Annotated in this window: 106 protein-coding genes and 4 pseudogenes (2 of these 110 running past the window's edge); 92 read left to right on the top strand and 18 right to left on the bottom strand. The window is 38.5% G+C overall.

Annotated elements, in window-relative coordinates; translation table 11 throughout:
* The 17 genes and pseudogenes from EHLA_RS12065 to EHLA_RS11985 all read left to right on the top strand — a co-directional run.
* Window positions 1–10, top strand: the end of a protein-coding gene (locus tag EHLA_RS12065; protein WP_000241709.1) for a sigma-70 family RNA polymerase sigma factor. The gene continues 503 nt to the left of window position 1, outside the view; 10 of the gene's 513 nt are visible here — the last part of the coding sequence; its start codon lies off the left edge, out of view; it ends in the stop codon at window positions 8–10.
* Between the two features lie 94 nt (window positions 11–104).
* A complete protein-coding gene (locus EHLA_RS12060; protein WP_000323895.1) occupies window positions 105–530 on the top strand; it encodes a sigma-70 family RNA polymerase sigma factor in 426 nt (141 codons plus the stop codon).
* A gap of 83 nt (window positions 531–613) precedes the next feature.
* Window positions 614–1,088 (top strand): annotated as a pseudogene (locus EHLA_RS16130) (RNA polymerase sigma factor).
* A 154-nt stretch (window positions 1,089–1,242) separates the two neighbouring features.
* Window positions 1,243–2,268, top strand: coding sequence for an AAA family ATPase (locus EHLA_RS12050; RefSeq protein WP_001170964.1), 1,026 nt, complete (start codon window positions 1,243–1,245; stop codon window positions 2,266–2,268).
* Between the two features lie 524 nt (window positions 2,269–2,792).
* The gene (gene mobV, locus EHLA_RS12045; RefSeq protein WP_001820668.1) at window positions 2,793–3,758 is read left to right on the top strand and encodes a MobV family relaxase; all 966 of its coding nucleotides are present in this window, start codon (window positions 2,793–2,795) and stop codon (window positions 3,756–3,758) included.
* A gap of 8 nt (window positions 3,759–3,766) precedes the next feature.
* Window positions 3,767–4,621 (top strand): ParB/RepB/Spo0J family partition protein, encoded by an 855-nt coding sequence (locus tag EHLA_RS12040; protein ID WP_000743700.1) that lies wholly within the window; start codon window positions 3,767–3,769, stop codon window positions 4,619–4,621.
* A 45-nt stretch (window positions 4,622–4,666) separates the two neighbouring features.
* The gene (locus EHLA_RS12035; RefSeq protein ID WP_001206986.1) at window positions 4,667–4,897 is read left to right on the top strand and encodes a YdbC family protein; all 231 of its coding nucleotides are present in this window, start codon (window positions 4,667–4,669) and stop codon (window positions 4,895–4,897) included.
* A 71-nt stretch (window positions 4,898–4,968) separates the two neighbouring features.
* On the top strand, window positions 4,969–5,160 hold the full coding sequence (locus tag EHLA_RS12030; RefSeq protein WP_001820669.1) for a hypothetical protein: 192 nt from the start codon (window positions 4,969–4,971) through the stop codon (window positions 5,158–5,160).
* Window positions 5,161–5,214: 54 nt separating this feature from the next.
* Window positions 5,215–7,071, top strand: coding sequence for a recombinase family protein (locus EHLA_RS12025; protein ID WP_001820670.1), 1,857 nt, complete (start codon window positions 5,215–5,217; stop codon window positions 7,069–7,071).
* Between the two features lies 1 nt (window position 7,072).
* Window positions 7,073–7,486, top strand: coding sequence for a hypothetical protein (locus tag EHLA_RS12020; RefSeq protein ID WP_028086460.1), 414 nt, complete (start codon window positions 7,073–7,075; stop codon window positions 7,484–7,486).
* 1 nt (window position 7,487) lies between these two features.
* Window positions 7,488–8,126 carry a hypothetical protein gene (locus EHLA_RS12015; protein ID WP_080656483.1) on the top strand — a complete coding sequence of 213 codons (639 nt, stop codon included), beginning with the start codon at window positions 7,488–7,490 and terminating at the stop codon, window positions 8,124–8,126.
* A 15-nt stretch (window positions 8,127–8,141) separates the two neighbouring features.
* On the top strand, window positions 8,142–8,873 hold the full coding sequence (locus EHLA_RS12010; RefSeq protein WP_028086462.1) for a hypothetical protein: 732 nt from the start codon (window positions 8,142–8,144) through the stop codon (window positions 8,871–8,873).
* A gap of 158 nt (window positions 8,874–9,031) precedes the next feature.
* Window positions 9,032–9,655, top strand: coding sequence for a hypothetical protein (locus EHLA_RS12005; RefSeq protein WP_123864858.1), 624 nt, complete (start codon window positions 9,032–9,034; stop codon window positions 9,653–9,655).
* A 12-nt stretch (window positions 9,656–9,667) separates the two neighbouring features.
* The gene (locus tag EHLA_RS12000) at window positions 9,668–10,735 is read left to right on the top strand and encodes a macro domain-containing protein (RefSeq protein ID WP_096240994.1); all 1,068 of its coding nucleotides are present in this window, start codon (window positions 9,668–9,670) and stop codon (window positions 10,733–10,735) included.
* Between the two features lie 12 nt (window positions 10,736–10,747).
* On the top strand, window positions 10,748–11,446 hold the full coding sequence (locus EHLA_RS11995) for a hypothetical protein (protein ID WP_049946888.1): 699 nt from the start codon (window positions 10,748–10,750) through the stop codon (window positions 11,444–11,446).
* A 150-nt stretch (window positions 11,447–11,596) separates the two neighbouring features.
* On the top strand, window positions 11,597–12,925 hold the full coding sequence (locus EHLA_RS11990) for an ADP-ribosylglycohydrolase family protein (RefSeq protein ID WP_044924450.1): 1,329 nt from the start codon (window positions 11,597–11,599) through the stop codon (window positions 12,923–12,925).
* Complete coding sequence (locus EHLA_RS11985; protein ID WP_026648895.1) at window positions 12,909–13,577, top strand: SIMPL domain-containing protein; 669 nt, start codon at window positions 12,909–12,911, stop codon at window positions 13,575–13,577. Before EHLA_RS11990 ends, EHLA_RS11985 begins: the two co-directional genes overlap by 17 nt.
* Window positions 13,578–13,643: 66 nt before the next feature.
* Here EHLA_RS11985 and EHLA_RS11980 read toward each other — a convergent pair whose 3' ends face one another.
* Both EHLA_RS11980 and EHLA_RS11975 read right to left on the bottom strand, forming a co-directional pair.
* Window positions 13,644–15,002 (bottom strand): relaxase/mobilization nuclease domain-containing protein, encoded by a 1,359-nt coding sequence (locus tag EHLA_RS11980; protein ID WP_026650134.1) that lies wholly within the window; start codon window positions 15,000–15,002, stop codon window positions 13,644–13,646.
* Complete coding sequence (locus tag EHLA_RS11975) at window positions 14,969–15,292, bottom strand: MobC family plasmid mobilization relaxosome protein (protein ID WP_026650133.1); 324 nt, start codon at window positions 15,290–15,292, stop codon at window positions 14,969–14,971. Before EHLA_RS11975 ends, EHLA_RS11980 begins: the two co-directional genes overlap by 34 nt.
* Window positions 15,293–15,574: 282 nt before the next feature.
* Here EHLA_RS11975 and EHLA_RS11965 point away from each other — a divergent pair, with 282 nt between their 5' ends.
* Window positions 15,575–16,330 (top strand): 8-oxo-dGTP diphosphatase, encoded by a 756-nt coding sequence (locus EHLA_RS11965; RefSeq protein ID WP_049946956.1) that lies wholly within the window; start codon window positions 15,575–15,577, stop codon window positions 16,328–16,330.
* A gap of 72 nt (window positions 16,331–16,402) precedes the next feature.
* On the opposite strand, the gene EHLA_RS11960 is transcribed toward EHLA_RS11965, so the two are convergent.
* From EHLA_RS11960 to EHLA_RS11950, 3 genes are all read right to left on the bottom strand, one after another.
* The gene (locus tag EHLA_RS11960; RefSeq protein WP_026650130.1) at window positions 16,403–16,696 is read right to left on the bottom strand and encodes a hypothetical protein; all 294 of its coding nucleotides are present in this window, start codon (window positions 16,694–16,696) and stop codon (window positions 16,403–16,405) included.
* 33 nt (window positions 16,697–16,729) lie between these two features.
* Window positions 16,730–17,284, bottom strand: coding sequence for an ImmA/IrrE family metallo-endopeptidase (locus EHLA_RS11955; RefSeq protein ID WP_026650129.1), 555 nt, complete (start codon window positions 17,282–17,284; stop codon window positions 16,730–16,732).
* Window positions 17,285–17,361: 77 nt separating this feature from the next.
* On the bottom strand, window positions 17,362–17,814 hold the full coding sequence (locus tag EHLA_RS11950) for a helix-turn-helix domain-containing protein (RefSeq protein WP_026650128.1): 453 nt from the start codon (window positions 17,812–17,814) through the stop codon (window positions 17,362–17,364).
* Window positions 17,815–18,008: 194 nt separating this feature from the next.
* Between EHLA_RS11950 and dinB the strand changes: the two genes are divergently transcribed.
* The 7 genes from dinB to EHLA_RS11915 all read left to right on the top strand — a co-directional run bounded on the left by dinB (window position 18,009) and on the right by EHLA_RS11915 (window position 23,663).
* On the top strand, window positions 18,009–19,253 hold the full coding sequence (gene dinB, locus EHLA_RS11945; RefSeq protein ID WP_044924451.1) for a DNA polymerase IV: 1,245 nt from the start codon (window positions 18,009–18,011) through the stop codon (window positions 19,251–19,253).
* Window positions 19,254–19,273: 20 nt separating this feature from the next.
* The gene (locus EHLA_RS11940) at window positions 19,274–19,513 is read left to right on the top strand and encodes a hypothetical protein (RefSeq protein ID WP_026650126.1); all 240 of its coding nucleotides are present in this window, start codon (window positions 19,274–19,276) and stop codon (window positions 19,511–19,513) included.
* 275 nt (window positions 19,514–19,788) lie between these two features.
* Window positions 19,789–20,334, top strand: a complete 546-nt coding sequence (locus EHLA_RS11935; RefSeq protein WP_026650125.1) for a hypothetical protein — start codon at window positions 19,789–19,791, stop codon at window positions 20,332–20,334.
* Window positions 20,335–20,665: 331 nt separating this feature from the next.
* The gene (locus tag EHLA_RS11930; RefSeq protein WP_026650124.1) at window positions 20,666–21,226 is read left to right on the top strand and encodes a sigma factor-like helix-turn-helix DNA-binding protein; all 561 of its coding nucleotides are present in this window, start codon (window positions 20,666–20,668) and stop codon (window positions 21,224–21,226) included.
* 105 nt (window positions 21,227–21,331) lie between these two features.
* Window positions 21,332–21,637, top strand: a complete 306-nt coding sequence (trxA, locus tag EHLA_RS11925; protein WP_028086464.1) for a thioredoxin — start codon at window positions 21,332–21,334, stop codon at window positions 21,635–21,637.
* A gap of 12 nt (window positions 21,638–21,649) precedes the next feature.
* Window positions 21,650–21,970: a rhodanese-like domain-containing protein gene (locus EHLA_RS11920; RefSeq protein WP_028086465.1), complete on the top strand. Its 321-nt coding sequence runs from the start codon at window positions 21,650–21,652 to the stop codon at window positions 21,968–21,970.
* 1 nt (window position 21,971) lies between these two features.
* Window positions 21,972–23,663, top strand: a complete 1,692-nt coding sequence (locus EHLA_RS11915; protein WP_073106970.1) for an FAD-dependent oxidoreductase — start codon at window positions 21,972–21,974, stop codon at window positions 23,661–23,663.
* 118 nt (window positions 23,664–23,781) lie between these two features.
* On the opposite strand, the gene EHLA_RS11910 is transcribed toward EHLA_RS11915, so the two are convergent.
* Window positions 23,782–24,465, bottom strand: coding sequence for a Crp/Fnr family transcriptional regulator (locus tag EHLA_RS11910; RefSeq protein WP_044924472.1), 684 nt, complete (start codon window positions 24,463–24,465; stop codon window positions 23,782–23,784).
* Between the two features lie 110 nt (window positions 24,466–24,575).
* Between EHLA_RS11910 and EHLA_RS11905 the strand changes: the two genes are divergently transcribed.
* The 19 genes from EHLA_RS11905 to EHLA_RS11815 all read left to right on the top strand — a co-directional run bounded on the left by EHLA_RS11905 (window position 24,576) and on the right by EHLA_RS11815 (window position 43,954).
* The gene (locus EHLA_RS11905; protein ID WP_028086467.1) at window positions 24,576–25,496 is read left to right on the top strand and encodes a hypothetical protein; all 921 of its coding nucleotides are present in this window, start codon (window positions 24,576–24,578) and stop codon (window positions 25,494–25,496) included.
* Window positions 25,497–25,581: 85 nt separating this feature from the next.
* Window positions 25,582–25,908: a hypothetical protein gene (locus tag EHLA_RS11900; RefSeq protein WP_222891074.1), complete on the top strand. Its 327-nt coding sequence runs from the start codon at window positions 25,582–25,584 to the stop codon at window positions 25,906–25,908.
* 119 nt (window positions 25,909–26,027) lie between these two features.
* Window positions 26,028–26,228 (top strand): 4Fe-4S binding protein, encoded by a 201-nt coding sequence (locus tag EHLA_RS11895; protein WP_222891075.1) that lies wholly within the window; start codon window positions 26,028–26,030, stop codon window positions 26,226–26,228.
* The gene (locus EHLA_RS11890) at window positions 26,225–26,809 is read left to right on the top strand and encodes a 4Fe-4S binding protein (protein WP_055195153.1); all 585 of its coding nucleotides are present in this window, start codon (window positions 26,225–26,227) and stop codon (window positions 26,807–26,809) included. The genes EHLA_RS11895 and EHLA_RS11890 overlap by 4 nt, the downstream gene beginning before the upstream one ends.
* Before the next feature lie 98 nt (window positions 26,810–26,907).
* Complete coding sequence (locus EHLA_RS11885; RefSeq protein ID WP_055195155.1) at window positions 26,908–27,681, top strand: NifB/NifX family molybdenum-iron cluster-binding protein; 774 nt, start codon at window positions 26,908–26,910, stop codon at window positions 27,679–27,681.
* Window positions 27,682–27,870: 189 nt separating this feature from the next.
* Window positions 27,871–28,257, top strand: a complete 387-nt coding sequence (locus EHLA_RS11880; RefSeq protein ID WP_044924454.1) for a helix-turn-helix domain-containing protein — start codon at window positions 27,871–27,873, stop codon at window positions 28,255–28,257.
* A gap of 139 nt (window positions 28,258–28,396) precedes the next feature.
* Window positions 28,397–29,875, top strand: coding sequence for a helix-turn-helix domain-containing protein (locus EHLA_RS11875; RefSeq protein WP_096240993.1), 1,479 nt, complete (start codon window positions 28,397–28,399; stop codon window positions 29,873–29,875).
* 49 nt (window positions 29,876–29,924) lie between these two features.
* Window positions 29,925–30,104, top strand: a complete 180-nt coding sequence (locus tag EHLA_RS11870; RefSeq protein WP_008705291.1) for a hypothetical protein — start codon at window positions 29,925–29,927, stop codon at window positions 30,102–30,104.
* Window positions 30,105–31,033: 929 nt separating this feature from the next.
* Complete coding sequence (locus EHLA_RS11865) at window positions 31,034–32,521, top strand: Eco57I restriction-modification methylase domain-containing protein (RefSeq protein ID WP_096240992.1); 1,488 nt, start codon at window positions 31,034–31,036, stop codon at window positions 32,519–32,521.
* Entirely contained in the window at window positions 32,514–33,434 is a 921-nt protein-coding gene (locus tag EHLA_RS11860) for a BsuBI/PstI family type II restriction endonuclease (protein WP_096240991.1), read from the top strand. Before EHLA_RS11865 ends, EHLA_RS11860 begins: the two co-directional genes overlap by 8 nt.
* Before the next feature lie 259 nt (window positions 33,435–33,693).
* Window positions 33,694–35,529: a KAP family P-loop NTPase fold protein gene (locus tag EHLA_RS11855; protein ID WP_096240990.1), complete on the top strand. Its 1,836-nt coding sequence runs from the start codon at window positions 33,694–33,696 to the stop codon at window positions 35,527–35,529.
* A 1-nt stretch (window position 35,530) separates the two neighbouring features.
* Window positions 35,531–36,214: a hypothetical protein gene (locus tag EHLA_RS11850; protein ID WP_096240989.1), complete on the top strand. Its 684-nt coding sequence runs from the start codon at window positions 35,531–35,533 to the stop codon at window positions 36,212–36,214.
* A 3-nt stretch (window positions 36,215–36,217) separates the two neighbouring features.
* Window positions 36,218–37,603, top strand: a complete 1,386-nt coding sequence (qatC, locus tag EHLA_RS11845; protein WP_096240988.1) for a Qat anti-phage system QueC-like protein QatC — start codon at window positions 36,218–36,220, stop codon at window positions 37,601–37,603.
* Window positions 37,587–38,306, top strand: a complete 720-nt coding sequence (locus EHLA_RS11840; protein WP_096240987.1) for a TatD family hydrolase — start codon at window positions 37,587–37,589, stop codon at window positions 38,304–38,306. Before qatC ends, EHLA_RS11840 begins: the two co-directional genes overlap by 17 nt.
* A gap of 531 nt (window positions 38,307–38,837) precedes the next feature.
* Window positions 38,838–39,128 (top strand): hypothetical protein, encoded by a 291-nt coding sequence (locus EHLA_RS11835; RefSeq protein WP_096240986.1) that lies wholly within the window; start codon window positions 38,838–38,840, stop codon window positions 39,126–39,128.
* Complete coding sequence (locus EHLA_RS11830; RefSeq protein ID WP_096240985.1) at window positions 39,125–39,619, top strand: DUF3368 domain-containing protein; 495 nt, start codon at window positions 39,125–39,127, stop codon at window positions 39,617–39,619. The genes EHLA_RS11835 and EHLA_RS11830 overlap by 4 nt, the downstream gene beginning before the upstream one ends.
* Before the next feature lie 854 nt (window positions 39,620–40,473).
* On the top strand, window positions 40,474–41,820 hold the full coding sequence (locus tag EHLA_RS11825; RefSeq protein ID WP_096240984.1) for an MATE family efflux transporter: 1,347 nt from the start codon (window positions 40,474–40,476) through the stop codon (window positions 41,818–41,820).
* A gap of 114 nt (window positions 41,821–41,934) precedes the next feature.
* On the top strand, window positions 41,935–42,240 hold the full coding sequence (gene trxA / locus EHLA_RS11820) for a thioredoxin (protein ID WP_008705287.1): 306 nt from the start codon (window positions 41,935–41,937) through the stop codon (window positions 42,238–42,240).
* A gap of 22 nt (window positions 42,241–42,262) precedes the next feature.
* Complete coding sequence (locus EHLA_RS11815; RefSeq protein ID WP_096240983.1) at window positions 42,263–43,954, top strand: FAD-dependent oxidoreductase; 1,692 nt, start codon at window positions 42,263–42,265, stop codon at window positions 43,952–43,954.
* A gap of 118 nt (window positions 43,955–44,072) precedes the next feature.
* Here the strand turns inward: EHLA_RS11815 and EHLA_RS11810 are convergent, their stop codons facing one another.
* Entirely contained in the window at window positions 44,073–44,732 is a 660-nt protein-coding gene (locus EHLA_RS11810) for a Crp/Fnr family transcriptional regulator (protein WP_242970727.1), read from the bottom strand.
* Window positions 44,733–45,259: 527 nt separating this feature from the next.
* On the bottom strand, window positions 45,260–45,496 hold the full coding sequence (locus EHLA_RS11805; RefSeq protein ID WP_096240981.1) for a hypothetical protein: 237 nt from the start codon (window positions 45,494–45,496) through the stop codon (window positions 45,260–45,262).
* Between the two features lie 322 nt (window positions 45,497–45,818).
* Between EHLA_RS11805 and EHLA_RS11800 the strand changes: the two genes are divergently transcribed.
* The 3 genes and pseudogenes from EHLA_RS11800 to EHLA_RS17160 all read left to right on the top strand — a co-directional run.
* Window positions 45,819–46,067, top strand: a complete 249-nt coding sequence (locus tag EHLA_RS11800) for a type II toxin-antitoxin system prevent-host-death family antitoxin (protein ID WP_021905858.1) — start codon at window positions 45,819–45,821, stop codon at window positions 46,065–46,067.
* A gap of 1 nt (window position 46,068) precedes the next feature.
* The gene (locus tag EHLA_RS11795) at window positions 46,069–46,368 is read left to right on the top strand and encodes a type II toxin-antitoxin system RelE/ParE family toxin (RefSeq protein WP_096240980.1); all 300 of its coding nucleotides are present in this window, start codon (window positions 46,069–46,071) and stop codon (window positions 46,366–46,368) included.
* 99 nt (window positions 46,369–46,467) lie between these two features.
* A pseudogene (locus tag EHLA_RS17160) lies at window positions 46,468–46,539 on the top strand (4Fe-4S binding protein); the annotation flags it as partial.
* A gap of 105 nt (window positions 46,540–46,644) precedes the next feature.
* Here EHLA_RS17160 and EHLA_RS11785 read toward each other — a convergent pair.
* Window positions 46,645–47,475, bottom strand: coding sequence for a DegV family protein (locus EHLA_RS11785; protein WP_096240979.1), 831 nt, complete (start codon window positions 47,473–47,475; stop codon window positions 46,645–46,647).
* 317 nt (window positions 47,476–47,792) lie between these two features.
* Here EHLA_RS11785 and EHLA_RS11780 point away from each other — a divergent pair, with 317 nt between their 5' ends.
* From EHLA_RS11780 to EHLA_RS11765, 5 genes are all read left to right on the top strand, one after another.
* On the top strand, window positions 47,793–48,299 hold the full coding sequence (locus EHLA_RS11780) for a DUF1836 domain-containing protein (RefSeq protein ID WP_242970726.1): 507 nt from the start codon (window positions 47,793–47,795) through the stop codon (window positions 48,297–48,299).
* Window positions 48,300–48,384: 85 nt separating this feature from the next.
* Complete coding sequence (locus EHLA_RS11775) at window positions 48,385–49,176, top strand: NifB/NifX family molybdenum-iron cluster-binding protein (protein WP_096240978.1); 792 nt, start codon at window positions 48,385–48,387, stop codon at window positions 49,174–49,176.
* Window positions 49,152–49,325: a hypothetical protein gene (locus EHLA_RS16300; RefSeq protein WP_157908596.1), complete on the top strand. Its 174-nt coding sequence runs from the start codon at window positions 49,152–49,154 to the stop codon at window positions 49,323–49,325. The genes EHLA_RS11775 and EHLA_RS16300 overlap by 25 nt, the downstream gene beginning before the upstream one ends.
* Before the next feature lie 96 nt (window positions 49,326–49,421).
* The gene (locus EHLA_RS11770) at window positions 49,422–49,883 is read left to right on the top strand and encodes a MarR family winged helix-turn-helix transcriptional regulator (protein ID WP_096240977.1); all 462 of its coding nucleotides are present in this window, start codon (window positions 49,422–49,424) and stop codon (window positions 49,881–49,883) included.
* Window positions 49,884–49,910: 27 nt separating this feature from the next.
* Window positions 49,911–50,591, top strand: coding sequence for a hypothetical protein (locus tag EHLA_RS11765; RefSeq protein WP_096240976.1), 681 nt, complete (start codon window positions 49,911–49,913; stop codon window positions 50,589–50,591).
* 109 nt (window positions 50,592–50,700) lie between these two features.
* On the opposite strand, the gene nudC is transcribed toward EHLA_RS11765, so the two are convergent.
* Window positions 50,701–51,567: an NAD(+) diphosphatase gene (nudC, locus tag EHLA_RS11760; protein WP_096240975.1), complete on the bottom strand. Its 867-nt coding sequence runs from the start codon at window positions 51,565–51,567 to the stop codon at window positions 50,701–50,703.
* Between the two features lie 296 nt (window positions 51,568–51,863).
* Between nudC and EHLA_RS11755 the strand changes: the two genes are divergently transcribed.
* A complete protein-coding gene (locus tag EHLA_RS11755) occupies window positions 51,864–55,751 on the top strand; it encodes an efflux RND transporter permease subunit (protein WP_096240974.1) in 3,888 nt (1,295 codons plus the stop codon).
* Window positions 55,752–56,740: 989 nt separating this feature from the next.
* A pseudogene (locus EHLA_RS17155) lies at window positions 56,741–57,102 on the top strand (hypothetical protein); the annotation flags it as partial.
* 238 nt (window positions 57,103–57,340) lie between these two features.
* Here the strand turns inward: EHLA_RS17155 and EHLA_RS11745 are convergent.
* Complete coding sequence (locus EHLA_RS11745) at window positions 57,341–58,708, bottom strand: sodium-dependent transporter (RefSeq protein WP_096240973.1); 1,368 nt, start codon at window positions 58,706–58,708, stop codon at window positions 57,341–57,343.
* A gap of 269 nt (window positions 58,709–58,977) precedes the next feature.
* On the opposite strand from EHLA_RS11745, the gene EHLA_RS11740 reads away from it, so the two are divergent.
* Window positions 58,978–59,325 (top strand): Hpt domain-containing protein, encoded by a 348-nt coding sequence (locus tag EHLA_RS11740; protein ID WP_021907689.1) that lies wholly within the window; start codon window positions 58,978–58,980, stop codon window positions 59,323–59,325.
* 127 nt (window positions 59,326–59,452) lie between these two features.
* Here EHLA_RS11740 and EHLA_RS11735 read toward each other — a convergent pair whose 3' ends face one another.
* On the bottom strand, window positions 59,453–60,037 hold the full coding sequence (locus tag EHLA_RS11735; protein WP_096240972.1) for a zinc dependent phospholipase C family protein: 585 nt from the start codon (window positions 60,035–60,037) through the stop codon (window positions 59,453–59,455).
* A gap of 332 nt (window positions 60,038–60,369) precedes the next feature.
* Between EHLA_RS11735 and bioB the strand changes: the two genes are divergently transcribed.
* The 14 genes from bioB to EHLA_RS11665 all read left to right on the top strand — a co-directional run bounded on the left by bioB (window position 60,370) and on the right by EHLA_RS11665 (window position 78,544).
* Window positions 60,370–61,365, top strand: coding sequence for a biotin synthase BioB (bioB, locus tag EHLA_RS11730; RefSeq protein WP_278277478.1), 996 nt, complete (start codon window positions 60,370–60,372; stop codon window positions 61,363–61,365).
* Window positions 61,366–61,609: 244 nt separating this feature from the next.
* Window positions 61,610–63,310: a carbon starvation protein A gene (locus EHLA_RS11725; protein WP_021907686.1), complete on the top strand. Its 1,701-nt coding sequence runs from the start codon at window positions 61,610–61,612 to the stop codon at window positions 63,308–63,310.
* A gap of 275 nt (window positions 63,311–63,585) precedes the next feature.
* Window positions 63,586–64,542: a sugar-binding transcriptional regulator gene (locus EHLA_RS11720; RefSeq protein WP_242970725.1), complete on the top strand. Its 957-nt coding sequence runs from the start codon at window positions 63,586–63,588 to the stop codon at window positions 64,540–64,542.
* Between the two features lie 148 nt (window positions 64,543–64,690).
* On the top strand, window positions 64,691–65,446 hold the full coding sequence (locus EHLA_RS11715) for a tRNA threonylcarbamoyladenosine dehydratase (protein ID WP_096240970.1): 756 nt from the start codon (window positions 64,691–64,693) through the stop codon (window positions 65,444–65,446).
* Between the two features lie 73 nt (window positions 65,447–65,519).
* A complete protein-coding gene (locus tag EHLA_RS11710; RefSeq protein WP_096240969.1) occupies window positions 65,520–65,834 on the top strand; it encodes a TIGR04076 family protein in 315 nt (104 codons plus the stop codon).
* A gap of 43 nt (window positions 65,835–65,877) precedes the next feature.
* A complete protein-coding gene (locus EHLA_RS11705; protein ID WP_096240968.1) occupies window positions 65,878–66,879 on the top strand; it encodes a DUF3878 family protein in 1,002 nt (333 codons plus the stop codon).
* Window positions 66,880–67,569: 690 nt separating this feature from the next.
* Entirely contained in the window at window positions 67,570–69,384 is a 1,815-nt protein-coding gene (ftsH, locus tag EHLA_RS11700; protein WP_096240967.1) for an ATP-dependent zinc metalloprotease FtsH, read from the top strand.
* Window positions 69,385–69,661: 277 nt separating this feature from the next.
* Window positions 69,662–70,318: an endonuclease III domain-containing protein gene (locus tag EHLA_RS11695; protein ID WP_021906936.1), complete on the top strand. Its 657-nt coding sequence runs from the start codon at window positions 69,662–69,664 to the stop codon at window positions 70,316–70,318.
* Window positions 70,319–70,440: 122 nt separating this feature from the next.
* A complete protein-coding gene (locus EHLA_RS11690) occupies window positions 70,441–71,316 on the top strand; it encodes a phosphoribosylaminoimidazolesuccinocarboxamide synthase (RefSeq protein ID WP_096240966.1) in 876 nt (291 codons plus the stop codon).
* A gap of 668 nt (window positions 71,317–71,984) precedes the next feature.
* Entirely contained in the window at window positions 71,985–73,265 is a 1,281-nt protein-coding gene (locus tag EHLA_RS11685) for a zinc ribbon domain-containing protein (protein WP_096240965.1), read from the top strand.
* Between the two features lie 80 nt (window positions 73,266–73,345).
* Entirely contained in the window at window positions 73,346–74,218 is an 873-nt protein-coding gene (locus tag EHLA_RS11680) for an N-acetylmuramoyl-L-alanine amidase family protein (protein ID WP_157908595.1), read from the top strand.
* 139 nt (window positions 74,219–74,357) lie between these two features.
* Window positions 74,358–75,719: a hypothetical protein gene (locus EHLA_RS11675; RefSeq protein ID WP_096240963.1), complete on the top strand. Its 1,362-nt coding sequence runs from the start codon at window positions 74,358–74,360 to the stop codon at window positions 75,717–75,719.
* Between the two features lie 256 nt (window positions 75,720–75,975).
* Window positions 75,976–77,841 carry a C69 family dipeptidase gene (locus EHLA_RS11670; protein ID WP_096240962.1) on the top strand — a complete coding sequence of 622 codons (1,866 nt, stop codon included), beginning with the start codon at window positions 75,976–75,978 and terminating at the stop codon, window positions 77,839–77,841.
* A 187-nt stretch (window positions 77,842–78,028) separates the two neighbouring features.
* The gene (locus EHLA_RS11665) at window positions 78,029–78,544 is read left to right on the top strand and encodes a GtrA family protein (protein WP_096240961.1); all 516 of its coding nucleotides are present in this window, start codon (window positions 78,029–78,031) and stop codon (window positions 78,542–78,544) included.
* Here EHLA_RS11665 and tsaA read toward each other — a convergent pair.
* On the bottom strand, window positions 78,519–79,292 hold the full coding sequence (gene tsaA / locus EHLA_RS11660; protein ID WP_096240960.1) for a tRNA (N6-threonylcarbamoyladenosine(37)-N6)-methyltransferase TrmO: 774 nt from the start codon (window positions 79,290–79,292) through the stop codon (window positions 78,519–78,521). The genes EHLA_RS11665 and tsaA overlap by 26 nt on opposite strands.
* A gap of 233 nt (window positions 79,293–79,525) precedes the next feature.
* Here tsaA and EHLA_RS11655 point away from each other — a divergent pair, with 233 nt between their 5' ends.
* The 4 genes from EHLA_RS11655 to EHLA_RS11640 are packed head-to-tail and all read left to right on the top strand — an operon-like array spanning window position 79,526 to window position 84,708.
* Window positions 79,526–80,995, top strand: coding sequence for an aminoacyl-histidine dipeptidase (locus EHLA_RS11655; protein WP_096240959.1), 1,470 nt, complete (start codon window positions 79,526–79,528; stop codon window positions 80,993–80,995).
* Window positions 80,995–81,975: a tRNA dihydrouridine synthase gene (locus EHLA_RS11650; RefSeq protein WP_096240958.1), complete on the top strand. Its 981-nt coding sequence runs from the start codon at window positions 80,995–80,997 to the stop codon at window positions 81,973–81,975. The genes EHLA_RS11655 and EHLA_RS11650 overlap by 1 nt, the downstream gene beginning before the upstream one ends.
* Before the next feature lie 29 nt (window positions 81,976–82,004).
* The gene (locus EHLA_RS11645; protein ID WP_096240957.1) at window positions 82,005–84,026 is read left to right on the top strand and encodes a S8 family serine peptidase; all 2,022 of its coding nucleotides are present in this window, start codon (window positions 82,005–82,007) and stop codon (window positions 84,024–84,026) included.
* 31 nt (window positions 84,027–84,057) lie between these two features.
* A complete protein-coding gene (locus EHLA_RS11640; RefSeq protein ID WP_096240956.1) occupies window positions 84,058–84,708 on the top strand; it encodes an HD domain-containing protein in 651 nt (216 codons plus the stop codon).
* A gap of 275 nt (window positions 84,709–84,983) precedes the next feature.
* Here EHLA_RS11640 and EHLA_RS11635 read toward each other — a convergent pair whose 3' ends face one another.
* Window positions 84,984–86,414, bottom strand: a complete 1,431-nt coding sequence (locus EHLA_RS11635; protein ID WP_096240955.1) for a sodium:proton antiporter — start codon at window positions 86,412–86,414, stop codon at window positions 84,984–84,986.
* 328 nt (window positions 86,415–86,742) lie between these two features.
* On the opposite strand from EHLA_RS11635, the gene EHLA_RS11630 reads away from it, so the two are divergent.
* From EHLA_RS11630 to spoVAE, 19 genes and pseudogenes are all read left to right on the top strand, one after another.
* Window positions 86,743–90,243 carry a DUF5717 family protein gene (locus tag EHLA_RS11630; protein WP_096240954.1) on the top strand — a complete coding sequence of 1,167 codons (3,501 nt, stop codon included), beginning with the start codon at window positions 86,743–86,745 and terminating at the stop codon, window positions 90,241–90,243.
* 53 nt (window positions 90,244–90,296) lie between these two features.
* Complete coding sequence (locus tag EHLA_RS11625; RefSeq protein WP_096240953.1) at window positions 90,297–91,400, top strand: DUF5716 family protein; 1,104 nt, start codon at window positions 90,297–90,299, stop codon at window positions 91,398–91,400.
* 52 nt (window positions 91,401–91,452) lie between these two features.
* On the top strand, window positions 91,453–92,283 hold the full coding sequence (locus EHLA_RS11620) for a hypothetical protein (RefSeq protein ID WP_096240952.1): 831 nt from the start codon (window positions 91,453–91,455) through the stop codon (window positions 92,281–92,283).
* 159 nt (window positions 92,284–92,442) lie between these two features.
* Window positions 92,443–95,085 carry a valine--tRNA ligase gene (locus EHLA_RS11615; RefSeq protein ID WP_096240951.1) on the top strand — a complete coding sequence of 881 codons (2,643 nt, stop codon included), beginning with the start codon at window positions 92,443–92,445 and terminating at the stop codon, window positions 95,083–95,085.
* A gap of 23 nt (window positions 95,086–95,108) precedes the next feature.
* Window positions 95,109–96,389: a bifunctional folylpolyglutamate synthase/dihydrofolate synthase gene (locus tag EHLA_RS11610; RefSeq protein ID WP_096240950.1), complete on the top strand. Its 1,281-nt coding sequence runs from the start codon at window positions 95,109–95,111 to the stop codon at window positions 96,387–96,389.
* Between the two features lie 15 nt (window positions 96,390–96,404).
* The gene (locus EHLA_RS16295; RefSeq protein WP_021906307.1) at window positions 96,405–96,557 is read left to right on the top strand and encodes a hypothetical protein; all 153 of its coding nucleotides are present in this window, start codon (window positions 96,405–96,407) and stop codon (window positions 96,555–96,557) included.
* A 51-nt stretch (window positions 96,558–96,608) separates the two neighbouring features.
* Window positions 96,609–98,156: a hypothetical protein gene (locus EHLA_RS11605; protein ID WP_096240949.1), complete on the top strand. Its 1,548-nt coding sequence runs from the start codon at window positions 96,609–96,611 to the stop codon at window positions 98,154–98,156.
* A gap of 222 nt (window positions 98,157–98,378) precedes the next feature.
* Window positions 98,379–98,714, top strand: a complete 336-nt coding sequence (locus EHLA_RS11600) for an STAS domain-containing protein (RefSeq protein ID WP_157908594.1) — start codon at window positions 98,379–98,381, stop codon at window positions 98,712–98,714.
* On the top strand, window positions 98,711–99,172 hold the full coding sequence (spoIIAB, locus tag EHLA_RS11595) for an anti-sigma F factor (RefSeq protein ID WP_096240947.1): 462 nt from the start codon (window positions 98,711–98,713) through the stop codon (window positions 99,170–99,172). The genes EHLA_RS11600 and spoIIAB overlap by 4 nt, the downstream gene beginning before the upstream one ends.
* Window positions 99,156–99,875: a SigB/SigF/SigG family RNA polymerase sigma factor gene (locus EHLA_RS11590; RefSeq protein WP_096240946.1), complete on the top strand. Its 720-nt coding sequence runs from the start codon at window positions 99,156–99,158 to the stop codon at window positions 99,873–99,875. Before spoIIAB ends, EHLA_RS11590 begins: the two co-directional genes overlap by 17 nt.
* Window positions 99,876–100,156: 281 nt before the next feature.
* Window positions 100,157–100,816: a stage V sporulation protein AA gene (locus tag EHLA_RS11585; protein WP_096240945.1), complete on the top strand. Its 660-nt coding sequence runs from the start codon at window positions 100,157–100,159 to the stop codon at window positions 100,814–100,816.
* Window positions 100,791–101,243: a stage V sporulation protein AB gene (locus EHLA_RS11580; protein ID WP_096240944.1), complete on the top strand. Its 453-nt coding sequence runs from the start codon at window positions 100,791–100,793 to the stop codon at window positions 101,241–101,243. Before EHLA_RS11585 ends, EHLA_RS11580 begins: the two co-directional genes overlap by 26 nt.
* Before the next feature lie 137 nt (window positions 101,244–101,380).
* Window positions 101,381–101,753: pseudogene (gene tnpA / locus EHLA_RS11575) on the top strand (IS200/IS605 family transposase).
* Entirely contained in the window at window positions 101,750–102,853 is a 1,104-nt protein-coding gene (locus EHLA_RS11570; protein WP_096240943.1) for an RNA-guided endonuclease TnpB family protein, read from the top strand. The pseudogene tnpA and the gene EHLA_RS11570 overlap by 4 nt, the downstream one beginning before the upstream one ends.
* A 313-nt stretch (window positions 102,854–103,166) precedes the next feature.
* A complete protein-coding gene (locus tag EHLA_RS11565) occupies window positions 103,167–103,616 on the top strand; it encodes a SpoVA/SpoVAEb family sporulation membrane protein (protein WP_096240942.1) in 450 nt (149 codons plus the stop codon).
* 201 nt (window positions 103,617–103,817) lie between these two features.
* A complete protein-coding gene (locus EHLA_RS11560) occupies window positions 103,818–104,636 on the top strand; it encodes a hypothetical protein (protein ID WP_096240941.1) in 819 nt (272 codons plus the stop codon).
* A gap of 150 nt (window positions 104,637–104,786) precedes the next feature.
* The gene (gene truA, locus EHLA_RS11555; protein WP_096240940.1) at window positions 104,787–105,548 is read left to right on the top strand and encodes a tRNA pseudouridine(38-40) synthase TruA; all 762 of its coding nucleotides are present in this window, start codon (window positions 104,787–104,789) and stop codon (window positions 105,546–105,548) included.
* A 308-nt stretch (window positions 105,549–105,856) separates the two neighbouring features.
* Window positions 105,857–106,879, top strand: a complete 1,023-nt coding sequence (locus tag EHLA_RS11550; RefSeq protein WP_096240939.1) for a stage V sporulation protein AD — start codon at window positions 105,857–105,859, stop codon at window positions 106,877–106,879.
* Window positions 106,876–107,232, top strand: a complete 357-nt coding sequence (spoVAE, locus tag EHLA_RS11545; RefSeq protein WP_096240938.1) for a stage V sporulation protein AE — start codon at window positions 106,876–106,878, stop codon at window positions 107,230–107,232. The genes EHLA_RS11550 and spoVAE overlap by 4 nt, the downstream gene beginning before the upstream one ends.
* A gap of 35 nt (window positions 107,233–107,267) precedes the next feature.
* Here spoVAE and EHLA_RS11540 read toward each other — a convergent pair whose 3' ends face one another.
* The 4 genes from EHLA_RS11540 to EHLA_RS11525 form a co-directional block, all read right to left on the bottom strand.
* Window positions 107,268–108,266: a response regulator transcription factor gene (locus EHLA_RS11540; RefSeq protein WP_096240937.1), complete on the bottom strand. Its 999-nt coding sequence runs from the start codon at window positions 108,264–108,266 to the stop codon at window positions 107,268–107,270.
* On the bottom strand, window positions 108,266–109,558 hold the full coding sequence (locus EHLA_RS11535; RefSeq protein ID WP_123864857.1) for a PocR ligand-binding domain-containing protein: 1,293 nt from the start codon (window positions 109,556–109,558) through the stop codon (window positions 108,266–108,268). The genes EHLA_RS11540 and EHLA_RS11535 overlap by 1 nt, the downstream gene beginning before the upstream one ends.
* Window positions 109,559–109,742: 184 nt before the next feature.
* A complete protein-coding gene (locus EHLA_RS11530) occupies window positions 109,743–112,277 on the bottom strand; it encodes a glycyl radical protein (protein ID WP_096240935.1) in 2,535 nt (844 codons plus the stop codon).
* Window positions 112,278–112,675: 398 nt separating this feature from the next.
* Window positions 112,676–115,343: the 3' portion of a transglycosylase domain-containing protein gene (locus EHLA_RS11525; RefSeq protein WP_096240934.1), read on the bottom strand. 17 nt of this gene lie beyond the right edge of the window; only the last 2,668 of its 2,685 coding nucleotides appear in the window; the start codon falls outside the window, past its right edge; it ends in the stop codon at window positions 112,676–112,678.

The following is a 115,343-nucleotide window of genomic DNA, read 5'->3' as shown; positions in this document are numbered from 1 at the left end:
AGAAAATTAAAATTTAAGGCGTTCAGCCCCCTTGTTTTTTCCTTTGGGAAGATGAGGGGGCTTTTCTCTGCCCTCTCAATCAATTCTGATTGGAGGAAGTAAGAATGGCATACAACCACGGACGGGAGGACAGGAAATGGCGTATCTGGAAAGAAGCGGAGGAAAAGCTGCTGCGTGAGTGCGGCGTTGATGAAGCGACCATTGAGCAGATACGCATGGCGGACAGGGCAGACTTCAATTCCAACAGGCGGTTTTACCGATGGACGAATGACGTTGCGGAATATCTTGAGGACATGGCAGGCAGGGAGCGGCAGGCGGAAGTGGGTACGGTTGCGGAGTTACTGGAAGAGATTGAGAGCGAAAATCTCTATCAAGTATTAGTCACGGTGGACGGGCGTACCTTGAAAATCGTCCTGCTGAAAATGCAGGGGTATTCCACAAAGGAGATTGCCCCGCTTGTGCATTTGACGACTGGTGCCATCTATGCGAGGTTAGACCATCTGCGGAAGAAGCTGCGGAAAATTTTATAGCTTCTAAAACAGCCTGCCATCCTGCGGGCTACTGGGTGAGGGATGGAAATCCCCTCACTCATTTTTTGCAGGAGGACAACAGGATGGCATACAGGGTTAAGGCATACACGCTTCGGGAGGAATCCACGGAAAGCGGCACAAGGTATTTTATCAGCTTTAAGGACGGGCAGGGCAAATCCCACGAGTTGGAAGTGTCGGAACAGTTCTTTATGGAGTTTCGGCAGATGGAGCGCAGGAACAGGAATCTTTTCTAATGGGACGAGCGGCACAGGGAGTTTAACGAGGTATGGGACGAAACCCTTTACAGACGGGCGTTGCGTGTGCCTAAGAGCCTTGATGAACGCATGGTTGAGGAAGAACGGAATGAAACGCTCTATAAGGCGGTTGGGAGCCTTCCAGAGATACAAAGGCGGCGTTTCCTGCTCTACTACGAGTATGAGTTCAATTTTTACCAAATCGCCGCTATGGAGCATTGCACCGCTTCGGCAATACAGAAATCTGTTGCGATTGCAAAGGAGAAAGTAAAGGCGGAAATTGAAGAAATATCTCCAACCGTGACCGACACCGCCCGAAAAAGAAATCTGTTTTTTATTTGTGTGGGATTGGCGGCATTACATACTCTCACTTTTTTCCGTGGGAGTAAATCTATTTTTAAGGAGGTCAACGCCTATGTGCAACGAAAACAAAGACACCGCCCGAAAGGAGGAAAGCCATGCAGAAGTTACAGACAGTCAACGCCGAAACGCTCCTTTATGAACCGCTTGAGAAACCATCCTTTGTGGTGGACAGCCTTATCCCGACAGGCTTATCGCTGTTCTGCGGCTCACAGAAGATAGGCAAAAGCTGGCTCATGCTGAAGCTATGCTTATGCGTGTCGCAGGGAATCCCTTTATGGGATATGCCGACAATGGAGGGCGATGTGCTTTACCTCTGCCTTGAGGACACGTTCTGCCGCATACAGGACAGGTTATTTCGTTTGACGGACGAAGCAAGCGGGCGGCTCCACTTTGCCGTGGCAAGCTGCAAGCTGTCAGACGGTCTTATCGTGCAGCTTGAAGATTATCTGAAAGATTACCCAGACAGCAGGCTCATTGTCATTGATACCTTGCAGAAAGTCCGTACAGCTTCAAAAGACAATGCCTATGCAAGCGACTATGGGGACATCTCCCTCATCAAAGACTTTGCCGACAGGCACTCTCTGGCGGTCATTGTCGTACACCACATCCGAAAGCAGAATGACAGCGACGTGTTCAACAAGGTGTCTGGGACGACAGGATTAACGGGGAGTGCGGACGCTACCTTTGTTCTGGAAAAGGAGAAACGTGCGTCTGACACCGCCAAGCTGTATGTGACGGGCAGGGACACGCCTTATCAGGAATACACGCTGCGTTTCCGTGATTGCCGTTGGGAGCTTGTGGAGCGGAAAACGCAGGAGCAGCTTGCGAAAGAAACGATACCAGATGTCCTTTTTCGGTTGGTGGATTTTATGAGGGATAAGGAAGAATGGATAGGCACGGCAACGGAACTGTTAGCCGCTATGGGGGAAACGGAAACCATACCCACGGTGATTACGAAATGGCTGAATGAATACCGCACCACATTTTTAAGCGAGAACCGTATCTGCTACCAGTACAGCCGCAGGAAAGACGGCAGGCGGATTGCCCTTGCAAGGAGGGCGGGTGACAGCGGTGATGGTGGTGACAGCGATATTAGGATACCCCCCTGTTACTGTCATTGACGCTTAAAGCCATGTAAAGCTGGCGGCTCTGCCCTGCGGGTGACAGCAGTGACGGTGGTGACAGTGATTTTAGGATACCCTGCCGCTGTCATCCCTACGGGAGAACACCCCGTAAACGCAAAATGCAGGCGTGAGATTTACTCGCCCTTTTCGGTCGTGTAAAACCACCCCTGCGGTCAGAAAAATCATTCCGATTTTTCCGACTGCGTTTACAGGGTGTAACACACTACACTTTGCCCTGCAAAGTCGTGTGCCAGACGTTCCCTCTGGACTCCCTTAAGGCAGGGCTGTGCCCTGCTATCCTACGCCTTACGGCTTCGGATAAAAGAATGGCGGCATGACGGTGACGGCTCTTGCGAGGGGGGTATCCCAAAAACACCGTCATCATCGACATGACCGTCATGCAGGGGGTGAGGGTGACAGTTGCGGCAGTCGGCAGGGGGTATCCCAAAACTGCTGTCACCACCGTCACCGCTGTCACCCCAAAGGACGGTCACCCGCCGAAAGAAAGGAGGAATCCGCCTATGCCTTATGCAATCCTGCGTTTCCAGAAACGAAAAGCGGGCGGCGTTGCGGCTTGTGAACGCCACAACGAGCGGAAGAAAGAAGCCTACAAAAGCAACCCAGATATAGATATGGAACGCTCTAAAAACAATTACCATCTCATAGCACCACCAAAGTACACCTACAAGAAAGAGATTAACCGCATGGTAGCCGAAGCGGGGTGCAGGACAAGGAAAGACAGCGTGATGATGGTGGAAACGCTCATCACAGCTTCACCAGAATTTATGAACCAGTTACCGCCCGAAGAACAAAAAGCGTATTTCCAGACGGCTCTTGACTTCATTTCGGAGCGTGTTGGAAAGCAGAATATCCTCTCCGCTGTCGTCCATATGGACGAGAGAACGCCCCATATGCACCTCTGCTTTGTGCCGATTACGCCAGACAATAAGCTGTCAGCGAAAGCTATCTTAGGCAACCAGAAATCATTATCCGAGTGGCAGACCGCCTACCATGAGCGGATGTCCTCACGGTGGAATCAGCTTGAACGGGGGCAGTCCTCAATGGAAACCAAGCGGAAACACGTCCCCACATGGCTCTATAAATTAGGCGGCAGGCTTGATAAACAGTATGAAGAAATCGTGTCTGCCCTATCCGACATCAACGCCTTTAACGCAGGGAAGAAAAGGGATAAAGCGTTAGATTTACTCTCTGCATGGCTGCCAGACGTGGAGAAATTCTCTAAGGAAATCGGGAAACAGCAGGCGTATATCGACAGTTTGAAAGAGAGAATTGGGCAGGAATCAGACTATGCGGGGCGTATGCGTGATGAAAAGTACGAGCAGGAACTAAAGGTGCAGAAAGCGAATCAGAAGATATTTGAATTGCAGAGAACCAACGAGCAGATGGGGCGGCTGCTGTCAAAAATACCGCCCGAAGTGTTGGAAGAATTGCAGAAAAATCATAGAAGCAGAGCGAAAGAAAGGTAGATATGTGAATGAAGAAACAGGATTTTAAGGTGTTAAAGACCAAAGACTTGTACCCGTTCCCCGACAATCCGTTTCATGTGGCAGAAGATGAAACACTGTCAGAGTTAGCGGAAAGCATCAAGGAATTTGGCATTGTCACGCCGATAATCACACGCCCGAAAGAGGACGGGGACGGTTATGAAGTGATTGCAGGACAGCGGCGTGTCCGTGCTTCTGAACTTGCAGGGATAAATACCGTGCCTGCGTTTGTCCTGCCCTTAGACCGTGACCGAGCCATCATCACCCTTGTAGACAGCAATTTGCAGCGTGAGAATATCCTGCCATCGGAGCGGGCGTTTGCTTACAAGATGAAATCCGAAGCCATGAAGCGGCAGGGTTTCCGCACAGACTTAACCTCGTCACAAGTTGTGACGAAGTTGCGGACGGACGACAAGGTGGCACAGGGCTTCGGCGTGGGCAGGATGACCGTGCAGCGTTTTATCCGCCTGACGGAACTGATACCGCCGATTTTGCAGATGGTGGACGAGGGGAAAATCGCCCTCACGCCTGCGGTGGAACTGTCCTTCTTGAAGAAAGACGAGCAGGAAAACCTCTTTGCCACGATGGAGAGCGAAGAAGCAACGCCCTCACTCTCACAGGCACAGCGGATGAAACAGTTAAGCCAGAGCGGGCGGCTTGACATGGATACGATATTTGCGATTATGACGGAGGAAAAGGGCAACCAGAAAGAAACCTTGAAAATCAACACAAGCAAGCTGAAAAAATACTTTCCGAAGAACACAACGCCGAAGCAGATGGAGGAAACCATCATCAAACTTTTGGAGCGTGAGTTGCAGAGGAAACGCAACCGTGACAGCCGCTAATCTTCTTTTTTCGGGAAGTAAATACAGAGAGTTGAGGTATGGAGAATGAGAGAAATCCAGTATGAAATCGTAAAGGAAATCGCAGTATTGTCTACGGGCGACAGTGGCTACACAAAGGAAATCAATCTCATTTCATGGAATGGGAAAGAGCCGAAGTATGACATCCGCAGCTTTTCCCCGAACCGTGAAAAGTGCGGCAAGGGAATCACGCTGAACGCTGATGAAGCGGCGGCACTCCTTAAAGCATTACAGAAAGAATTAAACAGCGAGGATTAATGGTATCTGATTGGCAGGGCGGGGACATTTCCAAACTCTTCCCTGCCCTGTCTGGAAAGGAAGATTTAAGTATGGGCGAGGATAAGAAAGCAGATAAAAAGAGAAAGCGTATCGTGCCAAAAGCACCAGTGCAGATGATAATCAGCCGTGAATATGTCGGCACACAGACCGTTACAGAAGCGTTTGTCCCGATTATCTCCGAGGATATTCGGAAGAAGATTGCCGAGGGCGACACCTTCGACAATGAGGGGCTGTCCGCTTAGAATGTACGCAATGGGACATGAAAACAGATAGGACAGATACGGAGGTTTTACAGTATGGCAGGAATCAAAGAAGAAAAGAAAATCTATTTAGTCGGCATTTATTGCCGCTTATCTAAAGACGATGGTACGGATAACGAGAGTGCGAGCATTGCGACACAGAAATCCATCCTCACGGATTATGTGAAAAAGCAGGGATGGCACATAGCAAAAACGTATGTGGACGATGGTTATTCTGGTACAAATTTCCAAAGACCAAGTTTCCAGAATATGATAAAAGACATTGAAAGCGGTCTGATAAACTGCGTGATTACGAAAGATTTATCCCGTCTGGGGAGAAACTATCTTGATTGTGGGTTATATCTGGAAGTTTTCTTCCCAGAGCATAACGTGAGGTATATAGCGGTCAATGACGGCGTAGATACCTTGAATAAATCTGCTATGGACATCACGCCTTTCCGCAACATTTTAAACGAAATGTATGCCGCTGACATATCTGTTAAGATAAAATCGGCATATCGGGCGAGGTTTCAACAGGGGAAATTCATGGGAACTACCGCCCCTTATGGCTATATCAAAGACCCTGCCGACCACAACCATCTGCTGATAGATGATAAAGTGGCACATGTTGTAAAAGAGATATTCGACCTTGCATTAAAAGGGAATGGAGTTGCCAAAATTTGCAGACATCTTAATAAACAGCATATCCTACGCCCTGCCGCTTATGCGGCGGAGCGTGGCGAAACAGGCTTTGAACGTCATTTTGAGGGGAACGAGGACAAACGCTATATTTGGAGTGGGAACAGCGTGAGGAGCATTTTAAGAAGCCCGATATATGCGGGAAATCTTGTAGGCTACAAACGGATTGCCGCCAATATGAAAAGCAAGAAACGCCCCTCTAAGCTGCCCGAAGAATGGGAAGTGATACCCAATACCCATGAGGGAATAGTCACGCAGGAGGAATTTGATATTGTCCAACAGCTTATTACAAGTCGTAGGCTTCCACAGAACAAGGGAGGATTTGTAAATATTTTTGCAGGCGTTATCAAGTGTGTGGACTGCGGATGTGCTCTGCGGGCAATGAACGTACACAGGAGGAAACGCCCAGAGATTATCGACTGTGTACAGTATTCATGTAATAATTATGCAAGAAACGGAAGAAGCGAGTGTAGTGCCCACAATATAGAAGCAAGGGATTTATTCAATGCCGTTCTTGCCGACATCAACTGTTTTGCGGATATGGCAGTGAATGATGAAAAGGCGGTCAGGGCCATAGAAAAGCGGCTCACGGAAACAGACCAGAGCAGGGCGAAAGCATTAGAGAAAGAACGTAAGAAGCTGAACAAACGCCTTGCGGAACTGGACAGGCTGTTTTCCTCTCTCTACGAGGATAAGGTCATGGAGCGTATTACCGAGCGGAATTTTGAGATGATGTCGGGGAAATACCAGAAAGAGCAGCTTGAAATTGAAGCAAGGCTGAAAGAGGTGACGGAAACTCTTAATGAAAGCTACGAGAAATCACGGGGAATCCGTGACTTCCTCGCCCTTATCCGAAATTATCAAGGCTTAAAAGAACTGGATGCAACAGTTATAAACGCACTCATAGACAAGATACTTGTTTCGGAGCGTGAGAAGATGGCAGACGGAACAGTGAAGCAGGAAATCAAGATTTACTATAAATTCATCGGCTTTGTCGATGAATTACATATCATACCTACAAAACGGTGGGCAGCAATGCCCGCTAAAAATTGTACGGTGTGCGGCGTTGAATATGTCCCGGGCTCTGGTGCATCAAGGTATTGTCCTGCTTGTGCCAAGAAGATACGGAGGGAGAAATCAAACGAGAGCAAACGCAGGAGCAGAGAACAGAAAAGGATAGCATGTATGAACTGTCCGCAAAAAATGACCGACTGATTTGGAACAAAGGGAAGGCAGAATCAATAGATTTAAGTGTCTGGCAATAAGACAGAATGTTGCTGATAAATATGGTAAGGCAGATGGTATCACATTTAAGCGAGACATATGGACAGAAATGTTTGAAGCTGCTAAAGCGGAAAAGCAGAATGACCAGTCAGAGCTTGTACCATTCTGGTGTTTCGGAAAAAATCAGAGTGTAAAAATAGAAAGGCTTGTGCCAATGTATCCTATGAGTAAGGATGAGGTTAATTATGAAAGGCTGATAAAGATTCTGTCTCTTTACCGGCTTACATTAGGGCAGGCAAGGCAGGAAGAACTTCTGGAGTATTTATTCAAAGAGTTCAAGGAAACAAGTGGATTGAAGAAATTGTTTATCGACTTGAGTCCATTTTCAAAGGGAAAAGAAGGTTGATATGATGAGAATACTTTTTTGTAACATAGCGTGGATGAAGGAGTATCGAGGAAATGAAGATGGAAAGGATATTCCGTTAAATGGTGGAAGCTATGTTGATGAGACAGGAGATGCTCATGAAAAATATAATTTTACACCGGTGAATATGGAGGGAAGGGAAGGCTTATATTGTCTGGGATTTTTTGAGACAAAATCACATAATGGTAAAGATGTCAATCAAATGCGGATTGAGAATATTGCAGGTTGTGAACTATTAAAAAAAGAAGAATCAGTAGATGATGTGCTTGTTGTTTATTGTGCAAAGCATCCGGCACATAAGTTTACGACGGTCGTGGGATGGTATAAACATGCTACAGTTTACAGACATTATCAAGAGGCAGTGTTTGCTCCAGAAGATATACAATATTACAATGCAATTGCAAACTCATCTGATTGTGTCTTACTTCCTGCAGGGATCAGATCAAGAAAGGTACAATGGGAAGTCCCAAGAAAATCAAATGGTTGGGCTTATGGATTTGGACGGGCAAATGTGTGGTATGCAAGTGAAGAAGATAGCCGGTTACAAGATTATCTTACGAGATTAGTAAAACAGATTGATGAATATGATGGCGAAAATTGGATTGACAAGTACGCTGAGTAATGAGGTACATATATTATGGGAAACGAATCAGGTGAATGGATTATGCATGGCATGAAGTGGGACAACCCGGAATGTATCCATTCTGTAGATGAAGCAATCAAGTATATAAATGAATTTGGCTTTTTACCATTATTTAAGAATGATATAGATGGGTTTTCACTTGAAGAAAGAACTGTTCCAGAGTACTGGTGGAGTGATAATCCGGAGATTGATCCATGGATGTGGCGGGCTATTATAGCAAGGCGGCATGATATCGTCTATGGAAAGTTCTTTGATAAGAAGGCAGGATTTATATCAAAAAAGTGGCTTCCTGTATTTGCTAATTATCGCCGGGATGGATATGATTTTGATGCATTATATGATGATGGGAAAGCACCTAATAAGCATAAAAAGATAATGGTCAATTTTATGGAAGATAATGCTGATTCAGAGATTTATTCAAATGAATTGAAAAAACAGGCTGGATTTGGTAAGGATGGAGAAAAGGGATTTGATGGTGCTATAACGAATCTTATGATGCAGACATATCTGTGCAACTGCGATTTTAAGAAGAGAGTGAATAAGAGAGGCATTGAATATGGATGGGATGTTGCAGTGTATTCATCTATTGAGCATATCTATGGATATGATTATGTGACTTCCTGCTATAAGGATAATCCACAGGACTCATGGAAACAGCTTGTAGACTATATGCATGAGATGTTTCCGGATGCAACGGATAAGCAGATAAGGAAAGTGTTAAAATAAAACAGTGAATTTTTGAGGTGAATATACATAAAATGAATGCAAAAAAATCCGCAGCTTATTGCAAGCTGATAGAAAATGTAAAAAACAAATATCTTAAAAATCCTATATACACAAAGAACCTGACACTTGGCTGGTGCGATTTACGTCAGGGAGAAGATTTGTGTCAGGAAATTAACCTATGGACATATTGGCAAGGGAGAGATTACGCCAAGAAGACACCACATATTAAGTATATGCTGATAGGTCAGGATTTCGGACCACCAGAAAAGGAAGAACTAAACGGTACGATTGCAAATGTCCGTAAGATGAATGATGGTATAGATGTGATGTTCCATGAAAATGTAGATTTGGAAGCAAGGGATTCACAGACGGATAAAAATATTGTCAGATACTTTGAACTGCTTGGTAAAAATGAAATTGACAAGAAAAAATATCCAGATTTGTTTTTCTGCAATTGTAATTTGGGCTATCGCAGAGATAAGTATTCTGGAAATATGACCAGAAAGATATTGGCAAATGATGCAGCCGAAATAAAATCACTGATTGACATTATAGAGCCGGAAAACATAATCTGTCTGGGTCTTGATACATCTGTGGTTGTAATACGAACTCTGATTGATAAAAAGTTTTCCTGCAATAGAGTATCTGAACTTATAGGAACTGGAGAACCTTATATTTATGGAGAAACATATATATACCCTGTAGCACATCCGGGGTATTGGGGTACAAGTACAAGAGGAGAGGATAATGTTATTGCAGATTGGAGGAGGATTAGAAAATAAGGAGGAGTCACAATGCCATTTAAGATTGTCCGAAACGATATAACAAAGGTAAAAGCAGATGTAATCGTGAATGCTGCCAATCCAAATCCGATATGTGCAAGTGGCACGGACTTAGCAATATATGAGGCAGCAGGAAAAGAAAAGCTTCTCGCAGAAAGAGCGAATATCGGCAAAATTGCAAGAGGTGATATTGCTGTCACTGGTGCATATAGCCTAAATGCAAAATATATTATTCATACAGTAGGACCGGTATGGACGGATGGATTGCACCATGAATTTGAAATTCTGGAGCACTGCTATCGTAAATCATTGCAAAAAGCATTGGAACTTAAGTGCGAGAGCATTGCATTTCCATTAATTTCGACAGGAGTATATGGATTTCCGAAGGATAAGGCATTACAGATTGCTGTGTCAGTATTCAGCCAGTTTCTTACTGAAAATGAAATGGAAATTATACTGGTAGTGTTTGATAAAAGGTCTTTTCAGCTGTCCGGTCAGATTGTTGGGGATATTGATTCTTATATAGATGCTAATTACGTCAGAGAAATCCATAGAAAAGAGTATCCGTTAAGGAGCAGAAGAAGTACTCATGTAAAAGAATTGGCAGAAGAAGATTTCAATGAAGAAATGCTTCAAAGAGAAGAAGACAACTATCCACTTGAGGAAATGACAGATACTGGCATGACAGAATTGCTCATGCCGTTAGAAAATATTTCATTGGAAGATCAGCTGGCCAATATAGGAGTTTCCTTTCATGATAAATTATTTGAGCTGATTGATGAAGCACATCTTGATAATAAGGATGTGTGGAAACGGGCAAACCTTGATAGGAAACATTTTTCAAAGATTCAGTGTGATCAGAATTATCATCCAAAGAAAAAGACAGTAATGGCACTCTGTATTGCACTTCAGCTTGATCTGGAACAGTCAAGAGATTTACTTGCCAGAGCGGACTGGGCATTTAGTCCAAGCAGTAAGGTGGATCTGATCGTGCAGAAGGCTATTATAGATAAGCAGTATGATATTATGCAGCTGAATGTAACATTGTTTAAGTATACGAATGAAATTCTTGGAGTATAGGAGAAAATATTCATGAGTAGAGAGACAGATATAAAACTTTTAATGGACAATTGGGAAGAAAAACATAAAAATAATGGATATAAGCGTTTTATCAGAGATGGTATAGTGTGTGAAGAAAAATGGGAAGCACAGCATACACCAAGAGTATGTTATTTCTTAAAGGAAGCATACACTTCTAATGAAAATGGTTATAATCTGGTAGAAGATTTGCATGATTGTGAACGTCCATGGACTATGTGGAGAAAGGTAGCAATATGGACACAGGCAATATATAATGCATTTAACGATAATATCTGTGAGTATGACGATGAAGTATTACGTTCTAAGGAAAAAGAAATCATAGACCGTATTGCAGTGGTCAATGTGAAAAAAAGCAATGGCGGAAGCGAATCTGAATATGAAGATTTGAAAAAATACGCACTTGAAGACAGGCTGGAAATAAAGCGTGAATTGGAAATTATACAACCGGATATCATTGTATGTGGGAATAATCTCAGTCTATTGAAACTTGTATTAGGGGAAGAATTACAGAATGATGATACATGGGATAATATGTTGGCGCTTTGGAAGGATACATTGGTGCTTGATTATTATCACCCTGCTGTGCATTATCCTAATCGGGTTAATTATTATGCTTTAATGGCAATTTGCGATGTGGCAAGAAAAAAATATGGTACGCCAGTATGGTCAGAACAAAATGAAAAATATTAGAGAAATTAGTGTCGGTGCAATATTGTACCGGCATTTTTATTTTCTGAAAGTGTCGCCCAAACAGCGACCATATGAAGATGCCTTTTAATTATACTCATATTGTAACAGAGAAAGAGAGGTGCCGGAGTAATCCGGGAATTGGAGGCATATATGTACGGAGCAATTTTAGGAGATATTATAGGAAGTCCGTTTGAGTTTGACAGAGGTGATAAAACAAAGAATTTTGATTTGTTTAGTGAAGGCTGTGGCTTTACAGATGATTCTGTTATGACAATAGCAGTTGGAGAAGCTCTCCTGGCAGTCGGACCGGAAGCAGCAGTAAAGAAAATTGAAGATGCGGTAGCATCCAATATGCAGGATTGGGGAAAAAGATATCCACATGCAGGCTATGGTGGATGCTTCAGACATTGGCTTAAAGAAAATAATCCGAAGCCATACGGAAGCTATGGAAATGGTTCAGCCATGAGAGTGTCAGCGGTAGGCTGGCTTTATGATTCGATGGAAAGAACCAGAGAGGTAGCTAGAGCTACAGCGAATGTGACACATAATCATCCAGAAGGTATAAAGGGTGCAGAGTCAACTGCAAGTGCAATATATATGGCAAGGAATGGATCTTCAAAAGAAGAAATCAAAGCTTATATCGAGAGGGAATTTCATTATGATCTGAGTAGAACATTGGATAATATCCGAACCTACTACCATCATGTTGAAAGCTGTCAGGAAACAGTACCAGAGGCAATCATCGCATTTCTGGAATCCAAAGATTTTGAGGATGCCATACGGAATGCAGTATCACTTGGTGGAGATACGGATACGCTTGGTGCTATTACAGGAAGTATTGCAGAAGCATTTTATGGGATCCCAGCTGTGCTGATTGCAGAGTGTAAAAGCCGGATTGATAAGGGACTGATGACGGATGTTCTTGATGAATTTGATCATGTACTTGGCAGGAGCGTGGATACTTATTCAGATGAAGTGGATGAGACACAGGCAAATCAGATGATTGAGGCAGCAATCGACCAGTATTATATTCAGCAGGATAAAAATGGAATGCTGTTATTTATGGAAGTTATGGTAACAAGAATGCAGCAGGCAGGAGAAGTTATTGTTCCATATATCACGGAAAATCCTTTTATGTCGGAAGAACAGATAAGTAAAGTAAAGGCTGGTGACACGATTTCGCTTGACCATGATGTAAGACTTAAAATAGAGACTGTAAAAGATGCTGATGAAAAAGAATGGATTGGAGTATTTACATCTTCTGAAGAGATGCATAAGGGTTCTGCTGGAAATGTGCAGATGAATCAGTCTATTGAATCAATACTTCGTCTGGCACTTAATTGGGAACAGGTGAATGGAATTGTGATTAATCCGTTTGGTAAGTATATTCAGATGACAAAGAAGATGATAGAGCTTTTAATCAATGGGTATGAATATAATGAGAATGAAAGGAAGAGCAAAGATGATGAGAACAATTAAAGTTACAGGAAAAGGGAAAATAGCAGTAAAGCCGGATAAAATCCGGTTATATGTCAACAAGGAAGAACTTTGCAAAGAATATGAAGATACTCTCCGAAGGTCAACAGAAGATACAGAGCTTCTCAAGGATTTGTTTGAGAAACTTGGTTTTCAGAGAAAAGACCTTAAAACAGTATATTTTAATGTCGATACAGAATATGAAAGCTATCAGGACAGAGATAAGAGCTGGAAGCGAAGATTTAAAGGTTATAAGTATAATCACCATATGAAAATAGAGTTTGCAGCTGATAATAAAAGATTAGGGCAAGTCCTTTACGCTTTGGCTCATAGCTCATTAAGGCCAGAGTTTTCTATTGAGTATACAGTGGCAGATGTAGAAAAATGTAAAAATGAGCTGTTACATAAAGCAATCGAGGATTCCATTCAAAAGGCACAGGTGCTTACAACAGCAGCAAATGTGAAATTGGGTGAAATACAGGCAATTGATTATTCTTGGGGAGAGATAGATTTTGTAACAAAGCCATTGAATGAAATGAGATTAATGGAGTGTACGGAATGTGAAATGAGTGCACCGGGAGCATATGATATAGATATTGAGGCAGACGATATTAATGTTACTGATACGGCAACTGTAATATGGGAAATTGCATAAAGAGGAAGATATAAATAGATTAGACGAAAAGCAAGAGGCACCGTTAAAGTAGGTACCTCCTTCTTTTTAGAGAGTTAGCTCTTTTTCTGATATGGGAATTTGCATCTCCGGAGCATTAAGTAGTGCTGTGAAATTCTGTCTAATGATATTCAGTGTCTTCTGCTTTTTCTGCAATTCTTGTTTTTCCCGGACAGTAGCAGCTTGTTCAGATTCAAGATTTTCTATCCTATTCTGGATTTTATTAGAGCTTGGGATTTTGGTAACACCGAGATCCTGAAGCTCTTTTTTTAGTGAATCGTGCAGTTGGTATTCTGCTTGATGTTTGGTTCGGTATGCTTTTGGATTTTTAGCAGATTTGCAATCTTCAATCACTTTTCGGCAGAGACGGTAAGAATCACAGTGTTTTTGAATGATTTTCTGTGTGCTCAGCTCACTGTTGATTTGCGTTATTCTTTGATCAGCCGCTTTAACAGAAGCATCAACATCAGAAACATGCTGTTGGAAATCTTCATAATTCAGCAGGTTATTTTCGGAAAGATAGTTGAAGGTGCGTGCCGCTTCTTTCAGGTTATTTAGTTTTGCCCATCGTTCAAATCCTTCTCGATTGCCGGTCGTAACATAAGTGGAGATATTGATATACAGGCGAGCTTCTCTGGACAGATGCCTTGGAGCTTTTATTTTGTTACGGTTTTTTGCCAAACGGATGCGGACATTTTCTTCTGAATAATAGCTTCCAAGAGATTTCATATAAGTGAAGTTTTTCTGTTCCGGTGCACGGAAGGACAGGTGTTTTCCCTGTCGGACTTCATATCCGGCTAACTGCATTTTTTGTAAAAATTCCTCATAGTTGATGGAAGTCCAGATTGCTTTATCAACTGCAACACGTAGCTTGGCTTTCCAGCTGGTGCCACGATGATATTCCATGTTCTCCTTATAACTTTTGCCTTTTTCTCCGGTTGGCATACTGGTGGCAAGTCCATTTTCATGGCAGATACGATTACTGATCCGGCAGATTTTATGGTAGCTCCGCTTATTGGAAACATACTTGTGATGATCAACAAAACTTGCTGCATTAAAGATGATGTGGTTATGGATATGATTTTTATCAACATGGGTGCTTATCACATATTCATATTTTCCTTTCAGTACTTCGTTTGCAAATTGTTGCCCTAAGCGATGGGCAGTTTCGGCATCAACTTCTCCAGGTTTAAATGACTGGATCAGATGAAATGCCAGGTTATCACCTTTGTCCATTCCATTCTTTTTTGCCATTTCTCTTGTCATAGAAAATTCAAGATCTGCAGTTTCCGGGGAACAGCCAAAACTGGAAACTAACAGTTTTTCTTCTGTTTTATCTGGATTCGTGATGTAGTCCAGAGCTTTCTTGTCTGTTACTTTAATTGGGAAGATCTTAAGATACGCCATAATTCTTTCACCATCTCTTTTAATTCTTGCTTTTCTTCCGGATACAGATCACCGGTGCTGTTTACTTTTTTGGCAATCTGATTAATATTCACACCGATCTTATGCATTTCCTCATACTGTTTCTTCAGTGGAGTGGTATCGGTGTTGACGATGTAACCGTCGATTGCCATTTTACGAAGATAAGCTCCCATATTTTTTGTCTTTGATTCAATCATCTTTCTACGAATAAGCTTTTTTTCTTCTGGGGAAACACAAAACAAAATCTGTATATTTCTTTTTCTCTTTGCCATAGGCAGATTCTCCTTTCTTTGGTTCTTCGAAGTAGTGACTTCTGTGTTTTTAATTTAGGGCAGGGTTCCCTAAATTGCTGGTTTTCCGGAAGTGTATATACACTTCCTGTCCTTGCTATTTACCGGTGGCACAGCCGCCGGAAGAGAGTCTTAAAAAAGAACCCTCTATAAATAAGGTACTGAGAGAAGAAAAAGAGGACATCGAAGCTCAGAAGTATGACGCAAGCATGATTCTGTGGTATAGTAAAATCTGAATGAAAAAGAAGAAAAGAGGTCAAACCGATGTCACGGAAAAACCATAAGATGATAGATGGGAGATTACTGCAAACGAATAAGAAGTATTCCCAGTTAAAAATGAAGCAGAAAGAAAAGATTGCGGAATGGATGTTTCAGGCAACCAGAGATTATTATATGAAAAAATGTACTTTTCCGAGTGACAAACATCTGGAAGAAGTGGTGGATTCTGTTTATGAAAAAATTGAAGATGCAGAAATCTGGATTCCGTATGGAGAGGTCTTCAAGCATTATAAATCCAAACGATCGGATATCAACAAACGTGTCAGAAAATCTCTGAATGAAAAAGAAGAGAGTCAGATTGAGAAGGTCTGTTTTATGAATATGTGTATGATTCAGGATCATAAAGGGAATGTACTGGCTCTGGATAAAGTAAATGATAGCTATACCGGTACAACTTTTCCAGGCGGTCACGTAGAAGCAAATGAGATTTTTCAGAAATCTATGATTCGGGAAGTCTGGGAAGAAACAGGACTTACGGTTGAAGCACCGAAGCTTGGAGGATTATATCATTGGCATAAGAGCGGAGTGCACTATGTTATTACCTTGTATAAAGCGGATAAGTTTACCGGAGAATTAAAGAGTTCTGAGGAAGGAAGAGTTTATTGGATTCCGTTGGAAGAGTTAAAAACAAAAGAACTTGCTACAGGTATGGAACACGTTTTGCGGATTCTGGAATCAGAGAAGGTGGACGAGTGCTATATGCATCTGGAAGCAGATGGATATGTGGGAGACTTGTATTAAAGAATTACATGAGAAATGGCTGCCTGCTCATTGGAGAAAAGACAGCCATTCTTTATAAGATACATCATTCATCTATTCTGTTTTTTGCGGTTCGTTTTTGGAAGTGAAATTAATATATTTGGCACGTTGTAAAATTGAAATAACTGCATCAATGCTTTCAGGATTGGAGAAGCTCATGATAAAAGGTTCTTCTTTAAATTCCATGGGTTCGAACCCAGGATTCTGATCTGGATTCTTGAGTATATGGATGGGACGTGCACTCTGATTATAAAATGCCAGTTGTGCGGAATCTGTAGTGTTACCGATGACACCAATGCCTACATCCCCTTTTCCAAAGTCTATTCTATGTTTATTTAAGTTGATCATTTTCAAAAATCTCCTTTTTCAAAAATAGCATATTTAGTAATTTTCTATTATTCCCGAAGTAGGGATATCTTTTAAAAAGTCACTGTTGGAAGTAATCGGAGAATCTACAATCTGAACGCCGCTTCGTTTCATCATTCGGAATTTGAAATCAAGAAGTTCCGGTGGAACTTTCAGTTCTGCGGCAGCCTGGAAAAAGGACATATCAGCGTTAAGCATCTCCAGGACATCTTCATCTTCCAGAAGATAATCAGCGGCAAAGCAATTCGCTTCATATTCACATTGTGACACTCCATCGAATAATTCAAAATCATGAAAACACTTGATCTGAAGGGGTTTCTGATGAAGGAGTGCGTGACCGATCTCGTGGATCAGGATAATCTGCTGTATGATTTCCGGTAGGTCGCAGTTAATGACGATGCAGGTCTTTCGACATTCCCGCATACAGAAGCCTTTGCAACAGTTTGGATCAGTTCCAAGCGGAAGCTTTTTAACAATAATATGCATAGCGGCTGCAAGGCGGTACGGATCACTTTCCTGATATTTTGCTTTTACTTTATTAACAGTGTCTCTTATACATTTTGAACTCATAAAAACACCTCGATATTTCATAAGATAGTTTGCTGCAAGTATAGAGTAGCAAAAGTGCTGTACGAAAATACGGACACCTATGAATCACTTTCCATTTCAGTGTTTTTCTTTTTCCGTCCAAATGTCTTTTTGGCTTCCATCTTACAGGAAAGATATGCTTTGGTTACAGCCTGATAGAAAGCATCTTTTGCTTCTTCGTCGAGTTCGCCACCAGCAAAAAGAGCACGGTTGGCTTCGAGAATCTCATTGATGTCCCTGGCTCCTTTTTCACCAAGCTGTCCATTGACTTCATCAATATAATCCATTTTTTCAATTCCGTAAGAAGGATCTGTGATCTCATCATGTTTCAAATAATCGTAAGAGACATTCAATGCATGAGCGAGCTTTCTCATAGTAGAGATTCGTGCGATGGTGCCGGAACTTTCATAAGCTGCGATCGCACGCTGGGATACGCCGACCAGTTCTGCAAGTTCTTTTTGTGTCAGATGATTTTGTTCTCGTTGATATTTAATCTTGTCTGAAAAATTCATAGTGGGATCCTTTCCAAGTTTTTGAAATCGTAACTTCATCAACTTTATAAAAACTATTGACAGAGTTCATTATCACGTATAAAATACAAACAAATGTTCGTGAAGTTAGTAGAAATTATAATCTATAAACTTCACAAAGTCAATATGAAGCAAAGAACTTTTATTATGATTTTTAAGACTGGTAGGTGAATGTTATGAGCAGGACAATTCTTCATTCAGATATGAATTGCTTTTACGCAAGTGTTGAGATGCTGCATCATCCAGAACTTGCCGGGAAGCCGATGGCAGTCGGTGGTGATCCGGAAGCAAGACATGGAATTGTGCTGACTGCAAACTATATTGCGAAGCGAGCCGGAGTAAAAACAGGCATGGCATTGTGGCAGGCAAGACAGGTTTGCCCAGAAATAATCTTTGTACCGCCTCGCATGGATCTTTATTTGAGGTTTTCCAGAATGGCACAGGAGATTTACAGTGAATACACAGATCAGAGAGAACCATTTGGGATTGATGAAAGCTGGCTGGATGTGACCGCCAGTACTTCTATCAAGGGAGACGGAATGAAGATTGCAAAAGAGATCAGCAGTCGGATTAAATATGAACTGGGGGTTACCGTAAGTATTGGTGTTTCCTGGAATAAGATATTTGCAAAGCTCGGTTCTGATTATAAAAAGCCGGATGCCATTACAGAGTTTTCCAAAGACAATTACAAGGATATTGCATGGAAACTTCCAGTAGGTGATTTACTCATGGTCGGAAGAAGCACTGAACGGACGATGAAGAAACTTGGCATTTGTACAATCGGAGATCTGGCAGGAGCAGAACCTTCTATATTAGAAACATATCTTGGAAAGATGGGATTGGTACTTCATACCTTTGCAAATGGATGGGATGAAACTCCAGTTTTGGTAGAAGGATATAAAGTACCGATCAAGTCTATCGGGAACAGTACAACAACGCCAAGAGATCTTGTTAGTGAATTGGACGTGAAGATTATTTTGATGGCTCTTTCAGAAAGTGTAGGAGCCAGGCTTCGTGAAAATGGTTTTCAATGCAGGACAGTAGAAATCTCGATTCGGGATAATGGATTGTATCATTTCACGAGACAGTGCAAGTTGGACAGGGCAAGTAATCTTACAGAAGAAATTGCCAGAACTGCATTTGAGTTATTCCAGAAAAACTATAATTGGGAACATCCAATTCGTAGTCTTGGTGTTCGAGGATGTGATCTGGTATCAGAAGAGATGCCGTATCAGCTTGATTTATTTATGGATGAAACGAAGAGAGAAAAAATCAAAAAGATGGACCAGGTGGTAGATGAGATCCGTGGAAGGTTTGGCTATCAGAGTATTCAGAGAGCATTTATGTATCAGGATAAGATACTGGCACAGCTGAATGCTAAGGAACATACGGTTCATCCACAGGCATATTTTCATGGATAGGAGAGAGCAGGTGTTTTGTAATGACAGCTAAAGTGTATGTAGATGTCCTGGCAGTATTCAGCCGGGAAGGAGAATTGATCCCTACAGCGTTTGTCTGGGAAGATGGACGTAAGTATGCGATTGATAAGGTTTCAAAACCGGAGCGTTGTGCCAGCCGAAAAGCTGGCGGAACCGGATATCGTTATACCTGTCAGGTGGGTGGAAAAATCTGTCATCTGACTTATGAAGAAAATTATAAATGGTTTATGGAACGTAAATAACGGCGTCCTAAAAGGGAGCCCTGAATCAGGGCCCCCTTTGGAGAGATAGATATTCGATGAGAACATCAGCAGTCGGGGATACATCCTTTCCCGTGAGAACCGATTGCTTTCAATAGATCATACAGTTGCCGATCAGCCAGAAATAGAAGCTATCCCACAGCGGATATTTCTGCGGAATCTGCATGAAGAGATGTTAGGACAGTGACAGACTGTGAATGGAACAAACAATACAATGATTGGTCTGGCTGCGGAAGCGGTCGGGAAGGAGGACAATTATGCAGAGAATACAGGATATGTTTATCAATATGGAAGAAGTGGCAGAGGATGCTTATAAGAATACGGAATTATTGCTGAGTCAGTATACTAAAGTAATGTTCCGTATTGAGAAGAACCTTGTGGATATAGATTATGAAATGTATGCAGAGGAAGGGAAGCATCTGAAGGAAATGTTATATGATCTGGTAGATTTCGATGCGACTGCAGAGAAACGCAGAATCCAGGAAAAGCTTCTGAATAATGATATGAATCTCTGTTTGCTGGAAATCATGAGAGATTCCCTGATAGCTTTGAGGGATTATCCAAAAAATGGACAGCTGTATTATCGGCTTTTGAAATATAGATATTTTGAAGCAGGAAATACCAATGAAGATGTGATGCTGATGCTGGATGATATGCCAAGCACTACTTATTATCGAAACCGTAAGAAAGCAATCCGTTTGTATGCAACAATGCTCTGGGCATTTACACGTCCGGAAAAGATACAGAATAAGATGGAGGAAATAAACTGGAAGAAAAGTGGAAGTAAAGTGGCAGTGAACTGACAGTAAACTGGCATGTGAATGGTATTACAATGAAAATACGTGCATGTTAGAATTGATATGCTGAGAGAAATAGACCTTCGCAGACGTAATGTTTGCGGAGGTTTTTCTTTTCTCAAATTTTAAGGCGTCAGGCTGTGCCCGGAAGGGCATGGCCTTTTTTTATACCCAAAAACAGGTTGCAGATTTGAAAAAGCTTCCTTTTTAACAGGTAGATGCCGGAAAGGAAGAGCATATCAAGATGCAGGGAAGAGGCAGGCATTATGCCAGATATCCATGATTTTCGATTTGTCACAAATCAAATCAACAAAAACGACAAATCGGAGAAACAATCATGGAAGAAAGAAAATACACATTTTACGACAGATATCAGAAGGTGAAATACGCTAATATTACAGCAGAAGAGCTGGAAGTTCTTAATATTTTTTATAATAAGGAACATTATATGTTTGATCAGCAGCATCAGAGAAATAATACAGTATTATTTTGTGGATTAGAATCAGAAAACGGTTGTGCGACAGACTTTATCGCAGATAGTGGACGTGACATTGCATCGGATATTACAACTGAGATCTTCTTTAAAGAACTCTTCAGCGATCTGACAGAGAAAGAAAAGAAAATCGTGAGCGATTATTTTATCATGGGAAAACAGGTTAAAGAAACAGCAGAGGAACTGGGCATCAGCACACGTCAGGTGAGTAGAGACAAGAACAGTGCTTTGGCAAAAATGTTGAAGAGGATGAAAGCAGCTGGATATGAATCATATGCTGAGGCGGCAGGTGCATTTCTGCAGGAAAGCGATTATATTCCAACACAGATGGAGACACAGAACTCGATTATGAAGAAAAGGACCGGAGAAGTGAGACTGCCATCAGATCATAAGATGAAAAAATAAATTAGTTAAAAATTAATCATGATAATAATGTGATGATATCACAGAAAACAAATGAATTTCAGATTATAATAAAGCCACAAAAGAAAAAACAAGGAGGACTGTAAAATGTCTGCTATTAATATCAATAAAAATAATTTTCAGAATGAAATAATGGATTCCGAGAAAACCGTTCTTTTAGACTTTTGGGCTCCTTGGTGTGCTCCTTGTCGTATGGTGGCTCCTATCATAGAGGAGATAGCAAGTGAACGCCCTGATATCAAAGTTGGAAAGATCAATGTGGATGAGCAGCCAGAACTGGCAAGTAAATTTGGTATTATGAGTATTCCAACTTTGGTGGTTATGAAGAATGGGAAGATTGTAACAAAAGTTTCAGGGGCAAGACCTAAGAAGGCAATCTTAGAGATGCTTTAAGGAGGTGCGTTAATGGGATTTTTTGATTTTTTAAAACAGGCGAATATTAATCAAGGGATAGAGGAATATAAAAAGACTGCTGGTGCAGTTCTGCTGGATGTTCGTACGCCGCAGGAATATCAGGAAGGGCATATACCAGAAAGTAAAAATGTGCCATTGCAACAACTTAACAATGTTGTTTCGGTAGTGAAGAATACAGAAATACCGCTGTTTGTATACTGTTATTCCGGAGCCCGAAGTCGTCAAGCAACTGGGATGTTGCAACGAATGGGATATTCTAAAGTAAATAATATTGGTGGCATTGCTGCTTATTCAGGAAAGGTGGAAAAATAAGATGAAGGTAATAATCGTAGGCGGTGTAGCCGGAGGAGCTACAGCTGCAGCAAGAATACGAAGATTGGATGAACATGCAGAAATTACTGTGTTTGAAAGATCCGGATACATATCCTATGCGAATTGTGGGCTTCCATATTATATCGGAGACGTGATCACAGACCCGGAAGAACTTACACTACAGACACCAGAGAGTTTTTTTAAACGATTCCGTATTAACATGAAAATTCATCATGAAGTTATCTCCATACATCCGGAACGTAAAACGGTTTCAGTGAAAAATTTAGAGAATGGTGAGATATTTGAAGAAAACTATGATAAGCTGATCCTCTCTCCAGGTGCAAAGCCAACACAGCCGAGACTTCCCGGAGTAGGTATGGATAAACTTTTTACACTTCGTACTGTAGAAGACACTTTTCGGATAAAGGAATATATAAATAAGAATCATCCAAAATCGGCTGTATTGGCAGGTGGCGGTTTTATTGGTCTGGAACTGGCAGAAAATTTGAGGGAGCTTGGCATGGATGTTACAATTGTCCAGCGGCCTAAGCAGCTGATGAACCCATTTGACCCGGATATGGCATCCATGATCCATAATGAAATGAGAAAGCATGGGATAAAACTGGTACTGGGCTATACAGTAGAAGGATTTAAAGAAAAGGACAATGGAGTAGAGGTTCTATTAAAAGATAATCCATCCCTTCAGGCTGATATGGTGGTGCTGGCAATCGGAGTTACACCAGACACAGCATTAGCAAAAGAAGCTGGTCTGGAACTTGGCATCAAGGGAAGTATCGTAGTGAATGACAGAATGGAAACTTCTGTACCGGATATTTATGCAGCAGGTGATGCAGTTCAGGTAAAACATTATGTTACGGGTGATGATGCGCTGATCTCTTTGGCCGGACCAGCCAACAAGCAGGGCAGGATCATCGCTGATAATATTTGTGGTGGTGACAGCCGTTACCTGGGCAGTCAGGGAAGCTCCGTTATCAAAGTATTTGATATGACAGCAGCCACTACAGGTATCAATGAAACCAATGCCAAAAAGTCAGGATTAGATGTAGATACAGTAATTCTTTCTCCTATGAGTCATGCCGGTTACTATCCTGGTGGAAAAGTGATGACCATGAAGGTGGTTTTTGAAAAAGAGACTTATCGTTTGCTTGGTGCTCAGATTATTGGATATGAAGGAGTTGATAAACGTATTGATGTGCTGGCAACAGCAATTCATGCAGGGCTGAAGGCAACCCAGCTGAAAGATCTGGATCTTGCATATGCACCGCCGTATTCCTCTGCCAAGGATCCTGTAAATATGGCAGGATTCATGATAGACAATATAGCAAAAGGTACCTTAAAACAATGGCATCTGGAAGATATGGATAAGATTTCTAAAGATAAAAGTGTTGTATTGCTGGATGTGAGAACTGTAGGTGAGTTTAACAGGGGGCATATGGATGGATTCAGAAATATTCCTGTAGATGAACTAAGGGAACGTATCAATGAAATTGAGAAGGGAAAGCCTGTTTACTTGATATGCCAAAGTGGTCTGCGCAGCTACATTGCCAGCCGTATTCTGGAAGGAAACGGTTATGAAACATACAACTTCTCCGGTGGATTCCGCTTCTATGATGCAGTGGTTAATGACCGTGCGTTGATTGAAAGGGCATATGCATGTGGTATGGATTATTAAAAAATAATCACAATAATTTTATAATTTACTTGTAGCGTAAAAAGATCCCCCATTTATTAGAATGACTTTCACAATTCTGATAAATGGAGGATTCTTTAGATGTCATAGAAAAACAGTTTTATGATCTTTGTAGTGTTTCCAGTCTTTTCGAATCAAGGATGGTGATTTTGCCGCGTGAGAGTTTGACGAGACCATCGCCCTGAAAGTATCGAAGCATTCGAGTGATCACTTCCCTGTGGGAACCAAGATGGTTTGCGATAGTTTCGTGAGTGATTTTCAGTTCATTTGTTCCTTCGATAGAGGTCTCTTCTAAAAGAAATGAAGCAACACGCTTATCCAAACTCTTCCACATGATCTGTTCAATCAGCCACATGACATCAGAAAAACGGCTAGCCATTAATTCATTGGTATAGTTTGCGACGGGAGCCGATTCCTTCATGATGTCCTTATAGATTTCAGCAGGGATGATCCAAAGATCAGTATCTTTTTCTGCTTCAATGGTTACTTCAAATTGAATGGACTGCATGATACATGAGGCGGATAAAAGACACATATCCATATCGAACAGGCGGTAAAGTGTAATTTCTCGTCCTTCATCTGAAAGTATGTAAGTTCGAAGCTGCCCGGATTTAACCAGTAATAATCCAGTACAATCCAGGTTTCCGTTGTGAATGATCGTTCCTTTTTTTACATCCCGTGTAATCAAATTGTCTGAAATTACTTTTTTCTGTGCTGTATTTAAGTCATTCCATAGTGGAAAATAATTTTCGAAGCTCATAACAGTTATCTCCTTTACGAACATAGTATACTTACTTTTTTTAGATGCGTCAATTATATAATTGACATATGCCATAAATAAAAATATACTGACTATAGTACATGACTGTTGTGAATATGAGGGAGGGATAAATAATGCAGGGAGATGTCAGTTTTACATTTTTGGACCGAATTGAAGAAGTAGAACTGAATATTGTAGATAGACGATGGCAGTCTGCACTGGCATTGGCATTGACTTTGCCAGATATTTGCGGAGGTATTGCTTTCCCGGAAATTGTTAAACATTATCGAGATGGCCGGGTTATGCTGGATCGGCAAAAGAATCCGACCCGTGATGTGGGAACCCAGTATATTCGCTGGTTTGATGAATATGCAGGGGACTACTTTAAACTATCTCAATCCGATGAAAAGCCATATATTTGCGGAGAACGCTGTTGGCAGCTTCGATGTGAATATCTTCATCAAAATAAAGGATTTTTGAATGATGAAAATAATATACGCTTTCATCTTGGACTAAACTGTGGAATGTCAGTTTGTCAGTTGGAAAGTATGAACATACAGGAGAACGGAAACGATATTCGTATAGACATAGAACAGTTTTGTCTGAGGATGTGCAAGGCAGCAAAGAGTTATTATGATAAAGTTCATTTGGAAAAAGACTTTAGTCTCTATAATACACCAGTTTTGGATTTTATTCAGGTAACACAAAAAAAGAAAGCTGCTTCTATTATTGCACTGGTCTGTGGCAGTGAACGTTATGCAAAAGGATTAAAAGAAACATTGCAATTTATTTCAGATCAGATCATGCTGTTTTACACACCGGAAAGTGCTAAAACAAGATTAGGCAGACATAAGCCGGATCTTTGGATTGTTACCGAAGATATGACGAGCCAACCGAATCAGCCATGGCGTGCGGACAGGACAACACCTGTAATTTTAATCACAGGCAATCCTGATGCTGTTGAAATTAAAAAGAATTCAGGAAAACTAACTGTTCTTTCTATGCCATTATCAATAGTTGATTTGCGGAAAACCGTCGAAATATATGTGTCGTGAGGAGAAGTTTATGCTGTACATAATACTATTATTTGTATTTGTAGTTGTATATTTGATGATGCTTATGCGGAGACAGAAAGAAAAGATGAGCGAAATTAAAATACAAATAGATCAACTGCAAGCACAACATGATCGATTGCAGAAAGAAAGGGATCAGTTACAAGAACGGATGAATCATCTGGAAGAGCAACGAGAACACTTGCAAATGCAAACAGACCAGGCATTTCGGAGTGCTGATGAAATCGAGAAAATTTACGATGAGATATGGAATCATGCTAATACCATTCACCTTTACTCTTCGTTAGCTGAAGAAGAAAGCAAATCTATAACAATGAAAGAAAAACAAAAAGAAATTATTCGAACAACTGAGGAAATTCTAAACATCATATATAAATATAAAGGTAATGTATAATAAAAATATGTCATTGTAATGATTAGCGTTCAAGGTAAATTCTTATGTAATAATATCACAGAAGGATTTACCTTTTTCAGGTACAATAGAGATACAAAATTTGAAAGGGGAACAAAGCATTGGCAAAAAGAATGGCAAGTGTCGATAAAAAAAGATGTGTTGCCTGCGGAGTATGTGAAAATACTTGTCCGCTGGCAGCTGTCAAAGTTTACCATGGATGTTATGCTGTGGTAGAAGAAACAGTGTGTGTAGGATGTGGAAAATGTGCAAAGTCCTGTCCGGCAGGTTGTATTGAAATGAAAGAGAGGACAGCGATGTGAAGAAAAAGAAACATTGGTATGATTATTTATGGATATGGGCGATCCTTTATTTTGCTCTCGGTTTTTTTAATATTTTGTTTGCTTGGTTTGGGATGATTGATTTCCTGTTGCCGTTAGGAATAGCGATATTCGGTGAAAATAAATTTTTCTGTAATCATTTGTGTGGACGTGGCCAGCTTTTTAGTAAGCTCGGTGGGGATTTAAAATGCTCAAGAAATAAACCAACCCCGCGATGGATGAGTTCAAAATGGTTCCGATACGGCTTTTTGATATTTTTCCTTACAATGTTTGGGAATATGGTATTTCAGACATATTTAGTTGGTGCCGGATCATCATCCTTGCGTGAAGCCATCAAATTATTCTGGACCTTCCGTGTTCCGTGGGGATGGACATACACTGCCGGAACAGTAGCTGATTGGGTGGCACAGTTTAGTTTTGGATTTTATAGTTTGATGCTTACATCTTTGTTGTTAGGGTTGATCGTAATGGTGTTATATAAGCCACGAACCTGGTGTACATTTTGTCCAATGGGAACAATGACGCAGGGTATCTGTAAATTAAAAAATAATGAAAAGAAGTAATACTATAAGGTGATTCATAAAAGGCATATGTCAAAAACATTATTGACATATGCCTTTTATAGGGCTATTATATAAGAAAAGCGAGAAAGGAGCAGTTTATGCCGAGACCAGTAAAATGCAGAAAAGTCTGTCATTTCCCCAATGTTTTAGAATTTCTTCCGGCAGATGATACTGAGAAAAAAACACCCATTGTTCTAACGGTAGATGAGTACGAGACAATCCGTCTTTTGGACAAGAAAGGTTACAGTCAGGAGCAGTGTGCAGCATCTATGCAAGTCGCAAGAACAACGGTCCAGCGAATTTACGAGATCGCCAGGAAAAAGATCGCAGATGCACTTATCGACGGGCATCCACTCAAAATTGAGGGCGGAGATTTCAGAATCTGTGACGGTCAGAGCGGCAACTGCAGCTTTGGAGGATGTTACAAACAGGAAATTTACAAAAAATATGCAGCAGAAAAAGGAGAAGGTATCATGAGAATAGCAGTAACATATGAAAATGGACAGATTTTCCAGCACTTTGGACACACAGAGACATTTAAGATTTACGATGTAGAGGAAGGAAAAGTAGTACATTCAGAAGTAGTAGATACGAATGGAAGTGGACATGGCGCATTGGCAGGAGTTCTTAATGCATTGAATGCAGACGTTTTGATTTGTGGCGGAATTGGAGGCGGCGCACAGACAGCGTTAGCGGCAGCAGGCATCAAGCTTTTCGGAGGAGTTTCCGGAGATGCGGATGAAGCAGTAGAAGCTTTTATCAATGAAACACTTGAGTATAATCCGGATGTGAAATGTTCTCATCACGAGCACAACAACGGGGAAGGACATACATGTGGCGAGCATGGATGTGGAAGCCACAGTTGTCATTAAGAAGTGAGATTGCCATCGGATCATAAGATGAAAAAATAAAAGGTATTGATCTATAAAGAGGGAAGGGAACCCGCATCATCAAATTTGCTTGTGATGTCGGGTTCTCTTTTTATTTGCATAATGATATACTTTTATTGTGGTTAGAAAAATAAAGCATGTACAAAACTCATAGGAGAAAGATGTATACTTATGACAACATTTGGTGATAAAATTAGGAAGTTGCGAAAAGAGAAAAAAATGACTCAACAAAAGCTGGGTGATATGGTGGGCGTTTCTCATAGAACAATTCGATCTTGGGAAGTTGAAGGACGATATCCGAAGCAGAGTAGTTTATATCAAAAACTGGCAGATGCATTTCAGTGTCAGGTTTCTTATCTTATGAATGATAATGAAACCGTGTGCTTGGGTAATGATGAGCCAAGTGAATATGCTGGTGCTAAACAGGCAAGGCAGATTCTTGAACAGGTAGCTGCTTTATTTGCCAGTGGAACTATGACCAATGAGGACAAAACTATTTTCATGGATGAGATGACGAGACTTTATCTGGCATCAAAAAAGAACAGAAGAAAATGGTAAGAAGAAATGAACTGTTTTGTTTTCTTGCTTGATAGAAAAGAAGAATAGAACGTATAATAGTGTTAATGATCCAGAGAAGATTGCTCTGGAAATAGAATTATTCGTACCAGTGGTGCGAGTATAGAGTAGGAGTGAAAGAATGGTAGAAGATACTATGTTTTCCGGGGAATCGAAAAATATTGAGTACAAGGTATCCTTACCTGATAAAAGTGAAAAGTACATGAAGACAATCGTAGCTTTTGCCAATACACAAGGTGGCAAGCTGATTGTTGGAGTAGATGATAAAACACACCAGATTGTTGGTGTGGAAAATGATGTGTTGTTTCAGCTGATGGATGGAATTGCCAATGCAGTTTCTGATTCCTGTGTGCCACAGATCATTCCTGATATTGAGCCACAGACAGTAGACGGGAAAACGGTCATTGTTGTATCAGTAGAAGCTGGAAAGAACAGACCGTATTATCTAAAATCAAAGGGAAAAGATAATGGCACTTATATCCGTGTAGCAGGTACATCAAGACAGGCATTTCCGGAGAAGATAAAAGAACTGGAAATGGAAGGGGCCAGAATCTCATGGGATGAGCTTACTTGTGTGGGTTATCCTGTTTCAGAGGAAGCAACAGAGAAACTTTGTCAGGATATTGAAAAGTTCCGGAAGAAAGCAGGAATGTCAGAACATTCTGTAAAGAAAGAGCAGCTGATAAACTGGAAAATTTTGAAGCAGAGCGAGGGACAGCTTCTGGCAACGAATGCCTATGCGTTGCTGACATCGGATTATTTTTCATTCTCCAAAACACAATGTGCGGTATTCAAGGGAACAGATCGTGCAATGTTTCTGGATAAGAGAGAATTTACAGGACCAATCTATACACAAATCGAAGAAGCAGTAGATTTTGTATTGAGAAATATTCGGCTTGGAGCAACAATTGACGGATTGGTGCGAAAAGAGAAATATGAGTTACCACCGGAAGCAATCAGGGAAATGATTATTAATGCCCATTGTCACCGTAACCTATTAGATGAATCCTGTATTCAGGTCGCAGTTTATGATGACAGATTGGAGGTGACATCTCCGGGTGGATTATATAACGGATTAACTTATGAGGAAGTCATGAATGGTCATTCGAAGATCAGGAATAAAGGCATTGCCAATATATTCAGTCAGATGGGACTTGTAGAGGCATGGGGAAGCGGAATAAAAAGAATCCTTAATGCTGCAGAAGAGTATGGACTTCCAAAGCCGAGATTTCAGGAATTTGATAATATGTTTCGGGTAGAGTTGTTCCGAGTCAATCCAATAACTGACCAAGCTAACCAAGCTACTAACCAAGCTAACCAAGCTACTAACCAAGCTAACCAAGCTACTAACCAAGCTAACCAAGATTTAGAGAGATTAGACCAAGTGGAAGATGAAAATGTACTGAGTGAGAAAGAAATAGAAATTCTGAATCTTGTACGTATGCAACCTTCAATCACGCAGAAAGAAATGGCTAATGCGTTAGATTGGAATCTTGCTAGTGTGAAGTATTATATAACCAAATTGAAGGAAAAGAATTATCTGAAGAGGCAGGGAAGTAGCCAAAAAGGGAAATGGGTGATATTAACAAAACGAGATTGACACTTGTATCAATTCGTGTTAAACTATGAAATGTAAGGAGGAGAGAAAGATGCCTAGAAAACCATCATTAGACGGCAAAGATTCTAGTCTGAGAATTAGGATGTCACCAGAGCAAAAAGAAAAGCTAGTATCTTATGCAGAGCGACATTATCAGACTATGAGTAATGTAATATTCCAGGCGTTGGACATTCTTTACGCAAGAGAAGAACAACAAAATAATAAAGAGTAAAATGGAGTTATTTTGGAGTTTATTTCTTCATAAGCGGTGCGAAAAACACAAAAACAGAACGCACGTTCGAAATATAAACCTCTAATAACAGCCTTTGCGTGTCATGAAACGCAGTCCGCAAAGGAGTTTGAATAGTAGCAAATGTTTGTTCGCAAACCTCATTATTCAGTTTTTTGTAAAAATGAATAATCTATACACTTTAAGGTTCTGAATCTACATAGTAGGTTCGGAGCCTTATTTTTGTGGGAGAAAAGAGGTTTTGTGAACGAATAAAGTTCACTTTTACTGGATAATAGAAAGTGCGAAAAAGTGGATAATGGAGTGTGATGATGAACAGTACCTGTTGTATTTCAGGGCAAACAGTTTTATCCAGTTTCAGGGCAAAACTTTCAGCCAGTGAAATGACAAAAATCATGTGAAAACATGAAATGCAATTAAGAACAAAGAATGACCTTGATGGTCTGGAATTTCCAGACTGTCAGGGCCTTTTTTCTTGTCTAGCAGTAGTTTTCAAGGATTTGAAAAGTAGAGAAAAGCTTTATTTTAAGGATTTTAGATGTCCTCATAAAATTTTAACTTTATGAGGACATCTAAAAACGGAAGCAATAAGAATATAAAAGAAAGTCTGGATGCAATTTCTGTTATTTTGGGAAGAAGAGTTTTATGATTTAACTACTCTGAAGGATAAAAACTTTGCCCTAAAATAGGATGAAAGTGTATCGGTATATCAGATTGTGCTTACAAGTGGTTTAAGGCAGGAGATTTTTCTGTGAAAGGCGAGAATGCCAACAATGTTATAGACATAGATGATAATGATTGTAATACGACGAAGATAGAAAAATAGAATGTATGTTTGCGAAAGAGTGTTGAAAAAGGAAGTGTGCTATAGTATAATAGCAAGAAATAGAAGGCTTGTAGGTAGGTGGAATATGCTAGAAAAAATTATAGAGCTTACAAACGAATATATAGAGAGTATGCCAAAAAAAGAACGTAAAAAATACGGACAGTTTTTTACCAGTATGGAAACTGCTCGTTTTATGTCTGGATTATATAACTTTGATGAGAAAACAGGCAAAATAAGTGTGCTTGATGCGGGGGCTGGTTCAGGTATATTATCATGTGCCTTTATTGAGCGATTGGAAACAATAGATTCTATTCAGGAGATTGAACTTACCTGTTATGAGAACGATGAAAATGTATTGCCATTGTTGAAACGTAATCTGGAATATTGTAAAGAAGAGGCAAAGAAAAAACTCACGATCAATATAATTGAAGATAATTATATTCTAAGTCAGTATTTGGATTTTAATCATATGTTGGGAGGAAATGCGGAGCCTAAGAAATATGATTTTGTGATTGGAAATCCGCCGTATATGAAAATTCCGAAAGATGCGCCAGAAGCAACAGCGATGCCAGAGGTATGTTATGGTGCGCCGAATTTGTATTTTATTTTTGCATCTATGGGATTATTCAATTTATGTGAAAATGGAGAGATGGTTTACATCATTCCAAGGTCATGGACATCTGGAGCGTATTTTAAACGTTTCAGGAAGTATTTTCTGACAGAAGGGAAATTGGAACATATTCATCTTTTTGTCAGCAGAAATAAGGTTTTCGACAAAGAAAGTGTGTTACAGGAAACGATTATTATTAAAGTAAGGAAGACGAGTGAAAAGCCAGAAACAGTTACGATTACATCATCGAAATCAAATAGTGATTTTGGAGAGCTGACATCAGTAACAGTTCCGTACGATCTGGTTGTAGCAGGATCAGACTATTATGTTTATCTTGTAACAGATGAAAATGAAGTGGAAGTATTAAAGAAATTGCATAAATTTGATAAGACACTTCCGGCAATTGGTGTAAAAATGAAAACAGGATTGACCGTAGATTTTCGCAATCGTGAAATCCTGCGGGATGAGGAAGAAGAAGGTGCAATCCCTTTGTTTTATTCGCAGCATATAAAACAGGGAAAAGTAGAATTCCCTATACAGAAAGAACATGAATATGTGGTGACAGAACAAAAGGGATTAATGCAAGATAATAAGAACTATCTATTTGTAAAGCGATTTACAGCAAAGGAAGAACCTCGAAGATTACAGTGCGGAGTATATTTAGCCAAAAGATTTCCGCAGTACCAAAAGATAAGTACACAAAATAAAATTAATTTTGTGGACGGTGTATTAACAGAAATGTCAGAATGTCTGGTGTATGGGTTGTATGTATTATTTAATTCTACACTTTATGACGAATATTATCGTATTTTGAATGGATCTACGCAGGTTAATTCAACAGAGATTAATGCAATGCCAGTGCCAGATTTAGAGGATATTCAGGAAATGGGCAGAAAAGTGCTTAAAAGTAAGGATTATTCGGAGGCAAATTGCAATTTGATATTGGAGGGATACTGTGGATAAGAAAATAGAAGAAACGAGAGAATTTCTGCAAACAATAGGTATGCCCAAAGCACAGCAAGCGGATATATGCTGCTATGTTATTTTGGCAATGGCAGGCATAAAACCAGATATGTCATGGAGTGAAGCAACAAATGAATGGATTCGTATTCATGATATTATTCAGTTTGTTAATACATTTTATGGCATGAGTTATGCGGAAAACAGCCGAGAAACGTTTAGAAAGCAGGCACTGCATAGATTCCGTACCGCTGCTTTGATAGAGGATAATGGAAAAGTAACCAACAGTCCGAACTATCGGTACAGACTGACGGAAGAAACAGTTAAAATGCTGAGAACGATGGAAACATCAGCGTGGAAGGAATCTATAAAACGGTTCCTTTGTTACCATGAAAAGTTAATTGACTTGTACGCTTCCAAAAAGAAGATGACAATGATGCCGGTAAATATAAATGGTGAAAGTTTTAAATTTTCTACGGGTAAGCATAATGAGCTGCAAAAAGCCATTATCGAGGAATTTGCACCAAGATTTGCACCAAATTCGGAGTGCTTGTACGTCGGCGATACAATAGAAAAAGATCTGGTTAAGAATGTAGAAAAATTAAAAGTACTGGGATTTGAAATTACGCTACATGATAAGATGCCAGATGTAGTGCTATATCGTGAGGACAAGAACTGGATCTATTTTGTTGAGTCAGTAACATCTGTAGGACCGATGGATCCGAAACGTATATTGGAAATAACAGAGATGACGAAAGATGTTACAGCAGGAAAAATATTTGTAACCGCCTTTCTGGATTTCAGGACGTATAAAAAATTTGCTGAGGAACTCGCATGGGAAACAGAGGTCTGGATTGCTGAAATGCCGGAGCATATGATACATTTGAATGGTGATAGATTTATGGGACCGAGGTAAATTTAATTTAGAAGATATTGATTTGTAAGCGCTCTACTGGCGGGTTCACAGTGGAGCGTTTATGCTACTAATGGTAGTAGCTACTTTGTATTACAGATTTTGGCAGAAAATTAGTTTCTGTTATTGTTAAATTATCTTTTACAGAGGTATTTGTATAACTTTTGTAGAGGGTGAGACGAATTCATTAAAATTCGAGATACAATAAACGTAAGCTGATAATATAAAGAATAAATTCAATAAGGAAAGAGGTTGACGGAGTATGTGGACAGATAATGCATCAAAAATAGATATGTTGTTTTATAAACCGTATGCTGAGATAGTTTCTGATATTGCTATAGAAACTGATATAGATCCATTGACTATAGGAATATTAGGATTATGGGGAGCAGGAAAATCGACATTACTTAATCTGATCGAGCAGCATTATAAGGAAAAAGATGGAATTATATGCGTAACGATTAATGCCTGGATGTTTGAAAGTTATGAAGATGCAAAGTCTGCAATTATGGAAGCTCTTTTACGAGAGCTGGAAGAGCGAATACCAGCAGAAGAGACTAAAAAGAAGTTTAGAGCTTTACTGAAGAAGATTGACTTTTTAAAATTAGGAACCAAAGTTGGATCTTCAGCAGCACCTGTAGTAGCAAGCATCGCTTCTGGGACACCATTGCCTTTGCTGTTTAGTGTTCCACAAAATGCGAAAGAGATAGGAGGTGTCATAAAAAATATATCTGATTCAGTTCAGAATATTAAAGATGAGTATATTAAGGATGATAGTACTACTGCAGATAGCGTAGTAAACAATGTAAGAAAATTTAAAGCTGAATTTCAAGAGGCAATAAACACGGATAAAATAAAAAGGGTTGTTGTATTAATTGATGATTTGGATAGATGTCAACCAGAACGAATTATTGAAACGTTAGAGGTAATCAAATTATTTTTGTCTGTAAATAAAACTACTTTTATTATAGCAGCAGATGAAAATGTAATACAGTATGCAATAAAGAAAAAATATCCAAAAGTAGATAATTTTGATGTAGAATTGGATAAAGAATATATTGAGAAAATGATACAACTTCCGGTACACATACCTGAGTTATCCTCTAAAGATATTCAAAACTATTTATTATTACTAGTAATGCAGAAATATATGAAACCAGATAGCTTTGAAGTGCTGATAAAAAAAATAGAAGAGAAGAAGTTGATGATTGGAGAAAGTGCAATTGATTATGAGCAAATACAAGAGATTTTAAATAGTGAATCCGACATTTATAAAGCTGGAATGAAAAATGAATGCGATGAGGTCGCAAAAGTAATTCTTCAGATTCGTTCTATTGTTGCACATACACTTAAAGGAAATCCACGTCAAGCAAAAAGATTTCTTAATACGTTTATTACAAAGCGACAGTTATCAAAGTTATACTATGGTGATAAGCTTGATATGGGAGTTATGGCAAAATTGCTTACCTTGCATAAATTAAATCCAGATTTATTTGACAAATTAAATGAGTGGAATGCAAATTTTGATACGGAAAATCAACAGTTTAAACGTATGAGACAGAGCTTGGATAATGATAGTCTGGATTCAGAATTTGCAAAGTGGCATAAACCACGAATTAAAGATTGGGTAAAGTGTCCCCCGGTTGAATTAGAAAAAAAGAATTTGAATAAGTACTTTTATCTGACGAGAGAGATACTGAAAAAGCAAGATGATATTGAGTCTGACCTGAGCGAAGAAAGCAGAAAATTATTGGAGAGAATAGGTAGGTTTAATCCTGGATTGGCTGATGGAATAATGAGAGATATGAAAGAGTTGCGTTCGTCTGACCGAGAAGATGTCATGAAGGTCCTTATCAAAAAGATAGAATCTGGAGATATTGAATCAAATGTTTATAGCTTGCTATTTGTAAATTTCTCTGATTACCGTGGCGAAATAATCGAGGCAATAAAAAGGGCGGCTAAACCATTAGAAGCAGGAGATCTTCCATCATTTAAGGCTATGTACTCGGAAGATAAAGATGCAATAGAGAATTTACTTAATGAGTTAAAAAATGTAAAACAAGAAATTAAAGATAGAATTATGAAAACAGGAGATTAATATGGGAACATCAAAAGGATATATTGCACCGACGACTCCGCATTGGTCGCAAGCGAAACGAGCAGTGACTTCTTACATAAATAGTGGAGATGGAGAGTCTAGAGCCAAGGCAGCAAGTAAATATGCATCGGCAATGCATCATGATATAGCAACTTCAGAACAATTTACAAAAGCAGCAGGAAGTATTCTATCATTTGCTAAGGCGGTATCGCACGGCGGAATAAATAATGCGTTGCATGAGTTTAATCGTAATGATTTGATAGGAAAATCATCAGATGAAATATATAATGAACTTATTCGGGATTTTACAAATTATGGGAACACAACGGAAGATTATTTGTCAGCAGAAGCCATTAGAGCAGCTTTGAAAGGACTAAACATAACAGATTTGGGAGATTTAAAGGATGTTGCTCCAGATGTTTTGTTGAAAGAAATGCTAATTGAGTATATAAAATTTAGTTTTGCATTCCGATATGAAGAAAAGATACGCATGAAAAGGAATCCTGAAGAAACTGAGCGTTTATTAGAAAAAATGGATAAATATATTTCCAATGAATTGCATAACGACTTGAAACTGGAAGATATAAAAACCATGGACTTTGGACACTTGCAATCATCAGAGGTAGTAAAAAGGTCACTTGAAGATGCGTACCAGGTATTTGAATTGTTTTATGGAGAGGCATAGAAAATGAGAGTATGGATAGATAAAGAAAACGAAATGCACCCAAATGCAGAGTGGAATGATTCTTACGTTTTTACATTGACGAGAAAAAAATACAGCACTATTTTTTCAGGTATTACAGATATCTGGTATAGAATGGACTGCATGGCTATACCAGAAATTTATGAAGATTTATTTATCATAGGTATTAGTGTCTTTGCGATAGATAAAAGAGTTTCGAGAAGATTATTTCCAGATTGTTGGACAAGAGAACTTAGTGTATCAATTCCAGTATTACAAATGAGTAAATGGCATGGAACAGAAGAATACTGGAATCAAACATTAGGATTTCTTACAGGTGATAAATGGGATATTCATTTTAGACAGTGCGAAAAAATGTATAGCAAACGTGAATACCCAAACCGGATTCATCTTGATATAAAGGGCTGTGATTGTATATGTTTATTCTCTGGCGGTTTAGATTCCTTTTGTGGAGCAATAAAATTGTTGGAGGAAGGAAAATCGCCTTGCTTAGTAGGTCATAATGAATATCCCAAATTGAAGAAAAAACAGGAAAACTTTGTTTTAACGTTTCAGGAGAGATATTCGAATCAGAAAGTGCGTTTTATCGGATTCTCTGCTAATTCACGTGCCCCTATTACAATGGATGGGGAACGTTTGAAAAAACATGAAGATACGTCTCGGGGAAGATCTCTGTTATTTTTGTGTGCAGCGTTATCAATAGCTGGTATTCTTGGCAATGATATGCCGGTTTATATACCAGAAAATGGATTCATTGGATTAAATATCCCATTGACTAATAGTAGAAAAGGCACTTGCAGTACGAGAACTACTCATCCATATTTTTTAGGACGTTTTTTGGATATCTTACATATGGTTGGAATAAAAAATCCAATTCAGAACTTTTATGCCTATTCAACAAAGAGAGAAATCGTGAATGAAGTAAAAAATACGGAAGCATTTAAAAAACATTATATGGATACTATTTCATGTTCTCACCCTTGTTTGGCTAGATATGATAAAGAGCGGAATCCAGATTATCCAATAAATTGTGGGTATTGTTATCCATGTTTAATACGTAAAAGCTCCCTGCTTGATATAAAGGATTTCCGATACTGGTACACTGAGAGTGCCTCAGAATTTTTGAAGAATAACTCTAACAATCAAAAGGCAAATGATTTGCGTGCCGTGATTAGTACTTTATATAGATATAAAAAAATTGATGATGAGGGCTTAAAAGATATGATAAGATGTTCGGGAAAACTGGATGAAGAATCGGTTCAAAAGTTTTTGCGAGTTTATAAATCAACAATGGAAGATCTGACAGAGTTATTATCGGAAGATGATGAAATAAAGGGATTCATAGGAGAAAAATGTGCAAGGACTGATTGATACTCATTTCCATTTGGATATGTATAAGAATTATAATGAGATTTATAAATTAATTGTCGGGGAAAAACAGTATACATTATGCATGACAAATTCACCAGGTGTATTTTTAAGCTGTAAGAATATATTTGGTGATAATAAATATATTAAATTCGCATTGGGGTTTCATCCACTCAATACAGATTTAAAAGAGAAGGATTTAAGAGACTTCATGAAGATGCTGCCACAAACAGAATATGTTGGTGAGATTGGATTGGATTTTACAAAAAGAACAGGGATAGGAAAAAATCAGCAGATAAAGTGGTTTGAAAAAATTGTTGAGGCTTGTTCTGAAAAGAATAAAGTAATGTCAATCCATATAAGGGGTGCAGAAGAAATTGCTTTAAAAATTTTGAGCAAATATTGTCCGAGAAGATGTATATTGCATTGGTATACTGGAAATGTTGAACTTCAAAAAGATTTTATTCACTTAGGATGTTATTTTTCGGTAAATGCAAGTATGGTAAAAAATATGGATGTTGTGAATGCAATTCCGAAAGATAGATTGTTGGTAGAAAGTGATGGACCATATTCAAAAGTAAATGGAAAAAAGTTTTCACCATCATTATTGCTGGAAGAGTATGAACTTATAGCAAAATCGCTGGATGAACCAGAATTAATACGAGTTGTTTTTAATAATTTCAAAAATCTATTGCTGACTAAATAAAAGAATAATATTGACATAAGTCCACGCAGTCTGTACCGAGTATTGGTAGAACATTCTTAAAGAGAAGAAAACGGTATTATGTATATTTGTTTTCAAGAAATTATGTGATATATTCAAAATAATGATTGCGAAGCAATTTCAACGCAGTTATAATGAAATGGCAACAAATTGGCAACAGAAAATCAGCGAGCCAAAATAATATATGCAACAGAAATGAAATAATGGCAAAAAAGATATAAAACTTAAACAAATATATTTAAGAATAGCTTTGGACTTGCCGAGTTTGAATAGTACCTGTTGTTTGTTCGCAAACCTCAATATTCTATTTTTGTAAAAATGGATAACTAGAATATCAGTAAGGCTCTGAATCTACATAGTAGGTTTGGAGCCTTATTTTTATGGGAAATAGAGTGGCTTAGTTACGTTGCAAAGTATTTCTAGATGAAAAATCAGTTGTAGAAAATCCAAATAATAGATATAATATAAAAAAAGAAGGCAAACAAGGATTTCTAATAGAAAGGGCGTGATGTTATGGTAACAACAGAATCTGTAACTATTAAAGTTCCGGTAGGAATGTCAAAATATCTGGTAACTATGAATCCAGAAACAGAGCTTACCCGAAATGCGCTGTTGCTGTATCCATATATATTAAATCAGACGATATCTCATGGTCATGCAGCTGAAATTTTGGGAATAAGAAAATCAGAGTTAATTGATTTGTATGATAAACTGGGATATTCTTATTTTGATATGACGATGGATGATTTGGATGATGAACTGAATACATTCAGAGAACTCAAAAAGAAGGAGACTACGGTATGATTGTTATCTCCGACACAACACCGCTGATATCACTTCTTAAAATCAATCGAATAGATTTACTGGAAAAACTGTTTGGAGATGTTCTGATTCCACAGGCCGTATTTGAAGAGTTGACAATTGATGAACGTTTCCAATTGGAAGCTGACCAGATTAGACAGAAGAAGTTCATCGTAGTGAAGCCTGTAAATAATCCGGAATCAGCCAATATATTAAAAAGAGCAACAGGTCTTGACCAGGGTGAGAGTGAAGCAATTGTTCTGACAGATGAGCTAAAAGCAGATTTGTTATTGATGGATGAAGCAAAAGGCAGAAACGTATCAACTCAGATGGGGCTTAGAATCATGGGAACAATAGGGGTTCTTATGGCTGCCTATGAGGAACAAGAATTAACTTCAGATGAGGTCAGAGAATGCGTGGATGGACTGCAACGTGCTGGACGGCATATCGGACAGCGGCATTATCAGATGCTGTTAAGCAGACTGAAAGACTAAATGTATCGTTTAAGAACAATAATTGACCAAAAGAGAAAAGAAAAGTATGATTATTTTAGTTGGAAAAGCAAACCGTTCCTGTCATAACCGTATTGTATATGAAAATAAATAATCGAGTGGTCTTCGAGTGGAACTCGAGACAGAAAAATTATAGATAGAGCATCACGTTTATCAAAACGATAATGTCAAATTCCCTGCTCCCGATTATCTATAAAATGTCTACAAAAACTCTAATAAAGGTGTGGATATCATGGAATATATGGAAAATGCATACTAAATATATGAAAAATAAAATCAAGAGAATACAATATATAGATGGATACATAGAGTTTGAGTAGTAACAAAAATGCCAAAGAGCCGCTTAAATAGCGGCTCTTTATTTTCTTCGTCTATAAAATGTCTATATAAAATTAATAGTTCACTTCAATCTCGCTTTTTATGTTGATATTAAAAGAAGCCAAATCTTTTTTATACTGAAGTTCAAACATTTCAGTATGCCAGTCATTCATAGTATCTTTATTAAGTTCATATTGCTGTATATTGGTGATTATTGGGATTAAACAAGTTAAGGTTGACAGTCGAAGTGTATAGGATACTTGTGTGCGCATTCGTTTGTGAGTATTGAAGTATAGACTGTCATACCATAGGTTTTCATTGTTTTACTGGTACAAAAAAGTCATTGAAACCTGCGGAGAAAAATTATAAAAAGATTCAGACAGAAAGCCCTTTTGGAGAATCATATTTCTTCAAAAGGGTTTTTGATATATATGGATAATTCCTGATGAAAATCTATGTTAAACCATGTATAATAGGATTTGTGGATAATAAAAAATAAAAATGGATGAGGAATGAAAATGGAGGGAAATTTAACAAAAGGTCCTATTCTAAAAACGCTGACGAAACTTGCGGTTCCGATCATGGCGTCATCGTTTCTGGGGACTTTGTACAACATCACGGACATGGCCTGGATTGGTCTGCTTGGTTCGAAGGCAGTTGCAGGTGTAGGTGTTGGAGGTATGTTTACCTGGCTTTCGCAGGGACTTGCAGCTATGGCTAGAATGGGTGGACAGGTGCATGTGGCACAGTGTATCGGACATGGAGACAGAGAAAGGGCACACGGATTCGCACAGGCGGCAGTACAGCTTGCTGCATTTATGGGAATGGCATATGCAATTCTTTCGCTGCTTTTTACCAGACAGATGGTAGGATTTTTTCAGCTTGCAGATGCACAGGCTCATGCGGCGGCAGTGTCATATACGAGGATTGCCTGTGGGCTGATCGTATTTTCTTTTATGACGCTGACACTGACTGGACTTTATACGGCACAGGGAGATTCAAAGACACCTTTTATAGCGAATCTTGTCGGCCTGGCCACAAATATGATTCTGGATCCTGTGTTGATTCTTGGAGTGGGGATGTTTCCGAAGCTTGGTGTTGTCGGGGCTGCAATTGCGACAGTGACAGCACAGGCGATCGTTATGAGTATCATGATAGTCGGAATTGTCATACAAAAGAAAGAAAATGTACTAAAAGGAACCAGGCTTTTGGCAAAAATCCCGCGGGAATATCTGCAGGGAATCTGTAAGATCGGAATTCCGACAGCAATACAGGGAATGGCATATTGTGCAATCTCCATGGTGCTGACACGTATGATCTCCGGGTATGGTGCAGAAGCTGTTGCAACGCAGAGAGTCGGAGGTCAGATTGAATCAATATCATGGAATACTGCAGACGGTTTTGCAGCGGCATTAAATGCCTTTATCGCACAGAACTATGGTGCGGGTAAAAATGACCGTGTCAAAAAAGGATATAAGGCTTCTTTGTGGACGGTTGGTATCTGGGGACTGCTGATCTCAGCTGTATTTATATGTATTCCGGAACCGATTGCCAGAATCTTTTTTCATGAACCCAAAGCAATCGCAACATCAGTTGAATATCTAATCATCATAGGTTTCAGTGAAGCTTTTATGTGTGTGGAACTGACGACAGTCGGTGCATTATCAGGGCTCGGCAGAACCCGACTCTGCAGTATCATCAGTATAGCTTTTACCAGTGCAAGAATTCCGCTGTCGATCATTCTTGGAGGTATTATGGGTCTGGATGGAATATGGTGGGCTATTTCTTCAACCTCAATTGTAAAGGGAATTATTTTTACCTGTACATTTTTATGGATCACAAGAAAACGACCTTCGCAGACGTAATGTTTGCGGAGGTTTTTCTTTTCTCAAACATGATAATAATGTGATGATATCACAGAAAATAAATGAATTTCAGATTATAATAAAACCATAAAAGAAAAAAAGGAGGACTGTAAAATGTCTGCTATTAATATCAATAAAAATAATTTTCAGAATGAAATAATGGATTCCGAGAAAACTGTTCTTTTAGACTTTTGGGCTCCTTGGTGTGCTCCTTGTCGTATGGTGGTTCCTATCATAGAAGAAATTGCAAGTGAACGCCCTGATATTAAAGTTGGAAAGATCAATGTGGATGAGCAGCCTGAACTGGCAAGTAAATTTGGTATTATGAGTATTCCAACTTTGGTGGTTATGAAGAATGGGAAGATTGTAACAAAGGTTTCAGGGGCAAGACCTAAGAAGGCGATTTTAGAAATGCTTTAATGAGGAAAGGTGGAAAAATAAGATGAAGGTAATAATCGTAGGCGGTGTAGCCGGAGGAGCTACAGCTGCAGCAAGGATACGCAGACTGGATGAACATGCAGAAATTACTGTATTTGAAAGATCTGGATACATATCCTATGCGAATTGTGGGCTTCCATATTATATTGGAGATGTGATCACAGATCCAGAAGAACTTACATTACAGACACCAGAGAGCTTTTTTAAACGCTTCCACATCAATATGAAAATTCATCATGAAGTGATCTCCATACATCCGGCTCGTAAAACTGTTTCAGTGAAAAATTTGGAAAACGGTGAGATATTTGAAGAAAACTATGATAAGCTGATTCTCTCTCCAGGTGCAAAGCCAACACAGCCGAGACTTCCTGGAGTAGGTATTGATAAGCTTTTTACACTTCGTACAGTAGAAGATACTTTTCGGATAAAGAAATATATAAATAAGAATCATCCAAAATCGGTTGTATTGGCAGGTGGTGGCTTTATTGGTCTGGAACTGGCAGAAAATTTGAGGGAGCTAGGCATGGATGTTACAATTGTCCAGCGGCCTAAGCAGCTGATGAATCCTTTTGATCCGGATATGGCATCGATGATTCATAGTGAAATGAGAAAACACGGGATAAAACTGGTACTGGGCTATACAGTAGAAGGATTTAAAGAAAAAGACAATGGAGTGGAGGTTCTATTGAAAGATAATCCATCCCTTCAGGCTGATATGGTAGTACTGGCAATCGGCGTTACACCAGACACAGCATTAGCAAAAGAAGCGGGTCTGGAACTTGGCATCAAGGAAAGTATAGTAGTGAATGACAGGATGGAAACCTCTGTACCGGACATTTATGCTGCAGGTGATGCAGTTCAGGTAAAACATTATGTTACGGGTGAGGATGCACTAATCTCTTTAGCAGGACCTGCCAATAAACAGGGCAGGATCATCGCAGATAACATTTGCGGCGGTGATAGCCGTTATCTGGGCAGTCAGGGAAGCTCCGTTATCAAAGTATTTGATATGACAGCAGCCACTACAGGTATCAATGAAACAAATGCCAAAAAGTCAGGATTAGATATAGATACAGTAATTCTTTCTCCTATGAGTCATGCCGATTACTATCCTGGTGGAAAAGTGATGACCATGAAGGTGGTTTTTGAAAAGGATACGTATCGCTTGCTTGGTGCTCAGATTATTGGATATGAAGGCGTTGATAAACGTATCGATGTGCTGGCAACAGCGATCCATGCAGGACTGAGGGCAACCCAGCTGAAAGATCTGGATCTTGCATATGCACCACCATACTCATCAGCTAAGGATCCTGTAAATATGGCAGGATTCATGATAGACAATATAGAAAAAGGCACCTTAAAACAATGGCATCTGGAAGATATGGATAAGATTTCTAAAGATAAAAATGTTGTATTGCTGGATGTGAGAACGGTAGATGAATTCAGCAGGGGGCATATTGATGGATTCAAAAACATACCTGTAGATGAACTGAGAGAACGAATTAGTGAAATTGAGAAAGGAAAGCCTGTGTATCTGATATGCCAAAGTGGTCTGCGCAGTTATATTGCCAGTCGTATTCTGGAAGGAAATGGATATGAAACATACAACTTTTCCGGTGGATTCCGCTTCTATGACACAGTGGTTAATGACCGTGCGCTGATCGAAAGGGCATATGCATGTGGTATGGATTATTAAAAAATAATCATAATATTTTTATAATTTTCTTGTAGCATAAAAAGATTCCCCATTTATTAGAATGACTTTCATAATTCTGATAAATGGAGGATTCTTTAGATGTTACAGAAAAACAGTTTTATGATTTTTGTAGTGTTTCCAGTCTTTTCGAATCTAGGATTGTGATTTTGCCGCGGGAGAGTTTGACGAGTCCTTCGCCTTGAAAGTATCGGAGCATTCGAGTGATAACTTCCCTGTGGGAACCAAGATGATTAGCAATCGTCTCATGAGTGATTTTCAGCTCGTTTGTTCCTTCGATAGAGGTCTCTTCTAAAAGAAATGAAGCAACACGCTTATCCAAACTCTTCCACATGATTTGTTCAATCAGCCACATGACATCAGAAAAACGGGTGGCCATTAACTCATTGGTATAGTTTGCGACGGGAGCAGATTCCTTCATGATGTCCTTATAGATTTCAGCAGGGATGATCCAAAGATCAGTATCCTTTTCTGCTTCAATGGTTACTTCAAATTGAATGGAGCGTATGATACATGAGGCGGATAAAAGACACATATCCATATCGAACAAACGGTAAAGTGTAATTTCCCGTCCTTCATCTGAAAGTATGTAAGTTCGAAGCTGCCCGGATTTAACCAGTAATAATCCAGTACAATCCAGGTTTCCGTTGTGAATGATTGTTCCTTTTTTTACATCCCGTGTAATCAAATTGTCTGAAATTAGTTTTTTCTGTGCTGTATTTAAGTCATTCCATAGTGGAAAATAATTTTCGAAGTTCATAATAGTTATCTCCTTTACGAACATAGTATACTTACTTTTTTAAGATGCGTCAATTACATAATTGACATATGCCATAAATGGAAATATACTGACTATAGTACATGACTATTGTGAATATACGGAAGGAACGATAAATATATACATCTTTATTATTTTTGCTGCCTGTGATTGCTATGTACATGATAAAAAATCCTTTTTTCTTCTAGTATAATAAACTATTACAAACAAGTACATATCAAAACATAAAATTTGACATAAAAATGTAGGTATTATAAGGCTTATAAGGTGATTTTTAATTATTCAACTGTCAAGCTTCCGGCAATTAATACAAGAAAATAACCAGTTGATTATCCGACAGAACAAATGTTTGTAAAATACTGTCGGAATTGCTTGGAAAAAGACTAAGTAGTGAGCTTTGGCTTAACCTGCTTTGGATTAGGATATTCCTTTGGTAAAGATAATAATAAGACACAGAAATAGCCGCCCCGGTCCTGAGAAAACTGAGCGGCTTTTCTAAAGCTTAACATTTAGTATCGGGCTAACCGTCTATCGGTGGCATCTTTTCTACTAATAATATAACATATATAACATGACTGTTTCTTGATTTCAAGAGAAAAGCTATATTTATTGGGAACTGCTGATAAATTACTCTGCTCCAGATCAAGAAGTCGATGGTACAATAGCTCAATTTCATCAACTAAAGGGAGAATTGTCTCTTTTTTACCAACGACACAGATGTGGTCATATAAGTGTATATTGCGCATAGTCGTTTCTCCTGATATTTTGCAAATGGTGTTGTGTATGGCGCTAACCTTTTGAGTGGGCAGTTGATCAAATCAGAATTGACATTGTTCGCGATGGTTTTGTCAATTATTTCTTTTATGGGGTATCTACCATCCAGATTAGAGCGTGATATAAAATATTGAAATTCTTGTAAAGCTGTAAAAATCTACGTTGAATTTTACAGCTTTTTGTGTATAATAAAAGTAACAGAAACAATATGAATGTGGACCGCACAGTAGGTTGTGTTTATGAGCGAGAAGCGAATGTGAGTGTTCGTTTTATCAAGGAAGGAGCTGAAAGAATATGGCAAATATTTTACCAGTATCTGATTTGAGAAACTATAATGAAGTTTTGAAAAACTGTCATAAAGGAGAACCAGTATACTTGACAAAGAATGGCAGAGGACGTTTTGTAGTTATGGATATTGAAGATTACGAGCGTGATCGTGCAGAGAAAAAGCTTTTGCTGAAGCTGCAGGAAGCCGAAGAAGCAGTAAAAGATGGCGAAGGTTGGCTGGATTTGGACGAACTGAAAGCACTTGTGGGGGAATAAAATGTTAAAACTGCGGATTAATCCTATTGTTGCAAAGGATCTTAAGAATATTCGGGATTATATTGCTGAGGATAACGAAGAATATGCCGCAAAGACCATAAAGGAACTTTACGGTAAATTTGAAAATCTTCAAATATTTCCGGAAATGGGTTCGGACCTTTCAAAACGAGTCAGCTTTCGGACAGATTATAAATATGCAATATGGGAAGATTATGTGATTATCTATAAAGTAAGAAAAGAGGATGTAGAGATTTATCGTGTAATTAACCGATATCAGGATATTACGAGAATCTTCGATTGATACACAATCATGATAACAAATTGATAACACCGTTCAGTATAGTCTGTGTCCCTTGGACAGTGGAACACATATAAAACCAGATAGAACTATAATTCCTATACAAAAGATGAAAATAAATGCATCCATTGCGGCAAATGCCTGAAAGTTTGCCCAAACAAAGCACTGCATTAGGAAAAATTTTAGGGAATGTTTGACTCACATGAATCAAATATTCCCCTGTTTGGAACAATTTATTTCTCAATAGCCCCTTCTATATATCCATACAGACTTGTTTTCCTATGCTTCAAAACCGATGAGAAGGGAGCCCGGCTCTGCGTAATAACTGCAAAGGGCTCTTGTTTTTTGAATCTTTCCATTAAAAATTCCAAATGTATTTTCAATCAATTTTTTTAATTCTAAAGCACCAGCTTCGTTATTGTTGTGAGCAATGATGATTTTTCCATCTGTATAACCACACTCTTTAAGATGATTAATCAGTTTTTTTAATGCTCTTTTTTCTCCTCTGCATTTATCAAGCGGTAATAAAGTTCCTTCATCACTCGCCTTTCCAACGACTCTGACTCCTAATAAACCGATTCCGGCTGCAATTACCGGACTTATTCGTCCGTTCTTTGCAAAATTATTTAAAGATGCCAGAGAAAAATACAGGTGTGTTTTATCTTTATATTCGAGAAGGGTTTTATAAATATCATCCGGAGCAAAACCGGCTTTTATGAGTTCTGCTATTTTTTCAATAAAAAGTGCGATTTCTGGTCCTGTAGATAAAGAATCTAAAACATATACTTTCCTGCCGGCATGATTCTGTTCATAGATGTCCTTAGCGATAACAGCACTGTTATATGTACCGGACAGAGTACTTGTAATAGTGATACAAAATACAACATCAGCATCGCCAAACGCATTCTCCCATTCGTGAGGACTTGGACTTGATGTCGATGTCTTCCCTTTATAAGAAGAAAGATCCTCCTGCATAGCTGTAAGATCAATCTTATCATCATCTACGTAATCATTCTCACCTACGATTACATGAAGCGGAACAATCCCGAAATCTATATCAGGTAAAGCTAAAAGATTTGCAGATGAATCTGCAACGATTTTCATTTTCATATGTAACCTCCGTTAATAGTTTTAAATACGTTTATATCGGTTTTTGAAAAACTTATCAAAAAGTATAGTAAACCATACATATGTGTTTGTCAAGGTATTAAATAACTTTATTGCGGTTTTTTGGTATCTGATATATAATAATGTTTCGGAATTACGGGAGTAGCGTTAGATACGGAGTAATTCGTGACATCAAGTTAGGTCAAAATACCTTTGAACCTGACATCATATAATAAATAATATACTGCTAGGAAAAAGAGGTGAGTTATTTGGCGCTATGCCAATGAGACAGTACCTCAGTCAGAAAGAAGGAATGTATTATGAGATTTTCAGCCAGAGACTACAGAATGCCAAGATATAAAGAAATTCCCAATGTAGGACTTTATCTTGAGCAGACAGTAAAGTATATCAATGAATGTTTAGCACCAATAGAGATTTCGATTACACCATCTATGTTAAGTAATTATGTAAAGAAGGGGTATATTGACCGTCCTATAAAAAAACAGTATTATGCGGATCAAATAGCATATGCTATTTATATTGTAATTATAAAGCAGGTTCTTTCCATGGATAATATAGCATCCCTTTTTGTTTTACAAAAAGCAACCTATACGTTACCGGTTGCTTATGATTATTTTTGTTCAGAATTAGAAAAGACGCTTGTAGCTATATTTGAAGATAAAGAAGAACCAAAAAAGGATACAGGAGATAGTTCATTTGAAAAAAAGATGCTTCGTAGCGTGATTATAGCGGTATCGCATATTATTTATTTAAATGACTGTTTTAAAAATAATTTACAGGACAATGCTTCCGATTCTATAAGATAAGTGAAATGAGCATATGTCAATTAAGTTATTGACATATGTTCATAATAGTTGTAGTATAGAGAAAAGATTGTGAAAGGAGTATCCTATGCCAAGACCGATAAAGTGCAGAAAAGTCTGCCATTTTCCAGATATATTGGAATTTCGACCATCCAATGAAAATGGAGGAAGAGGGGAGGAAGATGAAAAAGAGGTGATTCTTCTGACAGTAGATGAATATGAAACGATTCGTCTTATAGATAAAGAAGGATACAGCCAGGAACAGTGTGCAGGCTTTATGCAGATTGCAAGAACGACTGTTCAGAGAATCTATGAGATTGCCAGAAAGAAAGTGGCAGATGCAATTATAGATGGGCATCCTCTTCGAATTGAAGGGGGAGATTTCCGGATCTGCGATGGTAAAAGTAGTAAATGTGGTCTGGGTGGATGCTACAAACAAGAATTTTATCAAAAGTATGCAACAGAAAAAGGAGAAGGTATAATGAGAGTAGCAGTAACATATGAGAACGGACAGATTTTTCAGCATTTTGGACATACAGCAGAATTTAAAGTTTATGATGTAGAGGATGGAAAAGTAATCCATTCTGAAGTTGTAGATACGAATGGAAGCGGGCATGGCGCATTAGCCGGTGTTCTGAATGCATTGAAGGCAGATGTTCTTATTTGTGGAGGAATCGGAGGAGGAGCACAGATGGCTTTAGCAGCGGCAGGGATTAAGCTTTATGGAGGCGTTTCCGGTGATACAGATGCGGCTGTGGAAGCTTTTGTGAGCGGAACGTTAGATTACAACCCTGATGTAAAGTGCAGTCATCATGATCACAATCATGGAGAGGGACATACCTGTGACGAGCATGGATGTGGAAACCACAGCTGCCATTAATCTTTAATTTTAATAAAGAACAGATTGCGAAAAAAGGTAAGCAGAATAATGCTTATCTTTTTTTGTCTACAGATTTAAGAAATAAGAATAAAAAATCAAGGCTTGACAAAAAGGAAGCAGAACTATATAATCATAATCGTTCTAAATAGAACATTAATAAAAAGATACGTACTCTCGGAATCTTCTCACAAAATCAAGTGCAAGAAAGACTCCGAGAGTACATAGATATAACAAGGAGTAAAAATATGTTTTTTTGGGATCAGCATAAAACAATCACCAGCTGTTATGAACTATTTACGAGAAAAGTATGTGACAGGTATCAGCTAACGCAAATGGAATATGATATACTTATGTTTTTACATAATAATCCGAAGTATAATACGGCAGCAGATATCGTAAAGATTCGTAAATCAACGAAATCTCACGTATCTACTTCTCTGAAATCATTAGAGAATAAAGGCTTGATTGAAAGAATTCAGAGTACCCGGAATAAAAAGCATATTGAGATTGTTATATTAAATAAAGCAGAGTCTATTATCGAAGATGGAATGAAAGCACAGAAAGAATTCGCTAAAAATGCTTTAGATGGATTAACCAAAGAAGAAAAGTATATGTGCATGGCAGTATTTAATAAGATTTGTGCTAATGCAGATGCGTACTTAAAAAAATATGCGGAGGGAGAGAATGAAAAATTATTTTTGTTATAACCAATTAATGAAAAAGGAGAAGTAAGAATGAGAGAAGAAAAATACCAGCCAAAGATGCCGGATATTATGGAAGCAATATTTGATGCCGGATATTTGATATTTGATTTAGTAGCAGCAATTTTATTTTTTATCTATGCAAAAGGAAATACGCTATTTATCCTTTATGGAATATTAACATTGACTCTTTGCGGCGGAGATGCATTTCATTTAGTACCTAGAATCATAAGAGCTGCACATGGAACGAATGACAGAATAAAGAAACAGCTTGGAATTGGGTTACAGATATCCTCAATTACAATGACTGTATTTTATATTATTTTAATGTATGTCTGGAAGTATACTTTCCCAGATTTTGATATACCTGCTGCAGTAAAAGCAATGGTATGGATTTCTGCGATCATTAGAATTGCTGTCTGTATTCTTCCACAGAATAATTGGTGTACAGATGATGGAAATCTCAAGTTATCGATTATCAGGAATGCAGTTTTTGCTGTTACTGGTATAGGAGTCATTATTCTGTATACGATATCCGAAAATGCAAATGGATACCATATGACAAGAATGGTCGCAGCAATTATTATTTCCTTTGGCTGTTACCTTCCTGTAACATTATTTAGCAAAACAAAACCAAAAGTTGGATTACTGATGATTCCAAAGACATGTGCATATATGTGGATCATTGCAATGGGACTTCAACTGTTGTTTTAATAAATTAAGGTAAGTAAATTAATGGCAGCAGTGGATTGAAATAATGAATAATTTATAATAAAAAGAAGGAAGCCTATCATACAGCATCCATCTTTTTGTATATACCCTTTTACATTCTTCCATTTTTAAACATAAGCATCATTTCATTTGTAAGGCTGAAATCATCCGGCTGGAGTTCAAGCTCTTCTCTGGTCTTCCATTCTGCCAGTTTTAATTCAGATTCGTCCATATGAATATCAGTTTCTCCATCCACATCACAATAGAAACCGGCAAGGATATCATCAACGATTCCCCATGGCTGCGATTTATAATAACGGATGTTTTTTACCCGCAGTCCGGTTTCTTCAAGTACTTCTCTTTGTACAGTCTCTTCCAAAGTTTCTCCAATTTCAGTGAAGCCAGCAACAAGTGCGTAGTGGGCAAAACCTGTACGATACTTTGTGACAAGAATTTTATCATCATTACATATGCCGACAATAACAGCAGGTACGATTCGGGGATAAATAACATGTCCGCAAGAAGGACACATCAAAGCTCGTTCTGTAGTAGAGTGGACAGTTTTATTTCCGCAGCATCCGCAAAAACGATTATTTTTATACCAGTTACTAAGCTGAAAGCCTGTGATGCCCGCAAAAATACGGTGCTTTGGGTGGACATTTTTTTTGCGAAGATTACGGATCGGGGTAAAGGTAAACCCTTTTGGAAGTTGTGCAGGTTCCTGTTCTAATAAAAAGTAATGGGCATCATCGACAGAAAAAAGATAAGTAAGGGCATCTTTTTCAAAAGGAAATGCACCGTCTTTTGTTATAAAATCCTGAACGGTCGGGAAAAAGAGATAATTTTCGTAATCTTTATAAGAAGAGAGTTTGTGAAGAATCCCTTCTTTAGTGAAATATAAAACGATGCTGTCATTATCCGGTTTGGCATCAGTATCAAAATGGTTATCTAATTTATGTGGGTAAATATCCTGTATCATAATGTCTTTTTTACCTCCTGAAATTCAAGAATAATATCATGATGTTACGAATTGCTCCGCAGCCAACGCTGACCCTAATATCATATGATAACAGAATAATGATTTAATGCAAGAGGATTTCAGCGCTTTCCTCTATTGAAAAAAATCAGGAGTTCATGATACAATTTATACAATACTGTTTAATTTTGATGAAACAGCTCTGATGGCAGGGAACAGTTACAGAGAGTAGATGTTTTTAGGGAATAAAAGAGTAAGAAAGAGTAAAAAAGAGTAAAAGGAAAGTTTGAGGAAAGGATATGACGAAGTTTTTTGTAAAGAAACCGTATTTTGTTCTGGTGACGGTAATCATTGTTTTGGTTGTTGGTTTTGTCAGTCTTGGTGAGATGCAGACAGATCTTCTTCCAGAGTTAGAACTGCCGTACATGGCGGTGATTACAACAGAAGTAGGAGCTTCTCCGGAAAAGGTGGAGAATGATGTTATTAAGCCGATGGAGAGTACGCTTGGTACGATTAATGGCGTAGAGAAACTGACAAGTACTTCTGCCAATAATTATGGGATGCTGATGCTTGAATTTGCGGAAGATACCAACATGGAAGCGGCGCTTGTTCGTGTGTCTAAGGCATTGAATTCGCTGAGTCTGCCGGAGGGATGTGGAACACCGAATATCATGGAAATCAGTGCGGATATGATGGCGACAATGTATGCCAGTGTCAGTTACGAAGGGAAGGATATTAAAGAGCTGTCTAATTTTGCAGAAAAGACGATCAAGCCATATTTAGAACGTCAGGATGGTGTAGCAAGTGTATCGGCTAACGGTCTTATTGAAGATCATGTAGAGATTCGTCTGAATGAGAAGAAGATTGACCAGATGAATGATAAGATTCTCGGGCAGACGAATGACAAGCTTCTTGAGGCAAGTGAGAAGATTGAAGATGCAAGGGCTTCTCTAAAAAAGAGTAAAGAACAGTTAAAAAAGCAGGAAAAGACGTTAAGCAGCAAGCAGCAAGAAACGAATCAGAAGCTTGCTGAGGCGCAGACAAAGCTTGCGGAGGCATTATCACAGAAAGCAGCATACGAAGCAGAACTTAATAGTCTGAAGGCAAGCCAGAGTGCATTAAAGGCAGAAAAAAAGGCATATAAAGAAGCAGGTCTTGAGAAGACATACCATACTTTAAATAATACATTCAAAAATTTAAATGTGACAATGGGTGAAGCTGCAAAACAGATGGGAATTACAATTCCGGAATCAGTGAAAGAGGCAATAAATCATCCAAAGCAGTTTGAAGCGTTTGTCTCTTGGATGGAGCAGATGGGGTATGGTGAACAGTTTTCTAAACTGACGATAGATTCTTTGAAGCAAATGTATAAAGCAGTGGAAGTTCGTCTTCCGCAGATTGATACAGAACTTTCTAATTTAAAAATAAAGATTAAAGTACAAAAGACGATTATTGATAAGTTAAAAGAGCAGATGAAAGGGCTTGATAAGCAGCAGTCAAAGTTAATTGCAGGCGGCTATTCTGCAGCAGCCGGATTTGGTGCCGGTCAGGCACAGATTGCAGCAGGAAAGACACAGATAGAGTCAGCGCAGAAGGAATTAGATGATGCAGAGGATAAGCTGGAAGATTCCAGAAAGGCTGCCAGAGAGAACGCAAACATTGATGCATTGCTGAGTCTCGATACTTTATCAACAATGATTTCAGCACAGAATTTTTCAATGCCTGCAGGATATATCGAAGACAAGAGTGATCATCAGTGGCTTGTAGAAGTCGGAGATAATTTCACAAATGAAAAGCAGCTGAATAATCTTGTACTTACGAAGATTGACGGAGTAGGAAAGATTCGGGTGAAAGACGTTGCAGATGTGACCGTTGTAGATAATCAGGGCGAAGCTTATTCAAAAGTAAATGGAGAGAATGCCATTCTGTTATCTGTATTTAAAGGAAGTACATCGAATACAAGTACCGTATCCAAAGGAATTCAGAATGCATTTAAAAAACTGGAGCAGAAATATAAAGGTCTTTCTTTTGCAATCATAATGAATCAGGGAGAGTATATCAATATCATTATAAAGAGTGTATTGAATAGTATTTTATTAGGTGCGGTACTCGCGATCATCGTCCTTGCCCTCTTCTTAAAAGATATACGTCCGACGATCATTGTTGCATTTAGTATTCCGTTTAGTGTATTATTTGCGATTATTATCATGTACTTTACCGGAATCAATATTAATGTTATGTCTCTGGCCGGACTTTGTCTTGGAATCGGTATGCTTGTAGACAACTCTATTGTAGTTATGGAAAATGTATATCGATTCAGCAATGAAGGCATGTCAGCGCCAAAGGCAGCAGTTCGGGGAACAGCACAGGTAGCGGGGCCAATCTTAGCTTCTACACTTACAACAATCTGTGTATTTCTCCCGATGGTTTACACATCCGGTATGGTAAGTCAGTTATTGATTCCATTTGCATTTACGATATCGTATGCACTGATTGCCTCTCTGCTTGTAGCGCTTACCGTTGTCCCGACAATGGGTTCGGTAATTCTTCGAAAAGCAAAAGAGATAAAACAGCCATGGTTTGAGAAAATAAAGGACATTTATGGAAACATTTTAGAACTTGCACTGCGATTTAAAATCGTTCCGCTGCTTATCTCTATCGCATTGCTTATCATTTGTGTGATGCAGAGTATGCGGACAGGAATTGTTATGATGGATGATATGGACAGTAACCAGATTGCAGTCAGCATGACATTAGAAGATACGATCAAGAAAGAAAAGGCATACCAGACAGCCGATGAAGTAATGGGAATACTGACAGGAATAGACGGAATTAAGAAGGTGGCAGGTCTTGATGGCAATGCCAGTGTAACTTCAAGTATGATGGAAACCGGAGCAACAGACAATTATACAACATTTACTTTTAATATTATTACAGAAGAAAATATTAAAACAACCAAGGAATTCCGTAAAATCCGAAAAGATATCGAGAATAAGACAAAGAATGTACGATGTAAAAACCTTACCGTATCTTCCTCTGCAATAGGCGATATGTCCACTCTTATCGGTGGGGGGCTTTCTGTTAATGTATACGGAGAAAATCAGCAGAAATTAATTAAGATCAGCGAAGATGTTGTAAAGATGATGAAAAACATCTCTGGAGTAAAAACAGCAACAAATGGTATCGAAACTGCCGATAAGATGTTACATTTAAAAATTAATCGAAATAAAGCAGCAGAACATGGTCTTACGATAGCACAGATTTATCAGGAAATCGCAAAACATACAACGACCGAAAAAAATGCGATCACCTTAAATATGGATGATAAAGATGTGGAAGTGAATCTGATCAATGAGACAGACAAACTGACCTATGAAAACATTTTGGATATGAAAATCGAAACCACAGAAAAAAATAGTGATGGCGAAGATGAAAAACATACATATAAACTGTCTGAATTTGCATCAGAAGACGATGGATACAGCATGGAAAGTATCACCAGAGAAAATCAAAAGCCGTATCTGACGGTAACAGCAGAATTAGAAGAGAATGCTAATGCCACCTTGTTATCAAGAAAACTTCAAGAAAAGATTGATAAATATAAAGCACCAGATGGTTACGAAGTAGAACTTGCCGGAGATGCAACACAGACCACAGAAATGTTAAAACAGATGGGAAAAGCATTAGCACTCGGCTTTTTGCTCATCTACCTTATCATGGTAGCACAGTTCCAGAGCCTCTTATCTCCGTTTATTGTTATATTTACCGTACCACTGGCATTTACAGGCGGAATGATCGGTCTTGGAATTTTCCATTTGTCCATTTCATCAATGGCATTAATGGGCTTCATGATCCTGATGGGAACCGTCGTAAATAACGGTATTGTATTTGTAGATTACGTCAACCAGCTACGGATGGGCGGCATGGCAAAAAAAGAAGCACTGATCGAAACCGGAAAAACAAGGATGCGACCAATCCTCATGACCGCACTCACAACAATACTTTCTATGAGCGTTATGGTATTTTCACAGGATGCAGGAAATGCAATGCAGAAAGGAATGGCTGTTGTAGTCGCATTCGGCCTGTTATACGCAACACTTATGACATTGTTTATCATTCCGGTAATGTATGATATCCTCTATCGTAAACAACCAAAAGAGATTGATATAGACGATACGGATCTGTAGATTTGGTGTAGACGAAAAAAGAAAAACTACCCTATCCCATCTGCTCTGTAGTCGCTGTGTTTAAAATGCTCATCCGCATCTTAAACACGCTCCGGATTTGTAGATTTGGTGTAGACGAAAAAAGAAATAATACCCTATCCCATCTGCTCTGTAGTCGCTGTGTTTAAAATGCTTATCGCATCCTAAACACGCTCCGAAGCCGCATCTGGGATAGGGTATTATTTCTTTTTTCTGTCTAATCGAAATCTGTAGTTGATAGGAATGGGGATTGCCAAAATCCCTTTTTCGAAAATCTTTCTAAATTTAGATATAGTCAAATGTAGAAAGAAAAAGTTTCTTATTATCTTATCTTCGTTAAAAAGGAATACCTTGAAATAAAATATAGAAAATATTAAAAATTAAACATAGTGCGAATCATAAGCTACACAAAAAACGCAGGCCATTCGCACTTAAAAAAAGAAAAATAGTACAACATATTGCGATATAAAGCTAAAAATAGCGGACAAAAAAGTTGTTGAGACTAGATATATACATGATAGCTGAGGTATCACAATATGTTGCAGTCGCCTCCTTCTCGGAGGCGTGGATTGAAATATCTCGCTATCTACATTTCATTTAGATGTTAGGGTCGCCTCCTTCATGGAGGCGTAGTGAAATAGCTATAATCCGGATAAACTATGTGGTGATGCTGTGGCTGTCGGGAAATAGATAGCTCCTAAAAATTTTTCATAAAAAGAAAAAAAGATGGCTAACGACAACCATCTTTTCTCCGTTCCATGTTATGATGGAACTATGCTAAAACAAGATTATTATAACGAATTTTTTGAAATGGGGCAACAGAAAATTAACTTTAGTTTCTTCGAATTGAGTTTACCTGACGATGATCCAGTCTATACCCTGAAAAAGTGATGGAGGATTTAGATTTTTCTGGCTTGTTAGCCAACTGTTCTCCGCTGAAAATCCTGAAACTTCAAAAAAATCTGCTCTAGATTGCCGTAGAGAATTATTTCATTGTCCAGACTTATGTAAGTAATGACCGGACAGATTATAATACATTGATTCCTGTGTTAGAAAAGCACAAAAACGCATTTGGAGAGATTTTGGAAGAAGTAACTGCAGACAGTGGTTATTGCAGTGAAAAGAATCTTTTGTATTTAAAGGAACATAAAATCTTCAGTTACATCAAGCTGCAGAGAAAAATAAGGTCATGAAGATTAACGAACCATGGGAAGCTTTAAAAGAGGATGCCCATGCAAATATACAGAGTGAGAAAGGAATTTTGAACCGGCAGCCCCTTCGTTTTTTGAGGCAAAATGAAGCATTTAGCGCAACCAAGCAAAATCAAACTTATAACAATTCTTTGTTCTTTAGATGACTTAATACAATTTAGTCAAAAGACACACACTTCTGGAGAATCCCCATTCCTGCCCAACTGTGGATTTGGAATAGTCAGAAAAAAGAAAAACTATCCTATCCCAGATGCGGCTTGGGAGCGGGTTTAAGATGCGGATGAGCATCTTAAACCCAGCGACTACAGAGCAGATGGGATAGGATAGTTTTTCTTTTTTCGTCTATACCAAATCTACAGATTAAAATTTGTCGTATAGACCAAAGAAGAAGATGAAGAGGACGATGAGCGGAAGTATATAAGAGATATATCCTCTCATCCAGTTCTGTATTTTCAGGCCTTTTCCGGTATTGGCTTCTGTAGTGAAGTTCTTCCAGCCCCAGCCGTATCTGCTTGTACAGAATAAAAGATATACAAGAGAACCGAGAGGTAAGAACAGATTACTTACTAAGAAGTCTTCAAAATCAAGCACAGCACCGCCAAATACTGCAAAGATATCACTGCTCCATAAGTTATATCCAAGGACACATGGAACAGAAAGCAGAATGATGGCAATTGCATTGATAAAGCTGGATTTCTTTCTACTCCATCCGGTTAATTCCATACCGCAGGAAATGATATTCTCAAATACGGCAAGAATAGTAGAAAAAGCGGCAAAGGACATAAATATGAAGAATAAACTTCCCCATAATTTACCCATAGGAATATGATTAAAAATATTCGGCAGAGTAATGAAGATAAGCCCAGGGCCGGAAGTCTGGTCTACATGGAATGTAAAGCAGGCAGGGAAAATGATGAGTCCGGATGTAATAGCTACAAAAGTGTCTAATAAAGCGATATTTAAAGATTCTCCGAGCAGGGAGCGTTCTTTTCCAATATAACTTCCAAAAATAGACATAGCACCAATACCGAGACTTAAAGTAAAGAATGCCTGATTCATCGCTCCGGTAATTGTTTTGATGATTCCGATTTCTTTCATTCGTTCAAAGTCAGGAATTAAATAAAAGCTTAATCCTTCTTTGGCACCATCCATAAAAAAGCTGTTAATGGCAAGAATGACCATAATAAATAAAAGAGAGATCATCATTACCTTTGTTACTTTTTCAAGACCGTTTTGTAATCCGATGGAGCAGACTAAGATACCTGCGATAACAATAATAACCATCCAAAAGCCCATAACCTGTGGCTGGCTGAGCATGGTATTAAACTGTGAAGCTACAGCATCGGAATCCAAACCTGTAAACTTTCCTGTTGCAGTCAGATAGAAGTAATGAAGCATCCATCCAGCAACTGTTGTGTAAAACATCATTAATAAATAGCAGCCGATTAGTGTAATGTAACCATGAATATGCCATTTCTGTCCCGGCTTTTCCAAAGCATAGTAAGCTTTTACCGGGCTTTTTTGACTGGCTCTTCCAACTGCAAATTCCATTGTCATAATAGGAAGTCCGAGAATTAACAGGAAAAGAAGGTAGAATAACACGAAAGCGCCACCGCCTCCCTGACCTGCCATATAAGGGAACTTCCATACATTTCCTATTCCGATAGCACAACCAGCAGAAATAAGAATAAATCCAAGACGAGAACCTAACCTTTCTCTTTCCTTCATAAGTACCTCCCTTATAAAATAATGTATTCTCGGAATTTTCTCACAAAATCAAGCACAAAAAGATTCCGAAAGTACATAATAGTGTATAAATACCTCGGAAATTATATAGTTTTACCAGAAAAATGTCAAGGATACCTTTTCTTGATTTTGTGGGATTCTCTGATATAATGATGTTAGGGTCAAAATGTATTTTACCCCTAACATCAATTATAATTAAAAATAACAATGTACTCAAAATGATTTTGAAAGAATAGAGTGAGGGAGAAAAAATGACAGTAAAAGAATGTTATGAACAGATGGGCTCAGATTATGAAGGTGTTCTGGGAAGATTAGGAAGCGAGGCTATAGTTAAGCGTTTCGCATTAAAATTCTTACAGGATCCAAGTTTTGCTCAGTTAAAAGAAAGTCTTGCTAAGAATGATGGAGAAGAGGCATTTCGTGCAGCACATACATTAAAAGGTGTGTGTCTGAATCTGGGATTTGATGAACTTTTTGAAGTGAGTGCGGAACTTACAGAAAAGTTAAGAGAGAGAAAAACTGCAGGAAGTGAAGAATTATTTCAGAAGGTATCACAAAAGTATCAGAAAACAGTGACGGCAATCCAGGGCTTGGAATAGATTGGAGATTTGTAGATTGTACGTTATTTAGAAAAGATGAACCCCTGAAAAGTATAGAAGAGGAAACGGAATTGTTTTAGGCTGCTATACTTTTCAGGGGTTTTATCTGTGGAAAAAAGAGAGAAGATTAAGCAGTCTTTGCTCCGGCTTTTCTGCGTACCCATCCCATAAAGCGGGCAAACTCTCTTTTGTTTGTAAATATTTCTTCATAACAATTCAGTATTTCTGAAACCATCTGCCGCATATAGGCCGTATCATTCTCATTGCACATTTCCTGGGAAAGATAGTTATCGTGTAATTCCTGAATTCTGTTCTTTAACTGTGAAGAAGAATCAAGTTTCTTACAGATTGGCATGGACATCTGCTCTAAAGCACCGTCTCTCATCCATCTAGTCATCTTCTTCTCGTAAGCATAATGTTCGGGAATGGTTCCCTCAAAAATTGTATTGTGTGGATAAGTAAAATAATCTTCTACATAATGCAGGACCCAGCCAAGTTTTAAATAAGAAAAACAACCGCCCCGGCCCTTCTCTTCCAAAACTTCCATGTGATTTATTATTTTATCAAAAGTCGCTTCCCACGTATGTCCTTCCAAATAGGTGTATACAAATAAATCCGGTAATATACTACCAAGCAACAAAGCTGCTTTATGAGTTTTGTGCATATTCCCTGTTAATGACTTTGTCACAACTAAATGTCCTATTTTATCCATTAATTTAATTTCTCCTTTTAAAAACAGAATGTCCTTTCGGAATGTTTTCGTGCCTGACGTTGTGAGTACATCATATAATTTGATATACTTTTGTTATTATACACTTTCTTTCTGTCTTGTTGGTCGAATTCACCTAATCGTAAGAAATACTTAAAGATTGTGAATTGTTAACTCAAATATACCGAAATGCGTTGACAATTAAAATTTGCCATGCTACATTTAATGATGTTAGGGGTAAATACCTTTTGACCCTAACATCACTAAATGACAGAAAGTTAAAACAGAAGTGTTTGGTTATATACATTTTCGGAAAGGATTTTACTATGAGTTCAATGATAACTGCGGATACAATACGAAAAATATTATCGGATAATATAAATAAAGAATATTCATTTTCCAGAGAAGAAGCGATTGCAATTATGAATCTTCCGGAAGAGGATATGCCTTTCCTTATGGAAGTGGCAGGAAGTTTACGTAAAAAATATAAGGGGAATTATGTGAGTATTCATCTGCTCACGAATGCCCGAAGTGGAAACTGTTCTCAAAACTGTGCTTATTGTGCACAATCCTGCCGTTCGAAAGCAGATATTGAAAAATACAAATGGGTTGATGATGAAAAGTTATACAGTGATAATGCATTTGTACATGACAATCATCTTTCAAGACATTGCATCGGTCTTAGTGGAATGAAGTTTACGGATGAAGATATCGAAGAACTTGCTGAAAAAATTCGTGTTATGAAAGCAGACGGGACACATCTTTGCTGTTCCATTGGTTTTCTTACGGAAAAACAGGCATTAATATTAAAAGAAGCCGGATTAGACCGTATCAATCACAATCTTAACAGTAGCCGGTCTTACTACCATAATATATGTACAACTCACACTTACGAACAACGCGTAAATAATATACATATGCTTCAGCGCCTCGGTTTTGAAATTTGCAGCGGAGGGATTATCGGTATGGGAGAAAGTAAAGAAGATATCGTAGATATGCTCCTCGATCTTCGTGAGATTCAACCGGAAGCACTTCCGATTAACTTCCTGCTTCCGATACCGGGAACTCCATTAGAACATGCAGATACTACAGTACTCACCCCGTCTTACTGCATGAAAGTTTTATGTCTTGCCCGCTTGTTAGTTCCTCAATCAGATATCCGTTGTGCGGCTGGAAGAGAAGTTTATTTTAAAGGACGAGAGAAAGAATTACTCAGTGTTGTAGATTCTATCTTTGCCTCTGGTTATCTGACAGCAGATGGACAGGGAATCTCAGATACGATAAAAACGATTACGGATGCAGGATTTGTATATGAAATAGAATCTGATTGATTTCTGTTAATATAGATAATTTAATAGAAGAAGATAGCAAAAAAGCTCTGAATTTTAGCCATATTTAAAAAATTCAGAGCTTTTTTGTATAAATGATGAAAAAATGCAGGGAATAACTTTAAAAATTTATTTTTTATTCTAAAAATGAAATAAAAATTAGGAAATGCCTTGACAAAATGAAGGAAAAGGTCTATAAAACTTCATGTATACAAAATGTATACATAAGGAAGGAGAGGACTTAGAAATGAATACATTAGTAATTGTTTTAATTGCGGCGGTTTTATTAACAGCGGCATATGTATTTTATGGCAGGTGGCTTTCTAAAAAATGGGGAATTGATCCAAAGGCGGAAACACCAGCACATAAATTTGAAGATGGACAGGATTATGTTCCGACCGATGGCTGGACAGTATTTAGTCATCAGTTTTCTTCTATTGCGGGAGCAGGACCTGTAACCGGAGCGATTCAGGCAGCAGTATTTGGATGGCTCCCCGTACTCTTATGGGTATTAATCGGAGGTATTTTCTTCGGAGCAGTTACTGATTTTGGCGCATTATACGCCAGCGTAAAAAATGATGGTAAGTCGATGGGACTTTTGATTGAAAAATATATTGGCAAGCTCGGAAGAAAGTTATTTCTTGCATTTTGTTGGTTATTTACTTTAATTGTTATCGCAGCATTTGCTGACATGGTTGCAGGTACATTTAATGCGTATACAGTAGACACAAATGGAGTGATCCGTCTTGCAGATGCTGCAAAGACAAACGGAGCAGCAGGAACAATTTCCTTGTTATTTATTGTATTCGCAATGATTTTCGGACTGATTCACAAACATTTTCAACTGACAGGCTGGAAAGAGACAGTGGTTGGTTTAGTATGTACAGTAGCAGCACTTGCGATTGGTATGGCAATGCCAATTACTTTAGGAAAAGATGGATGGACATATATTACATTTATTTACATTTTCTTTGCAGCAGTATTGCCAATGTGGTTATTAAAGCAGCCACGTGATGCAATGACAACGTATATGTTTATCGGAATGATTGCAGGTGCAGTAGTAGGTTTGCTTGTAGCACATCCGAGCATGAATCTTCCTGTATTTACAGGATTTCATAACGAACAACTTGGAAATCTGTTTCCTATTTTGTTTGTTACCGTTGCCTGTGGAGCAGTTTCCGGCTTCCACAGTCTGGTATCTTCCGGAACTTCCTCCAAAACAATATCGAATGAAAAAGATATGTTAAAAGTTGGATATGGCGCAATGGTCTTAGAAAGTTTACTGGCAGTGATTGCTTTATGCGTAGCTGGTGCAGCGGCTTCTGCTAATGGAACGCCGGCTGACGGAACACCATTCCAGGTATTTTCAAGTGGTGTAGCTGGATTCTTTGAAATGTTTGGAATCCCTGTATACGTAGCACAGTGCTTTATGACGATGTGTGTATCCGCACTTGCACTTACAAGCTTAGATGCAGTGGCACGAATTGGCCGAATGAGTTTTCAGGAACTGTTCAGCGTAGATGATATGACACATGCAGAAGGCTGGAGAAAGCTTTTATGCAATACATATTTCTCTACGATCGTCACTTTACTGGCAGCATTTATCTTAACAAGAATAGGATATGCGAATATCTGGCCGCTGTTTGGCTCTGCAAATCAGCTTTTATCAGCATTAGTGTTAGTGACACTTTGTGTATTCTTAAAAGTAACAGGAAGAAGCAACAAGATGTTATTCCCTCCACTGATCATCATGCTTTGTGTAACTGGAACTGCATTAGTAGAGAGAACGATTTCACTTGTACAGGCATTCTCAGCCGGAACAGCAACATTCTTAGTAGAAGGATTACAGCTTATCATTGCTGTTTTATTAATGATTCTTGGTGTGATCATTGTAGTAAATTCACTTAGAGCATATTTTGCATCCAAAAAGAATTCAGAAACGATTTAGCTGATATGCCCTTCATCCTATTTGGTTTATCTCAGTCGAGAAGACTCCCACCTCTTTTAGGTGGTGAGTGACAGCTGCTCGACTTGAATAGAAAAATAAACGAAAATACAAACATCAGACTATAGCAAATGTAATGCCAGAGGTTATAGCCTGATGTTTTTTTCACTGTTCTTTCACAGGAATTAAATCATAATCTGTTGACTTCTATTCGCATAAAAATTATAATCTTCAATGTATTAGAATATTAGAAAATGGGTTCGAGGGAATGGAGCAGGATGATGGATACAGCAAAGATGAATCAGGCAATTCGAATTGCCAAGTTATATTATGAATTACATTATAACCAGCTGGAAATTGCGGCGAGAGAGGGAATCAGTAAGTCTTCCGTAAGCCGTATTTTAAAGAATGCGATGGATATGGGAATTATAGAAGTTCGTATCAAAGATTCTGTCCTGGCAGATAGCAGTCTGGAAAATGAATTAATTGAACGGTTCCCGATCAAAAGAGCAATTATCGTGCCAGATCTGGTAGGCAATCCACAGATATTAATGCAGGACGTATGCGCAGCCTTAGCAGAAGATCTTCCTCGTTACATAAAAAATGACAGCGTGATCGGAGTAACCTGGGGGCATGCCCTTGCTGTATTGGCACAGCAGCTTCCGAAAATGAAAAGAAAAGGCGTTTCAGTCATACAGTTAACCGGTGGATTTTCCAGAGCAATATTTGAATCAGGGGCATTAGATGTTCTGAAGCGATTTGTCGATAGTGTAGGAGGAATTGGATATCAGATTCCGGCCCCCGCAATGGTAGCAGAACCATCTATTGTAGATGCACTAAAAAAAGATCCACAGATTCAGGAAATTCTTGAAATGGCAGAGGTATGTCAGACTGCGATATATTCTGTAGGAAACCTGGAGCGGCCATCTATTGTATATGAGATGGGACTTATCGATGAAAATGATTATAAAGATTTTAGCCGAAGAGGAGCAGTAGGAGACTGCTGTTCTCATTTTATCAATAAAAATGGCGAGCTTTTCGATAAAAAAATTGATGCAAGAGTTGTCGGTGCCTCTCTCGAGACAATTAAAAAGATTCCAAATAAACTTGTTGTTGCCGTAGGGAAAGAAAAAGAGAAGATCCTTACTGCAGCACTTCGGGGTGGTTTGGTGGATAGTCTTTACATTGACGAACCAACAGCAGAACTTATTGTAAGACATAATCCAATCAATTAAGAGGATGAAATATCAGATGCGTAGAAGAAGTATGTCATGCATTGCATGACGCGTATCTCGTAGCAAGAATGCCGGGGCATTCTTGAATTGAAACGTAGAGAAAAAGCAAGAGAAAAAGAAGAGATAAGAAAGAGATAGGGAAGAAATTATGTTAAATCAATTTTCCAGAACCCAGCTTTTACTGGGAGAAGAAGCAATGAATAAATTAAAAAACTCCCGCGTTGCAGTTTTTGGTGTTGGCGGAGTCGGAGGGTATGTCTGTGAGGCACTGGCACGAAGTGGAGTTGGAACATTTGATCTAATAGACGATGACAAAGTATGTCTCACCAACCTGAACCGTCAGATTATTGCCACCAGAAAAACTGTTGGAAAATATAAAGTGGAAGTGATGAAAGAAAGAATCTTAGACATTAACCCAGATGCCCAGGTAAACATTCACCAGTGTTTTTTCCTTCCGGAAAACGCAGACGAATTTTCATTTGATGTATATGACTATGTTGTGGATGCTGTCGATACCGTCACAGCCAAAATTGAAATCATTATGCAGGCAAAGAAGAAGGAAGTACCTGTAATCAGCAGTATGGGAGCCGGTAATAAGCTTGATCCTACAGCTTTTCGCGTAGCAGACATCTACAAAACAAAAGTATGTCCTCTTGCAAAAGTAATGCGCCGGGAATTAAAAAAACGAGGCGTAAAAAAGCTTAAAGTTGTTTATTCAGAAGAACAGCCAATCCAACCAATCGAGGATATGTCCATAAGCTGCCGGGCAAACTGCATCTGCCCTCCGGGAGCAAAACATAAATGCACAGAACGACGTGCGATTCCGGGAAGCGTAGCATTTGTCCCATCTGTAGTCGGACTGATTATCGCAGGAGAAGTAGTAAAGGATATTGCAGGAAAATAATGATCAAATAAAATAATGATTAAATATTGAAGAATTCAAAGAAATTCAAAGAAATTAAAACGAAAAGAAAGCAATGAAGAAATGTAAAATTACAGTCATGCGTAAAGCATGCTATAAAGATTTGATGAAAAAATATGAGAACCCTATGGAACATGCCTGTGATATGGAAGAAGGACAGGTTTTTATCGCAAACGGATGGAGTAAGCCAGACGGAATATGTGATAGTGCCTGGGAAAGCATGTCCCCTTTTGTTATGACACTTGCCTATGGCGGAAAAGATATTTACAATGGCTGGATGAAGAATGAAAAGTCTGCAATGATATCCTGTAACGATGGATTTCGACCAGTAAGTTTTCTGATTGAAGCCTTGGAAGAAGAAGCAGATTGACAGATTTTAAAGAAATGATTACAGAATATATTAGAGGAACGTGATGTTTGATATTAGCGACAGGATAGAACCATTAGAACTATCGGATGTTTTTTATAGATTAGAAGAACTGTTAGAACAAGATCAATTTGAGTTGATCTTTCCAGAATATAAACATAAACATGAATTCCAGAAACAGCAGGATATATCACTGGTATATTTAATGAATGATGCAGTAGAGAGTTTTCTTGTATTTCATAATGCAACGATGACAGGAGAATATCAGAAGGAATATGAAGGGGAGATACTTGCAGTTCTTGATAAAAAAGAAGAACAATATGTATTAGTTGTGCATCAGGGCGACAGCGTTGTAACCTTGTTTTTTGATACACTGTTGCAGAAAAACAATTTATACAATTACGGGGATGTTGGACATTTCTGGGTAAAAGGGTATGAGTACCTGCGTGTGTTAGAATACCGCCTGGCAATCCTGCGTGATAAATGCGATTATCTAGATGAATCCTGCAGCACCCCGGAAGAAAGAAAGTTAGCTTCTTTAGTAGAATTTCCACCACTAAATTATTGCTGTTACCCTGCCGTACCCGAAAAATACATTGTTCCAAGAGAAAATCCATGGCAGCCTTCCGAAAAAGCCATCAATCTAATGCTGGAAATAGCTAAAGAAGCAGACGATAAAACATTTATCCGGCTTTTATCCTATTATAAGAAAAACAGCTCCACAATGATGTCAAGATGGATCGCTTACATGCTGCATCGGAAAAACCATATAAAGATAGTCAGCATACTTACAAAAAGATTACAAAAAGCAGCATCAATCTATCCAAACCGTTCCTTTGGAACAAAGAACGATATAAAAATTCAAAAAATTCTGCAAAAAGCAGAAAAAAGAAAACAAGAATTAAAAGAAGCAGGAATAAAAGCAGATATCATCAGAGAAGAACCGTTTGTAGAAGCTAAAGATTCCGTACAGTATAAAATATATATAATGAAATGGAAAGCACAACATGGGAACTACCACACAAAAATAGAAGAAATAACTATTTGATTCATTGAGAGAAAACAGACGAAAAAAGAAACAATACCATATCCCATCTGCTCTGTAGTCGTTGTATTTAAGATGCTCATCCGCATCTTAAATACGCTCCGAAGCCGCATCTGGGATATGGTATTGTTTCTTTTTTCTGTGTTTTGGCTCCAGAAGGAATGAATACAATAGTATTTAGGTAGAAAAATGGGGAAGGTGACAGAAGGTTGTGGCTTATTCTGATATTGTCTCCGAGATGCTGTTAATGAAGACGCCAGCTGTCATTGTATACGATAAATTTATCACTGTATTGTAACAATATATTATTCTGGCGATATACCCTTCCGAGCAAGAAGTAGACTTCTGATCTCTCCCCCTTCTTTTTCCCAAAGACTATTGACTTCATTCCTTCTGGAGCCGAAACACAGAAAATAAAAAGAATAGACCATTGCAAATGTAATGTGAGAGCAAGTAAAAATGCCGAACAGGCATTTTCTACGCAGTGATATCTTTACATTTGCAATGGTCTATTCTTTTTATTTTCGTCTGTTCCCTAATGAATCAAATAGTAATTCACATTTATTTCACAGAATCCTCGTTGACAACTTTGGTCATAAAAGCTTACAATAGTCTGATAGACAATAATGGATAATTGTAAGAATTTTCAGAAGATTATTATTGCCTGTAAGTACGCAGAAAGGAAGAACAGACATGAAAGAAGTAAAGACACCGAGAAAGCCGTTTATTTTTTATTATATTGTAGTGCTTCTCATACTCATGTTAATCAATATGTTTGTTATGCCAACGATTCGGGAGGCAAGTATTAAGAAGGTTGACTATAATGAGTTCATGAACATGACATTGAATAAGCAGATTAAAAAAGTAGAGATTGATGATTCACAGATTACATTTACAGATCAGAATGGCACTGTGTATAAGACAGCAAAGATGGACAGTGACTGGGGATTGACAGAGAGATTGTACCGTTCCGGAGCTGAATTTACAACAGAAGTTCAGGAACAGATGTCTCCATTGACATCATTCCTCTTATCCTGGATCATTCCGATTATTTTGTTTTCCGCATTAGGATACTATGCCCAGAAGAAGATGATGAATAAGATGTCCGGTGGGGGAGCGAATATGATGTTTGGTATGGGTAAAAGTAATGCCAAGATTTATGTTCCATCCGAAGAGGGAATCCGATTCAGCGATGTAGCCGGGGAAGATGAAGCAAAAGAAAATTTAGCAGAGATTGTAGATTATCTTCATCAGCCATCAAAGTATTCAGAAATTGGTGCATCTATGCCAAAGGGAGTTCTCTTAGTAGGCCCTCCCGGAACTGGTAAGACCATGCTTGCAAAGGCAGTAGCAGGTGAGGCAAATGTACCGTTTTTCTCTATTTCCGGTTCGGAGTTTGTAGAGATGTTTGTCGGTATGGGTGCATCGAAAGTAAGAGATTTATTTAAACAGGCAAAGGAAAAAGCACCATGTATCGTATTTATTGATGAGATTGATGCGATCGGTAAAAAGAGAGATGGTCAGATTGGCGGTAATGATGAACGTGAGCAGACGTTAAATCAGCTTCTTACGGAAATGGATGGATTTGAAGGGAATAACGGTGTTATCATTTTAGCAGCAACAAACCGTCCGGAATCTCTTGATCCGGCGTTAACAAGACCGGGACGATTTGACCGTCGTGTGCCGGTAGAGCTTCCTGACCTGGTAGGAAGAGAAGCAATCTTAAGAGTGCACAGCAAGAAGACCCGTCTTGCCGATAACGTAGATTTACATGCGATAGCCCGTATGGCAGCAGGAGCTTCTGGAGCAGAGCTTGCGAATATTATTAATGAGGGAGCGTTAAGAGCAGTAAGGAATGGAAGAAGAATCGTTACACAGGCAGACCTTGAAGAAAGTGTAGAAGTAGTAATTGCAGGTTACCAGAAGAAAAACGCAGTACTGTCACCAAAAGAAAAGATGACGGTTGCTTATCACGAGATAGGTCATGCCTTAGTGGCAGCTAAGCAGACCAACTCCGCACCAGTACAAAAGATTACGATCATACCAAGAACTTCCGGTGCATTAGGATACACGATGCAGGTAGAACAGCAGGATAAATATCTTATGACAAAGGAAGAATTACAGAATAAGATCGCTACGTTAACAGGTGGTCGCGCAGCAGAAGAAATTGTGACAGGAACGATAAGTACAGGAGCTTCTAATGATATTGAGCAGGCAACAAAGCTTGCAAGAGCAATGATTACCCGTTACGGTATGACAGAAGAGTTTGACATGGTTGCAATGGAAACCGTGAATAATCAGTATCTTGGCGGTGACACTTCTCTTGCCTGTTCCGCAGAGACCCAAAAGAAAATCGATGAGAAGGTCGTAGAAGTCGTAAAAGCACAGCATAAAAAAGCATTGGACATCTTAAATGAAAACAAAGATAAGCTCCATGAATTAGCGAACTTCCTCTACGAAAAGGAAACAATAACCGGAGAAGAATTTATGCAGATTCTGGAATCCTAATCAAATAATAGTCTTAGTTATCAAAATAAAAAAGAGAAATTTATCGACAGATTAATGTTATTTGAGAGAGGGTATGATTATATCGCTCTATCTCATTTAGATATATCAGATGTGTGATGAAGTTCTCTTTTTTTATATCCATTTATAATAAATTTATAAAATAATAATGATTATTAATATTAAAAAACTTGCAAGAATAGACAAGACCAGATATAATCTTAATAGTTATGATTACTTTTAAAAATATAATTTGTGATTGATAAAATGGAGGAAAACTATGCGAAAAAAAGAACGTGCATCAATTGTAATAGAGCGGCTTAAGAAAGAATATCCGGGAGCAGACTGCACTTTAGACTATAATGAGGCATGGAAGCTACTTGTCAGTGTGCGCCTGGCAGCACAGTGTACAGATGAGAGAGTGAATATTATCGTGAAAGATTTATTTGCAAAGTATCCGGGAATCAATGAACTGGCACAGGCAGAGCCAGAAGAAATTGAAGAAATCGTCCGTCCCTGTGGACTTGGTAAAAGTAAAGCAAGAGATATCAGCAAATGTATGCGGATGCTCAGAGATGAATTTGATTCTAAAGTACCAGATAACTTCGATGACCTGATGAAGCTTCCGGGAGTAGGAAGAAAGAGTGCAAATCTTATTATGGGAGATGTCTTTGGAAAGCCGGCAATCGTAACAGACACACACTGCATTCGCCTTTGCAACAGGATTGGTCTGGTTGACAATGAGAAAAATCCGAAGAAGGTCGAGATGGCTTTGTGGAAAATTATACCGCCGGAAGAAGGAAGCGATTTTTGCCATCGTTTAGTGTATCATGGTAGAGAAGTTTGTACGGCAAGAACAACACCTTATTGTGAAAAATGCTGTCTCGCTGACGTTTGTAAGTCGTATGCTTCTTATATGAAAGAAAAAAAGCAGTAAAAGGGAATTGTGCAAAGCGAAAATTTGTAGTAAAATAATTTCAGCAAGTCAGTCTTTGCAATAATGCAGGATGTGAATTGAGGAAAACTATAACTTATCACATTGGAAAAAGGATGGACAACATGAAAGAATTTAAACCAATCAAAGAAGGAAAAGTCCGCGAAGTATACGATAACGGGGACAGCTTAATTATCACTGCCACAGACAGAATTTCAGCATTTGACGTAATTTTGAAAAACAAAGTAACAGACAAAGGTGCTATTTTAACCCAGATGTCCAAGTTCTGGTTTGATCTTACAGAGAACACAGTACCGAACCACATGATTTCAACAGATGTAAAAGATATGCCGGAATTCTTCCAGAATGAGAAATATGCCGGACGCAGCATGATGTGTAAGAAGCTTGAGATGTTCCCAATCGAATGTATCGTTCGTGGTTACATAACAGGAAGCGGCTGGGAAAGCTATAAAGAGAACGGAACCGTTTGTGGTATTAAGCTTCCAGAAGGATTACAGGAATCTGAGAAACTGCCAGAACCGATTTATACACCTTCCACAAAGGCTGATCTTGGAGATCACGACGAGAACGTATCTTATGATAAGACAGTAGAAATCCTTGAAAAAGCATATCCTGGCAAGGGTAATTACTACGCAAACATTTTAAAAGAGTACACAATTTCCCTCTACAAGAAATGTGCGGAGTATGCTTGGGAAAAAGGTATCATCATTGCAGATACTAAGTTTGAATTTGGTCTTGATGAGCAGGGCAGAGTCGTTATCGGTGATGAGATGCTCACACCAGACAGCTCCCGTTTCTGGCCAAGAGAAGGATACGAAGCAGGTAAGGGACAGCCTTCCTATGATAAACAGTTTGTAAGAGATTGGTTAAAACAGAATCCGGACAGCGATTATAATCTTCCGGAAGAAGTTATTGATAAGACAGTTGCAAAGTATAAAGAAGCATATGAGCAGCTGACAGGTGAAGAATTTAAATACTAATTTGCTGAGGACACAGACGCCGCTTTATGTAGAAGATATTGTGCTGAATTGTAGTTAGTCTTCTAAAGAAAAAAGAATGGTTATAAGTTTGATTTTGTTCCGTTGCGCTAAGCATTCCATTCTGCCCAGAAAAACAGGAACTTGGGAAAAACGAGTCCCAAGTTCCTATGGTCAGAATTCCATAGCGCAAAGTCACAAAATGCAATACTTATAACCATTCTTTTTTCTTTATCATAGTCTTCTTACAATTCAGCATAAAATTTTATTTCAGTGGCTGTCTGGTTTTGATAACAAATAGCAAATTAGTGATTTATATTGGAAAGAGAAGGGGATTCTCCAGAAGATTCTGAGAGTTAACCAGAGAAAAATTCTCCAGAAGAGAAATTTCTTCTTACAGAATTGTAAGGATATTATAGTGAAAGAAAACGAATTAAGTAGAAGGCGTGGATTTCACTGTTATTTTCTTATGGATAAATAGTTCTCTGATTAAAAATCATAGCCTTCTGGACAATCCCCTTATTCTTCCTCAAGCGAAAATACTAATTTCCTTCTGGTTTTCGTTTCTTTAGCCCCTCAAATAAATTAGTATTTAATCCCCCATTCTCTCCATTTCCTGTTATAATATAAATTTGAAAGAGTACATGAAGGAATGAGAGAGGTGACCCAGTATGAAGTGCAGATTTTGTGGTACCAACTTGCCGGATGATGCAAGATTTTGTTCAGGATGTGGACGAGAGGTAGAGAGAGAGGATGTATCTGCAAAAGAGAAGAATAACAATGAAACGGAAGATGCATACTATAGAGAGATTGATGATAAAGAGTACGAAGAGATAAAGAAAAAGAAAAAAGAAGAAGAGAGACAAAGAGAAGAGGCGGCAAAGGAAGAAGCGGAACGAAAACTTCTTGAGGAGAACTATGCCAGAGAAGAGGCGGAACGTAAGCGGCGTGAGGAACAGCGTATCATGGAAGAATCGCGCAGGCGGTATGAAGAGGAACAGCGCAGATGGAAAGAATTTGTGAAAAAGCAGGAGGAGAGTGAAGCTAAGAAGTTATATCGAGGTTATGATGCTAGCTCAGGAACGGCGGCATCGGAATCGACGAAAAAGAGACAGGAAGCTAAATCGCAAAAAAAGAAGAAGTCTTCGATGCCGTTTCTGCTTTATTTATTTATTGTTTTAGCCGGAGGTTTTGCGCTTTATAAATGTGGATTTCCGGAGATGCTGATAGACAGTATTCATAAAAGTTCTTCTGTTTCTGATTCTAAGAAGAATACTCCGTCAAAGGGTGGTAAAGATAAGAAGGAGGTAGATAAGAAAACTACAGATAACACCACTTCAGATAAGACAGGAGATAAGAAGGAAGCAGAGCATATGCTTGAGGATACAGAGAATTCGCATATGAGTGTGGAGGAATGCCTCAGTACGGATGCATATAATACAGTAATCTCAGAAGATGGAAGTTTTAGCTTTGGATATCCGAAGTATTTGTTTAATCACAGTGAGGTGAATGCATCAGGGACATCGTACAGTCTTACATATAAAGAAGGCAGCGAAGAGAAAAAAGCAGAACTTGCTGTTTATACAGAGGAGAATGAAGGGAATGCATTAGAGAATGCGAAACAGCTTTATGATAGATTTTCCTCTCAGGTAAATAAGATTTACTTTAAGATGCAGCCGACAAGGACGGACAGCGAAGGAATGGCGCGCACCCTGATCGGGGCTTCCGTAGATTCTTCAGAGACGACAGGGGTATATATTATTGCAGCAAATGATGGGGAGAAGAATTATATTTTGAAGTTTACATATCCGGATCCGGATATGAAGGATGATTATAATGCGATTGATTATGTTGTGGATTGTGTGTATCGTTACTGCTCTTTTAGCGGAGGAACGTATCGCCCAAGGACATATCAGCAATTTTTGAAAGACGATATGGGGAAGAAAAAATAATAATGCGAAAGTATGTTATCGTTACGTGTTTAATAGTTTTTGTGATAAGTACAGTTTTTTGTTTTAAAGAGAAAACAGAGGTGCGGGCGAAGGAAAAGCCTCTTGTGCTTGTTCTTGATCCGGGACATGGAGGCAGTCAGTCCGGGGCGGCAAGGGATAATGAAAAGGTGGAGGAAAAGGATTTAAATTTAAAGATTGCTGTATATTTGAAACAGGAGCTTGAATCGTATGAGAATACAGAGGTTTACCTTACAAGGACGGGAGATGAAGAGATAGAACTTCCGGAGAGGATACAGTTTGCGGTAGAGAAAAGAGCAGATACACTGATTAGTCTTCATAATAACGCGGCTGGTCCATGTGCGGCATATGATCATGGTTGTACAGTGCTTGCGGCAAAAGATGGTTATAAAGATGCTCTTGCGCGAAAAGGACAAGAGCTTTCCTGTAATATTTTAAATGAACTTACGAAGCTTGGACTTACGAATCAGGGAATTTTGACGCGGGATTCCGAGGCGGATGAACGCTATCCAAACCAAGTGCTTGCAGATTATTATGCAATTATCCGAGGCGGGGTAGAGAATGATATGCTGACTGTTCTTGTAGAACATGCCTTTATTGACAGTAACAGTGATTATAAAGCGTATCTGAGCAGTGATGAGAAGTTGAAAAGTCTTGCCTGTGCAGATGCAACGGGGATTGCCAGGTATTATCAGTTGGTTAAGAAAAGCCAGGAAGATACAGTGAATCATGGAAAATGTCTGTTGGAACCTTTGAAAGAGTATAAGGAGAAGCTTGTACATGTAGTTGATGGGAATGCAAAGCATAATGAGATTAGCTATAAGACATATTATGGCGAAGAAAGTAAACAACTGCCCTATGATATGGAAACATTTGACCAGATAACAAAGGATATCAATGAAAACGTGATTTCAATGCATATTTCCTGTGATTAAGTAAACAAAAGAAAAACTTCGTAACGAAAGTTTGTTTTTTTGTGGCATAAATGTGTTATAATAAACGAAAAAATAATGTCGATTTTCGCAAAAGAGGAAAAGCCTTTGGCAGTATTTTATTCGTGAAAGGATTGAGAGAATGAAAGATAAGTCAATAAAGTCAACAATGAAGAGCTGGATTATGTTGTCTGATAAGGAATTGGATGATACACAGGTTTACATGAAAGAACAGGAAGGCGAGAATGTAGAGTCCATGTCAGAAGACAGGGAAGCTATTCATCATGACAGGAATGCTGCAGGAGATTCCGGTATATATTCTGATAATGACGGATTGTATTCGGACAGTAATGAAGAGAAGACAGAGTCAGACATAGAATCTAAGCAAAACAGAAGAGGCAGGAGAAGAAGATTAAGTCGTGATGAAGAAGTAGAACAGCTGGTACAAGAGGTAGGACAGGAAGTTGTAGGTGCAGATGATGAAGAGGGAACGATGTTCCATAGGAGAAAGAGACGTCAAGATAAGAAGGCAGCACCAGATCCTGAGAATACACCAGAAACGCAGGAGAAGCATCCGGAAGTTAAGAAAGTAGATTTTAAAGAAGTAACAACAGAAAAAACAAAAAAAGCCGGAAGTGAGGAACAATCAGATAAAACAGAGAAGTCAGGCAATATGGGGAAAGTATTTGCTGCTGGAATCGGAATTGTTCTTGTACTTATTATTGCCGGTTTAGGTTATCAGAATCAGTCTCTTCAGAAACAGAATCAGAAGCTAAAAACGCAGATTTCTGCCTTGAAAAAGGAGAAAAAGCAGGCAGAACAGGCTTCGGAGGAACAGGCATTACAGACAAAGAACGAAGATGGTGTTGTAGTGAACACAGATAAGATGTTCTCTTCTGTAAAAGTAGGAGATAAAGAGTATAAATTATTAGGAAAGGTATCCGATTTTACAAAGGATGGCTGGAAGTTAGAGGCACTTCGAAATGAAAATGCGACACTTGTTCCGGGAGGAAAGCTTGAAAAAGATGCTTATCTTACGAATACAGATGGAAAGAAGATTGGCGTGATTATTCGAAATATGAGTGATAAGAATCAGAAGGTAAGTAATTGTATCATAACGAAGCTTTCTTTTAGTAAGGAAATGTTTGATGGGCAGATTACGCTGCCGGGTAATCTGACTTTTAGCAGTACGGAAAAGGAATTAAAGAAGGCCGGCTTTAAAAAAGATGCGGATGGAATCTACTGCTATACAAGCAAGAGGATAAAAGAAGATACCGTTAAAATGCCAATGGCGGACGGAGAATCCGTATCGGAAATCACATTGGAAAGAGCGGTGGATGAAAGTACAGCGACAGCCACAACAGCAAGTAGTTCCGCTACAACAGCGGCATCGGAAGATGAAAAGAATACCGGAACAGTAAAGAATGAGACAGAGACGACAGAAGAAGGGAATACTGTGGAAGATTTCTCTCAGGAAACAACAGATACAGTAACAGAAGAATAAGAGAGAAACAGAGAATTTAATCAACAAGATAAGGTGTTGATTAAGTTCTCTGTTTTTTTGTTTATTTATAACTGTGCAAAACAGTGATTGTGTAAATAATTATGCAAAAAATATTGACTAATTATGCATAAAGTATTATTATACATAGAAAAGACCACAAAATATACATAAAAATGCAAAGAAGCATACGAAGATTTTCATTTTTAAACGATTTGTGGGATAGTATTGATATTATTGAAGTAGAGGAGAGAGAAAGATGAAGAAATTAGTGTTAACAATGCTTTCTATTGCAGGTATGATGCTTTTTACAGCATTACCGGCAAAGGCATGTACATCTTATTATGTAGGTAAAGATTGTACAAAAGACGGAACAACGATGTATGGACGAACAGAGGATATTTCCTCCCGTAAGGACAAAGTTTATAAAGTAATTCAGGCCAAACATGTTGGGAAGAATGCAGTATATAAAGATGAATCAGGTGCGACAGAATTTCAGGCACCGATTAAAGTCGATACAACGTACCGTTATACGATCTGCCGTGATAATGAGGGAGATGAAGATGGATATTTTGGAGAATTCGGTACAAACAGTAAAGGTGTTACAATGTCTGCAACGACATCAGCATCTGCTGCAAGGAGTATCAGACAGTACGATCCATATGTAAAGAATACAGGTATTACAGAAGAGAATCTTACAGATTATATTCTCTGTCAGGCATCTACAGCACGTGAAGGTGTGGAGATTTTAGCTGATGTAATGGATACAATTGGTGCAGGCGAAGGGAATGGACTTTTTATAGCAGATAAGAATGAAGTATGGTATTTCGAAATGTTATTGGGTCATAATTACTGTGCAATTAAAATGCCTTCTAATAAAGCAGCAGTTATTCCAAACTGTCTGGTCATCGGAGATGTGGATTTAAGTGATAAAGAGAATGTTATTGCTTCTCCAAACCTTGTAAAAGTTGCAAAGAATAATGGATTCTATGTTCCAGCACAGGACGGAAAGGGCGATATTAATGTGAAGTTATCTTACACAGGTAAGGGATATAGTGCTGGGAATGCAGACAGAATTCGTGGTGGACAGTATTTGTTAAACGGACAGGATAACACAGCCATTTATACAGATGATTATCAGGATATTTTCATTAATGTTAAGAATGTTACTGTAGAAAAGTTATATGAATTAGCTGGATATCGTTATGAGAACATGAACTTCGGAAGAGATATTTCACGAGTAATTGGCGTGAAGTCCTCAGCGGAATGTCATATTTTCCAGATTGATTCATCTATGCCGGCAGAACTTGCTACGGTACAGTGGGTATGTATGGGTAATGCAGATATGTCAACATTTGTACCATTCTATGGAGCATTATTAACAGATGTATCAAGAGCATATAAGATGGAAGCACACAATTATAATTCCCGTGCTGCTTATTGGATTTTCCGTAATGTAGGTTTCTTATGTGAAGATGGGGATAATAGAACGGCATATGGAAAAGGTGTAAAACAGTTCTATACTGCATATATGACAAAGATGGAAGAACTTCAGAAAAATGTAAATGCACAGATGCTTAATGTTTACAAGAACGACAAAGCAAACTTAGAATATTATGCAACAAAGCTGGGTATCGCGATTGGTGATGAAACAATGGATTTTGCCAAGGCACTGTATGCAGATATCCAGACATGTAAAGCAGATGGAACAACATATGAAGTATCCAGTTTAAGTGCAGATGATATTACTTATGATTTATCTATGGTAGCTGCACCGGCTAAGAAGGCAGAGAGTATAACTGTGACAAAGCCGGATACACAGATAAAGAAGGTAGCTGCACCAGCTCGTGTAAAAGTAAGAGCGAAAGCTTTAAAAGGCAAAAAGGCAAAAGTAAATCTGAAAAAAGTGGCACAGGCAAGTGGTTATGAAATTATGTACTCTACAAATATGAACTTTACAAAGAAAGCGACAAAGAAAGTTTCTACCACAAAGATTACAAAGACGATCAGAAAGCTGAAAAAGAAAAAGACTTATTATATCAAGGCAAGAGCTTACAAATTAGATGGTAAGACAAAAGTTTATGGAAAATGGAGTCTTATAAAGAAAGTAGTTATTAAGAAATAATTTACGAAGTAAGTAGAATATAATAGTATAGATCAGTATCCTTTCAAATTTATCAAAAACAGAAAAATAACTTTCTCTTTTACGTTTACTGTAAGGGAGAAAGTTATTTTTCGTCTATTGAAAAAAAATAAATCTTATGTTATGATTCCACAAGTGTATTGTTAGAAAAAATAGTGGGAGAATAGAGATGGAACAAGAAAAGCAAATAGAAAAGCAAATAGAAAAGAAAGTAGAAAAGAACATACAAAAGAAAGATATTTTTGATAAGATTATGGCGCTTCCGGGATTGAATATTTTTGAGAGCATTTATTATAAATATAAAGAAGTATTGTTATATTTATTTTTTGGAGGGTTAACTACAGTCATCAGTATTGGTTCTTATAGTTATTGTGATGTGGCATTACATATGAATCCTCTTGTAGCGAATATTATTTCATGGATTCTGGCGGTATTATTTGCTTATGTAACGAATAAAATATGGGTATTTAATGCAGAGAGACATGGAGTAAAGGAAGTGTTTTTGGAAATCATCAATTTCTTTGGCGGACGTTTGTTTACATTAGTTGTCGAGGAAGTGATTCTTTTGATCTTTATTAACAAACTGCACTTCAACAGTATTTTAGTAAAGGTTGCAGCACAGTTTGTCGTAGTTGTACTGAATTATATTATCAGTAAGCTTATTGTATTTCGTGAGAAGGAATAATCTCTGTAACAAAGAGATCATTATGATTTACTTTGAAGTGAATATCGAAACCTGCGTAGTTCATGCCGTAGATTCGTTCTGGATCATGCTGGTAGGAAGGTCGTGGGTCAAGGGAAAGGCAGTCTAAGAGAGACTGTCTTTTTTCTATGGGGATAAGGTGCAGTAATCCTTCAGGACAGTGGATGACAAGACGGTGCTCTAAAGCTTTTGTGGAAAAGCTTCCGGAAGCTTCCGGATGGGAATCGGTAAAAGCAAGATATGGTTTGATGTCGTAGATTGGAGTACCGTCTAATAAATCTGCACCGGAAATATAGAGCAGTGGTCCTTCCGGAGAAGTGGGGATACATTTTTCTAAGCGTACAGAGGATAGTCCAAGAGGGTTTGGGCGGAAAGGCGCACGACTGGCAAATACTCCTTTTCTTTTATTTCCGCCGAGTCTTGGCGGGCGGACGGTTGGTGTCCACTTGTCACGCTGATTTTTGGAAAACCCCCAAATAAGCCATAGATGGGAGAATTCTTCGATTCCGCGGATGCAGTCCTGATTGCGAAATGGTTCTGTAAATACGATTTTAGCCTGCAGGCTGTTTACTAAACCGCTTTGGCGTGGAATGCCAAATTTTTCTGAAAAATCAGAGTGAATATAGGCAATCGGCTGCAGTGATAATGAAGCGGCAGGGGTGCTGGGGGAATGTTGAAAAGAACTATGTTTAAAATGTGAATCTGTAGGTGAAAATTGTTTTTGTTCCATAAATGATTTCCTCAATAATTTCCTTAAATATTTGTATTGTCGTAATTTCGTTCATATTTTTAGTATAGTGGGTTAAGTTTACAAATACAAGTGCAAAAAAGCTAATTGGGACAAGATAGAAATTGCGTAAAGATAGAATTTGAGTTATAATAAGTAATAATATGCCGGAATGAATGGATAATTTTTAGAACATAAAGCAGCGAAAAATGTCCGGTAAATATAGGAGGATAAAAATGAGAGTTTTAGACAACTTAGTGCCAGAAAAGGTGTTTTATTATTTTGAGGAGCTTTGCAATATCCCACATGGCTCAACGAATACAAAAGCAATCAGTGATTATTGTGTGAATTTTGCAAAAGAAAGAGGTTTGGCATATCATCAGGATGCGGAGAATAATATTATTATCTTAAAGAATGGTTCAAAAGGATATGAGGATTCCAAGCCGGTAATTATTCAGGGACATCTGGATATGGTATGTGAGAAGGAAGCTGACTGTACGATTGATTTTGAGAAGGATGGATTATCTTTAGCAATCGATGGTGACTATATTTATGCAGAAGGAACTACATTAGGTGGAGATGATGGAATTGCGGTAGCAATGGCATTGGCGATTCTTGATGATGATACGCTGGAACATCCACCGATCGAAGCAGTATTTACTGTAGATGAAGAGATTGGTATGCTTGGTGCGGTAGCAATGGATTGTTCTTCTTTGAAGTCTCGTCTTATGCTGAATCTGGATTCTGAGAATGAGGGACATTTTCTTGTTGGATGTGCCGGAGGAATGAGAGTGGATTGTGAATTCCCGGCAGAGAGAAGACGTTGGAACGGTAAGCTGGTTTCTATTCACGTAAGTGGCGTGACAGGTGGACATTCCGGTGTAGAGATTCAGAAACAGGGAGCGAATGCGAATGTTGTTCTTGGAAGAGTTCTTTATGAATTAAAGAAAAAGGCTGATTTTACAGTTGTATCTGTAGATGGTGGATTAAAAGATAATGCGATTACAAGAAGTGCAAGAGCAATCCTTATGTTTGCACCGGGTCAGGAAGATCTTTTCATGGATATCCTTAAGGAACAGCAGGGAATCATTGAAAAAGAATACCATAAGACAGATGCAGGCATGTCTATTGAAGGATTTTTAGAGCTTTCTAAAGAGGATGCAGAAAGTGTTGACGGTGTGCTTCCTATGACGGATGTCTGTGGTAATGCAGTAATCACAGCACTTCGTACATTCCCTTGGGGTGTGCAGAAGATGAGTAAGGATATGGAAGGGCTTGTACAGACTTCTTTAAATCCTGGTATTTTAGAAACAAAAGCAGATACCGTTTCTCTTGTATTTTCTGTACGAAGCAGCGTAGCAAGTGAGAAAGAAGAGCTTTATGATAGATTAGTATGTTTGACAGAAAGTCTTGGCGGAAAGGTAAGCCGTTCCGGTGATTATCCTGCATGGGAATATGTAGAAGATTCCAAGCTCCGTATTTTAATGGGAGATACTTATCGTGAAATGTATAAAAAAGAGCCTGTAATGGAAGTAATCCATGCTGGTGTTGAGTGCGGATTATTCTCCGAGAAGATGCCGGGTCTTGATTGTGTATCTTATGGACCAGACATTTTTGACATTCATACACCACAGGAACGTCTCTCCATTTCAAGTACAAAGAGAATTTACGAATATACTGTAGAAGTATTAAAGAGGCTTAAATAGTGGAAAACAAACATAAGGTGCAGTGTTACGCTGCACCTCTTGAAGGGATTACCGGGTATATTTATCGTAATGCACATCATAAGTTTTTTCATGGAGTAGATAAATATTTTACTCCGTTTGTGACCCCAAAACCGAAAAAAGGCTTAAATACCAGAGAGAAGAATGACATTTTGCCAGAACATAATCAGGATATCGTAGTTGTGCCGCAGATTCTTACGAATAAGTCAGAAGATTTTATAAAAGTGGCACAGATGATGGGAGAGCTTGGGTATAAGGAAGTGAACCTTAATCTGGGATGTCCATCCGGAACGGTTGTTTCTAAGAAAAAGGGAAGTGGTTTTTTGTCAGATCTTGATGGGATGAAAGCTTTTTTTGATGAAGTTTTTTCGGGAGTGAACCTAGCTGTTTCTGTAAAGACAAGACTTGGCATGGAGAAGCCAGAAGAAATAAAAGACTTGATCTCTCTGTATAATCAGTTTCCGGTTTCGGAAGTGATCATTCATGCAAGGGTAAGAGAAGATTACTATAAGAATCCGGTAAACTACGAGGCTTTTGCAGAAGGTTTTTCACAAAGTATACATCCAGTCTGTTATAACGGAGATATATTTTGTGCGCAGGATATACAGGAAGTAACAAAGCGATTTCCTAAACTGTCGGCTGTGATGGTCGGCCGGGGAATGATCGCGAATCCTCAGCTTACAGAAAGTTTTGACTGTGCAGGAGACAAAAGCTTAGAATTTTCAAAAGAAGACATAGATTATGCCAGATGGAAGGCATTTCTGGATGAGTTGTGCTATGGATATGAATATATTATGTCTGGCGGAAGAAATGTTTTGTTTAAATTAAAAGAAGTATGGTCTTATATGATTCCACTTTTCCCGGAATGTGAGAAGTATGGAAAGAAGATAAAGAAGGCAAAGACAGTTGCGGAATACCGTACGATCGTGAACGCTCTTTTCCGAGAAGCAGGAGTGCAGTAGATTATGGTATATCCCCGGAGGTGAATAACATGTGGAAGAAAATAACAGTTGTAACGATGATTTGTATACTGTGTGTTTTTTTCTCTTTTCGTATTACAGATGCAGCAGAAGTATCAGGAATAGAACGGGATGTTACGGATTATAAACAGATATCCGCTTTGATATCAGATACATGGGATGATGATTACTTTGAAAAAATGGTAATTACTCCGGGAACAGATACGATGGAAAAAGATGGAGAACAGGAACAGGTTTCAGATACATTTGATGTTAGTTCTTCAAAAGCAAAGAGTATAACAAAGTCAGAAGATGTTTTAGATAATTATCTTGATAAGCAGGATGGCGTATATGAAGTTAAAGAGAATACGGACGGAGATTTAGAAGTGACCGCACCATATCAGACGAAGCGTCTTATTGTGGAAAGTGATCAGGTAAAGGATACTTGTGGTGCATCAGAAGTTTATGTCAATGAAATGGATCATGAAACGATTTTACAGTATGATTCAGAGGAAAAAACGGAAGAAGCCTTTCAGCAGTTAAGCCGGACTTATTCATCCTGTTATCCGGATAAAGTAGTTTCTGTTGAAGATTCTACGATGGGACTTCCTCTTTCTCAGGGGGGAGAGAATGGCCAGGGAACCTATTCCTGGGGAAGCGATTATATGGGATTGAATGAATTGAAGAAGCAGGCTGCTTCAAACGGGTATACAAGACGTGTCACTGTTGCGGTAGTTGACACAGGAATTGATACTTCCAATGTTTTATTTGCAGGACGAAAAGTTTCTTCACAAAGTTATAATTTCTTTGGGAATAATCATAATGTACAGGATACCTTTGGACATGGTACCCATGTAAGTGGGATTATCGCAGATGCTACACCGGCAAATGTTGAACTGCTAGTACTTAGAGTATCTAATAATGAAGGAAAGTCTTCTTTGCTGACGATAAAGACAGCATTGCAGTACGCTGTCAGCAAAAATGCAGATGTCGTAAATCTGAGTATGGGATTTATTGATGTGAATGCCAGCTTATATGATTATCTTGATTCGACAATTGATAAGGCATATAATAGAGGGATTCCTATTTGCTGCGCTGCCGGTAATGGAGAAGGTGGAAGTAAAGGTGTGGATGTTCGTTATTGTTATCCAGCCTGCTATAGTAAAACGATCGCTGTTTCAGCAATTGATTCAAGCCAGCAGCTTGCCAATTATTCCAATCGTGGAAGTGCCATTGACTTTACGGCTCCGGGAAGTGGTATTGTCAGCGCTTACTATAAAGGGAACTTTGCGACAATGTCAGGAACATCTATGGCAGCACCTCATATTACAGCGGCGATTGCTTATTTAAAAATGATGCAGTCTAATTTATCGGTAGATGGTATTTATCGGGAATTAAAATTATACTGCAGGGATCTTGGTTCCAAAGGAAAGGACAGTTATTATGGATGGGGCTGTCCGATCATGACGAATCTGTTTCAAAGAGGAATCTCCCATAAGCGGTATATCGTTATTTTCCGTACAACACTGAAAAGTGTATCCAATGTAAAGAAGGGAATCAAAGTTAGCTGGAAAAAGGCATACGGTGCAGATTCCTATTATGTTTATAGAAGAAAGAATAAGGGATCATGGAAAAAGGTAGCGGTCGTGTCTTCTTCAAAAGATTTTTACATTGATAAAAAGGTTAAGCAGGGTAAGAAGTATTCTTATAAAGTACGGGCATATAACGGGGGCGTGTTTGGAGGATTCAGCTCAGTAAAGAAAGCATATTTCTTAAAGCCACTGAAAGAAGTAAAGGTACGGCGCAACACCAAAAGAAAAGCAAAGGTTTTCTGGAAAAAAAGAACATACACAACAACGTATCAGGTTCAGTATGCGACAAACGCTCGTTTTAAAAAGGCAAAAAAAGTATCGGTAAGCCGTAAAAATGGGAGCCTTATTACTAAACAGTTAAAAAAGAAAGTATATTATTTTCGGGTGCGCTATTCTTATAAAAAGGCTGGGGTGAAATCCTGGTCTGGCTGGTCAGAAATCCGAAAGATAAGAATACGTTAAGGAAACCTTAGAAGAGAGTAAAAAAGTAAGAATGAATACAGAAAAACAATCGGAAAATACAAATACATTTTCAGAACAGACAAAACGATTAGAACAGCAGATCAACTTTATCCGCGAGATGGATAAAGAAAAGTTTATTGGCAGGCAGACTTATTTATCAGATGGAAAGAGGAAAGAGAATGATGCGGAACATGCATGGCATCTGGCATTAATGACGTTCCTTCTATCAGAATATGCCAATGAACCGATTGATGTATTAAAAACAATGGTCATGGTACTGTTTCATGATGTAGTTGAAATTGATGCCGGTGATACATATGCTTATGATGAAGAAGGAAAGAAGACTCAGGCTCAAAGAGAGCAGAAGGCAGCCAAAAGGCTGTATGGTCTTTTGCCGGAAGATCAGGGAGCAAAGTTAAAAGCAATCTGGGAAGAATTCGAGGCAAAGAATACACCGGAATCCAGATTTGCACATACGATGGATAACTTGCAGCCGGTCATACTAAATGCTGCGACAAACGGGAAAGCCTGGAAGGAACATGGAGTATATCTCAGCCAGTTTATGGGGCGTCAGAAAGATACACCAAAGGGTTCTGAGGTATTATGGCAGTACGAGTGGGAGAAGCTTGTAGAACCATTTTTGAAAAACGGTACGATAAAAGATGATTCTCTTCGGGAATAATAATGTAAGGTAAGTAGCTTTCGTGTTAATAAGAAGAAGGAGTGTAATTCAAGTCGAGCTGCTGCGAGACTTGGCGCGTGATTCTGGTCAGCGTAAGCTGACATATTCTTTACAGAATCACTGCGCATCCTCGCGGAGCGTTTATCTCAGTCGGAGATTGGACTCCCACTGAGACAAATTTGCTGTCACTCACCACCTGAAAGAGGTGGGAGTCTTCTCGACTGAGATTTTTATTTTTATATTTTAAAAGCCTGCCTAAAATTTTACTTAAAATATTATAGGAAGAAAATCAGCATATCGATTAAAAATACCGGAATCAGACAACTGAGTGACCAGAACATATATCCAAAGAAGGATGGCATCTTGATACCGTTTTCTTCTGCAATAGAGCGTACCATAAAGTTTGGAGCGTTACCGATATAGGTATTGGCACCCATAAATACGGCACCACAGGAAATCGCCATCAGAACCGCCTTCGGAATAAAACTGGTTAGCGTTTGTACACCGGAGGTAAATCCAAGAGAAGCTGCGGTAGTAAAGAATACCAGGTAAGTTGGCGTGTTATCAAGGAAGCTTGATAGTGCTCCGGTTATCCAGAAGAACTGCCATGGCTGTGTCAGTCCAAGATCAGCACCTCGTGCTTTCAGAATAAGAAGTGCCGGGATCATGGTGATAAAAATACCGATGAAAAGAATGGCAACTTCTTCGATGGCATCCCAGGTAAAGTGGTTGCTGTCTCGGATTTCTTTCTTTGTTGTTTTAAAAGAAAGATAGGCGGAAGCAAGTATCATTATAATTTCGATAATGGAAGCATAGGATAAGGTTACTCCCATGATCGTAAGTCCTTCACTGAAAACAGGAAATGTTGTAGGAAGGACACCGCTTAAAATAACTGCTGCAACAATGATAAGCATAAAGGCAATGTTGTGAGCACCATCTAAGTGAAGTTTAACACGCTCGCTTTCCGGACGAATCTCTGGTTTAAAACCATCAGCGATATCCTTCTTGTATGCTTTTGTATCAATCAGGAAAAACAGAGTAAGCAGGATAAGAACATTCAGGAGCATTACAGGAAGCAGATTAAGACTCCAGAAGAATCCAACACCGTTCATAAATCCCATTAAAAGAGGCGGATCACCTACCGGTGTGAGACAGCCGCCGATATTAGAAATAAGGAAAATGAAAAATACCATAATCTGCACTTTGCGCTGCCGCCATTTATTTGCTCTTATGATCGGGCGGATCATGAGCATACTTGCTCCGGTTGTTCCAATCCAGCTCGAAAGCAGGGTTCCGATGAGGAGTAATACAACATTTACTTTTGGGTTACCGGTCAGATCACCTTGTAAACTGATGTTACCGGCAACACAGAACAGACCAAACAGAAGAACAATAAAGGTAAGATAATCACCGAGTGTTACTTCTATTAAATGTTCTAATGCAATATGTCCACCGAAGATTACAGCGAATGGAATGAGAAATAAAAGAGACCAGAAAGCAACGACCCAGGGTTTATGCTTTTCCCACCATTCTTCTTTTATCAGAGGAAATATGGCAATACTCAGGAGCATTCCAGCAAAAGGAATACAACTCCAAAGAGGAAGTGTAGTTCCAAGTGCAGTATCAGAGAGCGCTCCGTCAGCAGCAAATACATGGAGTGGACTAAACAGCAGAAAAGCAGAAAGTCCGGTCAATAGTTTTTTCATTTGTTCAACCTCCTGTATCTTGGCTTGGTACTTATTGTAGCTTCACTAATACGGTACACCTTCGTATGAAACGGTATTGTGAAACTGCCATAATCTTATTATGGGCGCACTTCACCAAAATAATAAAATAACTAAATCAATACTAAGACGAAGCCTTTTTAATGTCAAAGGACAATCATTTGGATTTGTCTAAAATAGCACAAAAAGTTATGAAAAATGTTAGAAATTTATTTAAAAATAAATTAGGAAAAAACTTTTGTATCTGTTTAAAAATAGAGCAATGTTTGCTATAATATGACATATCATGGAAAAGGGAAGGATATAGGACGTGAAAGAAGAAATTAATATAATAAACCAGGTGAATAACGATACAACGCCAATCGTAAGCCTTTCCATTACGAGTCTGGATATTGAGGTGGAAGAGGGACGAGTTTACAAAGATTCCTTTTTCATTGAGAGTGAGAATAAGATTCCGATAGAAGGATATGTATGTACAACCAGCGATAAGATGGCAGTAGAAGTAGAGCGGCTTGCGGGAATCCGTCAGGAGATTCCTTTTTATTTTAAAGGCAAGCTGGCGACGGCGGATAGCAGTTTTGAAGGAGACATAGTTCTCATTACTAATGGGGGCGAATATACGATTCCTTACTCTGTCAAGGTCATACATAAATATATAGAAACTTCAAAGGGAAGAATATCTACGATGGAAGAATTCGTAGATATTTATAGAGAGAATCGAAAAGAGGCGATGGAATTATTTTTCCTGCCGAATTTTGAAAAAGTATTTCTGGAACATCTTCCAGAACAAAAGAGCTTATATCACAGTCTCATGAAGAGCAGATCAAGAAGTCTTATCTTAGAAGAATTTCTTACAGCGGCAGGATATAAAGAACCGACGTTTCTTGAAGTATCTGGTGAAAAGATTGTAATGGAAGAGAGCGATACGCAGACTACTTTGTCAATAGCACTTACTTCAGCAGGGTATGTAGAAGGAAGAATTTACAGTGAAAAGGGACAGGTTCAGCCATCTGTGAGCCGTTTTTCCAGTGATGATTTTACAGAAGGAACGTTTTCATTTACGATAGAGAAGAAACAAAATCTTCGGAATGGAAGCGATGTTATACGAATCGATACAGTTCGGCAGGATATAAAGATTCCGGTTGAATGGTGGACAGAGTCTTCTGCTTTGATAAAGGATAAAGAACAGAAGCTTTTATTAAAGAAGAAGCGGGCGGAACTTATGCATAATTATCTGTATTTTAGGACAGGAAGTATTGGATTTGAAGATTTTGCGGAAGATTCCGGACAGGTTTTAAAAGAATTGTATCGTTCTACTGAAGAGAATGAATGGAAGCTTTACCGAATGCATTTCCTGTTAATGGAAGAACAGCAGGAAGAGGCGAAGGCGGCGATGGAAGCTTTAGAAGAGATTGCACAAAAAGGCGGTTTTAAACCGTTAGAAGCGAATTATTTTCTTTATCTTAAAGCAATGTATTACCGGACTCCGGAGGTGATCAGCAAGGCGGTTACCGGAATAAGAGAGTTTTACGAATTATCAGAATATAAGGCAGAGGCGCTGTGGATGCTCATTTATCTTGATAGAGAGTATGTGTATAATAAGCGGCTTCAGTATGATACGATACGACAATTATTTGAAGATGGAAATAATAGCAGCTTATTATACTTTGAAGCGTGTGATATTTTAAATGAGAATCCAAATTATATGGAAGAGCTTGGCAAGTTTGAAATCAGTATTTTCCGATGGGGAGTAAGATACGGCTATATTTCACTGGCGCTTTCCTATCAGTTTGCCCGGCTTGCTTTAAAGATGAAGTTTTATAATAAGGCAGTATTTTATATTGCACAGAAGTTATATGGTGTTGAACCGGATGAGCAGTTTTTACAGGTGATCTGTTCCCTTCTTATAAAGGGGAATCGAACAGGGAAGGAATACCATGAATACTTCCGTCTTGCAGTGGAGGCAAATCTTAAGATCATAGGATTGAATGAATTTTTTATCCGCAGTATGGATTTTACAACATATGATATTATTCCGCAGAGAGTGCTTATTTATTTTACCTATAGTAACAGCCTTGATTATCTGGAAAAGGCATATCTTTATAGTAATGTACTGCGTAATAAAGAAAGTTATGAAGAAGTGTACGGTGCATATTATTCTAAAATGCTTCCATTTGTGGAAGAACAGCTGTTAAAAGGAAGAATTAATGAACATCTGGCATATCTGTATACTTGTTTTCAAAAAGAAGTTCTTGAAAAGCCGGATAACTGGAAGTCAGTATGTGATATTTTATTTTATCATAAGCTGATCTGTAATAATCCGCATATCAGCGGTGTCTATGTTTCCTGTCCGGAAACAGAGCAGGAAAGATACTATCCACTTTCGGCGGGTGTAAGCTATGTGGAAGTATATAATAGCAGAGCCGTATTTTATTTTGTAGATAATAATGAGCAGCGATATGTCAGAGATATTGCATATCAGTTAAAGCCATTCTTATCAACAGAACAGTTTGAAAAAGAATGGATTCGCCGTAACCTTTCTAATAAGAAGATTTTATTAATGGAATCAGAGAAGATGAACGAGGGAATCAAAGAAGATGGCATAGCCGTTCTTCAGCAGCTTACATTTAACGATGATTTTGTACGCTGGGTTCAGACAGAGGCAGTTGAGAAGCTGCTTACCTATTATGAGAATCATCAGGAAAAGCGAAGTCTGGCCAGATGGCTTGGAAAGATTGATTACTCGAATATTTCTGTAGAATTTAGAAAGACATTAATGGATTATTATATGGAAGTCGGCATGATGGAGGAAGCTTTCTTTGGAATCGAATTATATGGATGTGATATAATGGGTTCCGCAAAGATTCTTCGTCTGGCATCCTTTGGTGCGCAATATTATCAGGGAAAGAAGGATGAGGAAACACTTTCCTTAGCGTATGCGGCATTTATTCGAAAGAAGTGTAACAAAGATACACTGACGTATCTGATGAAGCATTTTCAGGGTGAAACAGCAGTACTTTTGGATATTTGGGAAAGAGGCAGGCGCTTTGGCCTGGAAACGGCTGATTTTGAACGAAAGATTCTTGAACAGGTCATGTTTACCGGTAATGATACAGAAGGCGTATTTCCGGTATTTGAATCGTTCTATCAGACCAATGAGGGAGATGATCTGATTGACCGTTATCTGGAATATGCATCGATGAAAGAATTAGAAAGTTCTATGGAATTGAATGACTTTATGCATATGGCGATCGGTCAGGAGATTGTAAATGGCCGCATGGAAAACCGACATTCCAGAATTCATTTCCTGTATTATTTTGCCGGAAGAGAAGAATGGTATGATACCATTAAAGATACGGCAGTATACATTATAGAAGGCTTTTTGCAGGAAAAGTTTTATCTTCCGATTTATCATGCGTATGCGCAGTGGGTTCATTTTCCAATCTATTACAGAGAATTGACATTCCTGACATACAGAGGACGTGCGGGGCAGCATGTTACATTGAATTATCAGATTGATGGAGAACAATATTCTTTCCGTAATCTGAATTTGGAAGAAGTTCTTCCGGGAATGTATGTCTGTCATATGAATTTCTTCCAGAGAGATCATGTAAAGTATCGTCTAGAAGCAGACGGAAAGCTAGTTGCGGATGAGAATGCCCTGGAATTTGAAACATTTGAATATGAAGATGGAGAGGAAAGCCGTTTCTTTACATTGAATTATTTAGATACGGAAGAAGCATCACTGCCAGAGTTAAAAGAATATCTTTTAAAAACTTTTTTTGCAGACCAGTGTATGAAGCTTTTGTAGATAAACCAGTGTATAGTGGTTCAGAAAAACAGATTGAGAGGTTTATAATATAAATGGAAGAACTGGATACAAAAAAATATGCGGGAATTGATCTGGGGAAAACTTCTGTACAGTTTAGCATATACAGGGAAGGACAAGAAGAAATGTCCGAAGAAAGTTTCCCAATAGCAAAAGAGCAGCAAGAGGCATATATAGAGACAGGAATCCATCTGGTGGAAGAGTATATGAAGGAAAAAGAATATCAATGGTCTGATTATCAGGCGGTTCATTTTTCCATGCAAGATCCATCCGAAGAAAACAGAGATAAATTAAAAGAAAGTGTAAGTGAAGAGTTTTTAAAGTTTCATACAGTAAAGGTCATCACACATTTCAGAGCATTTGCAGAATATGTATTCCATCAGGAACGAATTATGTGGGATCGCAATACACTTTTATTAGATTATCATGATAACCAGTTGAGTTATGTATTGATCGATCAGATACGCCGTTCGAGACAGAAGGCCTATCGGGCAGTAGAAAAACAGATTGATCTTAATGAATATCGGGTAGTGGAAGGAACACCGGAACAGGATGCGAATTTTGGACAGATGGTGAAGCGTTTTCTTGTAAAGAACCCAGCCAATATTATTTTCCTTACGGGAAGTGGATTTGAAGGAAACTGGATGAAGAAAACGCTGACCTATCTTTGTGCCGGAAGAAGAGTATTTCTAGGACAGAATCTGTATGCGAATGGAGCCTGTCTTCTGGGAATCCACCCGATCGAGCTTATGGATGAGGGAATGATTCTCATGGATGGACCGGATATGGTCTACCATACAGTGGGAGTGATTACAACAGAGGCAGGGAAGCCTCAGTATGTACCGATAACATCCATAGGAAGAGAGTGGTATAATACGCATGGCAGTGTGGACATTATTCTTGATAAAAGCCAGCGGGTAGATTTTTTCTATCATAATACGAAGGAAAATGAAATCGAGGGAGCTGCCTGTGATATAAAAGGATTGCCGAAACGTCCGCCTAAAACGACGAGAATCCGCATAGAAGTTCGGTTTACTTCTTCGGTTGAGGGAGTGATTTTACTGAAAGATATGGGGTTTGGGGAAATGTTTCCGGCAACAGGAAAGATTACAGTCTTTCCATTTAAATTAATTTCGTAATTAAGTTAATTTCGTAATAAAAGATCATTACGGAGGGAAAGAGGTAAGGAAGATGAGAGAGTCACTTATCTGTATTGGTAAGATTGGAAAAAAAGGATATTATTTTGAAGATACCGGAATACAGATTTTTTCCTATGAGGAACTTTGTTATTATTTAAAAAGACATATGATCTGCTATATCCATACACTTCCCGGAGAGGATCTGCTCATATATCTCAGGGATGAACTGGGGCTGGAAAAGTTATATAAGCAGCTGATTCGTCTGACAGATCCGGAAAAGGACCAGATGAAATACTTTTCTGCATTATTTCGAGAAGGGCATTATTTTAATGAAGATGAGATAAGAGATATTTTAGATGAGTATCGAAGCCTTATGAATGCTCCGGTTTACCGGCAGAAAAAATGGATGGGCGACCTGCTTGTAAGATCGGGCAGATCGGCAAGAGCGCTGGAAAGTTATCAGGCAGCTCTTGCGGAAGAAGACATGGAAAAAAATGAGATTGGACGGATCTATCACAATATTGGAATCGCGGAATCAAAGCTTTTTCGTTTTCAGAATGCAAAGATTGCTTTTATCAAGGCATATCAGCATTTAGGTGAGGAGAAATCTCTTTTTTATTATTATGCGATTACGGCATTGTTAGAAGGAATCGAAGCAGCAGGAGAAGAATTGAAGGAATTTGAGGATTCCGATATGCTACTTGATGCATTTGAGGAAAAGTTTGCAGAATATCAGGAAGATTTTCAATATAATGCAGTATCGGAAATATATAAAAAAATAGTATTTTTAAATGAAAATGGAAAAGAAGAAGAGGCTAAAATAAAGAAAAAGCGTCTGATTCGAAGCCTGCAGAGCGATTTTCGCAAAGAAATAGAAATTTAAATAAAAAATATTAGTGACAAATGCGCAAATAAGTTATACTATGGTAGCTGGTACGTTATTTACGACATAACATCAGAGTTAGAATGTCAGGAGATTTATAGGGATAGACCAATAAGAAATACCTGGCATATATGATAAAAACTAGGAGGAAACCACAACATGGCAACAGAAATGAACAAAACCTACAATCCATCAGAGATTGAGGACAGACTTTATAAAAAATGGATGGATAAGAAGTATTTCCATGCAGAAGTAGATCGCAGCAAGAAACCATTTACAATTGTAATGCCGCCGCCAAATATTACAGGACAGCTGCATATGGGGCATGCGTTAGATAATACACTGCAGGATATTCTCATTCGATTTAAGAGAATGCAGGGATATAATGCTTTATGGCAGCCAGGAACAGACCATGCAAGTATCGCAACCGAGGTAAAGGTTACAAACAAATTAAAAGAAGAAGGCATTGATAAAGAAGAACTTGGACGTGAAGGATTCTTAAAGCGTACCTGGGAGTGGAAAGAAGAGTACGGCGGACGTATTGTCAGCCAGTTAAAGAAGCTTGGTTCTTCCGCTGATTGGGACAGAGAACGTTTTACAATGGATGAAGGCTGTTCTAAAGCAGTACAGGAAGTATTTATCCGCCTTTACGAAAAGGGATATATTTATCAGGGCTCAAGAATTATCAACTGGTGTCCGGTATGTCAGACATCTATTTCTGATGCAGAGGTAGAATACGAGGATCAGGCAGGACATTTCTGGCATATTAACTATCCAATCGTTGGAACAGATAAATGTATTGAGATCGCAACAACCCGTCCGGAGACAATGCTTGGAGATACTGCGATCGCTGTACATCCAGATGATGAGAGATATAAAGATTTAGTTGGAAAGATGGTACTTCTTCCAATCGTAAATAAAGAGATTCCGATCGTTGCGGATTCCTATGTAGATAAAGAATTTGGTACAGGTGCAGTAAAAATCACACCAGCACATGATCCTAACGACTTTGAAGTTGGAAAGCGTCACAACTTAGAAGAAATCAATATTTTAAATGATGATGGAACAATTAACGAAAATGGTGGAAAGTTCGCAGGAATGGATCGTTACGAGGCAAGAAAGGCTATCGTAAAAGAGTTAGAAGAAGAAGGATATCTTGTACGTATTGAAGCGCATGAACATAACGTAGGAACTCATGACCGCTGTCATACTACAGTGGAACCAATGGTGAAAAAACAGTGGTTTGTAAAGATGAGCGAGATGGCAAAGCCTGCGATCGAAGCAGTAAAGAACGGAGATCTTCGTTTTGTACCGGGCCATTTTGACCGTACGTATCTGCACTGGTTAGAGAATATTCGTGACTGGTGTATTTCAAGACAGTTATGGTGGGGACACAGAATTCCTGCATATTACTGTGACGAATGTGGAGAGATTGTTGTAGCAAAAGAAATGCCATCCGTATGTCCAAAGTGTGGATGTACTCATTTTACACAGGATGAGGATACATTAGATACATGGTTTAGTTCTGCTTTATGGCCATTTTCCACATTAGGCTGGCCGGAAAAGACAGAAGATCTTGATTATTTCTATCCTACAAATGTTCTTGTAACAGGATACGATATCATTTTCTTCTGGGTAATCCGTATGGTATTCTCAGGATATGAACAGACAGGCAAATGTCCATTTAGTGATGTACTTATTCATGGTCTGGTTCGTGATGAACAGGGCCGTAAGATGAGTAAGTCTCTTGGGAATGGTATCGACCCATTAGAGATCATTGAGCAGTACGGCGCCGATGCACTTCGTCTTACATTAGTAACAGGTAATGCTCCGGGTAATGATATGCGTTATTCAGAGAAGAAGATTATTGCAAGCAGAAACTTTGCCAATAAAGTATGGAATGCTTCCAGATTCATGTTAATGAATATTGAAAAAGCGGACTTAAGCAACGTATCTCTTGCGGACCTGACACCGGCTGATAAATGGATTTTATCCAAAGCGAATTCTCTTGTAAAAGAAGTGACAGACAATATGGAAAAATACGATTTCGGTGTTGCTGTTGCCAAGTTAAATGACTTTATCTGGGAAGAGTTCTGTGACTGGTATATCGAGATGGTAAAACCAAGACTCTATAATGAGGAAGATACAACAAAAGCAGCAGCACTCTTTACATTAAAGAAAGTGTTAACGATTTCTCTGAAGTTGTTACATCCATATATGCCTTTTATCACAGAAGAAATCTTCTGCAGTCTTCAGGATGAAGAAGAGTCCATTATGGTTTCTGAATGGCCTGTTTTTGAAGAAGAGTTTGACTTCAAGGCTGAAGAAAATGAAGTAGAGATGATTAAGAATGCTGTAAGAAATATTCGTAATCTTCGCGCAGATATGAATGTACCACCGAGCAAGAAAGCAAGTGTCTATGTAGTATCTGAAAAAGAAGAAGTTCGCAGAGTATTTGAGGATTCTAAAGTATTTTTTGCAACACTTGGATATGCGAGTGAAGTTCATGTACAGGCAGATAAAGCAGGCATTGCAGAAGATGCAGTATCTACAGTAATCCCTGATGCAGTTATTTATATGCCATTTGCAGAACTTGTTGATGTTGAAAAAGAAATTGCCCGTCTTGAAAAAGAAGCAGGCCGTCTCGAAGGAGAAATTAAGCGTGCAAAGGGAATGCTTTCTAATGAAAAATTTGTAAGCAAAGCACCGGCAGCAAAGGTAGAGGCAGAAAAAGAAAAGTTAGAGAAGTATACTGCAATGGCAGCGCAGGTTGCGGAACGTCTTTCTCAGCTTAAGAAATAAATAGCGATAAGAAGGATTTAGGAATGATGACATACAGCGAAATGGAACGGGAACTCAACGAGATTCCGAAGTTCGGTGCAAAAGCAAGCCTGTCTAATCTTTCCGCTTATCTTGAACTGGCGAATCACCCGGAAAGGAATCTCCGGGTGATTCATATTGCAGGGACAAATGGTAAGGGCTCCGTCAGTGCGTATATTGATTCGATTTTACGGCAGGCAGGGTATACGACTGCATTATTTACTTCGCCTCATTTGATAAAAATTAATGAAAGATTTCGTATTAATTTTAAAGAATGTTCCGATGAAGAGCTGATCAAAGCCTGGTGCAGCGTAAAAGACTATATGGTGAAGGGCGAGGAGAAAGGTTTGCAGCCGCTTACGTTCTTTGAAATACTTTTTTTTATGGGGATGCTTATTTTTTCACAAAAATCAGTAGATTATTGTATTTTGGAGACAGGACTTGGAGGAAGACTGGATGCAACCGTTCTTTCAAATCCGGTACTTTCTGTCATAACTTCCATTAGTTATGATCACACAGAGATTCTTGGCGATACAATAGAGAAGATTGCAGCGGAAAAAGCAGGAATCATAAAAGAGGGGATTCCGGTTGTCGCAATTGATGAAGAAAATGGTGCGTTTTCAGTGATCGAAAGAACTGCGAAAGAAAAAAATGCGCCTGTTTATGGGCTGAAATCGCAAGAGCTTACAATTTTAAAAAAATGTGAGAATACGATTGATTTTTCTATCAATAGCCGTTATTATAAGATAAGCAACTTGAAAATAAAAAGTTATGCTTCCTATCAGGTGCAGAATGCTGCCTTAGCGGTACTTGCCGTAAAGGTTCTTTTACCGGAAGTATCACAGGATGTGATAAGAGAAGGAATTGTAAAGATGTACTGGCCTGGAAGGATGGAAGAGATTGCAGAGAATGTTTATGTGGATGGGGCACATAATCCGGGAGCGGTTCATCAGATTTATAACAGTTTGACTGATTCTGATAAAGAGTGGCTCTTATTATTTGCAGTTTGTTCAGATAAAGATTATTCTGAGATGATTCGTGTACTAGGCAGGCTTCCCTGGAAGAGAATATACATTACAAAGATTGACAGCGCAAGAGGAGCGGATACTGCTGCAGTAAAACAGTGTTTTAAAGAAGAGACAGCAGGGTGTCCGATATACGAATACGATAATGCAAAGACAGCATTTGAGACAGCTTTAAAGGATAGAGAATATGAGAATCTTTTATGTCTCGGATCACTGTATTTGGCAGGAGAGATTAAAGATTTTGCGACAACAATTTTTTGAAAGTGAGGATATATCATGTTTGATTTTGATTTAGAATTAAAGAAGTTTAAACCGGCAGTAGGTGTTGAGATTGGAGAAGATGAACTTTTTAGTGATGACGTTAAAGATATCACTGATCTTGTAGAAGAACTGGTATCAGAGCGTGAAGGAAAGAAAGCTTCTAAGTAAGCTCATCTGATAGAAATAAAAGAAACAACAGTCTGATCTAGGAGGAATTCAATGAAGTGTATTAAATGTGGTCGGCCAGTTGGTGTGGGAAGATACTGTAATGCCTGCGGCTTTGACAATAAACACATAGCGAAAGCGTTAAATACTGCAGATTATTATTATAACATCGGTCTTGAAAAGGCGCAGATGCATGATTTAAGTGGAGCGGAGATATATTTAAAGAAGGCTCTTACTTATAATAAGTCTCATAAGAATGCAAGAAATCTTCTCGGTCTTGTTTATAATGAGATGGGTGAAGGCGGCAAGGCATATATCCAATGGAAAGTCAGTGCGAAGCTTTCTTCCGTAGAAGAGAACATCGCGAATCTTTATATCAAACAGATGGAAGAGCATCCGGCAGTATTTGAAGAGATTAATGAAACAGCTAAGAAGTATAATGCAGCACTTTCTTATGCAAAGCAGGGAAGTGATGATCTTGCGATGATTCAGGTAAAGAAGGTACTTAGTGTCACTCCGAACTTCGTGAATGCACATTTATTATTTGCCTTACTTCATATGCGTGCAGGTGATAATGCTTCTGCACAGGCAGATTTAAATAATGCCCTTGCGATTGACAGATATAATACGACAGCTCGTCGTTATTTAAAAGAAATCGGAGAGAATCCGGAAACAGTGGCAGAGAAGATTCCTGCCGATGCTTTAAAGCCAGATAATGAGAATCTTAAAAATGTTCGTCCGGTAGATCATTATGAAGATCCGAATAAAGAAACATGGAAACAGTTTGTTTATATGTTAATTGGTCTTGCAATCGGTGTTGTTGCCATGTTTGTACTTGTTATTCCAAGCGTTAAGGCAAGTGTAAGTGTTGACTATAACAACTTGAAGAAGGAATATAGCCAGACAACCAATAAAAAAGATGCAGAGATCAATACATTAAAGGATGACAAGAAGAGTCTTCAGAAGAAGAATAAGAAGCTTACAAAGCGTCTTAAAGTTTACGAAGGTTCTAAAGGTGAAGACAGTATGTATGACAGCATCTTAAAGGCAAGCCAGGCATACTCAAGCGGTAACTATGTAGAATGTGCAAAACATCTTTTAAAAGTAGATAAAGACTCTTTACCATCATCTACAGCTAAGAATTTATATACATCCATGAAAGATAAGGCATTCCAGAATGCGGCAACACAGTTATATAACAGTGGAAAGGCTTCTTTTGATGCATATAAATATCAGGATGCATTAGATGACCTTGAACAGTCTTATAAGTATGATAAGAGCTACAATACGGAGTATCATATTGCGATGTGCTATAAGAACTTAAATAAGAATACAGATAAGGCAAAGGAATATTTCTATGATATTATTAATAATTCCGGAGATAGTGATCTGATTCGTAAGGCAGCAAATCTTGGTCTTGATATGGTAATTAATTCTGCAAAAGAAGCGGCAGCTAAAGCAAAGGGTGGCAGTACGAAGTCTTCTGATTCAAAGTCAGACAGTGATGATGACAGCACAGATTCTTCTGAATCCAAGAAGAGCAGTTCAAAGAGTACAACAGAAGAGGACTTTAGTACAGATACTGCTGATGATAACGAATAATTATTGCTATTTTTAAAAACATTATAAATAAAAATAAGTTCGACAGAATATGTCGGACTTATTTTTTTGTTTTTTATAGAATAGTACCAGGACCAAAAGGTCAGAAAGCGGATGCAAGCTTGTTCCACTTTAATAAGTGGAGAGTATCTCAGATATGAGATGACTTTAACCTTTGTAGGTGACAAGCAACAAATCAGTATCAGAAAGGGAGGCAGTGTAAAAATGAATTGTTGTCATGTAAAAAATCAATGTCTGGTCATTCGTCTGCCAAAAGAAATTGATCATTGTCAGGCGGAGCAAATAAGGCAGGAATGTGAGAGAAGTTTTATGAACTTTATTATCCGGGATATTATTTTTGATTTTTCGGACACCTCATTTATGGATAGTTCAGGAATCGGATTAATACTTGGAAGGGTGAGACAGATTCATCCGATTAATGGAAAAGTATATTTATTTGGCGGGAATGAAATTGTTCGAAAGATGCTGGAAATGTCCGGAATACAAAATGTAGTTACCGTTTTAGATACGATTGAAGAAGTAAAGGAGGTATACGAATGAGACAGGCAGGAGAAATAGGAAACAGCTTAAAAATGGTGTTTCGAAATCATCCGGAAAATGAAAGAATTGTCCGGACAACGGCAGCAGTTTTTGTATCCATCTTAGACCCGACACTAGAAGAAATCTCAGATTTTAAAACAGCAGTTTCTGAAGCAGTTACCAATGCTATTATTCACGCATATCCGGAGACTGGTGGAGATATTGAGGCGTATTTTAAACGGGAAAATAGAAAAATTACAGTGATCATCACAGATTATGGTGTAGGAATCAAAGATGTGAAAAAATCAATGCAGCCATTGTATACAACGTTACATACACAAGAACGCTCCGGTATGGGATTTACATTTATGGAAGCTTTCTCAGATGAGATAACCGTAAAAAGTGAACCGGGGAAGGGGACAAGCGTAAAACTCATAAAAACTATGGGAAAGGGGGAAGAGTGTGGAGAGGACCTGTGAATTGATCAGGCAGGCAAAAGAAGGAAATAAAAAGGCACAGGAAATATTAGTAGAAGAAAATACAGGATTGATATGGAGTGTAGTAAAACGTTTTCAGGGGCGAGGGTATGATAAAGAAGATTTGTTTCAGATTGGAAGTATTGGTCTATTAAAATGTATTGACAACTTTGATCTTGAGAGAAAAGTAAAGTTTTCCACATATGCTGTTCCGTTAATTATGGGAGAAATCAAACGATTTTTAAGAGACGATGGCCTTGTAAAAGTAAGTAGAAGTCTGAAAGAAGCTTCCTATAAAATAAAAAGAGAGAAAGAACATTATGAAAAATTATATAATAGAGAACCAACATTAAAAGAAATCGCAGCAACCTTAGATATGGATGAATCCGATATCCTTATGGCTATGGAATCCGGTCAGGATATATGTTCACTTCATCAGGTTATTTACCAGAATGAAGGAGATGAAATTCATTTAGAAGATAAATTGGAACAACAGTCGGACTTAATTGAGCAGACTGTAGATAATATATACATACAGGAACTACTGCAGAAATTAAATGAACAGGAAAGGAAACTAATTGAACTTCGGTATTTTCAAAATCAGACGCAGGCTGTTATTGCCGGAATCATGGGGATATCTCAGGTACAAGTATCAAGAATGGAAAAGAAGATATTAGAAAAATTACGAATGCATTCCTTAAATTAAACAGAGAAAAAGAATTTCAGATTATAGCTGTATTGTGGCTGCAATCTGAAATTCTTTTTTGTTTGTGAATACCACAAGGAATAAATTCTGTTTAGATATGGTCAGAGCGAGGAATGAAAATGCGTAAGATTGGTATAATATAGGATAATGAATGTTTTTGAAGATTGCGAGAGTGCAAAGCACATAGCAATCTGGCATCAAAAGGTCAGTTTACACGATAAGGAGTTTGACTTAGTGACATCTTTATATCGAAATGAGGATGAAAAAATAAGCATGAAAAAATGAGTATGGAGAAAACAATTATTTATTTAAAAGCGGAGCAAAGTTCTTATGTGGATCATGAAATGATTCATATTGGAGATATTGCTTCTGTCTATTGTGGGGATAAGAAGAAGGAAGAGGAGATTAGAAATATTATTTTGTATGAGTTTGATGAGAACAAAGAAAAAGAAGGACGGATTTTTCTTTCGATTTTGTTAGTAATCGAAAAAATATCCGAGCAGATTCCATGTGGTGAAGTTCGCAATGTGGGAGAATTGGATATGGTTGTGTATTATAAGTCTAAAAATGCAGAGAATAAGAAATGGGTACAGACAGCGAAAATTTTATTTATCGGTGCCACATGCTTTTTTGGAACTGGAATTACGGTGATGGGATATAACAACGATGTGGATATGGCAAAAGTGTTTGGACAGTTGTACAGAACATTTGTGGGCCAGAAACCAGGCGGTCCTACTTTTGTGGAATTGTTCTATTCTATAGGACTGGCATTGGGAGTCTTTTTGTTTTTCAATCATGTTCCGGGAAAAAAAGTTACAAATGAGCCAACGCCGATACAAGTGCAAATGCGGCTTTATGAGCAGGATGTAAACCAGACTTTTTTACTGGGTGCTTCAAGGAAAGGGGAAGAACTAGATGTCGCCGGTAACAGTCGTGATTAATAAGATTCTTTTAGGCTGGATTGCCTTTGGTGCCGGGTTTGCGGTAGCAGGAGGTTTTATTGCCTTCATCAGTCTGATCGGAATCGTAACAAGGCTTGCCGGGATTACAAAAACAGCAGATCATATCCCGATCTATGAAAATAGTATGGCTATGGGAATCCTTTTATTTAATTTATTATCTCTGTATCAACCGGTATTTTCCTGGATTTTTCCTGCGGCCGGATACAGCATTATGTACCTGTCAAGTTTATTTACAGGGATTTTTGCAGGATGTCTTGCCGGGGCATTGGCAGAAGTGGTAAATATTATTCCTATCTTTTCACGCAGGGTAAAATTAAGAAAAGGATTTCCATATATGGTAAAAGCGGCAGCACTTGGGAAATGTATAGGTTGTCTGATCCAATTTTATCTTTTTAACATAATATAGCAAGAATTCTCCTTCCTCTGCAGGTGGGAGATGAATTGCGTAAAAACAAAAAGAGAACACTTGTTCAATAATATAATCCATGGTATAATAGAGTCAGTAGAAAAGGAAAAATAAATCATAATGCGCATTCAGTATATATGATGTACTATCATCTGATTATGGTAGTGAGATATCGAAGAAAAGTCATTGATAATCCAATTTCAGAAAGAGCAAAAGGAATATGGGAACATATTGCTCCAAGGTATGGGATTGTTCTGGAAGAATGGGATCATGACATTGATCATGTGTATGTAATGTTCCATGAGCAGCCGAGAACGGAACTTGGTAAATTTATCAATGCCTGTAAAAGCTCCAGTAGCAGACTATTGAAAAAGGAGTATATGGAAATCAGGGACAAGCTTTGGAAAGAAGCCTTTTGGAGTCAGAGTTTCTGCCCTGCTGACAGCAGGAGGGGCTCTGGTAGAAGTAATCCATCAAGACATTAAAACCCAGGGAGGGAAAAAGTATTGAACATAGCATATCGTTTCCGAATTTATCCGACAGAAGAACAGAAGATACTTCTTGGAAAAACATTTGGCTGTTGTCGTTTTCTGTATAATCAGATGCTTAATGATAAGATCCGGGAGTATGAAAAGACGAAGAAAATGTTAAAAAATACACCGGCCATGTATAAAAAGGAATATCCATTTCTGAAGGAAGTAGATTCGCTGGCGCTGGCAAATGTCCAGCTTCATCTGGAAAAGGCCTATAAGAATTTTTTTCGGGATTCCAAGATTGGATTTCCAAGGTTTAAGTCAAAACATCATTCCAAAAACAGCTATACAACGAATGTGGTCAATGGAAATATCCTGGTGGAAAGTAAGCGGATCCGGCTTCCTAAATTAAAATGGATTGCCATGAAAAAACACAGGGAGCCAGCAGAAGACCTTCACCTGAAATCAGTGACAGTCAGTATGGAACCATCCGGAAAATACTTTGCAAGCCTGCTTTATGAAGGATACAGCTGTGAAAACCAAGCAGCTGGACCGGATTACAGTACTGCAAAGATACTTGGGATTGATTATGCAATGCAGGGGATGGCAGTGTTTTCAGAAAAGGTTGAGACGGAAGAAGCAGGATTTTTCAGAAAAAATGAAAAAAGACTGGCGAGGGAGCAGCGAAAGTTGTCAAGATGCGTACGGGGAAGCCATAATTATGAACTGCAGAAAAAGAAAGTTGCCAGATGTCATGAAAAGATACGAAATCAGCGAAAAGATTATCTGCACAAGCTTAGCCGAAAAATTGCAGACGGTTATGATGCAGTTGCAGTGGAAGATATCGATATGAAAGCAATGGGTCAGTGCCTGCATTTCGGAAAAAGCGTACAGGATAATGGATATGGAATGTTCAGGGAAATGTTAGACTATAAGTTGGCATGGAAAGGAAAGAAAATGGTAAAGGTAGACCGTTTCTTTCCTTCCAGTAAAAAATGCTGTAAATGTGGAAGGATAAAGAAAGAGCTGAAATTATCCGAAAGAGTCTATTACTGTGTGTGTGGAAATAAGATGGACAGAGATCGTAATGCGGCAATCAACATACGTGAAGAGGCAAGAAGGATGCTGACAGCATAAACTGTCCGTATCCGGACAAGCTGATAATAAGAAAATATGCCCGTATCCGGGCAAAAGAATCGCGGGGCACGCGAGGATAGCTTGTAGATACTTGGCTCAGTAGAGCCATTGAGCAAGAAGCCCCCACTTCAAAATCTATGATTTAAGTGGTGGGAGCATGTCACTCTGTAAGATATCAGGGTCAAAATACTTTTGCCCCAGCGTCATTTGCAAAAATGAATACAAAAATAAGAATACTTTTATAAAATCAGGAGATACTTTCAAGAGGTATTCTTGAAAAAATGACAAAGGGCTTCAAAGGGGGAAGAATTATATGAAAAAAGAGCTTACGAATCAGGAGTATGCCAAGAGAGTAAAGCAGTTAACACCAAAGTTTAGCTCCTTTTCAAATTGCTGGCATGCATTTGTATCAGGAGGTGCCATCTGTGTTCTGGGGGAAATCATACGTCAGATTGCATATAATAAAGTGGGAGTAAATGAGGAGAATTCCTATATTGTAGCCAGCATCTGCCTGGTATTTTTGAGTGTGATTCTTACTGGTTTTCAAGTTTATGAGCCACTGGCAAAGTGGTGTGGAGCCGGAACGTTAGTTCCAATCACAGGATTTGCGAACTCGGTTGCCTCACCAGCGATTGAATATCAAAAAGAAGGACAGGTTTTTGGAATCGGTGTAAAGATTTTTACAATAGCAGGACCTGTTATTTTATATGGTGTATTTAGCAGCTGGGTAGTAGGAGTAATCTATTGGCTCTTTTCTAGATAAAAGAAAATAGTATGTAAAAATAATACAGAAATAATAAAATATTTTGCAAAGTAATTCCCAGTAATATATAATGATATTAGGCTCAAAAGGTATTTTACCACTAACTTGATACTATGAATTACTCCGTAGCTAACGCTGCTACCGTAATTCTGAAAATAACAGGGAAAATGATTCCCTGAATATAAACATTTGGAGAATGAAATGACAGGGAAAGAACGTTTAGAAAAAATCATCCTATCTATGGATTTGAAGAAGGAGTTGCACCAAAAAGTATTTGATAATTATGAGGAAATGCTCAGGGAAGGCTTTAGGGAAGGAGATGAGTTATTTCTTGTAGCAGCGTATTTTACAGGTAAGCCCGATGAGACCATCGGCCCATTATTACGAAGACTTAAAAAAATAATGGAAAGTCGGGAGGATATGATAAGTGGTGCAGTACTGGCAGCATCCTATTATGGTATAGAAGAACTTTCTATGCGTCTTACAATTTTAGAAGAGGGAGTAAGAAATTTATATACAGACCAAAAGTGTGTAGAAGCGCTTACAGGAAGTATTATGATTGCTGACGGAGGACCGGCAGAAGTAGCCAAGGCGATTCAGTGGTATATGTTTTTGATGAAGAATCAGTACGATATGAATAATGAACGTATGGCAAGGCTGCTTGGAATATTAGCGGTAATCTCTTCACCAAATATCCTGGGGAAAAAGATGCTAAGCAAAATAACAGAGAAGATTGAGCAGAACACAAAAGAAGAAAGTACAGCAGACAAAGAAACAATCTTTTTTGAAGAAGCCTGTCAATTTATCAAACAGTTACAAAAGCAGGAAGAAGAACGTGTAAATAAGCTGGAGAGAACAAGTTACAAGATGCTGACAGGCGAAAAGAATGTTACGGCATCGGACTTTGATTATAGTAAAGAATATCATCAGGAAGAAGAGATTAGTCTGAATGGAAGTAACCTTTTTACCGGTATGAAACAAGAAGTAGATATTATTTTATCAGCGATATATCAGATGTGAGATGACTCCCATCTCGCAGCAAGAATGCCGGGGCATTCTTGAATTTGATTTGATGTAGAATGAGATATAAATTAGAATATGATACAAATAATGAAACAGGTAAAATAGAGAAAAGCCTGGAATCAGGCAAAAAGAAAGACGAGGTACATAGTGAAAAAGAATTATAAATTAACAATCTGCTATGATGGCAGCAGGTATTATGGGTGGGAGCACCAGCCGGACAGAGATACGATACAGGGAAAGTTAGAGAATGTATTAACGAAAATGTGTGGAGAATTCATAGATGTACTTGGTGCCGGCAGAACGGATGCAGGAGTTCATGCCAGAGGAATGGTTGCAAATGCAGTATTTGATGCAGCAGATAAGGAAAGAGGCGGCAGGGAACGAACCCCAGATGAAATTCGTGAGTATATGAATCGCTATCTTCCAGATGATATTGCGGTAAAGGAAGTGAAAGAGGCATCCGAACGATTTCATGCAAGATATAAAGCGGTTGGTAAGTTATATCGTTATACATGTTACGATGGTCCGGTAAAACCAGTATTTCAGAGAAAGTATGTAACAGTGTTGGAAAAAAGACCAGATTTAGAAAAGATGCAGCAGGCGGCATCCTATCTTGAAGGAAAACATGATTATAAAAGTTTTTGTGGAAATCCCCGGATGAAGAAGTCAACAGTACGAGTTGTTGACAAAATCGAAATTACGAGAAAAGGAAGTTTTATTTACTTTGATTTTCATGGAACAGGTTTCCTTCAAAATATGGTGCGGATTCTTGTTGGGACACTTTTAGAAGTAGGAAAAGGAAAGATAAAGCCAGAACAGATTCCAGACATCCTTGAGGCAAAGAACCGGCAGATGGCCGGACCGACAGCTCCACCACAGGGACTATGTCTGATTAAAGTGGATTATTAATTAAGAAAAACAGATAAAGCGAATGAAAAGTAGAATAAAGAGTGAAATAAAGAAATGAATTAAAATGGATTACAGTATAAGTATTACAACGATAACTATACTGTAATTCATTTTTTGTTTTTTAAGAAATATCATACATAAATCTAAGAAAAAAGGAAAATACTATTTGAAAATACGATTTCTCAATAAAAATTTTATATCATATGTGGGATGACTCCCACTTCTACAGGTGTCAAGCAGTAAGAATGCGGAGACATTCCTGAAAAAACTAGTATTTCTAAAAGTTTCATAGAAAGGTGGTATTTTTTGTGCAGCAAATGAAAGGAAAGCAGAGTATTTTATTTCAAGAGCCAGTGAAAATAATGAGTCATGCGTGTGTAGGCGGAAAAAAAGAAGGGGAAGGACCCATAGGGAAACATTTAGATTTAATTGTAGATGACCCGATGTTTGGAAAAGAAAATTGGGAAGAGAGTGAAAGCAGTTTTTTAAAGACAGCAGGTGAAATTGCTATTAGAAAAGGAAAAAAGAAAAAAGAAGATGTAAGAATGGCTTTTTGTGGGGATTTATTAGGACAGCTTATTGCTTCTTCTTTTGGAATTGCTGAACTGGAAATCCCTTATTACGGAGTGTATGGAGCCTGTTCTAGTATAGGGGCAGCCTTATCTATTGGTGCGATGACGGTAAATGGAGGATTCGCAGATTTGGTATTGACCGGTTGCTCCAGTCATTTCGCCAGTGCGGAAAAAGAGTTTCGTTTTCCTCTTGGATATGGAAGTCAGCGGCCGTACAGTGCAACCTGGACTGTGACCGGAGCAGGAGCTTTTTTGCTGAATACACAAAAAGGTGACGTACAGATTCGGGGGATAACAACAGGGAAAATTAAAGATTACGGTGTGCAGGACCCATTTAATATGGGAGCGTGTATGGCTCCGGCTGCTGCAGATACTATTTATCAAAGTTTGTTGGATTTTGAGATGAAACCAGAAGAATTTGATCAGATTATTACGGGAGATTTAGGAAGTGTAGGTCAGAAGCTGTTATTTGAACTTCTTGATGAAAATCATAAAGATATTAAGAAAAACCATATGGACTGTGGAATGCAGATTTTTGATGCAGGCAGTCAGGATACACACGCAGGTGGCAGCGGATGTGCCTGCTCTGCGCTGATGTTATCAGCAGTGATTTTACCTAAAATAGCCAGTGGAGAATGGAAAAAAGTTCTTTTTGTTCCTACCGGAGCGTTACTGTCTCAGGTTTCTGCGAATGAAGGACGGACAATTCCGGCAATTGCACATGCAGTATGGCTGGAATCCGGAAAGGAGAAAAAATGATATACGTAAAAGCGTTTGTAGTAGGAGGAATTATCTGCACATTAGTACAGATTTTTTTGGATAACACAAAGTTGATGCCGGGAAGAGTAATGGTGTTACTCGTAATAACCGGAGTAATCCTTGGAGCAGCAGGTATTTACGAGCCTTTAATAAAATGGGCAGGCTGCGGAGCTAGTGTTCCATTATCGGGATTCGGGTACAACTTATCCAAAGGTGTGATAGAAGCAGTAAAAGAGGAAGGAACCATTGGTTTATTTAAAGGAGGACTAAAAGCTGCCGCTGCCGGTACGAGTTCTGCGTTGATTTTTTCTTATCTGGCAGCACTTATTTTCCAGCCTAAAATGAAAAAGTAAAAAAAGCAGAGGGATGAACTATTACAGGATGTTGATTATTTTAATCGTTTTTTAAATTCCTGAATGGAAATTCCCTCAACTTTCTGAAAGACTTTCTGAAGGTAGCTGCTCTCATTAAAGCCGAGCATGAAAGCCACATCGGAGGTATTATGAGTAGTAAAAATAAAGTTGATCTTAACCATTTGAATTTTACGAAGACGGATATACTCCATCATACTAATGCCAAACTGATCACGAAAAATACGGCTAAGATATCCCTGGCTTATCATACTGCCTTCTGTAATCTGTACTAAAGAGATTTTTTCTTTAATATGTTGTTCGATAAAAAGGAAGACGCCTTCTAGAATACTGTAACGCCGTATACTCTTTTGCTGATAAATATAATCTGCTATCTTAAAAAGCCATATTTTCATAATTTCCTGATTAATAAGCCAGGTATCAGGTAAAGGAAATAAATCGGTGACTTCATTTTGTGGGTTGGCATATTCAAGAGAGTCTAAGAGTCCCTGTCCGATTTCGATAAAAGTTTTTTTCAGGGATTCGATGTTTGTATCCTGATTGGAATAAATCTTGTTGATAATATCAGAAAGTCCAGTATAAGTTTTTGAAAAATTCTGAGAATTCATCAATTCTAAAGCTAGAGAGAGATGCGGACAGATACTTTCAAAAGAAGAAAGGGAAAAATTTTCTAAATAATGATTGACATCAAGAATGGATACTGGTTTGGAAAAGTATTTCTTTATATGCAGTTCCATTGCTTCTTTAGCAAAGTGAAAATCCGAATAAGCAGAAAGAATGCATATTTCTGTTTGTGGAGAAACTTCTTTTATTTTTTTACTGGCTTCGATCCCCGTAATTCCGGGCATGATAATATCCATAAAAATCAGATGTACAGGATAATGGCGGCAGATAGAGACAGCCTCAGAGCCACTAGCTGCTTCTCCTATGATCTGAAAATTTTTAAAACGTGAAATCATAGCACGTAACGTATCTCTCATTAATGTGTCATCATCTACAATTAATACATTATACATTACATAATCCTTTCCTCATGAGATATTGGCAGTTTAATTATATCATGGATTTTAGAATTATCCTGATAGCTTTCCTTGATCTCATAATCATTACCAAAAATGCTGTGAAGTCTCTGGCGGATATTTTTGATCAGAGAGTGGAAGGCTGTGTTATCCGGAAAGTTTTTGAAAGAAGAAGCAGGATTGTCTTCTGTCTGGTCCGGATTAAAATCAGATACGATATCAATAATTATGTAGCCGTTCTCACAGGAGATACAAATAGCAATGTCAAGATGTCCGGTATTTACTGTGATTAATGATGTAGCCCGGTCTAAAAAAGGAAAAAGGATATGGGAAGGTATCCGTAACATATCTATATTCTTTTTTATCGTAATCGAATAAGTGAGCGCATCTTCATATTTGATTTTAAGCATATTGAAATAAGATTCAATTTGTTTTAACTCTTCTGCGAGTAAAATATTATCTCCTGTAGTACATAGACTGTATTTTAAATATTGAGCTAGTGAAACGGTCATTTGATTTGTTTTAACTGCATTTTCCAAAATAGAAAGATTGGAAATGTCAGTAAGCAGGGATAGAATAAAGTGAGGGTTTAATTTTGCCTTCATATAATTAAGTTCTTTTGTAAGAGTAGAATTTTCATATTCTAGTTCCTCAATTCGGGAAGATAGTTTTTTCTCCTGAATTTTGTGGGAGTGATATTGCTGTTGGCGGAGCATTTCATTTTCAGCAAGCTGATTTATCATCTGATAAATAAGTTCAGCAATATTTGAAAACTTCTCATATTCATAGACAGGAAGCTGCTGGAAATATTCATTAATCTGTGTTTGGTCTTCTTCGAGATATTCTGGATGAATAAGACCGGAAAAGCGAGGAATATCGTCGGGGGCATCGTTGCATCTTACCTGTCCAGAAAGAAAGCCGCCTAAGAACTTTCCATGAACGATGATGGGAATGGCAACTTCTATTAATCCGCATGGACAAAAATAGATGCAGTATTTTCGGGTAATCGCAGAGCGGACAATACCAAACGCATCTGAAAGATTACATAGTTTCCCATTATTTCCTCTTTCTCTTGTAAATTTGCAAAAAGGGGTAAAAGAAGTCATAGTAGTGAGTGGTTCACCACGAAAATCAGCAGTAACGAGACCCAGCCCGGTAACTTTAACAATAATAGATTGTAAGTTTTCTAATGTTTCTTTTCCAAATAATTCAAGTATGCCGACATCGGTATCAAAATTGTCTCTGTTTTCTTCATCGTTGTTGGCAAGTAAATCTTTTTCGGTATGCAATGCAATCTCCTTTCTAAAATACTCAAAGGGGTTGTCACAGTAAGAGGATAGGATAAGACCTCCTGTGACAGCCCCAGAAAATTTATGATGCAAAAGGATTATAAATTAAAAATCAATAAGTTTCTAAAATAATTTTTGAAATTAAATGTTTATATTTGTTTACTCAGTTCGTGTTGATTAAAATTTAGAAATGCTGTTCTGTTCTGTTGATAATGTCATCCTGAACTTCTTTTGCAAGCTCAGTAAACATTGCGCTGTAGCCGGCAACACGTACAACTAAATCTTTATAGTTTTCTGGATGTGCCTGTGCGTCAAGAAGAGTTTCTTTGTCTACAACGTTGAACTGAACGTGCATTCCCTTCTTATCAAAGTAGCTTCGAATAACAGCAGCAAAGTTCATTAATCCCTGGTCTCCGGCAACTGCGGAAGGAAGGAATTTCTGGTTATAAAGAGTACCGTTAGAAGCAACTTCGTGGTCAAGTTTTGCAACAGAAGCAGCGGCAGCAGTAGGTCCCTTTACGTCTTTACCGGCTCTTGGGGAACAACCATCGGCCAGAGGCTTTTTAGCAAGACGTCCATCAGGAAGTGCACCGACATCTTTACCAAATAATACATTAGCAGATACAGGATAGATACCAGCCTGGAACTGACCGCCACGAGGATTTCTGTATTTTTCAACTTCATAGCAGTAAATTTGTGCACAACGTCTTGCAATCATATCAACTTCGTCAATATCATTACCAAAACATTCTGTTGCATCCATCATAGCACGAATACGTTCGTATTTTTCATTGTTGCTGCATATAGCAGGAGCAGCGGCAGCAGTAGACTGCTTACTAAAACTGATACCTTCTTTACCAAGAATCTTACAAATCTGGTCATATAAGTCTTTTTCGATATCTGTTTCAGCGGATGCAGAGCAAGGAGCAGTATCACTATCTACAGGATAACCGAAGTTAGCATCCATAGCTTCTTTTAACTCAGCAAACGTGATGTCTTTATTGTCAAAGATATGCTTTTTAATTGCGTATACAGAGTCTCCACTATCAGCAACACCAAATGCCTGAGGACCGGTAAAGTTGTATTTTGCACCACCGGCACAAATACCTTTTGCATCAGAGATACAATCTGCAACAAAGCTTGAAAGGAATGGAAGTTCGCCACGTTCCATATGTGCATAGTCTACACAGTTATCAGCTTCAGCTACGTAGTATACAAAATATTCAATCTGTTTCTGGAAGGCTTCCATGAAGTCTTCTAAAGTCTTAAATGTATCAACTTCACCTGTCTTAGGTCCAATCTGAAGATCGCCAACTTTACCATTATGAATAGTAATCTCAAGAATCTTAGCAACATTTACGAAAGCTGCATCATGCCAGCCCTGTTCTTTTCCAGGAACAGAAGGTTCTACACAGCCGATCAGACCGTAACCACGTGCATCATGAAGGGAGATTCCGCGGTTTGTAAGTGCCGGAATAATAACTTCATCATTATACATAGCTGGAAGTCCATAGCCAAGTCTGGCAAGTTCGCATGCACGATAAAGGAATTCATCCGGAGTTCCCTGCCATACACGAATTGAGAAAGATGGTGCGCTAAGACGAAGGTGGGCAACTGTTTCCATCATCATGTAAGATAATTCATTTGTTGCATCCATACCATCTTCAGTTTGTCCACCGGCACCGATATTCTGAAATACCTGGAATCCGGCAAATGCCTGTGCGGAAATCTGGTCACGTACTTTATTAAGATCATTTAATTTTACGAATACACAGTCTAACAGTTCCTGAGCAAAATCTTTAGTAATAGAACCATTTGCGAGATCTTTTTCAAGATATGGGTACATATACTGGTCAAAACGTCCCGGAGATTCAGAATGTCCACTGGATTCTACCTGAAGGATCATCTGTGTGATAATAAAGGACTGACATGCTTCATAGAAGTTTGTAGCGCCATTTGCAGGAACATTTTCACAGTTAGCAGCAATCTGAAGTAATTCTGCTTTTCTTGTTGGATTTGTTTCAACAGCAGCCATTTCTTTGGCTTTATCAGAATAACGTTTTGCAAAGTTGATAGCAGCAGATAATACAGTGATAACAGCTTTACAGAACTGTGTTTTCTGAATGAATTCAGGGTCGTTACAATCAAAGCTTTTCAGCGCTTCAACAGCATCCTGGATAATTGCCTTATAACCACGACGGATAGCTTTATCGTAATCAATGATAATATGACCAACACCACCAAAGAAATAGTTACCTACGGTAAAGATACCATTAGCAATACATTCCTGTGTTTTTTCGGACATGTAGCTGGAAGCAAGGTCGCTGATCGTTTTATCTTCCCAGTATGGAAGCACTTCTCTTAAAGTAGCCTTGTCTTCTTCTGAAATTTTAAATGGATCAGCCATTCTGGTTTCGATTGTATCGAATTCATCCATAACCCATTTGTAAGAGTTTTCAGGGAAAAGCTGGCAGGAACGAACCGCTTTTGTAAGAGTACCAACAACAAGTTCGTCATCTCGAATGGTAACAGTTAAATTATTTAAAATATTTTCCAATGCTTTTGCGCGGCGCATGATCATTGGAAGACCTTCCGTTGCCTTGTAAGACTCTGTAATCAGTACAGCTCGTTCTGCTTCGATACATGGAACAGCATTAACAATCATACTTCTAAGACGTTCAACTCGATCAGTTGGTTTTGAAAAACCTTTTGCTAACATAAATTCATCCTCCTTTAAATTTGGATGTACTCTCGGAGTTTTTCTCACAAAATCAAGCACAAAAAGATTCCGAGAGTACATTTGGTTAATTGGTTTTCCTGTGTCAATGTATCATCATACGAAATACATAATATAATTATATTGTTTACAGGAAAAGAATACCAATACGAAACAAACCAAAAAAAGGATTTTCAAAACTAATTCAAGTTTAACTTTTTAAGTGGAAAAGCGAGTAGTAAAAAAAGAGATATTTTGTTGGAAAAAATGAAAATAAAAATGTTGAAAGAATAAAAAAATATCCTATCCGGATAATAAAAATACCGGATAGGATATTTTTTTGCGTTGTTTGACACGCATCTTACAGCAAAAATACCAAGGTGTTCTTGAGTGTTGTGAAATTATTGATTAAGTATTTTTTTAATCTGATTGCTTATATCATCTGGAGTGGTGATAGTATTATTGCCGTTCTGCTGTTCCTGCTGTTTTTTTAGTTTATCTTCCTGTTTTTTCTTTTTCTTTTCCTGCTTCTTTAAATACCATTCATTGGTGTGGATATTACATTTCTTCTTGTTAATATCAATATTCAGGAAGTAAGGTTCATCCTCTGTTTTACCGGTAGAATGTTTTGGCCTTACGCGGAAAATCTTAGTATATCGGAACTTTTCAGGACAGAACTTCTGTGCAACTAAATGAGATTTAGAACAGAAGGTGACAGCAATATGTGCATCACAACTGTCTTTTGGTACAGTGCCGGGTGCAAAGTATTCTGTACGAACCATGGACTTTTGAGGATCCTTTGCACATATATCAGGAAGAGGCTTTTTACCTGATTTCATACAGATAGAAGCCTTTTTAATGCTTTTGCATGCAGGAAAGCTTTTTACAGACTGTTTCGTTTCTTTGATGATACGGTCCATAATCTTTTTCCAGATTACTTTGTGATAATCTTTATCGTTATCAAACGAAGTATTGTAGTCGTACCCGGTCCACACAGAAGCTGTGTAGTAAGGGGTATATCCGCAAAACCAGTAATCGTAGTTATTAGATGTAGTACCGGTCTTTCCGGCGGCTGCCATATCAGAATCGAGCTGAGCTTCTTTTCCGGTTCCCTTCTTTATAACATCTTCCATGGCATTTGTAAGAAGCCATGCAGTAGACTTTTTCATTACCTTTCGGGAAGAAGTTTTATTGCTGAGGAGAACATTACCATTACTGTCTTTTACTGTAGTGTAAAGAACAGGTTTGTTATAAGTTCCCTGATTAGCAATTGCAGCATAGGCAGCAGTCAGTTCAACATTCGTTACGCCATCGGTGATTCCTCCAAGAGAGAGTGACTGGTTCACATCACTTTCATAAGCACCATTTGTATTTACACGATTATTTACTAACGTTGTAAATCCAAGCTTTTGGAGAAAGTCGAATCCAACCTGTGGGGTAAGAGATGTGATTGCTTTTACAGCTACAATGTTATTAGAATCGATAATGGCATCACGAAGTGTCGTGAGTCCCTTGTAGCTGGTAGGTACATAGTTCGTAACTTTCTGACCATTTTCATAGTGGTAAGGTGCATCATCAAATACGGTTGCAAGTGTCATACTTCCGGTATCAATACCAGGGGCATACGTCGATAAAATCTTAAAAGTAGATCCTGGCTGGCGCTTTACAGAAGTTGCCCTGTTTAAGGCAAGATCATCTTGTTTCTGACCACGTCCCCCTACGAGAACTTTTACCTGACCGGTTTTCTGGTCGATTAAAGAATAAGAAAGCTGCGGTTCCATAGAATAGTGTATGGATTGCGACTTCTTTGTATCTCCTTTTTTTATGACAGACTTTCTAAATGCCTTTACGGCAGCCTTCATTTCTTTTTTGGAATTATAAATTGTTTTATAACCTGGGTCCTTTTTCTTCTTACGGAAATAGGCAGCCACATTGGATTCTGTATAAGTACTCGTAGTGCCGTCTTCATGTGTAACTTGAAGTTTATACTCCAGGGAAAACTTTGTGTCTACCGGATAATTATCAGGATTGTTAATTACAGAATCAGCAATCTTTTGCAGCTTGGTATTTTGTGTGGAATAAATGCGAAGTCCTCCACGATAAACAAGCTGATAAGCCTGAGACTGTGTATATCCTTTTTGTTCCTGTAAATCAGAAACTACTTTAGTGATTACAGCATCTGTAAAATAGGAATATACAGAATTCTTTCGTCCCTTTGCTGTTTTATTCGCAATTCTTGCATATACTTTATCTTCAAGAGCAGATTGATACTCCTTATCTGAAATGTAGTTTAACTGGTACATTTTTTTCAGGATCAGTTTACGTCTGGCATCATTATCTTCCGGATAATCAACAGGGTTTAAGAAAGTCGGATTCTTTGTGATGCCAGCTAATACAGCACATTCTGACAACGTAAGTTCATTTACAGACTTGCCAAAATAATACTTTGAAGCGGCTTCCACTCCAAGATTTCCCTTACCAAGATTAATTGTGTTCAGGTAATTGGTCAGAATGTCTTCTTTGTTGTACTTTTTTTCAGCGATTATAGCAAGATATTGTTCCTGAATCTTTCTCTTCACTTTTGCGATAATATTAGTCTCTCCGCCAGCTTCAAATACATTATTCTTAATGAGCTGCTGGGTAAGAGTACTGGCACCCTGTGAAGTAGATCCGTTTTGGATATCTGTCCACAAAGCACGAAGGATTCCCTTGAAATCAATGCCATCATGCTCGTAAAAACGTTCATCTTCAATAGAGATAAATGCATTCTTTAAATTATCGGGAATCTGTTCATAGGCAACAGGAATTCTGTTAGAAGAATAATCAGAAAGCTGCTGCACTTGCTTATTATCATCATCGTAAACGATGGTAGCAGAATACTTCGGTGCAAGAGAAAAGTCTTTTGGTGCACTGGCAATGATTCCTCGAAAGGAGCCGTATAGTAAGCCGGCTCCACTGACGATTACAGCGCAGATCAAAATCAAAACAATTCGAAAAACAATTGCAGAAGCAGTAGTCTGCTTTCGCTTCTTTTTGGAGAATACTTCTTCTCTTTTCTTTTTTATAGAT

Source organism: Anaerobutyricum hallii (assembly GCF_900209925.1).
Lineage (GTDB): Bacteria > Bacillota > Clostridia > Lachnospirales > Lachnospiraceae > Anaerobutyricum > Anaerobutyricum soehngenii.
Note: the sequence above shows the minus strand (reverse complement) of the source record. Positions and strands in the feature narration are given on the sequence as shown.

Excerpts from the sequence above, each read along its gene's own strand:
- spoIIAB (WP_096240947.1), top strand. The coding sequence starts at position 98,711 with ATGAGACAGGCAGGAGAAATAGGAAACAGCTTAAAAATGGTGTTTCGA.
- EHLA_RS11910 (WP_044924472.1), bottom strand. The coding sequence starts at position 24,465 with ATGTTCGTAAAGGAGATAACTGTTATGAGCTTCGAAAATTATTTTCCA.
- EHLA_RS11990 (WP_044924450.1), top strand. The coding sequence starts at position 11,597 with ATGTACGGAGCAATTTTAGGAGATATTATAGGAAGTCCGTTTGAGTTT.
- EHLA_RS16300 (WP_157908596.1), top strand. The coding sequence starts at position 49,152 with ATGTGGAAACCACAGCTGCCATTAATCTTTAATTTTAATAAAGAACAG.
- EHLA_RS11995 (WP_049946888.1), top strand. The coding sequence starts at position 10,748 with ATGAGTAGAGAGACAGATATAAAACTTTTAATGGACAATTGGGAAGAA.
- EHLA_RS12000 (WP_096240994.1), top strand. The coding sequence starts at position 9,668 with ATGCCATTTAAGATTGTCCGAAACGATATAACAAAGGTAAAAGCAGAT.
- EHLA_RS12035 (WP_001206986.1), top strand. The coding sequence starts at position 4,667 with ATGAGAGAAATCCAGTATGAAATCGTAAAGGAAATCGCAGTATTGTCT.
- EHLA_RS11795 (WP_096240980.1), top strand. The coding sequence starts at position 46,069 with ATGTTAAAACTGCGGATTAATCCTATTGTTGCAAAGGATCTTAAGAAT.
- EHLA_RS11745 (WP_096240973.1), bottom strand. The coding sequence starts at position 58,708 with ATGAAGGAAAGAGAAAGGTTAGGTTCTCGTCTTGGATTTATTCTTATT.
- EHLA_RS11655 (WP_096240959.1), top strand. The coding sequence starts at position 79,526 with ATGAGAGTTTTAGACAACTTAGTGCCAGAAAAGGTGTTTTATTATTTT.
- EHLA_RS11715 (WP_096240970.1), top strand. The coding sequence starts at position 64,691 with ATGTTAAATCAATTTTCCAGAACCCAGCTTTTACTGGGAGAAGAAGCA.
- EHLA_RS11600 (WP_157908594.1), top strand. The coding sequence starts at position 98,379 with ATGAATTGTTGTCATGTAAAAAATCAATGTCTGGTCATTCGTCTGCCA.
- EHLA_RS11855 (WP_096240990.1), top strand. The coding sequence starts at position 33,694 with ATGTGGACAGATAATGCATCAAAAATAGATATGTTGTTTTATAAACCG.
- EHLA_RS11735 (WP_096240972.1), bottom strand. The coding sequence starts at position 60,037 with ATGGATAAAATAGGACATTTAGTTGTGACAAAGTCATTAACAGGGAAT.
- mobV (WP_001820668.1), top strand. The coding sequence starts at position 2,793 with ATGCCTTATGCAATCCTGCGTTTCCAGAAACGAAAAGCGGGCGGCGTT.
- EHLA_RS11755 (WP_096240974.1), top strand. The coding sequence starts at position 51,864 with ATGACGAAGTTTTTTGTAAAGAAACCGTATTTTGTTCTGGTGACGGTA.
- EHLA_RS11930 (WP_026650124.1), top strand. The coding sequence starts at position 20,666 with ATGGAAGAAAGAAAATACACATTTTACGACAGATATCAGAAGGTGAAA.
- qatC (WP_096240988.1), top strand. The coding sequence starts at position 36,218 with ATGAGAGTATGGATAGATAAAGAAAACGAAATGCACCCAAATGCAGAG.
- EHLA_RS11805 (WP_096240981.1), bottom strand. The coding sequence starts at position 45,496 with ATGCGCAATATACACTTATATGACCACATCTGTGTCGTTGGTAAAAAA.
- EHLA_RS12030 (WP_001820669.1), top strand. The coding sequence starts at position 4,969 with ATGGGCGAGGATAAGAAAGCAGATAAAAAGAGAAAGCGTATCGTGCCA.
- EHLA_RS11810 (WP_242970727.1), bottom strand. The coding sequence starts at position 44,732 with ATGAACTTCGAAAATTATTTTCCACTATGGAATGACTTAAATACAGCA.
- EHLA_RS11885 (WP_055195155.1), top strand. The coding sequence starts at position 26,908 with ATGCCGAGACCAGTAAAATGCAGAAAAGTCTGTCATTTCCCCAATGTT.
- EHLA_RS11710 (WP_096240969.1), top strand. The coding sequence starts at position 65,520 with ATGAAGAAATGTAAAATTACAGTCATGCGTAAAGCATGCTATAAAGAT.
- EHLA_RS11665 (WP_096240961.1), top strand. The coding sequence starts at position 78,029 with ATGGAACAAGAAAAGCAAATAGAAAAGCAAATAGAAAAGAAAGTAGAA.
- bioB (WP_278277478.1), top strand. The coding sequence starts at position 60,370 with ATGATAACTGCGGATACAATACGAAAAATATTATCGGATAATATAAAT.
- EHLA_RS11800 (WP_021905858.1), top strand. The coding sequence starts at position 45,819 with ATGGCAAATATTTTACCAGTATCTGATTTGAGAAACTATAATGAAGTT.
- EHLA_RS12025 (WP_001820670.1), top strand. The coding sequence starts at position 5,215 with ATGGCAGGAATCAAAGAAGAAAAGAAAATCTATTTAGTCGGCATTTAT.
- EHLA_RS11740 (WP_021907689.1), top strand. The coding sequence starts at position 58,978 with ATGACAGTAAAAGAATGTTATGAACAGATGGGCTCAGATTATGAAGGT.
- EHLA_RS11770 (WP_096240977.1), top strand. The coding sequence starts at position 49,422 with ATGTTTTTTTGGGATCAGCATAAAACAATCACCAGCTGTTATGAACTA.
- EHLA_RS11695 (WP_021906936.1), top strand. The coding sequence starts at position 69,662 with ATGCGAAAAAAAGAACGTGCATCAATTGTAATAGAGCGGCTTAAGAAA.
- EHLA_RS11610 (WP_096240950.1), top strand. The coding sequence starts at position 95,109 with ATGATGACATACAGCGAAATGGAACGGGAACTCAACGAGATTCCGAAG.
- EHLA_RS11725 (WP_021907686.1), top strand. The coding sequence starts at position 61,610 with ATGAATACATTAGTAATTGTTTTAATTGCGGCGGTTTTATTAACAGCG.
- EHLA_RS11960 (WP_026650130.1), bottom strand. The coding sequence starts at position 16,696 with ATGATCAACTTAAATAAACATAGAATAGACTTTGGAAAAGGGGATGTA.
- spoVAE (WP_096240938.1), top strand. The coding sequence starts at position 106,876 with ATGATATACGTAAAAGCGTTTGTAGTAGGAGGAATTATCTGCACATTA.
- EHLA_RS11585 (WP_096240945.1), top strand. The coding sequence starts at position 100,157 with ATGAGTATGGAGAAAACAATTATTTATTTAAAAGCGGAGCAAAGTTCT.
- EHLA_RS11675 (WP_096240963.1), top strand. The coding sequence starts at position 74,358 with ATGAAAGATAAGTCAATAAAGTCAACAATGAAGAGCTGGATTATGTTG.
- trxA (WP_028086464.1), top strand. The coding sequence starts at position 21,332 with ATGTCTGCTATTAATATCAATAAAAATAATTTTCAGAATGAAATAATG.
- EHLA_RS11620 (WP_096240952.1), top strand. The coding sequence starts at position 91,453 with ATGAGAGAGTCACTTATCTGTATTGGTAAGATTGGAAAAAAAGGATAT.
- EHLA_RS11580 (WP_096240944.1), top strand. The coding sequence starts at position 100,791 with ATGTCGCCGGTAACAGTCGTGATTAATAAGATTCTTTTAGGCTGGATT.
- EHLA_RS11690 (WP_096240966.1), top strand. The coding sequence starts at position 70,441 with ATGAAAGAATTTAAACCAATCAAAGAAGGAAAAGTCCGCGAAGTATAC.
- EHLA_RS11670 (WP_096240962.1), top strand. The coding sequence starts at position 75,976 with ATGAAGAAATTAGTGTTAACAATGCTTTCTATTGCAGGTATGATGCTT.
- EHLA_RS11645 (WP_096240957.1), top strand. The coding sequence starts at position 82,005 with ATGTGGAAGAAAATAACAGTTGTAACGATGATTTGTATACTGTGTGTT.
- EHLA_RS12015 (WP_080656483.1), top strand. The coding sequence starts at position 7,488 with ATGATGAGAATACTTTTTTGTAACATAGCGTGGATGAAGGAGTATCGA.
- ftsH (WP_096240967.1), top strand. The coding sequence starts at position 67,570 with ATGAAAGAAGTAAAGACACCGAGAAAGCCGTTTATTTTTTATTATATT.
- EHLA_RS12050 (WP_001170964.1), top strand. The coding sequence starts at position 1,243 with ATGCAGAAGTTACAGACAGTCAACGCCGAAACGCTCCTTTATGAACCG.
- nudC (WP_096240975.1), bottom strand. The coding sequence starts at position 51,567 with ATGATACAGGATATTTACCCACATAAATTAGATAACCATTTTGATACT.
- EHLA_RS11850 (WP_096240989.1), top strand. The coding sequence starts at position 35,531 with ATGGGAACATCAAAAGGATATATTGCACCGACGACTCCGCATTGGTCG.
- dinB (WP_044924451.1), top strand. The coding sequence starts at position 18,009 with ATGAGCAGGACAATTCTTCATTCAGATATGAATTGCTTTTACGCAAGT.
- EHLA_RS16295 (WP_021906307.1), top strand. The coding sequence starts at position 96,405 with ATGTTTGATTTTGATTTAGAATTAAAGAAGTTTAAACCGGCAGTAGGT.
- EHLA_RS11685 (WP_096240965.1), top strand. The coding sequence starts at position 71,985 with ATGAAGTGCAGATTTTGTGGTACCAACTTGCCGGATGATGCAAGATTT.
- EHLA_RS11565 (WP_096240942.1), top strand. The coding sequence starts at position 103,167 with ATGAAAAAAGAGCTTACGAATCAGGAGTATGCCAAGAGAGTAAAGCAG.
- EHLA_RS11865 (WP_096240992.1), top strand. The coding sequence starts at position 31,034 with ATGCTAGAAAAAATTATAGAGCTTACAAACGAATATATAGAGAGTATG.
- EHLA_RS11705 (WP_096240968.1), top strand. The coding sequence starts at position 65,878 with ATGTTTGATATTAGCGACAGGATAGAACCATTAGAACTATCGGATGTT.
- EHLA_RS11720 (WP_242970725.1), top strand. The coding sequence starts at position 63,586 with ATGATGGATACAGCAAAGATGAATCAGGCAATTCGAATTGCCAAGTTA.
- tsaA (WP_096240960.1), bottom strand. The coding sequence starts at position 79,292 with ATGGAACAAAAACAATTTTCACCTACAGATTCACATTTTAAACATAGT.
- EHLA_RS11920 (WP_028086465.1), top strand. The coding sequence starts at position 21,650 with ATGGGATTTTTTGATTTTTTAAAACAGGCGAATATTAATCAAGGGATA.
- EHLA_RS12010 (WP_028086462.1), top strand. The coding sequence starts at position 8,142 with ATGGGAAACGAATCAGGTGAATGGATTATGCATGGCATGAAGTGGGAC.
- EHLA_RS11625 (WP_096240953.1), top strand. The coding sequence starts at position 90,297 with ATGGAAGAACTGGATACAAAAAAATATGCGGGAATTGATCTGGGGAAA.
- EHLA_RS11940 (WP_026650126.1), top strand. The coding sequence starts at position 19,274 with ATGACAGCTAAAGTGTATGTAGATGTCCTGGCAGTATTCAGCCGGGAA.
- EHLA_RS11785 (WP_096240979.1), bottom strand. The coding sequence starts at position 47,475 with ATGAAAATGAAAATCGTTGCAGATTCATCTGCAAATCTTTTAGCTTTA.
- EHLA_RS11905 (WP_028086467.1), top strand. The coding sequence starts at position 24,576 with ATGCAGGGAGATGTCAGTTTTACATTTTTGGACCGAATTGAAGAAGTA.
- EHLA_RS11900 (WP_222891074.1), top strand. The coding sequence starts at position 25,582 with ATGAGCGAAATTAAAATACAAATAGATCAACTGCAAGCACAACATGAT.
- EHLA_RS11560 (WP_096240941.1), top strand. The coding sequence starts at position 103,818 with ATGACAGGGAAAGAACGTTTAGAAAAAATCATCCTATCTATGGATTTG.
- EHLA_RS11830 (WP_096240985.1), top strand. The coding sequence starts at position 39,125 with ATGATTGTTATCTCCGACACAACACCGCTGATATCACTTCTTAAAATC.
- EHLA_RS11605 (WP_096240949.1), top strand. The coding sequence starts at position 96,609 with ATGAAGTGTATTAAATGTGGTCGGCCAGTTGGTGTGGGAAGATACTGT.
- EHLA_RS11825 (WP_096240984.1), top strand. The coding sequence starts at position 40,474 with ATGGAGGGAAATTTAACAAAAGGTCCTATTCTAAAAACGCTGACGAAA.
- EHLA_RS11780 (WP_242970726.1), top strand. The coding sequence starts at position 47,793 with ATGAGATTTTCAGCCAGAGACTACAGAATGCCAAGATATAAAGAAATT.
- EHLA_RS11765 (WP_096240976.1), top strand. The coding sequence starts at position 49,911 with ATGAGAGAAGAAAAATACCAGCCAAAGATGCCGGATATTATGGAAGCA.
- EHLA_RS11835 (WP_096240986.1), top strand. The coding sequence starts at position 38,838 with ATGGTAACAACAGAATCTGTAACTATTAAAGTTCCGGTAGGAATGTCA.
- EHLA_RS11875 (WP_096240993.1), top strand. The coding sequence starts at position 28,397 with ATGGTAGAAGATACTATGTTTTCCGGGGAATCGAAAAATATTGAGTAC.
- EHLA_RS11775 (WP_096240978.1), top strand. The coding sequence starts at position 48,385 with ATGCCAAGACCGATAAAGTGCAGAAAAGTCTGCCATTTTCCAGATATA.
- EHLA_RS12060 (WP_000323895.1), top strand. The coding sequence starts at position 105 with ATGGCATACAACCACGGACGGGAGGACAGGAAATGGCGTATCTGGAAA.
- EHLA_RS11530 (WP_096240935.1), bottom strand. The coding sequence starts at position 112,277 with ATGTTAGCAAAAGGTTTTTCAAAACCAACTGATCGAGTTGAACGTCTT.
- EHLA_RS11950 (WP_026650128.1), bottom strand. The coding sequence starts at position 17,814 with ATGAATTTTTCAGACAAGATTAAATATCAACGAGAACAAAATCATCTG.
- EHLA_RS11870 (WP_008705291.1), top strand. The coding sequence starts at position 29,925 with ATGCCTAGAAAACCATCATTAGACGGCAAAGATTCTAGTCTGAGAATT.
- EHLA_RS11540 (WP_096240937.1), bottom strand. The coding sequence starts at position 108,266 with ATGTATAATGTATTAATTGTAGATGATGACACATTAATGAGAGATACG.
- trxA (WP_008705287.1), top strand. The coding sequence starts at position 41,935 with ATGTCTGCTATTAATATCAATAAAAATAATTTTCAGAATGAAATAATG.
- EHLA_RS11880 (WP_044924454.1), top strand. The coding sequence starts at position 27,871 with ATGACAACATTTGGTGATAAAATTAGGAAGTTGCGAAAAGAGAAAAAA.
- EHLA_RS11985 (WP_026648895.1), top strand. The coding sequence starts at position 12,909 with ATGATGAGAACAATTAAAGTTACAGGAAAAGGGAAAATAGCAGTAAAG.
- EHLA_RS11955 (WP_026650129.1), bottom strand. The coding sequence starts at position 17,284 with ATGAGTTCAAAATGTATAAGAGACACTGTTAATAAAGTAAAAGCAAAA.
- EHLA_RS11965 (WP_049946956.1), top strand. The coding sequence starts at position 15,575 with ATGTCACGGAAAAACCATAAGATGATAGATGGGAGATTACTGCAAACG.
- EHLA_RS11935 (WP_026650125.1), top strand. The coding sequence starts at position 19,789 with ATGCAGAGAATACAGGATATGTTTATCAATATGGAAGAAGTGGCAGAG.
- EHLA_RS11635 (WP_096240955.1), bottom strand. The coding sequence starts at position 86,414 with ATGAAAAAACTATTGACCGGACTTTCTGCTTTTCTGCTGTTTAGTCCA.
- EHLA_RS11640 (WP_096240956.1), top strand. The coding sequence starts at position 84,058 with ATGAATACAGAAAAACAATCGGAAAATACAAATACATTTTCAGAACAG.
- EHLA_RS11980 (WP_026650134.1), bottom strand. The coding sequence starts at position 15,002 with ATGGCGTATCTTAAGATCTTCCCAATTAAAGTAACAGACAAGAAAGCT.
- EHLA_RS12040 (WP_000743700.1), top strand. The coding sequence starts at position 3,767 with ATGAAGAAACAGGATTTTAAGGTGTTAAAGACCAAAGACTTGTACCCG.
- EHLA_RS11815 (WP_096240983.1), top strand. The coding sequence starts at position 42,263 with ATGAAGGTAATAATCGTAGGCGGTGTAGCCGGAGGAGCTACAGCTGCA.
- EHLA_RS11615 (WP_096240951.1), top strand. The coding sequence starts at position 92,443 with ATGGCAACAGAAATGAACAAAACCTACAATCCATCAGAGATTGAGGAC.
- EHLA_RS11915 (WP_073106970.1), top strand. The coding sequence starts at position 21,972 with ATGAAGGTAATAATCGTAGGCGGTGTAGCCGGAGGAGCTACAGCTGCA.
- EHLA_RS11975 (WP_026650133.1), bottom strand. The coding sequence starts at position 15,292 with ATGGCAAAGAGAAAAAGAAATATACAGATTTTGTTTTGTGTTTCCCCA.